The organism is Acinetobacter sp. AOR12_HL (genome assembly GCF_027855275.1).
In the GTDB taxonomy this organism is placed as follows: Bacteria; Pseudomonadota; Gammaproteobacteria; order Pseudomonadales; family Moraxellaceae; genus Acinetobacter; species Acinetobacter baumannii.
In genome coordinates, this window is sequence record NZ_JAKTIJ010000026.1 from 1 (window position 1) to 95,466 (window position 95,466).

Consider the following 95,466-nt stretch of genomic DNA (forward strand, 5'->3'; position numbering starts at 1 on the left):
AGAGGTGGTCCCACATGTTTGAACAACTAAAAGCTTATTTATAAGTGATACTCTGCTCTAGTTAAGCTACCTTATTTTGTTGTGGTAGCTGGTCATAGTAAAACTCATCTGGAGTCATTTTGTCCAGACTCGAATGAGGTCGTTTCAAATTATAAAATTCAAAATATGCGTTTAATTGCTTCTTCGCATCCAAAACATTGCTGTAGGCTTTGAGATACACCTCTTCATATTTAACGCTCCGCCATAATCGTTCAACCATCACATTATCAACCCATCGACCTTTACCATCCATGCTGATTTGGATGTCATTTGATTTCAATACATCAATAAATGCATCACTGGTAAACTGACTGCCTTGGTCTGTATTAAATATTTCAGGTCGACCATATTTTTCAATAGCTTCATTTAATGTTTCTATGCAAAATGTAACCTCCATACTAATCGATACTCTATGCGCAAGTACCTTGCGGCTATGCCAATCAATCACAGCACATAAATAAACAAAGCCTTTTGCCATAGGGATATACGTTATATCCGTAGACCACACTTGATTACTGCGCTGAATAGCCAATCCTTTGAGCAGATATGGATATTTGCGGTGAGCTTGATTAGCCTGGCTTAAATTTGGTTTGCAATATAACGCATTAATGCCCATTTTCTTCATTAAAGTACGTGTATGACGTCGTCCTATATGATGTCCTTGACGATTCAACAAATCACGCATCATACGGCTACCTGCAAAAGGGTATTGCATATGTAACTCATCCATACACCGCATCAGCTTCAGATCTGATGCACTCACAGGTTTTGGGCGATAGTAATAACAACCACGGGAGACTTTCAGCAGCTGAGCTTGCTTAGATACTGAAATCTGAAGTGAGTCATCGATTAACTTTTGTGGTTGAAGCGGCCCAGTTTCTTCAACACACCTTCTAAAAAATCAATTTCTAATGCCTGCTCACCGATTTTTGCATGTAGTTTTTTTAGATCGATGGGTGGTTCTGTTGGAGCTTTTGATTGATCGAAAGCTTGCGAGGAAGCTGAAATCAGTTGATTTTTCCAGTCGATAATTTGGTTTTGATGAACATCAAATTCAGCACTCAATTCAGCAAGTGTTTTTTCTGCTTTAATCGCAGCAAGTGCTACCTTAGCTTTAAAATCATTTGAATGATTTCTTCTTGGTCTACGTGCCATAAAATACTCCATATATTGATGTTTATAACATCATTTGGGGAGCAAAATATCACTTATAAGTGTTGTTCAAATTTCCTGATCCACCTCTCCTATTTAATCAATTCCCACTACAGTTGTAATATATCCAGTCGTTAAAAGGATCATTAGGCCTAATGACATTTCAAATAAAATGGCATAGCCCAACTGTCTGGCAAATTTCGGGTCTTGTAAGCGAGGGGTAAAATACCATTTGTTGAAAGCAGCTAATAATAAAATGCTTAGAACAAATGCGATCTTAATAATAAAACCATGCCCATAAGGAGTATTTAGTAGAGTATTGAAATCTTTAATGAGTAACAGAGCAATACTAGCACCACAAGCGAGTAGTATTCCCACAACAAATGCTGCGATTCTCCCAAATAAGTGCATGCGATCTTTTAATGGAAGACCAGTAATTTTTTTACTTGTTTTCCATAAAGGAAAAAGTGATCCCATCCATAAGGACATTACAAGGACATGTATTGATAATAAGAATTGAGCGAAAAAGGGCAAGTTTGTGACATGGCCTAATTGTGAAAAACTAAAAACCATGGGGATAATTAGGATGGTAAAAATTGTTCCTTCTACTTTGGAAACTTGGATAGTCCCTTTACTAAGCTTTACAATCATAAATAACAATAAAAGTGCAAAACTAACTGAGCGGATGATATGGATATGCCCAGTGGGAGTATTTATTAAGATATTAATGTAGTTACTGTCCCACATTCCTGAAAGACCTGTATTGGCAAAACTTCCTATAAGAACAAAGAAGCCTAAAGTGCTTGAAATAAAGCCTAATCCTGCACCAATAGTAATGTACTTTAGAAGAGTTTCCCTGATTTCTACATAACGTCCCAGTAGAAAATAGCTAAAGGCACCACCAACAACAAATGCTATTCCTAAATATAAAACGACTTTAATCAGCCACGTTGCATATATCCAAGTTTCAGGATTCATATTTTTCCTCCCTGCGATAGCAATATGCCAGCAAGCTGCTGGCATATAGACTATTGATGCTCTATAGTTATTTCGCTGATTTAATAGTGAAGCTATATTCGCCATTCATGTTATGGCCATCAGTACCCATTGTGGTCCAAACCACTGTGTATTTACCTTTCTTAAGTTTAGGTACTGCTACTTCAAATGATTTTTTTAAATCATGAGTTATCTGATAAGTTAAAGGGATGTCTTTACGTTGAGCATCAAGTAATTTGACATTCATTAACATGACTTCTTCACCAAAATTTAAAGTTATATTTTTTGGCTGACTTGCTACAGATGCATTAATAGCTGGAGTGGCACTTTCAAGTTTGACATGAGCAAATGCGCTTGAAGCAGCTACAACCATAGTCGCACCTACTAGTACATTACGTAGAGCTGACACTTTATTTTGGAAAATTTTCATTTCATCACCTTTTAAAAATTAGTACGTGCTAAGTAATGACCCAGTGAAATTCCTAAATTGATCGAGTTGGTCATCACTCTTTGTATGCTTATTATTTAAGAAAGAGAGCAACGTCTTGATGACTCCAAAATTACATTTTTGTCATTTTTAGAATTAAAAACTCAAAAGTGTTACACTGACTTTATCAAGAATAATGTTCATTAAATACTCAAATAATCAGAAATGTATTTCTGCACGAAGGTAATTAATTTTTTAAAATCAAATATGAAGGAGGTTTCTATATGGACCATCATCATGAAAAGAAAACTATAAATAACGTACTAAAGGATCCTGTCTGCGGCATGGCTGTAACAGAAGAATCTAAATTTCATGAACAAGTTGGCAATAAGACTTTTTACTTTTGTAGTGAAAAATGTCAGATAAAATTTAAGCATGATCCTACTTTTTACATTGCTAAAGAAGATAGATCTGTTTCCGAAAATGTCTCTCTAAATAAGATGGATACACACTCAGATAGTGTAAATACCTCATCAATTTATACTTGCCCAATGCATCCGGAGATCCGACAAAATCATCCTGGTAACTGTCCGATTTGCGGTATGTCACTAGAACCATTACTTCCCAATCTAGATGAAGCCGATGATAATCCTGAACTTAAAGATTTCAAAAGAAGATTTTGGTACACCTTACCGTTAACCCTCATTATCATATTTTTGGCGATGTTTGGTCATCAGTTGAACTGGTTTGAGATGAAGGTACAAAGCTGGATTGAACTTGTTCTTACTTTACCTATCGTCTTTTGGGCAGGTTGGCCATTTTTTGTTAGATGTTGGCATTCAATTTTAAATCGTAGTCCGAATATGTGGACTTTAATTGGAATTGGGACTGGAGCTGCATTTATTTATAGTGTCGTTGGAACCCTAGCCCCACAAGTTTTCCCAGCGTCTTTCATCTCTATGGGGCGTGTTGCTGTATATTTTGAGGCAACAGCCGCAATTATTTCACTGACCTTATTAGGTCAAGTTCTTGAGTTAAAGGCACGTTCGCAAACTTTGTCAGCAATAAAATCTTTACTTGGGTTGGCACCGAAAACCGCAAGAAAAATTAATGAAGATGGCACAGAGGAAGATATCCCACTTTCCCATGTACATGTTGGAGATTTACTGAGAGTACGACCAGGTGAGAAGGTCCCCGTTGATGGAATAATTACAGAAGGTTCAAGTTCTATTGATGAATCAATGTTAACGGGAGAGCCAGTTCCAGTAACAAAACGTATAGGTGACCAAGTAATCGGTGCGACAATGAATATGAACGGTTCATTAGTGATACGTTCGGAAAAGGTCGGTTCTTCAACAGTACTTTCACAGATAGTTCAAATGGTAGCGCAAGCTCAGCGTTCTAAAGCCCCTATGCAAAGAATGGCAGATCAGGTAGCTGGCTGGTTTGTACTGGTGGTGATCGGTATATCTATCCTTACCTTTTTTGGGTGGGGAATATTTGGACCAGAACCGAGTTGGGTATACGGACTAATCAATGCTGTCGCAGTTTTAATTATTGCTTGTCCGTGTGCTTTAGGATTAGCCACACCAATGTCAATCATGGTGGCAACGGGTCGTGGTGCATCCAATGGCGTACTCTTCCGTGATGCTGCAGCAATAGAAAATTTACGTAAGATTGATACATTAATTATTGATAAAACAGGGACCTTAACAGAAGGTCGCCCCTCATTTGATAAGGTCATTGCTTTATCTGGATATGAAGAAAATGAAGTTCTCAGATTAGCTGCCAGCTTGGATCAAGGTAGTGAACATCCATTAGCGGATGCAATTGTACAGGCTGCCCGTGAAAGAAATCTTGTACTAACAACACCAACATCTTTTGAGTCAGGTTCTGGAATTGGTGTTAAGGGTGAGTTAGATGGACAACAATTATCATTAGGCAATACAGCTTTAATGGAACAACTCGGCATATCAGTTGATACATATATCCCTCAAGCTGAGCAATTAAGAGCAGAAGGCGCAAGTGTTATGCATTTGGCTGTTGATGGGACGCTCGTAGGACTATTGGCTGTTTCAGATCCAATCAAAGTCAGTACACCTGAAGCTGTGCATGCTCTGAAGAATTCTGGATTAAGAATTATAATGGCCACAGGAGATGGTTTAACTACTGCAAAATCAGTTGGAGCTAAATTAGGTATTGATGAAGTTTACGGAGAAGTTAAACCAGCAGATAAACTGGAACTGGTTAATAAATTACAAAAAGAAGGAAGAATGGTTGCAATGGCAGGTGACGGTATCAATGATGCCCCAGCTTTAGCTCAAGCGGATATTGGTATTGCAATGGGGACTGGAACAGATGTGGCTATGAATAGTGCTCAAGTCACTTTAGTCAAAGGTGATTTACGAGGTATAGAGATCGCTCGCTCCCTGTCAGAGGCCACTATTAAAAATATGAAGCAAAACCTGATGTTTGCATTCCTTTATAATGCATTAGGCATCCCTTTAGCCGCGGGTATTTTATATCCATTTACTGGTTGGCTACTTTCTCCTATGATCGCAGCTTTAGCAATGAGCCTAAGTTCAGCATCGGTTATTGGTAATGCTTTAAGGCTACGTAGTTAAGAAAGGATCATTTTCTGACTACTCATAATTTTTTAGATACTGGAAATGAGTAGTCAGTTGTCTTTTATTTACAAAAATTAGTTTTTAAAAGTTATTTTAAAAACTATCCGACCGTTGTTATAGTCTGCTTGAATCGTTGCGCCATGTACATCAAGAATTGACTTGGTAATTGCTAGACCTAAACCTGTGCCTTCCTCAACTCTTTGTCTGGATGCATCCGTACGGTAAAAACGGTCAAATAATCGATTCAGCTGTTCAGATGTTATTGGTGAGCTTTCATTTTCGATTGTGAATATAGTGGTATCAATATTTTGTCGGCAATTAATCTTAATTATTGAATCAGGTTTACCATATTTGATCGCATTTGATAGTAAATTACTCAGTGCACGACGTAACATTGAGGGATCGCCTTTTACGTATCCTTGTCCACTTTGTTCTAGGGACATTCCCTTTTCAGCAGCGATAGCATCATAGAAGTCAAATAAAGCAGAAATCTCTTTTACTAGGCTGACCTGTTGTAGGTTTGGTAAGTGTAGGCCATGCTCTGCCTTTGCAAGAAATAACATATCTGAAACCATTCGAGCCAAACGTTCAAACTCTTCCAGATTAGAAAAGAGGACTTCCTGATAAGTATTAATATCCCGACTACGAGATAAACATACTTGAGTTTGAGTCATTAAATTATTAATAGGTGTTCTAATTTCATGGGCCAGATCAGATGAAAAATCTGAGAGTTTTTCTACAGCCGTTTCTAGCCGATCTAACATATCGTTAAAGGCTATGGCTAATGATTTTAGTTCAGTGCGTGTATTATCGACCGCTAATCGTTCAGATAGATGCTGAGCTGAAATGCCTTCTGCAACTTTTGCCATTTTCTGAACTGGACGTAAGCCCCTCCATGCGGCAAACCAACCTAAAAACATTAAACAAATTGTGCCCACAACTCCGATATATAACAATTGTCGTCTAAAGTCGTTTAAAAAATGTTGATGTTCGGAGGTATCGATTCCAACAATAATTTGAGCAGTTGGAACACTCATATTTTTATCAAACGATTTTTTATAAACTAAGCCACGGTATGTTTTATTTTGAATTTCCCACTCTATCCAAGGGATATGTTTAGACTTTACTAATGTTTGAGCCTTTATAACGGCAGGTGCTGAACTAAAAATGATTTGGCCAGTTGGGCGTTCAATCTGGACAATTAGATCATGATGACCAACTAAAGCATCTTTTAAATATATCTTTAGTTCATCGGTGTTTTTCGGATTCTGTTCCAGTAAATTTTCTAAAAGCTGAATTTTCCCTTCTAGCTGAGTGCGGTCCTGAGTTTCAAAATGATGCATAACAAGCTGATGAATGACCAGCCCCATAATCATTAAGATAATAATGGTAGATAATGAAAAAATGATCGCAATACGGAAACTGATCGCATTAAACAGTTTATGAGTCATCTTCTACCTCTAAGACATACCCCATTCCGCGGATGTTTTGGATCAACTTAGGACTGAAATTACTATCTATTTTATTTCTTAGACGTTTAATAGCGACTTCTACAACATTGGTATCACTATCAAAATTCATATCCCATATTTGAGAAGCAATAAGAGCACGAGGTAGAATCTCTCCACGTCTACGCATAAATAATTCCATCAATGCGAACTCTTTAGCTGTAAGGTCAATTCTTTGTCCAGCACGTGTGACGCGACGTTTACGAAGATCAAGTTCAAGATCAGCAATTGTAATAATATTGCTATCTTCCTTTTGTTGACCGCGACGAAGTAAGGTTTTAATTCGGGCAAGAAGTTCTGCAAAAGCAAAAGGCTTAACGAGATAATCATCAGCTCCTAGTTCCAGGCCTTTAACTCTATCTTCAATTTGATCACGAGCTGAGAGAAAAAGGATAGGCATAGTTTTGCCACTTTTGCGAATATCATTAATGATATTCCAGCCATCTAACTTCGGTAACATTACATCTAGTATAATTAGATCGTATTCTTCTGAAAGAGCTTGATGTTTACCTGATAAGCCATCTGTAACCCAGTCTGTAATATATCCTGCTTCAGAAAGACCTTGCTTTAGATAATCACCAGTTTTTTGTTCATCTTCAACTAGTAAGATTCTCATTTATTAAGCCCCGTATCGCATATTAAGACCATAATAACGTTATAAATACAGGATGCGATGTAGATTACAAAAATGTCATTTTCAAGTCACATAGATGTCCGGTTCCAACCTATAAGTTAGTTATATAAAATTTATTTTTGGAGCAATCAATGAAAACTCTATTCCGTCGTGGCTTAACTGCTTTTATGTGTGTTGGGACTTTAATTGCTGGAAGCCAATCTTGGGCTGCTGATGCTCAACAGAAAAATACTTTAAGTACAGAAGTTAAAGTAAATTCAAAAGCGCAAGAGAAATGCAAAAAACCTTGTGATATGAAAGAAGATAAGGAAAATCAACAGAATCATAGTCAGCATGATCACAGCCAAATGTCTGATATGTCCCAAATGGACCATTCTAAGATGATGAATATGGACCATTCTAAGATGATGAATATGGATCATTCTAAAATGGGTGAGATGGACCATTCTCAAATGAATATGCCAAATAAATAATTAATACGCGAAATAAGATATTGAGGGAAAAGTATTTTATCCACCTGCTTAGCCCTCAATTAACTATAGATAGGTGAAAATAAATGTCTAGAAAATTAAGTCATGTCCTTTTAATAGGAGTCGGATTGTTTTCGTCGACTTGGGTTATGGCAGCGGTTAAAGAATATGATTTAACAATTGCTGAACAGACGGTGAATATTACAGGAAAGCCTCTAAAACGAATTACTGTAAATGGTAAGTTTGTTGCGCCTCTTCTTGAGTTTGAGGAAGGCGATGATGCCGTTATTCGTGTACACAACAAGTTGAAAAACCAAGATTCTTCAATTCATTGGCATGGTTTAATTTTACCTGGCATCATGGATGGAGTACCTGGGTTCAACCAGTTTGATGGTATTGCACCAAATAAAACCTATGAATATAAATTCAAGGTTCGTCAGAATGGAACCTATTGGTATCACTCGCATAGTAAAGGTCAAGAGCAAGATGGTCTGTATGGCCCTTTAGTCATTTATCCCAAAAATAAAGTACCTTTAACGGCCGGAGAAAAAGCTGATAGAGATTACGTAGTCTTACTCTCTGATTTTCACAACTCTACTAGTGGTCAGATTATGAGTAATCTCAAGAAAGAAGCTGATTACTACCAGAATCGAAGAGAAACAGTTTTTGATGTTTTTAGGCAGATTAAAAGAGACGGTTTAAAGGCAACATGGAAAGATCGTTCCATGTGGAATCAGATGCGAATGCTTAAGACAGATATGTCTGATGTAACAAACTATACGTTTTTAATGAATGGTAAGACTCCAGAACAAAATTGGACTGGAAATTTTAAAGCTGGAGAAAAAGTACGTCTTCGGTTTATTAATGCCTCGGCAATGTCTTTGTTCGATGTAAGAATTCCTAATCTGAAAATGACAGTAGTCAGCGCAGATGGACAACCAGTAAAACCCGTGCCAGTGGATGAATTCCGGATAGGAACAGCTGAGACTTATGATGTTATTGTAGAACCGAAACAAGCAAATTATCAGATTGAAGCTGAATCTATTGATCGAAGTGGTTTTTCTATTGGTACATTACATGATGAAAATACTTCACTTGTAAAAAGTACTACGATGCCGACACCTCGTCCCCGTGCTTTACTGACGATGGAAGATATGGGAATGGACCATGATATGTCTTCAATGAAAGGTATGGATCATGATATGTCTTCAATGAAAGGTATGGATCATGATATGTCTTCAATGAAAGGAATGGATCATGATATGTCTTCAATGAAAGGTATGGATCATGATATGTCTTCAATGAAAGGTATGGATCATGATATGTCTTCAATGAAAGGAATGGACCATGATATGTCTTCAATGAAAGGTATGGATCATGATATGTCTTCAATGAAAGGTATGGATCATGATATGTCTTCAATGAAAGGTATGGATCATGATATGCCTTCAAAAACAGTAAGCTCTTCTGGATCTGATCAAGTGGTTTACGGATGGGCGAATGCATCAACACCAGCTGGTCTAAAAGCACTTCAATATAGTGATTTACAATCTTTAACCCCCCAAAAAGATACCCGTGCTCCAGAACGTGAAATTGAAATCCGCTTAGGTGGAAATATGGAGCGCTATATTTGGACAATTAATGGTAAGAAGTTTAATGAAACTGAACCATTTAAAGTGAAATATGGTGAGCGTATACGCTTGAAATTTGTTAACGATAGTATGATGGCTCATCCAATGCATTTACATGGCATGTTTATGCAACTGGAAAATGGCCAAGATCCTAGCAATATGCCGAATAAACATACAGTAATTGTTCCACCAGGTAAAACAGTTACAACTTTATTAACGGCTGATGAGTTAGGTGAATGGGCTATCCATTGCCATTTGCTCTATCACATGTCTGCTGGAATGATGAATAAACTTATTGTGGCAAATGTCGATAGTAATAGTACTGATTCGAAAGATGTTGTTGCTCAACCTAATACTAATGATAAGGGGGTAAATCAACATGCGCACCACTAAAAAAATATATTCTAAGACATTTTTATCTATAGCTTTAATTGGATTATCAGGTGTAGCTTTTGCAAATGATACTGCTGTTCAAAGCATGGATAGTAGTACTAAATCCTCTCAGTCCGAGAGTATGAAAATGCTGTTAAAAGAGCCTGGTGGATTAGGTTATGTTGATCGTAATACTTACCAAAATTCAACTTCTGGTAATGATGGAGATAATGGTATAGGCCTGGAAGCCGAAACTTCTAATAACCGAAATCATGATAAACATCTGAAAGAACATGGTGGACAAGTTTTCCAAATGACTAAGTTTGAGAATGAGTGGACTGTGGATGAAGATGGCAAAGGTGCTTTAGGATCGAAAATTGAAACATTGATAGGTACAGATGAAAATCGCCTATTTATTGAAGCAAATTTGGATAAAGCAGAAAGTCATGATCCAAAATATGATGTATCTGCGCTTTATAGCCGTAATGTAGCACCCTTTTGGGATGTACAGGCTGGGGTGAGATACAGTGAAGATAAAAATAACAGCAACAGCGATCGGGTTGATGGTGTTGTTGGCGTGTTGGGATTAGCTCCATATTTCTTTGAAACCCAAGCTTATTTGTACGGTGGTGAGAATAATTTTTGGGGGGCAAGCTTAGAAGTCGAGCGTGATTTCCTGTTAACCCAGAAATTGATCACACAACCTTATCTTGAAGTAGATGCTGTATTTAGCGATGATTCTAACTATGCTGCAAAATCAGGTTTGTCTGAACTAAAAACCGGTATTAAAACCCGATATGAAGTCACTAAAAGAGTCAGACCTTTTGTGGATGTTGCTTACCAATATGAAAAAGGACAAAAAGCAACTAACGTGCAAGAAGCAACTGAGTCCGAAAAAGGATGGAAATATGGTGCAGGCATCGAATTGGTATTTTAAAATACTATAACTTGAAATCATGAATAGTAGTTTCGGCTACTATTCATGAAATTGTTGCTATTACGATTCAATTCTGTAAAACTAAAAAAGCTTAAAATTTGGTCTATGTCTATGCAGTGGTTAAAAACATGCCTATCGCTGTTTTTATCGTTTGCTATCCTGTTAGTAGGATCGGCTGCTGTTGCCTCGTCTGTACATAAACGATGTTTAATGCCATCTGAACAGATGCAATCCATGCAAATGGAAGAGTCGAAAAATCAGAATATGATGCATACTGATTGTATGAAAGGAGAAGCAAAGTCCAAAAAAACTCTGCATGATCCATCCTGTCTGTCTGAACAAGATTGCATTATGTCTTTTACCAAGCTTGTATATGCTAATGACGTTCAGGGTATTTTGCACTCAATGGTTTCCTTTCCTATAGAGCGCTCAGCTTTTTACTCTTTAGATCAAAATCTTCCTTCTCCATACCCTTCGGGTTTATGGAAGCCTCCACGCTCTAACTAATTTGATAGTCCTCTATCATTCATAGAATTTTCTATGAATGTTCTGCGCGTGCGCGTAAACATTTTAGAGCAAAAAATATGAATATTTATAAAGAAAAGCAATCTCATCGTAAGAGATGGCCAATAGCTACTATCTGTTTCTGTCTGGTCTATGGTCAGGCTTATGCTGAGCCATTAACTTTGAATACAGCTATGAAGCTTGCTGAGCAATATGCACCTACCCTAAGAGCAAATAGTGCAAGGATTGAAGGGGCTGAAAATATGGTTTCAGCTTCAGGTATTTTACCCAACCCTAAATTATTTGTAGGTTTAGATAATTACCCTGTATCCGGCGATGCCGCATGGTCAGTCACACGCGAAGGTATGACTATGCAAAAAATTGGCGTGATGCAAGATTTTCCAAATCGTGCCAAAAGACAAGCTGAGGTCGATTTAGCAAAAGCTGAACTAGGTTCGGCCAATGCTCAAACTGAGATTCTGCGTATTGAGGTACGTCAGAAAGTCGCATCTGCTTGGCTTAAGCGCTTTTATCTTGAACGTAAATTAGCACTATATGATGAACTGTTTTCAGAGAATCGATTACTTTCTCAAATTACTCAAACACAGGTCATCTCTGGTCGTACAATCATTGCCGATGCACTTGATCCAAGACAAGAAGCCACGGTATTGCTTGACCAGAAGGATGATTTACTTCGTGATTTAAATAAAGCCAAGTTAGAGTTGCATCGGTTAGTCAGTGCAGAACCTACTGAAAATCTCTCTCAAATTGAAACCTTACCTGACCAAGCACCATCTATCTACCTTGATACATCAAAGCTATATCATCATTTGCATCAACATCCTGAATTAAAAGCATTTCAGGCAGAAAAGCAAACTGCTGAAGCAAAACTGAAGCAAGCTCAGGCTTTACAGAAACCAGATTGGGGTATTGAACTTGCTTATCAGCATCGAGCACCCGAATTTGGCGATATGATCGGGGTGCAACTAACAACAGAGCTTCCTGTCTTTTCAAAAAGACGTAGTAGTCCACTCATTCAGGCAGCTTTAGCCGAACAAAACAGGATTACCGCCGATCAAGAAGTCCAATACCGTGACCATCTCACTATGCTAGATGATGGGTTATCCGATCTTGATGCACTTGATCAGCAAATTAGACGTGCGATGCAAACAAGTATTCCACTCGCTAAACAAAAAGTGGGTTTACAGTTGGCAAGCTATCAAGCAGGTAAAAGTAATTTGTCTAATGTTATTGCTGCTCGACAAGCTCTTTTAGAACAGCGTTTGCGTCTCATTGATCTCCAACAGCAACAGGCTGTGACTAAAGCCCAACTTTATTATGCCTTTGAAGAACCGACCTTAAACCATGTTGAGGGGCAGCCATAATGTTAAGAAATAAATTAGCAGTTACTGTCATGGGCGTTGCGGTAATTAGTCTGGCTGCGGGTGGTGGTGCTGGATACTGGATTGCACATCAGAAATACAATCCTCAATCAGGTCCGCAACAGGCTGCCAAAGTGTTGTATTGGTACGACCCAATGAAGCCTGAACAGCATTTTGATAAACCGGGGAAATCGCCATTTATGGACATGCAACTGGTTCCTAAATATGCAGATGAAAATACTACGATGACTGAAGACAGTTATCCTGCGGTTAAGATTGATCCATCCCTCCAACAAAATTTAGCAATTCGTTATGCTTCAGTCGAACAAGCTGTGATGGGAAATACTTTGTTAACCAATGGTATATTGCAGACCAATGAACGACAGGTAGCTATTTTACAAACAAGAGCAAGTGGTTTCGTCCAACGAGTGTACGGACATGCTGTTGGGGATATGGTGACGCAAGGCAGTCCCATAGCTGATATTTCAATACCTGAATGGACAGGAGAACAAACTGAATTTCTAGCTGTACTCCGAACAAGAGATCGTTCTCTTATTCAGGCAAGCCGACAACGTTTACAGCTTTTAGGAATCCCACAAAATGTGATTAATCAAGTCGAGCGGACACATCGAGTGCAATCCAATATGACTTTAAGTGCACCTGTAAGTGGATTTATTGATTCGTTAGAAGTCCGCAATGGAATGGCTTTAGCTATGGGGCAAACGCTTGTCACCATCAAGGGGATAAGCCCAATCTGGTTAGAAGCATCTGTTCCAGAAGCACAAATTGCCGGGATAAAACGGGGAATGAAAGTTGAAGCTACTTTTGTTGCATATCCTCAAATAGTGTCCGGTAAAGTCATTGATATTTTACCAACTTTGGATAGCACGAGTAGAACCATAAAAGTTCGTATTGAGTTGCCCAATAGAGAGGGATTGCTCAAGCCGGGAATGTTTGCTTCCGTTAAATTCTCCAACAACCCACAAAGCAATTTAGTTATACCAGAGCAAGCTGTTATACGTACAGGTACTCGGAACGTTGTCATTGTGGGACATGAGCAAGGGCGTTTTGAACCTGTTGTAGTACAGTTAGGTCAAAGTGATGGCAATAAAATTGCAATTCTAAAAGGGTTGAAAGCTGGTCAGAAGGTGGTAATTTCAGGGCAATTCCTGATTGATTCTGAAGCAAATTTACAAGGTGTATTGGATAAGCTGAACACTGGACAATCGAAGACTTCATCTCAAGTGGTTAAGACATCAATATATCAAGGCATTGGTAAAGTTGAAAAAGTCACAGCTCAAGACATTACCATTTCACATCAGGCGATTCCTGAGTTGGGTTGGGGGGCTATGACTATGAGCTTTAAACAACCAGTGCAACCATTTACCCAAATTCAGCAAGGCGATCAGGTCCGTTTTAGTTTTACACATGCTAGAGATACTTACGTTATTTCTGACATTTCCAAGATGTCTATGACATCTATGAAGAACTAAACGGGAGGACGATTATGATTGCCCGTATTATTCGTTTTTCAATTGCAAATCGTGTATTTGTCCTGTTGGCCGCTTTAATTCTGGCTGCTTGGGGAACTTGGGCCGTAAAGAATACTCCGGTCGATGCATTACCAGATTTGTCTGATGTACAAGTAATTATTCGAACTAATTTTTCTGGTCAGGCACCACAAATTGTTGAAAATCAGGTGACCTACCCTTTAACAACAACCATGTTATCGGTGCCCGGTGTTAAAACTGTTCGCGGTTATTCTTTTTTTGGTGACTCATTTGTTTATGTCATCTTTGATGAACATACTGACCTTTACTGGGCCCGTTCTCGTGTATTGGAGTATCTAAATCAAATTCAAGGGAAAATGCCTGCAAATGCGAAATCTTCATTGGGACCAGATGCCACTGGCGTTGGTTGGGTTTATGAATATGCATTAGTAGACCCAACAGGACAGCATGATCTTTCGGAGCTGAGAAGCATACAAGACTGGTTTTTAAAGTATGAACTGAAGACATTACCTAACGTGGCTGAAGTTGCCACAATTGGGGGAATGGTTAAGCAATATCAGGTTGTCTTAGACCCAAGCAAGATGGCTACTTTAGGTGTCACACAAAACAATGTCATTGAGGCGATTCAAAAAGCTAATCAGGAAACTGGTGGTTCAGTTCTGGAAATGGCTGAAACGGAATATATGGTGCGGGCTTCTGGTTATTTAAAAACTTTAGATGATTTTCGCCAAATTCCTTTACGAACAAATAGTTTCGGTGTTCCTGTTTCTTTAGGTGATGTTGCAACTATTCAACTTGGTCCAGAAATGCGTCGTGGCATCAGTGAATTGAATGGGCAAGGTGAAACGGTTGGGGGTGTCGTGATTTTACGAGCAGGTAAAAATGCACGTGAAACGATTACTGCTGTGAAAGCGAAGCTAGCTGAATTACAACAAAGTCTACCGAAAGGTGTACAAGTTGTTCCTGTATATGATCGCAGTCAATTGATTGATAGAGCAGTAGAAAATCTCAGCCATAAATTAATTGAAGAGTTTATTGTGGTGGCTTTAGTCTGTGGACTATTCCTCTGGCATTTACGTTCAGCAATGGTGGCTATTGTTTCTTTGCCGCTTGGGATTTTATCTGCTTTCTTGGTGATGCATTATCAAGGGCTAAATGCCAATATCATGTCGTTGGGTGGTATTGCTATCGCGATTGGCGCTATGGTCGATGCCGCAATTGTAATGGTTGAAAATGCACATAAGCATATCGAAACTTGGCAACACGAACATCCTGAGCAAGTCTTGGAAGCACAAGTCCGTTGGAACATCATTACACGTTCTGCCAGTGAGGTCGGGCCAACTTTATTTTTCTGTCTACTCATCATTACCTTATCCTTCATTCCTATTTTTACTTTACAGGCACAAGAAGGTCGCTTGTTCTCACCACTGGCATTTACTAAAACCTATGCAATGGCAGCAGCAGCAGGTTTATCCATTACCTTGATTCCCGTTTTAATGGGTTATTGGATTCGAGGGAAATTACCTTCTGAACAGCGTAATCCACTGAACCGTTTTCTGATCAAAATATACAGCCCTATGTTGGATAAGGTTTTAGCTCATCCAAAGACAATTTTACTTGGTGCATTGCTAATTTTCCTTATTAGTCTTTTCCCTTTAACACGGTTAGGTGGGGAGTTTCTACCCAATATGGATGAAGGTGATTTACTGTATATGCCTTCAGCTTTACCGGGATTGTCCGCAGCAAAAGCTTCTGAGCTACTCCAACAGACTGATCGAATGATTAAAACCGTTCCTGAAGTTGCAACAGTATTCGGTAAAGCTGGTCGCGCAGAGTCAGCCACAGATTCTGCACCATTAGAAATGTTTGAAACCACGATTCAGTTCAAACCACGGTCTGAATGGCGTTCAGGTATGACACCTGACAAATTGATAAAAGAACTAGATAAGGCAGTCCAAGTACCGGGTTTAACAAACATTTGGGTGCCACCTATCCGTAACCGGATTGATATGTTGGCAACTGGGGTGAAAAGTCCAATCGGGATTAAGGTTTCAGCAAATGATCTGCAAGATATTGATCGGGTAGCACAGCAAATTGAACAAGTGGCTAAACAGGTGCCCGGTGTTAGTTCAGCTTTAGCTGAACGGCTCACAGGTGGTCGATATGTTGATGTTGATATTAACCGTATGCAGGCTGCGCGATATGGTCTCAATATTAAAGATGTACAGCAAATCGTCTCATCAGCGATTGGCGGGGAAAATATTGGTGAAACTGTTGAAGGCTTGGCACGGTATCCCATTAATGTACGTTACCCACGAGAGATTCGAGATTCACTGGAAGCCTTAAGAAATTTACCGATTCTAACTGAATCTGGTCAACAAATAGTCTTGAGTAGTGTTGCTAATATTCAAATTACAGATGGGCCGCCAATGCTTAAAAGTGAGAATGCCCGTCCAAGTGGTTGGATCTATGTCGATGTACAAGGACGTGACTTAGCTTCGGTTGTACAAGATTTGAAGCAGGCCATAGACCAAAAAGTAAAACGTTCTTCTGCCATGAGCATTAGCTATTCAGGACAGTTTGAGTTCATGGAGCGTGCGAATGCTCGCTTAAAAGTTGTTATTCCAATTACTTTGATGATCATTTTTCTATTGCTCTATTTGATTTTTAGGCAAGTACAAGATGCTGTTCTGATTATGGCAACACTACCTTTTGCCTTGATTGGTGGTATTTGGGCTATGTACTTGAGTGATTATCACTTTTCGGTTGCGATTGCTGTTGGTTTTATTGCACTTGCTGGTGTTGCCGCAGAGTTTGGTGTAGTCATGTTGTTCTATTTAAAGCAAGCAATTGAGCATGCACAGCAAAGCCTATCTTCTTCAACGGCATCCTTAACAGAGCAACAACTCAATAAGGCAATTCATACAGGAGCCGTGCTACGTGTTCGCCCTAAAGCAATGACAGTCGCTGTCATTTTGGCGGGGTTAATCCCTATTCTGTTGGGGACTGGAACAGGTTCTGAATTAATGAGTCGTATTGCTTTACCTATGGTTGGGGGGATGATTTCAGCCCCTCTCTTATCTATGTTTGTTATCCCTGCGGCATATCAGCTTTTAATCAAAAGAAAACTATCAAAGAATTGATAGTTTTATTATTTCGTCAAAAGAGGTTTTATTATGTTGAAATTTATGAAAATTGTGGCTCTTGTTGCAACTGTTGCTGCGTTAAGTGCATGTAGCAAAAATGAGGCATCAGAGCAAAAGAAAGCGGAAGCACCGATGGAGCAGATGAGTAAAGAGTCATCTACAGTTGCAACAGCTCAAGCTGTTGGTGTGATTACTGCTATTGATACGAAAGAAAATATTCTAACACTCGACCATGAAGCAATTCCTGCAATTAAATGGCCTGCAATGACCATGGGCTTTAAAGTTGCAGATCCAGCATTATTGAATGGTTTAACTGTAGGGGAAAAGGTTGACTTCGAATTAAAAATAGAGGGTGAGAGTCAGATTATTGTTGCTGTGAAAAAAAGCTCATAATCAGTTTGATACTTAAAAGAAAAATGGATGCGAAGGCATCCATTTTTCTTTATGAAATATTCTTATTTTGATTAAAGTCTACTAATAAGCTGATATGTAATGAAGGCAAAGAAATACGCAAGCCCAAATAAGTAAGTCGCCATAATAACAGGCTGTTTCCAGCTACCAGTTTCACGACGAATGGTCGCTAATGTTGCAAGACAATGTGGTGCGAAAATGTACCAAACTAATAATGACATCCCTGTAGCTAGCCCCCAACCATCAGGACCAGAGATTTGACTCAACAATGTTTGAGTTACAGTATCTTCATCTCCAGACATAGCATAAATTACACCTAAAGCAGCAATGACAACTTCCCTTGCAGCCATAGCAGGAATTAATGCGATACAGATTTCCCAAGTAAAGCCAATAGGTGCAAATATAGGCTGAATAATGTGTCCAAGTTGTCCAGCTAAACTATAGTTGATAGCAGGCATCGTGGCATGCTCAGGTGGTTGAGGGAACGTAACCAACACCCAAAGCAATATAGATAATGCTACGATAATACCACCAACTCTTTTTAGAAAGATCGTAGCTCGATCATAAAGTCCTAATGCAACGTTTCGAATATCTGGCAATCGATAAGTAGGCAACTCAAAGATAAAAATACTTTCTGTTTTATCTTTTCTAACTAGTTTCAAAAATAAAGAAACACATAATGCTGAAACAATTCCAGCCATATATAGTCCAAAAAGAACTAAACCTTGTAGGCTCAACCAACCATAAACTAATTTGTTTGGAATGAATGCCGCAATTAGCAAAGCATAAACAGGTAATCTTGCAGAACAAGTCATTAATGGCGCAATCATAATGGTTGCTAGACGATCTCTTTCCGAACTAATGCTTCGTGTTGCCATGACACCAGGAATAGCACAGGCAAAACTAGACAATAGTGGAATAAAGGAACGTCCACTTAAACCAGCTTTGGACATTAATTTATCCAAAAGGAATGCTGCTCGTGGCAAATAACCTGATTCTTCTAAAATTAAAATAAAGAAGAATAAGATAAGGATCTGCGGCATATAAGCCAAAACACTACCCGATCCAGCGATTACCCCATCAACAATAAGACTTCTAAGTAATGGATGAGTAATAAGCGGGCCAATTGTATTACCTAACCAAGCAATTGCATTTTCAATTAATGAGATAAAAGGTTGTGCCCAGATAAAAACGGCTTGGAACATGACAAACATGGTAAGCGTTAGGATGACTAAACCAAGTACAGGATGTAAGAAAATTTTATCCAAGAAAGCTGTTCTTGCATCACCGTTATCATTTTTTAAAATTACCTGTTTAGTAATATTTTTAATCTGATCAAAATGATTCAGATCAGAATGATAAGGAGTGACAAATAGATTTTTTTGATCTAATTGATTTAGTAGTTCTTGCACGCCTTTAGTTTTAACGGCAACAGCCTCAATAACAGGGATACCCAACAATTCTGATAGCTTATTAATATCTATCGAAATACCACGCTTTTTGACCTCATCCATCATATTTAAAACAAGAAGCATTGGTCGATTCAATGCCCTTATTTCAAGCACAAGACTTAAATGTAAATGTAAATTAGTGGCATCAACCACACATACATATATATCAGGTAGAACCTCACCCTCAAGCTCACCTAAGCATACAGCCCTTGTTACCTCTTCATCTAGACTCGTAGGCTTTAAGCTGTATGTGCCGGGCAAATCTAAAACTCGAACTGATTCACCAGAAGGTAGTTTAAAAAAACCTTCTTTCCGCTCAACAGTAACACCAGCATAATTAGCTACTTTTTGACGAGTACCTGTTAAAGTATTAAAGAGAGATGTTTTCCCACAATTTGGGTTACCAATAAGTGCAATATTTTTACTGTTCATTTGAAACAATCTCTACAAAAATTCGTTCAGCTTCATTCTTTCTTAACGCAAATCGAGAAGTTTCAATTTGAACCAATACTGGATCACCACCGAAAAGTCCCTTAGCTAGAACTTGTAAAGTTTCACCAATTCTGAAACCTAACAATTCAAGTCGTTCGAGAACTGGATCATTTTTATCTAAATATTGGTTACCTTTTTTTAGGTCAACAATTTTGACAAATTCGTTTGGTTTAACTTGGAATAAATTCATTTTTAATACTCTTATTTCAATGCCAAAATTTTTCGAGCACCGTTAAGTACGAAAAGTGAAACAATTATTCCTATAACAAGATCTGGATATGCGGAACCTGTCAAAGCAACTAGTATCCCTGCACAAATCACACCAAAATTGACTATGATATCATTGGATAAAAAGACCCAACTAGCCTTCATGTGTGCACCATCATTTTTTTGATGAGACATTAGGTATATACAATAAAAATTGGCAATTAGCGCTAAAGCAGCAATTCCAATCATCAAGAAAGACTCTGGCTCACTACCATAAATGAACCGACGCACAACATCTACAATTACAGAAGTAGCGAGAATTAACTGTAACCAGCCTGAAAGATGCGCTGCTTTTAATTGTTTTTTTACACTTTTACCAACAACAAACAGTGCTATACCAAACACTGTGGCATCAGCAAGCATATCCAATGAGTCAGCAATCAAGCCTGTAGAGGCAGCTACCAAACCACTGATAAACTCTATAAAGAATAATAGGAGATTAATCGCTAAAAGAATTTTTAAAACTTTTGCTTGTTCAGACGTATCTGCTTTTTCAGGCATTTCACCCACAGAGGCAGCGGTACTTTCAAGTTTGGCTCCAAAACCAAGTGCTTCAAGTTTGCTAGTAATTTCATTAAGACCATCATTATGAAAAACTTTTAATTTCCGATTAGGTAAATCAAATATTAGTCCTTTGACCTCACTCACTGGAGACAATGCCATACGAACCATTTGCTCCTCAGCAGAGCAATCCATTTTCGGAATCAGAAACGTACTGATTTCTTTTGCATGCTCTTTATTTACATAGGCTTCAGTTTTATTTAATTTAGCGCCAAACCCAAGAGCTTCAAGTTTTGCAGTGATTTCATTACTTTCACCATTATGCATAACTTTTAGGTTTCGATTCGGCAAATCAAAAACTAGCCTCTTAACATTTACCAAAGAAGATAAAGTCATCCGAACCATTTGTTCCTCTGCGGAACAATCCATTTTAGGGATTTTATAGTCACTGATGAAAGTCGCTACACCCTCATTATCACTGATTATCTCAGGTGAACTTATTGAATCTGGGGTGCAACATGAGTTTGACTGCGTAGAACATGGCTGAGTACTAGCACAAGAATCTTTTTCATCTGGCTTAGATTGTTGTGGTACTTCATTACCACAACAAGAGCTTTTACTTTCTTCAGCAGTTAAATCTTTACTGTTACCAGAATTTGTTTCTGATTCATTTTGATTTTGCTTAGTGTCTTCACAAGAACTTTCTTTATTACAACCGCAACCACTCATTGATGTGCCCATAGTCATATCTTTACTTATTGCATATTAAAATCTCTATAGCTACTATAGAGTCAAGTTGGATTTTGAGTATTTCTAATGTTTATGAAGATAGGAGAGCTCTCTGAGAAAACGTCGTGCTCAGTACTGACAATACGGTTTTATGAAAAAGAAGGTTTAATCCCGCAACCTGATCGAACTCAAGGTAACTATAGACTATATACTGAAGATTACATTGATCGGTTGAAATTCATTGTGAATTGTCGTTCTTTGAATATGAACTTAATTGAAATCAAAAAATTACTAAATTATAAGGATCTGCCTAATCTAAATTGTTCTGATGTGAATGAGCTTATCGATTCACATATTAACGATGTAGAGGAAAATATTCGGAATCAGCAGAAACTCATACAGCAGCTATTAGAAATAAGAAAGACTTGTGATGGGTTATGTACAGTGGACAAATGTGGTGTACTGAAGAAGTTAGCCTGAATAAAAAGTTAGTGATCACATTTGTTTCTCAAACTTACTGATACGTATATTGGCTTATTTAATATTATTGCTAAATTCTTAATCTAAAATGAATTGTTTACAGCAGTTTTTCAAATTTAACTAGCTTATTTAATGGATTGTATTTTGCAGACCATCATATATGAAGTTGCATATATATGCTAATTCATATATAAAGATATTAATATATTAGAGGTCCCAGTTTCATGACAACTTCATTAGATGTAAAGATTTATCACAATCCTGCTTGTGGCACCTCTCGGAATACTTTGGCTTTGATTCGCAATACAGGAATTGAACCAACCGTTATTGAATATCTCATTACACCACCTAGTCATGACGAATTAGTTAAATTGATTCAGGATGCAAACTTAACAGTAAGAGAGGCTATTCGTCAGAATGTAGATCCTTATCGGGATTTACAGCTTGATCGTAGTGATTTGAGTGATGAACAACTACTCAGTTTTATGCTTGAACATCCTATTTTGATTAATCGACCATTTGTTGTTACTGAATTAGGTACTCGCTTAAGTCGTCCTTCAGAAGTTGTCTTGGATATTCTGCCATTACCACAAAAAGGTGCTTTCACTAAAGAAGATGGTGAACAAGTGATCGACGAAAATGGTCAGAGAGTAAATTAAAAAATTTAGTTCTTGTATGTGATTATCTGCATATCCAAATTTATAGGTAGCAAAGATGGATCAAGTTAATTTTTTTAAATGCTTATCAGATGAAACCCGTCTCAATATTGTCACTTTAATTGCTGAGAATAAAGAACTCTGTGTTTGTGATCTGACAGAAAAGCTACAACTGAGTCAACCAAAGATTTCTAGGCATTTAGCTTTATTACGCTCTTCTGGTCTCTTACAAGACAGACGACAAAGCCAATGGGTGTACTACAGCATTAATCAACAACTTCCAGCATGGTGTTTTGAAATTCTAGATACTTTAAAAAAAACATCATCTAGTCAAGTTGTAAGCAATACCAACACGCTTTCTATAAATAGTTATTGTGAGTAATAGATTATGAAATTCCTTTTTTTGTGTACTGGAAATAGTTGTCGTAGCATTTTGTCTGAAGTGCTTTTTAACAGTCGTGCTCCTCATGACTGGAAAGCATACAGTGCAGGTAGTAAGCCATCAGGACAGGTGCATCCATTGACTATTGAAACTTTGGAAAACCTTGGTCTTTCAACAGAAGGTTTATGGAGTAAAACCATTGATGACTGTGAGCAATATAAACCTGATGTAGTGATTACTGTGTGTGATTCAGCAGCTCAAGAAGCTTGTCCTCTTTATTTGGGGGGAGCGATCAAGGCACATTGGGGCTTGGCTGATCCATCACATTTAGACTTGCCTAAAGAGGAAAAATTAAAAGCTTTCCAAGTGACAGTAGACCATATCAACCGTCGTTTAGATGCTTTATTTGCACTTGATACAGCAAATATGTCTCGTCCTGAATTAATTGCTGCAATCAATCACATATCAGATATTGAATGAGAAAATCATGGCTCAACAAAGACTGTCATTTTTAGATCGTAACCTGACGCTATGGATTTTCATTGCGATGGGGTTGGGGATTGCGATAGGTGTCTTCTTACCTCAAGCTTCCGTTACTTTAGACAAAATGAGTGTGGATTCTGTCAATATTCCAATTGCGATTGGTTTGATTCTGATGATGTATCCACCGTTAGCCAAAGTGGACTATGCAGCTCTACCACAAGTATTTAAAGACAAAAGAACATTAACTTTGTCTTTAGTACAGAACTGGATTATTGCTCCTGTATTAATGTTTGCATTAGCAATTATTTTTTTGCATAGCTATCCAGAGTATATGACTGGACTAATCCTGATCGGATTAGCTCGTTGTATTGCAATGGTTTTAGTTTGGAATGGTTTAGCCTGCGGCGATAACCAATATGTAGCAGCATTGGTTGCATTCAATAGTATCTTTCAGATTTTGTTCTTTAGTACTTATGCTTGGTTATTTCTTACCTTCTTACCACCTTATTTTGGTATTGCTGGGCAAGTAATCAATGTGGATTTTTGGACGATTACCCACGCGGTATTAATTTACTTGGGTATTCCTTTTTTTCTTGGTTTCTTGACCCGTTTGATCTTAGTCAACGCCAAAGGCTTAGAGTGGTACCAAAATGTCTTTTTACCGAAGATCAGTCCATTAAGTCTATTGGCATTACTGTTTACTATTGTTGCTATGTTTAGTCTCAAAGGTGGAGATGTAGTGAGTCTGCCTTTGGATGTAATTCGAATTGCGATTCCATTAACAATTTACTTTATCGTAATGTTCTTCATTAGTTTCTTTATGAGTAAGTGGATGGGTAATGACTACCCAAAAACTACAGCAATTTCATTTACTGCTGCGGGTAATAATTTTGAGTTAGCACTGGCTGTAGCCATTGCAACCTTTGGTTTAGCATCGCCTGTGGCATTTACTACAGTCATTGGGCCATTAGTTGAAGTACCAGTTTTGATTGCTTTGGTCAGTGTCTCTTTATGGCTAAGAAAAAAGTATTTTGAATCGGTGTAAATCTATGAATCTCCCAAATGTTGATATGAATCTTCTTGATCGACCTACTTTAGAGAAAGTTCAAGCTAAAGCACTGGATCATGCACCACGCATCTTATTGTTATATGGCTCGAATCGTGAACGTTCTTATAGTCGTTTAGCGGTGATGGAAGCAGGACGAATCTTGGAGGAGTTTGGTGCTGAGGTGAAAATCTTTCATCCGAAAGGATTGCCTTTGCCAGAAGATGCCGATACTGAACATCCAAAAGTAAAAGAATTGCATGAACTTTTGGCTTGGTCAGAGGGTATGGTTTGGTGTTCACCTGAGCGTCATGGTTCTATGAGTTCTATTTTTAAATCCCAAATCGACTGGATTCCTTTGGCTGGTGGTGCAATACGTGCGACGCAAGGTAAAACTTTAGCACTTATGCAAGTTAGTGGTGGTTCACAATCTTTTAATAGCGTTAACCAGATGCGTATTTTGGGGCGCTGGATGCGGATGATTACAATCCCGAATCAATCTTCAATTCCTAAAGCCTTTTTAGAGTTTGAAGAAGATGGACGTATGAAAGCATCTTCTTATTACGATCGTATAGTAGATGTGATGGAAGAACTCTATAAGTTTACATTACTTACGCGTGGACAAAGCCTGTATCTAACTGATCGATATTCTGAGCGTAAAGAATCTGCTGAAGAATTATCTAAACGTGTTAACCAGCGTAGTCTGTAACACATTGGAGAGAACTAAATGCAAAGTAGACATTCACGTCTGATAATTCTCGGTTCTGGCCCTGCGGGCTATAGTGCAGCTGTCTATGCAGCGCGTGCAAACCTTAAACCTACTTTAATTGCGGGTTTACAACTAGGTGGGCAACTTACAACAACAACCGAAGTTGACAACTGGCCGGGCGATCCTGAAGGTTTAACTGGTCCTGCATTAATGGATCGTATGCAAGCACATGCTGAACGCTTTGGTACAGAACTCGTCTATGACCATATTAACGAAGTGGACTTAAATGTACGTCCTTTTGTTTTAAAAGGTGACATGGAAGAGTACACATGTGACGCTTTGATTATTGCAACTGGTGCTACAGCTCAATATCTTGGCCTAGAGTCTGAACAAAACTTTATGGGACAAGGCGTAAGCGCATGTGCAACATGTGATGGTTTCTTCTACAAAAACCAAAAAGTAATGGTTGTAGGTGGTGGTAACACTGCTGTTGAAGAAGCGCTTTATTTATCAAATATTGCTTCACATGTAACGCTAGTACACCGCCGTGATAGCTTACGTTCTGAAAAGATTTTGCAAGATCATTTATTTGCTAAAGAAAAAGAAGGCAAAATCAGCATTATCTGGAATCACGAAGTTGAAGAAGTATTGGGTGACAATACTGGTGTAACAAGTGTTCGCCTTAAATCAACTCAAGATGAGTCTAAGCAAGGCGTAGAGGTTCATGGTCTATTCGTTGCAATTGGCCACAAACCAAATACTGGAATGTTTGATGGTCAATTAAACTTACGTGATGGCTATATCCAAGTACAAAGCGGTACTTCTGGTAATGCAACAGCAACTTCTGTAGCTGGTGTTTTTGCTGCTGGTGACGTCGCTGACAGCATTTATCGTCAAGCGATTACTTCAGCTGGGTCAGGCTGTATGGCTGCTCTAGATGCTGAAAAATATCTAGATCAATTGAACGATTGAAAAGCTAATTCAATCACTTGAAAGTTTTAAGAAATAAGCCCAGTCTGTTAAACAGGCTGGGCTTTTGATTTTGTTTATGACAATAAAGAAGAGGGAGAGATAATTTGTCTCAATTACAAGCTGAAGTAGATGTAGTCATTATTGGTGGTGGACAAGCAGCTCTTGCTACAGCCTATTTTTTAAAACGTAAGAAAATTCCATTTGTGATTTTAGATGACCAAAATCAGGCAGGTGGTGCATGGTTACATGCTTGGGAGTCTTTACGTCTTTTTTCTCCAAATACTTGGAGTTCGTTGTCGGGCTGGATGATGCCAAAAACTGAACAAACTTATCCAACGCGGAATGAGGTGATTCAATACTTATCTGCATACGAACAACGCTATCAATTTCCTGTCATTCGACCTATACATGTTGATCATATTGAGAAAAAAAATGACTGCTTAGATGTATATGCGGGTGATAAATATTGGCGAGCAAAGGCCGTTGTCAGTGCTACAGGTACATGGAGTCAGCCTTATATTCCACATTACGAAGGATTAGAAAGATTTAAAGGAATACAAACCCATTCAGCACATTATGTTAATCCAGAACCTTTTATTAATAAAAAGGTTCTAGTGATAGGAGGAGGTAACTCTGGTGCTCAAATTCTTGCTGAAGTTTCAGAAGTTGCAGACACTATTTGGATCACAGTAAATCCTCCTCAATTTTTATCGGATGATGTTGATGGGCGTGTTTTATTCCTTCGAGCAACAGAACGTTTGAAGGCACAACAGGAGGGACGAATAGTTGATCAATCCATTGGTGGTCTAGGGGATATTGTCATGATTGATAGTGTCAAAGATGCACGTGAACGTGGGGTATTACATAGCAGAGAACCCTTTAAAGCATTTAAAGAATATTCGGTTGTTTGGGAGGATGGTTCAACACAATTGGTTGATGCTGTGATTTGGTGTACAGGCTTCAAAGCATCCCTAAATCACTTAAGGAGTCTAGGAGTGATAGAACCTAATCAGACTGTTGCTGTCAATGATGGGCGTTCAATAAAAATAAACAACCTTTGGCTAGTTGGTTATGGTGAATGGACAGGCATGGCATCGGCAACATTAATTGGGGTTTCTAGAACAGCCAAAGCAGTAGTCGATGAAATAGCTGTTTACTTAGCTATAGATTAAAAATTCTTAAATAAAGGATGGCTAAAGATATAGAAGGTTTATATATTTTTTATATCAAACACTTATATTTTTTTTTGGTGGTATTGGTTCTAATTTAGTTAGTGATCAATAACTGGAAAATTTTAACTAGACTCTAGTTGCTTAATATAATTCCCAATAAAACTAGTCTACTGTTTATATACTCTTTCATGAGTAAGGAGGTATCTGAGTACTACAAAAGTTGTTATTACTCAGATACCGACAGATTTAATTGAGCTAATTACACTGTAAGCAGAACCAATTACAGAGATGAAATCATGAAGTCTATAGATGAAATAAAAGCTCAAGAGGTATGTGTAGCTATTCTATTAGATAAAAAAGCTACTAATACGCAAGCCAAGATACTTCCTAGTGAAAATATAATCATTGATAGGTTACTTGAGCGTAAAGTTGAGTTACAACATGCTTATAGTGAGTTGTATTCAAAACTAGGGAAATATCATCAAGCCCTCACAAATTTTTTAGATTTGTTAGTAGAAATTACTTCAATGCATAGTCCAGAGGAAGTAATAAAGTCTAGAGCTGCTCAGAAAAAATTGAATGAGATTAATCAGCAAATTTCTATTAAAGCTCATGAATTAGCAGCTCTCCTAGAAACTAGATCCGAGTTAATAAATACTTCTGGCTTTATGACAGATACCCATTATCACATTGGTAATGTAATTCGTGAAGCATCTCAGAATAATCCGTATTTTAGAACATCTTTGCTAGATAAATTAAAGCAACTCCAAGGTCGGTTTGATCTTAAATATTGGCCTCGGTTAGATGATGTAATGAAAGTTATCGCTGAAGATGCAAGAATGGCCGTACCTATTGCTATTGATTCTATTACTGAAGTGGCAACAAGAGGTGAGAGAGCTTCCTTAGTTGATTATTTTAGAGCTTTATTTGAAGCTATTGAATGTAATCGTCAGAAAGAATATGGTTTCTTACCTAATGACTTTAAGTTAACAGATAATACAATTGCTACTTTAGCTAATTGCGCCTTAGCTTTAGAGCCAAAAGAAATGATTGATGGCCTATATGTGAAAAATTTTAGAAGTCGTGAACGCAAACGCATAGGTAGTGACTCCTAATTTTAAATATGTGGACAAGTCTGGATTTGTCCACATACATAAAACAATCTATAGACTACCTATCCCTATAACAGAAAGTATTTTTACTGTTATTTATTATTTAAGATCATTAGAGGTTAGTCAGACTGTAATTCTGTTAGAAAGACCGTGACTAAATTAGGTTTTGAATGAAGGAATTATGGGCAGCTTATGTCAATTCAATATCTAACATATCAAACTTTAAATATTGATTTATTTAATTAAATTTATTCTTTTATTTCAAAAAAATCTAACAAAGACCATATCACTGATAAATATTTAAGCAATTAAAGTAGTTCTCAATAATTAGTTTATGATAATTACCAAAATGGGAATTGAGTTGTATTTTGAAATGGTGTAATTTATTCCCAAATTGGGAATATTTTTAAATGAAGCTTTTAGGTCTTGAAAAAATAACAGTGATTGAGTGTGAGTTTGCTAAAAAATGGCTCATAAGTTGGATCTCTGAAATACGTGATGCTCATTGGCGGGGCGCGGAAGATATTCTGAAACAATTTCCAAAAGTATCTATTTTGGAAAATCAATGTTTCGAATTTTCGATACATAACTCTAAATGGGTTATTTGTCTACAAATCGCGTTTTCTCAAAGAATAGCGATTATTAAAGCTGTAAACATTAAAGGTGCTAACAATGGAATTTAAAGTTATTCGTACAAGAGAGCAGTATCAAGCTTATCTTGACGAAGTGCATTCTTTAATTATGCTAAATCCGGCTATAGGAAGTCCTGAGAGTGATCGGTTGGAATTATTATCGGTTTTAATAGAAGATTATGAAAATAAACAATATCCGATAGAGGCGCCTGATCCTATTGATGCAATTCTATTTAGGATGCATGAGAAAGGGTTAAAACAAGCTGATTTGGCCCCATATTTTGGTACTACTAGTAGAGTTTCTGAAGTTCTTAATCGAAAAAGAGCTTTAACCGTAGATATGATCCGAGCATTATCTGTAGGGTTGGGACTGTCGGTAGAGACATTAATTGGTTTATCAAATTCAAAGAATACATTAGATAAAAATAATATTGATTGGTCTAAATTTCCTGTTAAAGAGATGAAAAATAGGGGGTGGTTAAAAACATTTCTTGCTGATACGGCAGCATCAACTGAGAGTATTATCCAAAAATATATTGCTCAATCAGGGTTACAAATCGGCTCAGCTTCTTTTAAACGAAAGTTGTCTGGTGATGCCCAAACACCTAATACGATGTATGCACTGTATGCGTGGCTAGCTAGAGTCATTCTCCAAGCTAGAGATAAGAAAGATAGTCTAGGAAAATATGACCCTAATTTAATAAATAGTAATTTTTTAAGAGAGTTAGCTCAATTAAGCTGGTTTGAGCATGGGCCAATATTAGCAATTGAATACTTAGAAAAGCATGGAATTGCTGTAGTCATTGAGCCTCATCTTAAGGGTACGCATCTTGATGGAGCGGCATTGAAGGACAGTGACGGCACTCCTATTATTGGGCTAAGTTTACGATATGACCGATTGGATAATTTTTGGTTTACGTTACTACATGAATGCGCACATATTTGGAAGCATGTTGATGAAACAGAAGCATTTCTCGATGATTTAGATTCATCAAGTATGGAGGATCGGAGGGAGGCTGAAGCAAATCGATTGGCAAGAGAGGCATTTATACCAAGAGGAGTTTTGAGACGTACAGAGGCATTTATCTCACCAAGTAAAGAATCTATTGAAAAGTTGGCTAAAGAGTTGAGAGTTCATCCAGCAATCATTGCAGGGCGTATTCGAAAAGAGTTGGGAAATTACACCTTATTTTCAGACTTGGTTGGTCAATATCAGGTCAAGGCATTATTAACCAATTCTCATTTATTAAGTGTTGAGGAGTAGAGATGATGAAAATTCCAGAATATGTCCCAATCATGAAAGCGAAGCAAGGTGAATTTGATGCGATAAAACCTATTAGGTCTGAGCAGTTAGAATATCAAATACAGCCAACTTTCCACCCTTTATTTGAAATGCCTAATATTTATAAAGAAGGGGTTTCAAGACTTGTTGATATTAATAGCCGTTGCGAGAAAATAGGGAAATTATGGAGTGGAAATATTGCTTTAGTGGATGGTTATTTTTGGAAACCATCTGAAGCTTTATTGGAGAATGGTGAGCATTTCCTAACCTATACGTATAACAAATTGTTTGCATTAGGAGTAAAGGTAGTTCCTGTAATTGGTTATGACCGTTGGTTTGATCAAATGAGCAGTCTTTATCATCAAACAATGAAAAATTTAAATTATCCAGAGGCTCCTTATTTTTGTATTAGATTAGATGGTGAGGCAATGTATGATATTGATGAACCTGATTTTTTCAAAGAACAACTAGAATCAATTATTTCTGATTTAAAATTAGCAGAAAATAATTGTTCTATATTATTAGATTTTGGGGATGTAAGTGTCAATCGTATAACAATTGAACAGATGCTAAGCAAGTCTAGAGACTTTTTAGAAGTATTAACTGAATATGATTTTAAATACATTTCTATCAGTGGAGCTTCATATCCTTCAAGCGTTGCAGAAGCCATTGAAGATCATGATACGGATGGTCCAGTACTTCGAAAAGAAATGGTTGTATGGCAGACTTTAAGAAACATGTTCCCTAATGTTAAATTGAAGTTTGCAGATCATGGAGCAAGACATCCAGCTCCAGAAAAGCAGATTATTAATCAACATACGAATGGAAAAATTATCTACACTATAGATAAAAATTACTATGTCGTAAGAGGCCATCCATTTTCTAGAGATGGTGGAAGTCATGGGCATAGAAAGCAGCTAGCAATGAGATTAATTAATTCTATCTATTATGAAGATGTAAGCTTTAGTTGGGGAGACAATAAAATCTTTGAATGTGCGCACGGTATTAATAATTTTATAGGAAATCCTACGCAATGGGTTGCAATTGATACGAGCCACCACATTCGGTATGTCTTAGAGGAAATAGGATCTTTTGAGCTAGCTTATCAAAAATAGATCAAATAAAAATCCAGCCATTCATAAATGGGCTGGATTTTTAAATTATTTTTCAGTAATTAAATTTTTACACTAAATTTACACCATGAATTTTATTTTTGTTTCTAAGTTTTTAATAATAAATGATATTTTATTTTAGTTGATCCTATCCATCATTGGGGCTACTGAAATACGAGGTTGTAACGATTGAAGTGATTGCATAACCGATAGACCCAAAAGTCGCTAAATTAAAGAAAGGGCAGCATTATACGGGGTTTAGTCCTGAATCGACAGTGGCATTTAACTGCGTAATTTATAACCGCCCTTATGTTAAATATAGAAAGATGATTTTTAACAAATTACCTTATAGCTAAGCCATTTGCTTTTTTTGTAAGAAAGCATCAATCATGCTAAATAAAATACAAAATACAACGAGTCCCACACCTGCTAGGCAAGTCATGGTCCATCCACCACGATTCCATGCAAAAATCCCTAATGCTGAACCGGCTGCACCACCAATAAAATAAGTAGTCATATAAATAGCATTAATACGAGATTTAGCATCGGGACGTAAACGGAAGATAATACTTTGGTTGCTGGTGTGAACAAGGGCAAGTGCCAATTGAATTAAAGCAAAACCAATAACATAAGCTGAAAGTAGAGTTTGTCCGAAATAGAAACAAATCCAGCTTACCAAAAATAGCCCGCAACCCATCCAAGTGAGTAAACGTGTGTAGCCTTGGTCGGCATATTTGCCGATATAACGTGTTGATAACGCACCAAAGATACCAACTAGCGGGACTAGTCCGATAAATAGATCAGGTAAATGATGTGCCGAGGTGAGAAGTAATGCGATGGTGGAATATAGAATACTTACTGCTGCAAAGGCGAAAGCACCTGTAAGCGCTCTTAATAATAGACGCTTTTCCTCTTTTAAAAGCTGAGCCATGGAAACAAAGATTTGTCCATAGTTCAGTTTCATCCGCATGACATAAGGTAGGCGGCTTTTTAAGGTATAGGCCAACAAAAGCATTAATATACCGCTTATGGCATAAACGACTTTCCAGTGGAAAAGGTTGGAAAATAAGCCAGCCAGACTGGTAGAGAGTAAAATCCCGACCAATAAGCCACTCATTAAGAAGCCAATAATCTCACCAGTTTTTTCAGGTTTAACCGTCATTGTTGCAAGAGGAATAAGCACTTGAGCTGCAACTGAAAACAAACCCGCTAAAATTGTACCGATCCAGAGCATAGGTAAGTTAACAGCAAAAGCAGAGGTAAATAGGCCAACTGCACAAAGCATCATCAAAAACGGAATAGCTTTGGCTTTATTGACGATATCCCCCATTGGAACAATAAAGAGTAAGCCGAGGGCATAAGACACCTGAGCAAATGTTACTGTTAAAGCAGCTTGTGCTTGAGTTACAGCAAAATCTTGCTGAATAGAGTGAATTAGGGGTTGGCAATAGTAATTCACACCTGCACATAGGCCACATGCTGCTGCCATCAACCAAAGTAAAGGTTTATTTTGACTGATATCTTCAGGGGTAGACATGATGTTCTCTCGATTTTATTAAGTGTATGCCGTTGCTTCGACTTCAATGAGCATATGTTCTAGTGCAAGACGCGGCACAGGAATGAGTGTGCAGGCTGGAAAAGGATGATTTTTCCATAAATCCTTCATAATTTTAATCAAAATCTCATGTTTTTCTACCGAATGGTCAACAACTAGAATTCTTAAAACAGCGATATCCGTAAGCTCTACATTGGCAGCCACTAACGCATAGTTAATATTTTCAAATGCTTGTAGGACTTGTTCACTGAAATGAGAACTTAATTGACCTTGTTGGTCTTCGCCACCTTGACCTGCAATATGAATAATATTGTTAAAATTACTTACTACAGCGACATGACTATAAGCGTTAGGTATTGGGTCATATAAAGTAGAAGGATTTATGATTTTAAAAATTTCTTTGTTCATGGAACTAAACCGTTTAATAAAATTTAGATGAGTATCCAACCTCAACTTAAGTTGAGGTCAAGAGCATTTAGTGTTTTAGTCTTTTCTTTCTTAAAGTAATCATCATTACACCGACTATATTGAGGAAACAACCGACCCATTGCCATATATTTAGGTGTTCATTTAAAAAAGCAACGGCAAGCAAAATCGTTAAAACGGGTCCAATCGAAGCAATCATCGCAGATTGAGAGGCACCTAATCGCTCAATGCTTTGCATAAGCATAACGGTAGGTAAGACAGTGACTAAAAAACCTAAGCCAATCCCGTACCAAATTACACTAGAGGGGAGTTGTAATAGAAGTTGAATAGGTTGAGGTGTGCTTAATACGTAATGAGTTAATGTACCTATACAGGCAACTGTTAAAGCTAAGCCTGTGAAATTCCAAGAACCAAATTTTTTAATTAATGGTGGAGTCAGCAGTAAATAACCGGCAAAAGCTACAGCGCTAGCAAATACAAAACTTGTTCCGAGCCAAAATTTGCCCTGAATTGGTGCATTGTTGTGCTCTTGCAGCATCACTAACACGGTTCCACCATAACTAAGAAAAATGGCGAATAAACTTTTTACATCTAATTTTTGTTTGTAGAGCAGACTTGAAGCGATCACGGTAAGTGTGGGATATAAAAATAGGATGATTCGCTCTAAAGAAGCGCTAATAAACATGAGGCCCATGAAATCGAGCCAGCTGGCAAAGTAGTAGCCTAATAGACCGGCAAAAATTAAAATTAGCCAATCCTTCTTTTTTATGCCCTGATTATGATGCCTATTGAACCAGCAAATTAATAGAAAAAACGGTAAAGCGCTTAACATCCGTAAAGCCATCAGGACTGTACCGTCTACTAATGGAGAAAGGGCATAAGTTTGTTTAATAAAAATCGCTTTTGTGCTGAATAGAAAAGCAGAGCAAAGCGCAAAAAAAGACCCAATTTGAAACGAAGATAAAGAAATTTTCATATACAGGACTGTATAAGAGAGACTATTGTCTGCAAAAAAAGAAAAATCTTCCTATATTACACCTCAAGTCAAATATCGTGAATCATTAGTTCAAAATATGGGTATTTATTAAATAAATAGTGGGTGGTATTTTCAAAAAGTTCAATTAGAATCCAAATTCTGTACAAAGAATACACATGGGGGAAACATTGCGGGTTGCAATGTTTTTGACAATGAGAAATTAGCTTGAGGAACGCTCATGCAGATCGGAATCCCAACCGAAACTGTCGTCGGTGAAAATCGTGTAGCTGCTACGCCAGAGACAGTAAAGAAGTTGATTAGCGCTGGTCATAGCGTTGTGATTGAACGTGGTGCTGGTGTAAAGGCTGCGTACATTGACAGTGCTTATGAACAGGTCGGTGCAACCATTACGGATGATGCCTATACGGGTAGTCAAATTATTTTGAAAGTTCGTGCGCCACAAGGCGGGGAAATTCAAAAACTTGCAGCAAATACAACTGTTGTAGCAATGTTTGATCCTTATCGTAATACCGAGCTAGACCAATTTGCGAATCAGCAAGTGTCTGCTTTTGCTCTGGAATTGCTTCCTCGTACGCTTTCTCGTGCACAAAACATGGATGTGTTGTCTTCTCAAGCAAACTTAGCTGGTTATAAATCAGTTTTGCTTGCAGCTGCTGAATATCAACGCATGTTCCCAATGCTTATGACTGCTGCTGGTACTGTAAAGCCTGCACGTGTTGTGATTATGGGTGTTGGGGTGGCAGGCCTTCAAGCGATTGCTACTGCAAAACGTTTGGGTGCAATTGTTGAAGCAACAGATTTACGTCCAACGGCAAAAGATCAGGTTGAGTCTTTAGGCGGTAAGTGGTTAGACGTACCAATGTCTGAAGAAGAACAGCAACGTGCAGCAGATGCAGCAAAAAATGGTTATGGCTGGATGCCGGGTGAGCAATACATCAAAGATCAAGCTGCGATTGTAGATAAAGCTGTATCGAATGCCGATATCGTGATTACAACAGCATTGTTGCCAGGCCGTGATGCACCGCGTCTGATCAAAGCTGAAACTGTTGCCAAAATGAAACCAGGCTCTGTCATTCTAGATATGGCAGTTGAAACAGGCGGTAACGTTGAAGGTTCTAAAGTTGGCGAAACTGTTGTCACTGAAAATGGCGTAAAAATTTTGGGTATTCCAAATATTCCAGCCACTGTTGCGACAGAAGCTTCTGCATTATATGCACGTAACGTTTTTAATTTCGTAGAGACTTTATTCGACAAAGAGAAAAACTTTGCGATTAATCAAGAAGACGAAATCCAAAAAGCCCTATTGGTCACTCATGGCGGTCAAGTGCTGCTTAAGCGTGGTTAAGGAGATTTCTCATGGTTGAAACTATTACAATTTTCGTCCTTGCCATCTTCGTAGGTTATTACGTTGTTTGGGGTGTTACACCAGCTTTGCACACGCCACTTATGGCGGTAACCAACGCATTGTCATCGATTATTGTTGTTGGTGCGATGTTGCAAACAGTTGGCCTGCCTGTACTTGGTGTAGATGCAAATGTTGCATTTCAAAGTGTGAATGTTGTGAGCGTACTTGGTGCGATTGCAGTATTTTTAGCAAGCATTAATATTTTCGGCGGCTTCGCAGTAACTGCACGCATGTTGGAAATGTTCAAGCCTAAGCAAAAGAAATAAGAGGGCTTTGACATGGAATTTATTCAAGCAAATGCAAACTGGTTGTACCTTGTAGGCGCAATTCTCTTTATCTTGACGCTTCGCGGCCTATCTGGTCCTAAAACAGCAATTCAAGGTAACCGTTACGGTATGATCGCAATGGCGATTGCAGTTGTAACAACCTTCTTTGTTGCCAATAACCCGGTTATTTGGATGATTGGTGGTGCAATGGTGCTTGGTGCGATTGTGGGTATTGCACGTGCACGTACTGTACCAATGACTCAAATGCCTGAAACTGTTGCACTTATGCACTCATTGGTGGGTTTGGCTGCGGTTTTGATTGCAGTTGCAGCAATTTTGCATAACAACCAGCTTACAGCATTGTTTGCTCAAAATGAGGCAGCATTAACAGCGGCTGGCGTGCAACATGCACACATGAGCAAGGTTCACCTATTTGAATTGTTTGTTGGTTGTTTCGTTGGTGCGATTACCTTTACAGCATCTGTGTTTGCTTACGGTAAATTGGCTGCGAAAAAATGGGCTAAAACAATCTCTGGTGCATGGGTTAAACCGGTACAAGCACTTATCTTCGTTGCGATGTTGGCTTGTGGTTTCTATTTCTTCACAACTGGCAACATGACTGCTTTCTGGGCAATGACCGCACTTGCACTTGCATTTGGCTGGGTATGGATTGCACCGGTAGGTGGTGGTGACATGCCTGTGGTGGTATCGCTTCTTAACTCGTTCTCTGGTTGGGCAGCAGCAGGTATTGGTTTTACCCTTGAAAACAACATGTTGATTGTTGCGGGTTCACTTGTAGGTTCATCTGGTGCGATTCTGTCATACATCATGTGTAAAGCAATGAACCGTTCAATCATCAACGTGTTGTTTGGTGGTGCAATGGGTGGTGCAGCAGTTTCTACAGCTGCTAAAGGTGAACAAGTTCAACGTAACTACCGTTCAGGTTCTGCCGATGACGCTGGCTTCTTAATGTCAAATGCAGACAGCGTTGTGATTGTACCGGGTTATGGTATGGCGCAAGGTCGTGCACAAAATGCTGTAAAAGAGTTATGTGAAATTCTAAAAGAACAAGGTGTTCGCGTCCGTTTTGCAATTCACCCGGTTGCAGGTCGTATGCCTGGTCACATGAACGTATTGCTTGCTGAAGCAGACGTAGCATATGAAGACATCTTGGAAATGGATGAGATCAACTCAGACTTCCCGGCAACTGACGTAGTACTTGTTATTGGTGCAAACGACGTTGTAAATCCTGCTGCAAAAGATGACCCAGGTTCACCAATTTATGGTATGCCGATTCTTGAAGCACATAAAGCACGTACAATCATGGTGATTAAGCGTTCTATGGCGACAGGTTATGCTGGTCTTGATAATGACTTGTTCTATAACGAAAAAACAATGATGATCTTTGGTGATGCTAAGAAAGTTGTTGAAGATATGACAAAAGCAATTAATGGTACAGGCCACTAAGTTGCTTTGATATAAAAAAACCACCTTCGGGTGGTTTTTTATTTTTTGAGGATTAGAGGAACTTTTCCACTAGATCCATTGATTGTTGGTAGAGATCACGCGCTAATTGCTGGTTTTTGGCATGAGAAGATTTCCAGTCAGGCATATGCGCACTGACATATTCACCATTGCGGTTTTGCCATGTGTCGCCAGTCGCCATTTCTGTAATGAGCTTTGCAGGAACCGATGTTGGAACTAAACCTACTTTCATGGCTGCATAAACGGGTTTTGGTAAATCACGATAAATATCGGAAGCAACACCACCGGGGTGTAATGCATTATTGGTAATTGAACTGTCTGCTAGTTGTTCAGCTAATGCATTGCTGAACAATAAGTTTGCAAGCTTGGATTGTCCATAATAGAACAGGGGATTGTAAAAACCTTTCGCACGAAATTTATTAGGCTTAATTGAGCCAACCCAGTGAGCAATAGACGCTAGATGAATAATACGTGCTTGAGGAGACTGCTTTAAAACGGGGAGTAGTTTTTGAGTTAATAAAAAGTGACCTAAATAGTTAACGCCAAATTGCTGTTCAAACCCATCTACGGTGAGTTGCTTTGTTTTTGAAAATAGACCGGCATTATTAATAAGTACATCAAGGCTGCCATATTTATCTGCAATTTCTTCGGCAGCTTTTTGAGTTAATTCAAGGCTGTTTAAGTCGAGAGAAACGACATCGACTTCTCCTTGGTCGAGTGAGCGTAGTTTGTTTTGTGCCTCTTGTGCTTTTTGAGGATTTCGGCACGCCAAGATCACATGTTGCCCTTGTTTTACAAGTTGTTCTGCTGAGGCAAAACCAATACCTGTGTTGGCGCCTGTAATGAGTATCTTCACTTTTTAGTGCTCCGGTTATGCTATTTATTGATGAGACTATAAGAATTAGTATAGTGCTGGAATTCTGACAATTTGTCATGTCAATTTTAAATAAGAGTGATGACTAGCTCGTAAGGTAGGCTTATAAGAAAATAAAGATTTTATTATTTAACAGTTTCTGGAAATATTAAAATCTAACTTTTTAATTTTTATTGTATTAAGTTTAATATATTGATCTTTAAAATTTATAAATCAAATAAAATGAACATAGATGAAATTAGGGTGAAAATTAATCAACTTTATCTTTGGGATGGTTACCAGCGCGAAGCTGCACTCCGACAATTATCAGGATGTTTCGAGCAATCCTTATTTCCACATTTGCTACGCAAATTAAGTGATTATGTGCAAGTTAATAGGCATCTCGCAGCTCGTCATTTATTAGAGTGGGCAGAACGGTCAGATTGTGCGGATTTATGCATCACTTATTTTTTAGATATTGAGGCAATTAAGGGGCGAATTCGCATTGTAGGAGAGATTGAAGATATATTGATGGATAAAATCCATCAAAATTTAGATAAAGTAAAATTGGTTTTATTGTCTAGACAAGGGAAATTGAGTAGAGCTTTATTTAATTATATTCAATCTAACCAATTAATTATTGAATCAGAGTTGCTTGAGATTGCTAAAAATGCAAATGATCAGTGGATTAGGCACTATTGGATTAACTTTGCTGTGAAGCAGAATCTAGACTTTTTAAAGACGGAATTTCGACAATCAAAATATGTAGATGTAAAAAAAGTTCTTTTGAATCGTTTGTTGGAATTAGATGCATTAGATAATGAAATTTTGATGATTGCTTTAAATAGTAAGTACTTATCTATTGTGGATTTTGCTATCTTTGTATTGAAAGATCGTAATTTTGATTTTAATAACTATTTTATACAATTTCAAAATAATGCGCTTGAGAATACAAGTGTAAAAAGATGCTTATTACAAATGCTAATTTTAGAATGGAATAAAGAGGATTTTTATTTATATATAGATAAGTTAAATGATAAGTCTATTTTATTTATGATTTTATATAAAGCACTTAAAATAAAGTATATTTCACTAGATGAAGTGGTTAGTTTATTCTATCGGAAACAATTAAAGCTTCCATTTTATTTACTTCAAAAGATTGCTAAGTTGAGTACTGAACTTAAAGAAGTAGACGAACTCTATTTATTAACTACTACACCAATTAGCTTTTTACAAAGGCTAGAATTTTGTGAAAATTTATCTTTTTGGGGTAAAGTGGAGTGGTTGATTCATATCGAGAAATATTGTCAAACAGATGAAGAAGAGGATGTGTTGAGAGATTCTGTTAAAATGGTACTGAATTTGGCTAAATACCAATACTATCCCCCTTTATGGAAAAAAGAGGACAAGGAAATATATTGGATCTTGTTTCAAAATATGGGGAATATTTTAAATCTCATAGAAATATACCCACAAGAATATGAAAATTTAAAAAAGCTAATAACTAAATAATTCCCTGATATTAAATATTAAAAAAGCGGCTCAAAAGAGCCGCTTTTTTTAAAAGCAAAATTTTATGCGACCGACTCTGGAGCAGTACGCCATAAGCTTTCTAAATCATAGAATTTGCGGGCAGTTGGTAGCATCACATGTACTACAACAAAGCCAAGATCGATTAAGATCCATTCGGCATCTCGTTCGCCTTCAACGCCAATCGGGCGGAAACCAGCTTTTCGAGCTTCTTCTGCAACATTGTCAGCAAGTGCTTTGACGTGACGAGTAGAAGTACCACTCGCGATGACAATAGCATCAGCAACATTGCTAATAGAACTAACATCTAACTGTAGAATATCTTTTGCTTTTACATCAACTAAAGCGTCATGGACGACTTTAAGACAAGCTTGTACGTCTTTATTTGAGGTGTTCATTGCGAAATCGTGAGAATTAGACACGCTGGGCGATGGTTCTAAATTCATATAGGGTATATTTTCCTGACAATTACTCACTATCTAATATAGTGGTTTTCACTCAGAATTTCAAACAAAACTAGTAACAGTTTATATATTTACATCATCGGAAAAATATTTCTTTTTCCATGTAAATGACTGATTTGAGCCATTTTTAGGTTTATATTCTGCCGCAATATAGCCCTCATAAGCACTTTGCTTAATCCATGAAAAAATTTGCTCATACGGTATTTGAGCTGTATCGGGTTCATGGCGTCCCGGACAATCTGCAAACTGAATATGGCCAATCTGGTGAATATTTTCTTGTAACCCTTCAAGTACATCTTCACCCATCATTGCCATATGGTAACAGTCATATTGCATTTTTAAGGCAGGGTGATTGACTGCTTCTAGCATTTCTTGGGCTTGGGCAATGTTCTGTACCAAAAAGCGTGGCATATCTGTGCCATTAATCATTTCAAATACAGGTTCAATATCGTGTTCTGTCAGTAAATCACAGGCTAATTTTAAGTTGCTTGCAAGTGTCTTAAGGCAAGGAAGTAAGTCAGAGTCTTGAGGTTGCTTGCCTGCCAAAATATTAACACGTGGTACTTTTAATGCTGTGGCATAGCGAATCGCTAACTGTAATGCCTCACGAAATGCTGCCTCTTGACCCGGTATACCTGCTAAGCCATTTCCACCTTGCATAAGGTCACCAGCAGGAACGTTAATTAAACATAAATTTAGGTTGTAACGTTCAAGTTGGTCTTGAATATCAGAAATGGCAAGCTCGTATGGGAATTGAATTTCTACATGTTCAAAGCCCTCTGCATGGGCTAATGCAAAGCGTTCAATTAAAGGAACTTCGGTAAAAATCATGGATAAGTTAACGGCAAGACGACCCATACACACACTCCGTTTATTATTGCTCTACTACTTGAATCATAGTAGCTAAATCTTTCTCAGCAAAGCCATTTTTTTGGTGAGTTTGTAGCTGTAATAGAGCTTTTTGTGCAACGGGGATGTCTAAATTAACATTGTTAGCCAATGTTACTGCGTTGTTAAGGTCTTTCGATAATGTTTGAACTTTCCACTGAACAGGTTCGAAAGTATGAGTCGCCATACGTGGTGCCAGTATTTGAAAAGGTTTTGAGTCGGCAAATCCGCCAGCTAGGGCAGGAGCGAGTAAAGTGGTATCTACACCCGCCCGGTCTGCCAGTGCAACTGCTTCGGCAATCAGGGCGCTGTTTGCTGCCACAATGAGTTGATTGCAAATTTTAGTTGCTTGTCCTGTGCCTGTATCTCCCATTCGTGTGACACGTTGGGAAAGAACATTATAAACAGGACTTAAAGCTTCAATAGTTTGAGCATCGCCACCTGCAAAAATCACTAGCGTGCCTTGTTCTGCCCCAGCTGTACCGCCTGAAACGGGGGAGTCAATCCATATCGCATCTTGTGAAGCAGCAGCCTGAGCAAGTACTTTTGTCGCAGCAACAGAGAGACTTGAGAAGTCCACAATGACCTGACCCGCTTTTAAGTTTGTTTGAATTTGATCAAATACTGCTTGCACAGCTTTATCGTCGGCTAGGCAAGTTAAAATGATTGGGTACTGTCCGATGTTGGAAAGATCGAGTGCATGCGCGCCAATATCAATAAGTTCTTCATAAGCAGATGCTGTTCGATTCCATACTGCGACCTGAAAGCCAGCTTGTATAAGACGGCTTGCCATACGGCTTCCCATAAGTCCTATGCCTAAAAAAGCAATAGGAGTATTACGATCAAAATTCATAATAAAGCTCTTATCTATATTGGCGTGGTAAAAATTTAACTTCCGGATGTTTGTCTTTTTTACGAGCAAGTTTGCTATTTTTACCAAGTAATAATTTAAGTTGCCAGATTTTTTCTAAGCGTAATGATTTTTCTGGTTGATGTTCCATTGCATCTAGTACACGTTTTGCAGCAGTCAATGCATCAGGTGAGCGCTGTAACATTTCTGAAGCGATCGCATTTGCTTTTTCTAATGGATTCTCACTTAAGTGAGTCACAAGTCCAATATCTTTTGCATAATTTCCGTCAAAAACACGGGCAGTTAAAGTCAGCTCTTTTGCAAGGTCAACTCCAATCAAGCCTTTGAGCGAACGGGTAAGTCCCATATCGGGTACTAAGCCCCAGCGGCTTTCCATAATCGACATTTTAGTGTCTGGGTGGGCAATGCGGATATCGGCAGCTAGTGCAAGTTGCATACCTGCCCCAAAACAATAACCTTCAAGAGCGGCAATAACAGGGACGGGCAAATTTTGCCAAATAAGAAAGGCTTTTTGGAAAAGACTTTGTCCTGGTTTAACAAGTTCCCAAATGGCAAATGCAGAGTTCTTAGGATTGTTTAAGTCAGATAAATCAATACCAGCACTAAACACTTGTGCTTCACCCGTCAAAATTACACAGCGGATATCTCGGTCTTTTTGTATAGCTTTAGCCGTTGTTACGAGTTCTTTGAGTAGAGCAAAACTCATAGCGTTACGTTTATCAGGACGGTTTAGATAAACTGTTGCAATGCCATTATTTTTCTCAATACGTAATAGTGCCATGAAATTCCCGCTTATTTTTTTATCGATAAGCGGAGCATAGCATGGCTGGAAATTGGAAACATGACAGGTCAGTCATGCCTATTTAGCAACTGTTATTTAATCTGGTATGACTAAAATTTGATGAGCTGCACTCTCAACTTCTTTAATGACGAGACCTAATTCATCGAAACGACTCATGACTTCTTCAATGAAGCCATCGTCAGCTCTACGGCGTTCTTTGCGTAGCGTAGAAATAAATTGTTCAAAGTCACCCGTCACTTGTTGAAGTTTTGGTGTGCCTACATAGCGTGTTGCGCCATAGAGACGGTGTAGTACATGCTCAAGCTGAGGAAAGTCTTCAAGCTCAATGAGTTGTTGCATTTCTTCTAGCTCGGTTGGGAAGCTATCTACCAACATTTTGAGAAGATCTTGAGCTAAATCTTCTTTGTTTGCTGCCAGTTGTAAACTTTGCTGCCAATTTAAAATTTCTGGATCTAACGCTTCTGCAACCACATGATGATCTTTAGCTAGATTTTGCGCAGTGAAGTTGTTTTTCGTCCATTGCGTTAAAATTTGAATGATTTGCTCCATTTGAATTGGTTTGGTGACATAGTCATTCATACCAACTTTAAGAAGCTTTTGCTTTTCATCTGCAAGCGCGTGGGCTGTTAGAGCAATAATTGGAAGTTGCATTTCCCCATCTAAAGTGGATTCTAAAGAGCGGATCGCACGTGTGGTATCAATGCCCGACATAACCGGCATTTGAATGTCCATAAATACCAAATCAAATGGTTTAAGTTTCTGATCAATTCTTTCTTGAATAATATTAAGCGCTTCTTGTCCACTTAAGGCCTTAGTAGTTTTGACATTTAACTCACCTAATAATGCTTCTAAAACAATTAAGTTAGGTAAATGGTCATCAACCGCCAAAATATGTAACCCCTGTCCATTAAAGTCTTGTTGTTCCTCTTCAAAGATAGGTTGGTCACTTAATAATTGAATGAGGCCACTACGGCTTAATGGTTGATAAAGTGGGCGAGCGCGATATTCGGTGAGCATGTTTGGCTCAAGAGTCATTTGATAGCCGTAAACTGCTAAGTTACCTTGATAGCGGCTACGGATTTCTTTGAGTAGAGCTTCAGTATCACCACTATGATCAACAATGAGCCATGTATTGTCTTTTTGGTCGAGATGTTTTAAGCGGCTAAACAAGTCCAGAATCGATTGAGTTTCAATATGTGGTACTTGATAATTTTCAAGATAGTAGCGCAAAACACTGGCTGTTGCAGGGTGAGCTAAATAAGACACCACTTGTAAATGTTCGAAGTGAGGATGTTCAATCTCATGTTCTTCATCTACAGCGAACTGTGCAGTAAACCAGAATGTTGAACCTTTTTCTGTTGGGGCACGTTCTTGGTTATCTTCAAAGCCAATTTGGCCATGCATGAGATGAACCAATTGTTTAGAAATTGCCAGACCTAAGCCTGTACCACCAAATTGACGGGTAACAGATGCATCGCCTTGCGAAAACGACTCAAATAATTTTTTACGGTCTGTACCGCTTAAACCAATACCACTGTCCTGAACACTAAAATGAAGCAAGCACTGACCGATATCATCATGTTCCATACGCACACGAACAATAATTTCACCATCTGGCGTGAACTTGATGGCATTGGAAATCAAATTGGTCAAAATTTGCTTAAAGCGTAAAGCATCACCAATTACCTGTTGAGGAATGTTATCTGCATAATAAAAAGCCATGGCAATATGCTTTTGTGCAGCCAAAGGTGACAACATATCCATGACATCAAATACAGCTTCTTCTAAGTCAAAAGGTGCCGTTTCAAGTTCCAGTTTACCTGCATCAATTTTTGAGAAATCTAATACATCATTAATTAATGCTAATAAATGGGCGGAGGACTTGCGAATAGTTTGTAAATAAAGGTTCTGTTCGTTACTTAAATTTTGTTGGCGAAGTAATAAATGAATAAAGCCATCAATACTATTAAGCGGTGTACGAAGTTCATGACTGATATTGGCAAGGAAAACCGATTTTGCCTGATTAGATGAAATGGCTTGGTCGCGTGCTTGACGGTAAGTAATGTTTTGAACTTCTAAAGTATCTAAAGTTCTGCGTAAGTCTTCTTCTGTTTGCTCGGTATGTTCTTTTAACTCTAAAAAACTAAAGTGTAAGCGTTTCACCACGTTTGCGATATCGCGCTGGAGTAATCTTAACTCACCTGAACTGTTAATCACGATGTGTTGGTCTAAAGTGTCTGCATTGAGACGCTGTAATTGCATGCGTATTTCATACATGGGTGCAATCCAGCGGCGAGAATAAAAGTTCAGACAGAGCAAAAGTAATAATAAAGTCATTAGACCGGTAATGACCAAAGCAATCAAAATGCGATATCGCGCTAATTCAAGTGGTTGATTGTCCATTTCAATCAAGAGCCAGACAGGGGGCTTCCCTACGGTATCAATGATACGGACTCCATAGATATTATTATGGTTATAAGATATAGGACCAAAAAAGTTATTTTTTTGTGTGAAGTTAGGCCAGTAACGATTATCTCGATAACCGATACTTAAATAAGTCTGACCATTACTATCAATTAAAGCAGCACGCTTTAGATTTTTCTCGCTAAACATACTTTGCATAATATGTTGAGCATGATCATATTCGTCTGGTTGTAGTTCTACTAATGTGTAGAGATCTTTAGCAATTTGATTGTAGCGTGCCAAAATCGCTGAGGCATGATGCAATTGTTGTTGCTTTGCAGAACGTGATGTTTCAGTTAAAACCAGAAAAGCCCCAACACACGTTAAAATCATAATGGGCACAAAAATAAGAGCAATTAATTGCCCATATGCATGATTCAGACGTAAGCGTTTCGATAAGGTTTTATTGAAATTAGACATAGCTACATCAGATTGATCTCTCTGTAGGGCATATTATCACGCTTTATTTTAAAACAGACGGCATTTTATAACTGACTGGGCTTTAATCACTTTCATTAAAAAGCATAGTGAAATGGATGCAGTACCGATCATTTTTTCATACAATAGTGCCACCCCGATTTAGGTGTTGATCATGAGTAATACACAACCTGATTTTTTAGCCGACGAATTTTTGTTAGATCACTATGTAGGTAAAACACCTCTGGTCCGTTTGCAGCGCTTGGCTTGTCATACGCAGGCAACGGTTTTAGCAAAATTGGAAGGTAATAATCCAGCAGGTTCTGTAAAAGATCGTCCTGCATATAACATGATTATGCAGGCTGAAAAGCGTGGTCAAATTAAACCAGGTGATACATTAGTTGAAGCTACCAGTGGTAATACAGGTATTGCTTTAGCTATGGTTGCGGCGATGCGCGGCTATAAAATGAAACTTATTATGCCAGGGAATTCAAGTCAGGAGCGTAAGGACGCCATGCGTGCTTATGGCGCAGAATTGATTGAAGCACCGAATATGGAAGCTGCACGAGATATGGCTTTGCAAATGCAAGCTGAAGGTCTAGGTTTAGTCCTCAATCAGTTTGGCAATCCAGATAATGTCGAAGCTCATTACCTTACGACTGGCCCTGAAATTTGGAAACAAACAGGTGGAAAGATTACCCATTTTGTAAGTTCAATGGGTACAACCGGTACCATTATGGGTGTTTCTAAGTATTTAAAAGAACAAAATCCAGATATTCAAATTATTGGTTTACAACCTTCTGAAGGTTCAAATATTGCCGGTATTCGCCGTTGGCCACAAGAATATTTACCTACGATTTTCGAACCAAAGCGTGTTGATCAAATTATGGATATTCCGCAAATTGAAGCGGAAAAAACAGCTCGCCGTTTAGCACGTGAGGAAGGAATTAGTGCAGGTACATCTTCTGGCGGGGCGGTATGGGCTTCAGTAAAAATTGCAGAAGAAAATCCGGATGCTGTGATTGTTTGCATTATCTGTGACCGTGGTGATCGCTACTTGTCTACAGGCCTGTTCTCAGTACAGGACTGATGACTCATAATTGAGAGAAAAAATGCGTTTTCCTACTTTAGTTTTTGATATTGAAACTTTAACTGATTTAAAAGCGGGAGCGCATTTATATCATCTTGATTTGCCAGAGGCAGATGTTGAACAGGCACTCACAAAAATCCGTCGCCAAGAATCCGGCATGGATTTTCAGCGTTTGCCTTTACATGAAATCGTTTGTATTTCTGGTTTGTGGATTGATGAATCAGGTTTCAGATTATTTTCTTTTAGTCGGGAACACTATTCGGAAGCTGAAATTTTACAGAAATTTCTATCCATTTTTGATAAGCGCCATCCAACTTTAGTGAGCTGGAATGGCTCGCAATTTGATTTGCCCGTCATTTTGTTCCGTGCCATGTATCATGGTCTTTCGGCACCCGGGTTATTTGATCAAGGCGAGCTTGATAGTCAGAAGCGTTTTAATAATTACCAAAACCGTTATCACCACCGTCATATTGATTTAATGGATGTTATGGCAATGTTTAATGGCCGTAATTTCCAGAAACTCGATGATGTAGCCTGTATTTTAGGTTTACCAGGTAAACGTGGTGAGTCGGGTTATCATGTGCCTGAATATGTACGTACAGAACAATGGTTAAAGTTAACCAGTTATTGTGAAGGTGATGTGCTCAATACATGGTTTATTTATTTGCGTTGGCTATTGCTCAAAGGCCAAATGAATGTAGATGAGCATAACCACTGGATTAGTTCGAGTATTGAGTATTTACAGACTATGCCTCAGCAAGCCGATTTTCTTGAGGTGTGGCAACGTACATCGAAACATACCGAATTTACGTCCCACTATTTTAATCCTTTAAATTTTTAGGTTCATTCTTTGAAACAGCAAGCCAAATCTCGTAAACCTCAACAACCCGAATATATTTTTCAGGTTGAAACTCTTTCTCATGAGGGACGGGGAATTGCGCATTATGGTTCTCATCCAGACCATCCGGCAGATAAGCATGGTAAAAAAGTGTTTATTCGTTATGCGTTGCCTGGAGAAACAGTAAAAGCCCAAATTACGCATGAGGCTAAGCGGCTTGAAGAAGCTGAAATGGTAGAGCTTTTAGCGGAACCTTCAGCAAATCGTGTAGAGGCAGTTTGTCCTCATTATGGTATTTGCGGGGGGTGTAGCATGCAGCACATCCACCCTGATGAACAGATCCGTTTAAAGCAAAATGTCCTTCAGTCACACTTGCAACACTTTGCTGGTATTCAGCCTGAACAATGGTTAGAACCAATTCGTTCTTTGCAAAGTGATTATCGCCGTCGTGCTCGAATAGGGGTGCGCTATTTGCCAAAACAGGACCGTTTGATTCTAGGTTTCCGTGAGCATCATAGTAATCGTTTAACATCTATCCATACTTGTAGCGTTTTGGATAAAAAGTTATCAGATAGTCTGCCAGAATTGCGTAATTTACTCCAAAGTCTAAAAGGCAAAGCGCATATTGGTCATGTAGAATTAGCAAAAGGTGATCATGAAACATCTTTATTAGTTCGTCATATCGAAAAACTAAACAATGCTGATGTCAACCAATTAAGACAATTTGCGTTACACAAAGGCTGGCAGTTGTATTTGCAACCTAAAGGACCCGAAAGTCTTCGTCGTATTGATGAAGAACAAGGAGCTATGCGATTACATTATGCTTTAAATGCATTTGATGTAAATTTTGCTTTTTCGCCATTGGATTTTACGCAGGTCAATGCCACAGTAAATGAACAAATGGTGCAATTGGCATGTGAATTGCTTCAATTGCAACAGGGTGAAAGAGTACTAGATCTGTTTTGTGGGTTAGGTAATTTTTCGCTTCCACTTGCACGATGTGTTGGTGCAAAGGGTCAGGTTGTAGGTGTGGAAGCAAGTGAAGAAATGGTGCAGCGGGCAACAGATAATGCAAAGCGTAATAATCTGGTGCAAGTAAGCTTCTTTTCACAAGATTTAACAAAAGATTTTTCGCATCATTCTTGGGCAAATCAAGGATTTGATGCATTATTGATTGATCCTCCTCGTGCTGGTGCATATGAAATTATGCAGTATGTACCGAACTTTGGAGCAAAAAGAATCGTTTATGTATCATGTAATCCAGCAACATTAGCAAGGGATGCAGGTGTTTTGGTTCAACATGGTTACCAGTTAAAAAAAGCAGCGGTTATGGACATGTTTACGCACACAGAACATGTTGAATCGATTGCTTTATTTGAGAAAATTCAAGAGATAAACGATTAAAAACATGAGTTACATATCCAGGAGAATGGTATGGTCACAGTACGTGAACAGTTACCTGAACAACTAACTGAGTTGTCAGAGGAAACGACTGTAGAGCATGCCGCCGAAACACAAGTCGGTTTAGCCTCATGGTTGGATCGGGTTCGTGAAATATTAGATGGGGCAGAGCTTAAACAACTCGAAGAGGTTGCGCATTTAACCCTACAAAAAGAGTTAGATTCAACGGTTAATCATCGTTCCAATACATTTGCTACTGGTGTTGGAATGGCTGATATTCTGGCGCATTTACATGTAGATGAAGATACTTTATCTGCTGCAATGCTTTATCGTAGTGTTCGTGAGGACATTACTGATATAGAAGAAGTAAAGCGAAAGTTTGGTGAGCAAGTTTATAACCTTGTCAAAGGTACTTTGGCAATGGGTAAGCTTTCAGAGCTTATTGAAAAAAATAAACGACTAGAAGACCATTTTAATAACAACCAACGGGAACATTTAAGCGGCATTTATAAAATGCTGATTTCAGTGACCGAAGATGTTCGTGTCGTTTTAATTAAGTTAGCTGAACGTACTTACTCTTTACGTGAGTTGGCAAACTCATCACGTGAACGTCAAGAGCGTGTGGCGCGTGAAATTTTAACTATTTATTCGCCATTAGCGCATCGCCTTGGTATTGCACAGCTGAAGTGGGAACTTGAAGACTTAGCGTTTCGTTATTTGGCGCCAGACCGTTATAAAGAGATTGCTTCATTACTCAATGAAAAACGTCTTGAGCGTGAACATTATATCCAGTTCGTGATAGACCGTTTAAAAAGTGAATTGGCGGCGCATGGTATTGAAGCTGAAATTACAGGTCGAGCAAAACACATTTATTCGATTTATCGAAAAATGAAAAGCAAAAACCTAAGTTTCGATCAGCTTTATGATATTCGTGCTTTACGTGTATTGGTGAATAGCGTACCTGAGTGTTATCACTCATTAGGTATTGTTCATCAGATTTGGCGTCATATCCCACATCAGTTCGATGACTATATTACTAACCCGAAAGCCAATGGTTATCGCTCATTACATACTGCTGTTATTGCTGAGAATAAATCTTTAGAGGTACAAATCCGTACTCATGAGATGCATGACGAAGCAGAGTTAGGGGTATGTTCGCACTTTAACTATAAAGAAGGTTCAAAGAATACCGACCACTCTTTTAACCACCGTTTGCATTCGCTTCGTGCTGTTTTGGAACATTATCAAGAACGTAATGAAACAACAGTACATCAAAATGAAGATGAGACGGAAGGTTTTGATCAGCTTCAAGACTTTGAAGGTTTTGAAAAGATTTATGTCTTTAGTCGTGATGGTGATATTAAAGAACTACCACGTGGCTCAACAGTTTTAGACTTTGCTTACCATGTGCATACAGAGGTTGGAAACAAATGTTATGCAGCGCGTGTTAACCAGCGCTATGTACCATTAACCTATACGCTAAAAACAGGTGAGCAGGTTGAGATTTTAACCAAGAAAGATCGTGAGCCTAACCGTGACTGGTTGGTGAACTCTTTAGGTTATATCAAGACAGCTCGTGCCCGTGACAAATTACGTCATTGGTTCAGACAGCAAGACCGTAGTAAGAACCTTGAAGTTGGTCGTGAGTTACTCAACAAAGAATTGTCTCGATTGGCGATTCACCCTAAGAGTATTGATCTCAACGATTACTCGTCACATTTTAATGTGAAAACAGGGGATGATATTTTGGTTAGTCTGGTCAGCGGCGATATTAGTTTGCATGCCCTGATTAATCAGATTAATCGTCAAATGCATCTGGATCAGGATGAGCCTGAACTGGTACTTAAACCAACATTAAACCCACGTGCCAGCCATACTCTGTCTGCGCATGGCATCTTAATTGATGGTTTAGACAATGTTGAGCTACATATTGCGCAGTGTTGCCAACCAGTTCATGGTGAATCAATTGCCGGTTATATCACGTTGAACCGTGGGGTAAGTATTCATAAAGTCTTGTGTTCTGATTATCAACGCATGATCAAGCAAGAGCCAGAACGTGCTGTTGAAGCGGATTGGGAAATGCAGCCAACTCGTGGTCAAAGTGTTCAAATTGTAGTTGAGGCTTATGATCGTCGTGGCTTACTCAAAGACTTAACTCAAGTGATTTTCTCTGACCAGATTAATATTCGTCAGGTGAACACAATTTCTGAGGCAGATGGTATTGCTAATATGAAGTTGCTCATTGAGGTCAAAGGCTTGGCTCAGCTTTCACGTTTGTTAGCTCGTTTAGAGCAACAACCGGGGATTATTAGCGCACGACGCATGATACAAGGTGTTTAACTAAATTGAGAAAAAGGCCGTCAATTGACGGCCTTTTTTATAAGCTACTTTCTTGATAGATAGATATTCGTCAAGCGATTTAAAAACTGGGGACTTATTGTTGAGAGTTGATAAAGCAGTTTGGTTTTTATACCAACTGGAGTGTGAGTCGGTGTCCAGAAATGAGCTTTTTTCTCTACAAGTGAAAGTACCTGTTGAGCAATATCATTAGGCGTTAAATCGACTCCCATGTTTTGAATAGAGCCTGCATCCATATTGTTGACCATTGCGGTTTGTACAAATAAAGGCATCACATCTAAAACACGAATACCGTATTTTTTCCATTCCACATCTAAACCTTCGGTAATTCCTCTCACTGCAAATTTACTGGCCGAATAAGAAATGAGGTCAGCTTGCCCGTAAATTGCAGAAGCTGAAGAGAGATTAATGACTCGTGCAAAAGAAGCTTGCTTTAAATAAGGGAGTGCAGCATGGCAACCATTGATTACGCCGTTTACATTAATATTGATTGTTCTTTGGTGTGACTTGATATCGATATTTTCAAAGGCTCCGGAATATAAAATCCCTGCGTTATTCACCAAAATATTAAGCTCGCCAGCCCAGTCGGTAAATTCTTTTAATATATGTTGCCACTGGCTGTAGTCACTGACATCTAGATACCCTGCGCATGCATTCGGCCCTAATTCCTGCGCTAAATTTTGAGCAAGCGACTCATTAATGTCATAAATGCCGACTTTATAACCCCGCTGATAAAATACCCGTGCAATTTCTGCTCCAATACCTTGAGCTGCGCCACTAATCAGAATGCTATGTTTCATCTTTTTTTCTCTTTATCGTTACAATATGACGAATGATTTGCCGCTTTAATTTTGATCATAGCAAATTAAGATTTTAAAGTTACTGACCAATTTTTTGAACTTGAGGGTTACATGGATAAATTGCTTAAAATTATGCAAGAGCTACGTGAAAAATGTCCGTGGGACCAAGAGCAAACTCCAATGTCACTGACTAAATATGCGATTGAAGAGGCATATGAAGTCGAGGCTGCCATTCGTCAAGGTGACATTAATGAAATTCGGAATGAATTGGGTGATCTGTTATTACAAGTGGTATTTCAATCGCAAATGTTTAGCGAGCAGGGGGCGTTCAATTTTCAAGATGTGGTTGAGGCAATTAGCGAAAAATTAGTACGACGCCATCCGCACGTTTTTCAAGCAGACCAATTTAACAACTTAACACCAGAACAAGTAAGTGAGTTATGGAAACAAATTAAACAACAAGAAAAGCAAGGAAAACCACAATCAAGATTAGATGAAATTAAACATGGACCAGCACTATCTCAAGCGCAGGAAATTCAAAAAAATGTTGCAAAAGTTGGGTTTGATTTTGAAACGGTAGAAGATGCTTATACAAAATTAGAAGAAGAATTAGATGAGTTTAAACAGGCACTTAAAAATCAAAATAGTGATGAAATTCAAGATGAATTTGGAGACTGCCTGTTTTCATTAGTCAATGTAGGGCGTAAACTTGGCATTTCAAGTGAAAGTTCACTTTTATCAACCATACATAAATTTAGAAGTCGTTTTGCTTTTATTGAAGAGCAAGCCATAAAACAGCAAAGAACATTGGAAGACATGACCTTGTCCGAAATGGATGAATTGTGGAATCAGGCAAAACGACAATTAAAATCAGGGGAAAAACCACATGCAATACAGCATGAGATTTTGGAAAAATAAGTATTTTGTTTTAATAATTTTGTGCTTGGGAGTAATTTCACCTTCGGTTTACGCACAATCTTTTGATCAAAACTTTCAAGAATGGAAGGCTAAACAGCAGATGTATGACCAAAAGTTAAACATCACTAAGTCTTCTCATTCTAATGGTTCTAAAATTTCTCAAACTAAAAATTTTAATGACTCTACAGGGCAAATTCATTTGAATCAGGCGAATGTAAATGAGTTTCAGCAATTAAAAGGTGTAGGTGAGAAAAAGGCTCAAGCGATTGTAGAATACAGGCAAAAGAACGGTAGTTTTAAAAATATTGACGAAATTAAAAACGTTAAAGGAATTGGACCAGCTATTTTTGAAAAAAATAAATCGCGTTTAGCCTTATAAAAGTTCTATCCGTCAATTATCATTTCCTGCGCAATCTAAGAGAATCAAATTGCCCTTTGTGTGTGTTAGAGCTATGATTAGCGACAACTTGTTATTTACGTCCTGACGTAGGAGACAGCGTCTTTTGCAAACCTTGCGAGCGTCAAAATGTGGTTTGTCCACAGCCCAACTTCCTTCTTCGATTTTAGATGTGATCGATAGTCTGACTAAAGCAGGCTATGAAGCTTATATTGTTGGGGGTGGTGTCCGTGATTTAATGCTAGGACTCAATCCTAAAGATTTCGATGCAGTCACCAATGCAACACCTTCTCAAATTAAAGAAGTTTTTGGCCGTCGATGCCGAATTATTGGCCGACGATTTGAATTGGCACATGTCTATTCAGGACGTGAGCTAATCGAAGTTGCCACTTTCCGTGCTCCTCCTAAAAAAGCGGTGACCAGTGCTTCGGGCATGATTTTACGTGACAACAACTGGGGAACCATCGAACAGGACTTTGCTCGACGCGATTTTTCTATCAATACTCTGTACTACCAGCCGCGTAAGGGTATTGTGCTCGATTTCTGTAAAGCAATTGATGATGTCAAAAGTAAGACTTTACGTTTATTGGGCGATCCTGTGCAACGTTTTGAAGAAGATCCTGTGCGTATGCTTCGGACATTACGTTTTGCAGCTAAGCTCAACTTTAAAATTGATCCGGCAATTCTCGACATTTTTGATGTTGAGATGACGCAATTACTTCGTGATGTTTCACCACACCGTTTATATGATGAGTCTCAAAAGCTTTTCACAATGGGGCATTTGGCACGCGTATTACCAATGTTGATTGACTTTGGCGTGTGGAAACAGCTTTTTGCTGATATTCGTCCGGATCTCACTCCATTTATTCAACGTGCAGCAAAAAATACTGATCAACGTATTCAGGTGGGTAAAACGATTAATCCGGCATTTTTCTATGCGGTTTTATTGTGGCAGCCATTTTTAGAGCGTTGTGATTTTTATTTATCAAAAGGCGTTGTTCCGGCCGAAGCACGTGCTCAAGCAGGTTTGGATGTTTTAAAACGTCAAGCAACACGCACAGTTATTCCTCGTTTTGCCGAAACTTTTATTCGTGAAGTTTGGGAAATGCAAACCCGTTTGCTTAATCCAAAACCACAGCAAATTGAAGCATTGGCAAGCCATGCTCGTTTCCGCGCTGGGTTTGACTTCTTATTACTTCGTGAAAAGTCAGGTGATGACACAACACAGGGAATGGGAAGCTGGTGGGAAGCTTACCAAGAAATGTCAAACGACGAAAAAGAAGCTGCGATTAGCCAATATAATCGTCAGAAGGCGAAAAGTCGTCGTAAGGTTGCTGCTGAGCCTGTTGAAAGCAATAAAGTTGATACGGAAATTGAGCCTTTGGTTGATGTTCCAGAGCCTCGAAGCCGTCGTGGTAAAAAAGAGCGTGCACGACAAGAGCAGTCTATTGACCGTTTTATTGAAAAATCTTCCGCAGCACAAACGAATGTGATGAGTGATCATCCAATTTTAAAGCGCAAGCGGGTACAACGTGATTTGAGCCAAGTTATTTTTGGGCCGACACAATGACAGTAACCACATATATTGGCTTAGGAAGTAACCTAGGTGACTCACGCCAGATTCTGTCTGAAGCGATAGCCAAACTTAAATCTCTTGGTGAAGTGAAAGTATCTAAACTTTACCAAAGTCCCCCTATGGGTCCCCAAGATCAGCCGAATTATCTAAATGCAGTCGCTCAGCTAAAAACCGAGTTACTTCCGCTGGACTTACTTGACCAGTTACAGCGTTTTGAGCAGGAAGCTGGGCGGGTGAGGCTCCGTCATTGGGGGGAGCGAACTTTAGATCTTGATCTACTGATTTATGGCAATGAAAAAATACAAAATGAGCGCTTAACCGTGCCGCATGTAGGAATATTACAACGAGATTTTGTTGTGATTCCTTTATTAGATTTAGATGCTGATCTACATATTAATGATCAGCCACTTAAAAATTTAGAACTCATACAGCAGCCAACGCTGACTGTACTTGCTGATGAGTCTTGGGCTTAAAGCCGGACTTATTACGTTCTGCAAACTCCTGTAGAGGATACCATCATGATTAGTCTAAGTGACTTAAGAAAATTTAAAGCCGAAGGACGTAAGTTCTCTTGCCTAACTTGTTACGATGCAAGTATGGCAAAAGCAATGGAACTTGCTGAAATTGATACGATCTTAATTGGTGATTCTCTTGGAATGGCAATTCAGGGGCGTGACTCAACTTTACCTGTAACTGTTGAAGACATGGCCTATCATACAGCGGCAGTCCGTCGCGGTAATCAGCATGCTTTAATTATGACTGACTTACCATTTATGAGTTATGCCACTTTAAACGATGCTTTGCAGAATGCGAAAACAGTTATGCAAGCTGGTGCCCAAATGATCAAAATCGAAGGTGGTGCATGGCTAAGTGAAACTGTCCAAGTGTTAACACGTAATGGTGTGCCTGTATGTGTACATTTAGGTTTAACTCCTCAGTCTGTACATGTATTTGGTGGCTACAAGTTACAAGCTAGAACGCGTGAAGCAGCCGATCAGCTTATTGCCGATTGTACGGCGGTGGTTGAAGCGGGCGCGGCAGTTTTATTACTCGAATGCGTTCCGGCACAATTAGGTCAAGAAATTGCTGAATTGTTCCCAAATACTCCTGTGATCGGTATTGGGGCAGGTAATGCGACTGATGGTCAGGTATTGGTTGTACAAGACATGTTAGGTCTAACGTTTGGTCGAGTTGCGCGTTTTGTACGTAACTTTATGAAAGAACAATCTGGTGAAACAGCGATTTTAGATGCTTTTAAAGCTTTTCATGCTGCTGTACAAGATCAGTCGTTCCCAGCTAAAGAACACACTTTCCAAGTTGAGCTGTAATTCATGAAAACAGAAACCACTATACAAGGCTTAGCTGCTTCTTTAAATCCTGCTAGAGCTGCACGTAAAATCATTGGTTTTGTCCCAACGATGGGAAATCTACATGAAGGCCACCTCACTCTTGTTCGTGAAGCGAAAAAGTTATGTGATGTTGTGGTTGTGAGTATCTTCGTGAACCCAACACAGTTTGGTCCGGGTGAAGATTTTGATAATTATCCGCGTACGTTAGAGCAGGATAGTCGTCTACTTGCAGATGTTGGCTGTGACATTATTTTTGCACCATCAGTTGAGCAAATGTACGGTACACAACCTCGCTTAACTAACATTAGCGTCAGTCAAATTACTGATGATTTATGTGGAAGCTCACGTCCGGGGCACTTTGATGGCGTAGCACTGGTTGTCACCAAACTCTTTAATATTGTGCAACCGAATTATGCTTTCTTTGGTCAAAAAGACTACCAGCAATTAGCAGTGATTCGCCAATTTGTACAGGATTTGAATATTCCATTAGAAGTTATTGGCGTACCAATTGTTCGTGCAGAAGACGGTTTGGCACTGAGTTCAAGAAATGGTTACTTGACTCCTGAACAGCGTCAGGTTGCACCAGTCATTTATCAAGGTTTAAAACAAGCCGAAGAGCAATTACACCAAGGTAAAGATTTACAACAAGTCTTGGCAGATTTGAAAACACTGTTGACAGACAATGGTTTTGTTGTGGATTATGTGGAGGCTCGTCAACCTAATTTGTTAGCTGCTTCTCAATTTGATCGTGATATTGTGTTGTTTGTCGCGGCAAAATTAGGTGGAACGCGCTTAATTGATAATCTACAAGTTGCCTTTACACCTCAATAATATATAAAAGGACAGCCATGCCATGAAGCGTATACTTATCGTGACAGGACAGTCTGGTTCAGGAAAATCTTCAGCTCTTCAAGTATTAGAAGATTTGGGCTACTACTGTATTGATAATTTACCTTTGGCATTGCTGCCTGAAATTGTGGCAAAGCTAGATCATGAAAATAATCTTGAGCAGCTTGCTTTAGGGGTGGATGTACGAAGTACTCGGGCAGATATGCAAGAGTTCGACCATGTTTTTGAGCAATTACAAAAACATGGTACGGTTGATGTGATTTATCTGACGACACAAGATCAAGATTTGATTGCACGATTTAGTGCTTCACGTCGTCCACATCCGTTAGCAAATCGTTTCAAAAGCCTTTTACAGTGTATTCATGAAGAAAAGCAGTTGCTGATTCCAATTCAGTTTCGTGCCACTGTTCACATTGATACCACAGATAAAAGTGTTCACGATTTAAAACATATCTTGCTATCAAAACTAGGGCAGTCAGATAATCTGATTGTTATATTGCAGTCATTTGGTTATAAACATGGCATTCCTTTAGATGCCGACTATGTTTTTGACGTACGGCATTTACCAAATCCGCATTGGGATTTAGAATTACGCCGCTTTTCTGGTTTAGACGAGCCAGTTAAACAATTTTTAGAAGCAAGTCCACAAGCAAATGAAATGTTTGAGGACATTCTCCACTTCTTAAAAAAATGGCTGCCGGCATTTGCTGAAGGGCATCGTCACTATATGACGATTTCAATAGGTTGCACAGGCGGCCAGCATCGTTCAGTTTATATGGTAGATAGACTAAAACAAGCACTTGAGGCAGAATGGTCTGTTCAGGTCTTACACAGAGAAATGAAGCACTGGTCATGATAGACACAACTGTTGATGTAATTAATAAACTCGGTTTACATGCACGTGCATCAGGAAAACTGATAGAGGTCACTACAAAGTTTCGTTCGTCAATTCAGATTGGTAAGGGCGATCATTTAGTAGATGCTAAGAATATTATGTCGTTACTGATGTTAGGTGCAGGAAAAGGGACCACTTTACGTTTGGTCATTGATGGCACTGACGAAGAACAGGCATTAAGTGAAGTACAGGCGTTATTCGCCGCAAAATTTTATGAGGCAGATTAATCGTGGCACGTCGTCCCCAGCGTTATACTGAAGAAGATTTTGATTCTTTAGAAGGACGTGCAAGTAAAACCGAACAGAAAAAAGCAGTTCAACGTATGGCTGCTTTAGGTGAGCAGTTAGCACAACTTTCTATCAAACAAATTCAAAAACTTCCGGTTGATGAGCGTTTAATTGATGCTCTTTTAGAAGTCCAGAATATTAGTTCGTTTGAAGCACGCCGTCGCCAATTTCAACGTGTTGGTAAACTCTTGCGTAATGAAGATGAGACAGTCATTTTATCTTATTTGACTCCTCAACAAGGCGCGAAAAAACAAGCTCAACTTATGCGTTGGGTAGATCGTATGATCGAGCAAGGTGATCCTGCAATTAACGAGTTTAGTAAAATCTATAATGCATCAGAACGTCATACTTTGCGTCAGCATGTGTTAAGGATTAACCGTGATAAGACTCAGCAAGTTCCAGAAGCAGATCTTGAAGCATCTAAAGGTAAGTTTATTAACTACGTGCAGCAAGTCGCTTTATTGTCAGATCAAGGTTAATTTCGTTTTAACTAAAAAAGCGACGTTTAATACGTCGCTTTTTTATTTCCTATATTGTTTAAACGCGTTCTTTTGCCCATTCACGCAAAATGAATTTTTGCAATTTGCCTGTTGAGGTTTTTGGAATTTCAGTAATCACGACATCTTTGGGAACTTTAAAACGCGCCAGTTCTTTTTGACAATGTGCAATAATTTCTTCAGGAGTCACTGTAGCACCCGTTTTTAATTCAATAAATGCACATGGTACTTCTTGCCAACGTTCATCAGGTTTTGCCACAACAGCCGCTGTTAAAACCGCAGGGTGTTTATATAAAACATCTTCAACTTCTAAAGATGAAATATTCTCTCCGCCCGAGATAATAATATCTTTAGAGCGGTCAGTAATTTTTGCGTAACCATCTGGATGGCAAACAGCTAAATCTCCAGTATGAAACCAGCCACCAGCGAAAGCTTCTTCAGTTGCCTTTGGATTTTTTAAATATCCTTTCATAACAATATTGCCACGGAACATAATTTCTCCCATGGTTTCACCGTCATTTGGAACTGGTTGCATCGTTTCAGGGTCTAATACTCGCATACTATCTTGAAGTGGATAAGGCACACCCTGACGAGAGTGTAGTTGCGCTTGTTCAGTAATTGACAGGTCACTCCATCCTGCTTGAGAGGCACAAAGGGCAGATGGTCCATAGGTTTCAGTTAAACCATAAACGTGGTTAACATTGATTCCAATATTTCGCATACCTTCAATTACAGCGACAGGTGGAGCAGCACCTGCCACCATAACTTCAACATGATGTTCTATGCTTGGCTGCTTTTCCTTAGGAAGATTAATAATCATAGATAGGACGATTGGAGCACCACAGAAGTAATCCACCTTATGTTTTGCAATAAGCTGCATCACCAGTTCTGGGTCAACTTTACGTAGGCAAATATTGGTTCCGCCACTGGCTGCAATACTCCATGCAAAGCACCAACCATTACAATGAAACAGAGGAAGTGTCCATAAATAAACGGCTCGAGGTTTCATGCCACAAGCTAAAATATTACTAGCCGCATTTAAATATGCACCTCGGTGGTGATAAACCACTCCTTTAGGATTTCCAGTGGTTCCAGAGGTATAATTTAAACTAATTGCATCCCACTCATCTTCAGGTAATTGCCATTCAAAATTGGCATCGCCTTGAGCTAACCATTCCTCATATTCGAAAGAACCAAGGAATTGGTTTTCGCCTTTATACTCTTCATCCGCAACATCAATCACAATAATATGTTGGTTAGGAATAAGTGATAAAGCTTCTCTTGCTAAATTAACAAACTCGGGGTCAACTAAAAGTACTTTAGTTTCAGCATGCTCTAGCATAAAAGCGATGGTTTTAGCGTCTAAACGGGTATTTAGGGTATTAAGAACAGCACCCGCCATTGGTACAGCAAAATGTGCTTCAATCATTGCTGGTACATTTGGCAGTAAAACTGAAACCGTATCATTTTTAACTATGCCTAATTGTTGAAGCTGAGATGCAAATTGACGGCAGCGCTGATAAGTTTGTTTCCATGAAATCTGACGGTTGCCATGAATAATAGAAGCTTGGTCTGGGTAGATATAAGCTGCGCGCTCTAAATAGCGCAAAGGGGATAACGCAACAAAGTTTGCGGGTGTGCGTGGTAATTCGTTATAGGCACTAACCATGTGAAACAACTCCATGTTCTATTTTTTAATTCATTCTTTGAAAATATGGCTTAATAGTAATCAAAGCATTAATGCTTTAGTCTTAAAGAGAAATACCTCTCAGTCAGAAAATGAGCAGAAATGCTATTTTCAACATCTTAAATCAGTTCTGGTGAATAATTATCCTATTTATGTATTTCTGAAAATTTAGCTAGGTCCTTATTAAAGTCATTTATTGCTGTTTACCGTATAAGCAAAATGTATTTATGATTTTATGAGTACAAAGGTTTTCACTTGGCTTGAACAAGTGTAAAATCTTTCAGGTTTTTTAATTTTGATTTACACCGTTTTTATATTTTGAGGCTTGCCTCGATCATAATCTCGCGGTGAAATGCTCCTTCGTATAGGGCATCACTCCTTAAGGATTTTTTTATGCCAATTATCACATTGCCAAATGGCGATCAAAAGAGTTTTGATCACCCTGTATCTGTTATGGAAGTCGCTCAAAGTATTGGGCCTGGTTTAGCAAAAAATACCGTTGCTGGACGAGTAAATGATCGCTTAGTTGATGCATGTGACTTAATTACCGAAGACACGACCTTACAAATTATCACTCCAAAAGATGAAGAAGGTCTTGAGATCATTCGCCACTCTTGTGCACACCTTGTAGGGCACGCAGTAAAACAGCTTTTCCCTGAAGCAAAAATGGTGATTGGTCCGGTCATCGAAGAAGGTTTCTATTACGATATCTGGATGCCACGTCCTTTTACACTAGATGATATGGCTGCGATTGAAGAGCGTATGAAAAAGCTCATCGATCAAGATTATGACGTTATCAAAAAAATGACACCGCGTGATGAAGTCATCAAAGTATTCACTGACCGCGGCGAAGAATATAAATTACGTCTTGTGGAAGACATGCCTGAAGAAAAAGCAATGGGCTTGTACTACCACCAAGAATATGTAGATATGTGTCGTGGTCCGCACGTACCGAACACAAAATTCTTAAAATCATTCAAGCTTACTAAAATCTCTGGTGCTTACTGGCGTGGTGATGCGAAGAATGAACAGCTTCAACGTATCTATGGTACTGCTTGGGCTGATAAAAAACAGTTAGCAGCTTATATCAAGCGTATTGAAGAAGCTGAAAAGCGTGACCACCGTAAAATTGGTAAAGCATTAGACTTGTTCCATATGCAAGAAGAAGCACCGGGTATGGTGTTCTGGCATGCAAATGGCTGGACTATTTATCAAGTACTAGAACAGTACATGCGTAAAGTTCAGCAAGACAATGGTTACCAAGAAATCAAAACTCCGCAAATCGTAGATTTTACGCTTTGGGAGAAATCTGGTCATGCGGCAAACTATGCAGAAAACATGTTTACGACTCATTCTGAAAGTCGTAACTATGCTGTAAAACCAATGAACTGTCCTTGTCACGTTCAAGTGTTTAACCAAGGATTAAAGTCTTACCGTGATTTACCAATTCGTTTAGCTGAGTTTGGTTCTTGTCACCGTAATGAGCCGTCTGGTTCTTTACACGGTATTATGCGTGTTCGTGGTTTTACTCAAGATGATGCGCATATCTTCTGTACTAAAGAACAGATCGGTAAAGAAGTTGCAGACTTTATTAAACTCACTTTAGATGTTTATAAAGACTTTGGCTTTGAAGAAGTTCAAATGAAATTATCTACTCGCCCAGAAAAGCGTGTAGGGGATGATGCACTTTGGGATTTAGCTGAAAAATCTTTGGCAGATGCTTTAGATGCAGCTGGTCTTGAATGGGAATTGCAGCCGGGTGAAGGCGCATTCTATGGTCCAAAGATTGAGTTCTCTTTAAAAGACTGTCTTGGTCGTGTATGGCAATGTGGTACCATTCAGTGTGACTTCAACTTGCCAGTTCGTTTAGATGCTTCTTATGTAACTGAAGAAAACGAGCGTGATCAACCTGTCATGTTGCACCGTGCAATTCTTGGTAGTTTTGAGCGTTTTATTGGTATACTAATTGAACACTACGCTGGTTTTATGCCGCCTTGGCTATCACCTGTACAAGCATGTGTCATGAATATCACTGATTCTCAAGCTGAAGCAAGTGAGCAAGTTGTGGCAAAACTCAAGGAAAATGGTCTTCGTGCTATTTCTGACTTGAGAAATGAAAAAATCGGATTTAAGATTCGTGAGCGTACTCTAGAGCGCATTCCTTACCTGTTAGTTCTTGGTGATCGAGAAGTTGAAGAAGGTACAGTGAATGTACGTACTCGCTCAGGAAAAAATTTAGGTACTATGTCAGTGGATGCTTTCATTGACTTAGTGAAATCTGCCGTCGCCGAACGTGGCCGGTATATTGTGGAGTAAGAAAGATTAAACAGCCTGACCGTAACCAACAACAAGGTGCAAAGAGTAACCGTCCAGCAATTAACGATGAGATCCGTGCAAAAGAAGTACGCCTTGTCGGTGCTGATGGTGAGCAAAAAGGAATTGTTTCATTAAATGAAGCACTGCGTGCTGCTGAGGATGCAGATCTTGACCTTGTTGAGATTGTCGCAAACGCTGAGCCGCCTGTTTGTAAAATCATGGATTACAACAAGCACTTGTTTGACCTGAAACAGAAGCAAAAAGATGCCAAGAAAAAACAGCATCAAGTGCAAGTGAAGGAAATCAAACTACGCCCAGCAACTGATGTAGGTGATTATCAAGTTAAGCTTCGTGCTATTCTGAAGTTCCTTGAAGAAGGCAACAAAGTTAAGATCACCTTACGTTTCCGTGGTCGTGAAATGGCTCACCAACAACTTGGTTTAGCTCAATTGCAAAAAATTGAAGCAGACGTAGCTGAGTTAGGGGTTGTAGAGCAAGCACCGAAAATGGAAGGTCGACAAATGGGTATGTTACTTGGACCGAAAAAGAAAAAGTAACACTCAAAAAAAAGCACTGCAAAAGCAGTGCTTTTTTATGGCTCTCATCTTTTAGCCCTATTTTCTTAAACTGACGTTTAATATCGTTTTAAGCCAAAGTTATTCTCAAATTTTATGTGTTTTTTGGTGTTGGAAATATCATTGTATTACCCAAAACATGATATAACGCAAGACGCAGTCATGATAACGATGAATAGGAAAATAGAATGATTGATCTATATTATTGGGGCACACCCAATGGACATAAAATCACAATTGCCTTAGAAGAAATGGGACTGGATTACACCCTTTACCCAATTAATATTTTAGAAAATGATCAATTTCAACCAGACTTCCTGAAAATTTCTCCGAATAATAAAATTCCTGCCATTGTTGACCAAGATGGTCCACGTGGTGAGCCAATTTCAGTATTTGAATCAGGCGCGATCTTGCAGTATTTAGGACGAAAAACTGGATTGTTCTACCCGACAGACGAGCAAGAGCGAGTTGAAGTGGAACAATGGCTTATGTGGCAAATGGGTGGTTTAGGTCCTATGTTAGGACAAAATCATCATTTTAACCGCTTTGCGCCAGAGAAAATTCCCTATGCTATAGACCGCTATGTAAATGAGACTAAGCGTTTATATGGTGTGTTGAATAAACAGCTCATTGGTCAGAAGTTTGTTGCAGGGGAATACTCAATTGCTGATATGGCAATTCTACCTTGGATTTTGCGTTATGAATGGCAGGGGATTCAATTAGAGGATTACCCGTATGTACAAGAATACATTGTTCGCTTAACAGCACGCCCTGCAGTACAAAAAGCATTATCAATTAAAGTCATCTAAGTTTATTGGTAGGGTAATGAATAAGGTGAAAGGTGATTTGGTCTAATTTAATATGCTAAGTTACTTTTTACTTTTTTTGAGTGCTTTTGGGGCGGCTACCTTATTACCGCTACAATCAGAAGCTGTACTTGCTGCTTTATTATTAAAAAATCAACATTCAGCTTTTCTTCTCATTTTGATTGCTACTTTCGGAAATGTATTGGGCTCATGTATAAACTGGTGGTTAGGTTTAAAAATAGAACAGTTTAAACATAAAAAATGGTTCCCGGTTTCTGAAAAACGTTTAGAACAAGCCCAACGCTTTTATCATAAATATGGCTTTTATTCGCTGCTTTTAAGTTGGACACCTGTGATTGGTGACCCTATTACTTTGGTTGCTGGCTTATTCAAAGAAAATTTTTGGCGCTTTTTATTTATGGTCCTTATCGCTAAGGCTGGGCGTTATATTTTCATTTATTGGGTAATTACAGGTTTTATTTAAAATAAAAGCATCCGAAGATGCTTTATTAAAATGATTTAACTAATCTTCTGAGCTTTTAGTAATATCGACTTTAAAAAGATCATTGGTTTTTAGCCAACAGAAGGTTACTACTGCAAGAGTCATACAACCACCAAAAATAGTCGCTGCAATAGTTCCTAAATATTTGGCAGCTAAGCCTGACTCAAATGCACCCAGCTCATTACTTGATGAGACAAACATTCCATTTACAGCCGCTACGCGACCACGCATATTTTCTGGTGGGAATATTTGCAAAATGGTTTGTCTAACTACCACCGAAATACTGTCGCAAGCACCCGTCATCGCCAACGCAAATAGTGATAACCACATGTTGTTCGAGAACGCGAAAAGGATTGTAAATACACCAAACCCTGCAACTGCAAGTAGCATATTACGCCATGCGTGCTGAGTTGGCGGAAAACGAGTTAAAGCAATCATAGTAATGAGCGCACCAATAGAAGGAGCTGCACGCAAGTAACCCAAGCCTTCAGGACCGACTTTTAAAATATCTTCGGCAAAAATAGGGAGTAGAGCGATTACACCACCAAATAAAACAGAGGCAAGGTCTAAAGAAATTGCCCAAAGAACTATTTTGGTTTTCCAAATAAAGCGAAAGCCATCGCCTAAGCTTTCTAAAACATTGGCAGTTTCAATTTTAGGAAAGCTACGTTTATGTAATAAATTAATGAGAATAAAGCAGATACTAAGTAGACCGGCAACACTAAAAAGACTGGTTTCTCTGCCTAAATAAGCGAGCATGAACCCACCGAGCATAGGCCCAATAATTACACCACTCTGCCAACCAATGGTTGTCCATGTTGCACCATTTGCATAAAGCTCACGTGGAATTAAAAATGGTTTTAGGGACGTAGCAGAAGGGTTATAAAAACCACGTATGGTGCCCAAACCAAAAATAACTGCATAAATACCCCAAGAAAGGAAATTTACACTGATATGACCCAACCCATGCAGATGGAACAGTAACCATAAAACTAAAGGAAGAGGTACTGAGAAAAATAAACAGATTTTCATGATGACCTGTTTATTAAATTTATCAGCAAAATAACCACCCCAAAGCGATAGGGCAATAAATGGAATGGCTTCTGCAAGTCCAATTAAACCTAAAGTTAAAGGGTCTTTGGTAATTTGATAAAGTGAATAGGCAACAATAATTTCTTGAATCAAAATTGCTAATGTTAAGCAAAATTGATTAATGGTGACAATTGAGAAATCTCTATAGCGCAGGGCAGCGAATGCATCATGTTTCTGCATTTGAAATATCGTATGTTGATAATTTGCCCATATTATAGGGGTAAATAAGCAGCGATGCTGAAATTATTGCCGATTATATTCATCTAAAAAAGAGATAGGTTTTTCTCATTTCTAAAGGGATTAATTTAAAAAAAATCTAGGAATAGTTTTAATTTTAGTCAGCATACTATAAAATACGCGCTTCCTTACCTGCAGGTCGATTTTGCAATGGTGCAATCGTGCCGAACAGGTGCCCAAAAGAGGTTACTATGGCTAAGTTAAAAACTCGCCGTGGTGCAGCTAAACGCTTCAAAGCGACTGCAAACGGTTTTAAGCGCAAACAAGCATTCAAGCGCCACATTTTGACCAAAAAATCTGCTAAGCGTATCCGTCAATTGCGCGGCTGTGTAATGGTTCACGTAAGTGACGTTGCTTCAGTTCGTCGTATGTGCCCATACATCTAAGGAGATTATAAATGGCTCGTGTAAAACGTGGTGTAGTGGCTCATCGCCGTCACAAAAAAATTCTTGCTCGCGCTAAAGGTTACTACGGTGCTCGTTCACGCGTTTACCGCGTAGCGTTCCAAGCGGTAATCAAAGCTGGTCAATACGCTTACCGTGACCGTCGTCAGAAGAAACGTCAATTCCGTGCTCTATGGATTGCGCGTATCAACGCTGGTGCTCGTCAAAACGGTTTGTCTTACAGCCGTATGATCGATGGCTTGAAAAAAGCTCAAGTAATCATCGACCGTCGCGTATTAGCTGACATCGCTATGCATGATGCAGTAGCATTTGCTGCTTTAGCTGAAAAAGCTAAAGGCGCATTAGCTGCATAAGCTTAGAGATTCAAAAAAAGACCGCTTTTTAGCGGTCTTTTTTATTTTTAGTGGTTCTATTTTAAAAAAGAAAATAATCAGAGATAAATGATGATAGACGAAAAATTTCTAAATGACTTAATTCAAAAAATACAGCAAGGTCACCAGTTCAAATATTTATATTTCTGGGGACATACTTCTAAGAAAGCTAATCTTATTGATAAAAGCTGTTTTAGCCAGTGGTTTCCTGCGCAATTTAATGTAGAAGGTATTGAATACTTTACTGCTGAGCACTATATGATGGCGCAAAAAGCAAAATTATTTAATGATAAAGAAATTTTTGCACAGATTTTGCAGGTTAAACATCCGAATGAAGCGAAGCAATTAGGCCGTAAAGTACGTAATTATAATGAACAGATATGGCAAGAAAAACGTTTTGACATAGTGGTGCAGGCGAATTTTGCTAAATTCTCACAGCATCCGGAGTTAAAAAAATTCTTATTAGCAACAAAAGACCGTATTTTGGTTGAAGCATCTCCAGTCGATAAAATTTGGGGTGTTGGTATGGCGCAAGACCATCCACACATTCAAGATCCATCTCTATGGCAAGGACTAAATTTGTTGGGTTTTGCTTTAATACATGTTCGAGAGTTACTTTTAACTGAGTAGGTTAGTACGAGACGAATTAATGCTTCACTCTAAAAAGTAGTGACATGAGGGAAGTGAATTGAAACCATTAAATGACACAGATATTCGTATAGCATCATTTAAGGATGCATTGTCTATTGCAGAAGTACATGTACAGAGTTGGAAAGAAACCTATACAGGTATGATTAAGCAAGAAATATTGAATGAGCTTAACGTACTAGATAAACAACAGTTATGGAAAGAGATAAGTAGAAGTCCTGATCATAAGTTATTTATCTATACTGAAAATGGAGTAGTGAAAGGCTTTCTCGATGGTTATTTAAATCCGGAAAATAATATTGCTGAAATTCGTGCTTTTTATTTATTACGAGAAATTCAAAGAAAAGGAGTAGGGCGTGCGTTATTCCAAAAGTTCTATCAATGCGCTTTAAATCAAGGTTATGCTTTTATTCGTTTAGAAGTTTTTAATAAAAATCCAAGTCGCTTCTTCTATGAAAAAATGGGAGCCAAATTAACTGGTGAAGCCGAACTACCAGAGTTCGGCCTTGGAATAACAGAACTATTTTATGAATGGCAACTTTAATCTTGATTAAAGACCAAAATAATAGGCTAAAGCACAAATAATTATTGTCAGAACAATAAGCTTGATTACCCCTGTTCCTCCAGCCTTATGATGAGGTGCTTTTAAATGAGTTGCGGACTCATTCGTTGCATCAAAAGGAGAGGGTTTCTCAACAGGTTTTAATTGAGCTGTTTGATAGTGATTTGCTGCTTTCACAATAAGTTTTGCAAATAGGTCGTCAGTTTTGTGAGTAAAGTTTCTTAAGTTAATAATTTGTTCTTGGTCTAAGTCTTCCCCTAAAGGATCATTTGCGGTGCGTTTTTTCTGCTCTAAATAATCTGATAAGGCCTGAGTGCGGTAGAGGAGTTGATGTGCACAATCTGCTGGGTAGTTTTCAGGAATAAGAGCAAGAGTGGGTTGATGCTCTACCGAAATTTGATGTGTTGACCCATCAAAATATTTTTTCTGAAATTCTGGTTCTTCAAAACCTGCTGCATACTTACTTCGAAATAACTCAGTTTCCATAAAGTCTGAAATTTCGTCCCATTGAGGTGCTTTTAAGTCAGCTTCAACTTTCTTAGATAATTTTTCATTCAATTCAAAACGCCAGAAAGTCTCTAAGCGTAAATCGCTGCGTTGAGTCAGAGGCGGCTCAAACTCGTTATCGCTGCTGTACCATTCGGCAAGCTCATGTCCAAAAATCCATGCGATTTTCTTATTGTTTTGATGACTTACAATAAAATGAGCATAAGGTAAAAGCTCGACATTACTATTCGGGTTTTGCTCTTCATTTAAAATAGTAGATAGGTGAAGAGAGATTTGAGTCGTCCCTTGTTTTTTGAGTGCTTCTAACCAAACTTGGAAATGTTGAGCAAGTAAATGTTGTGAAATTAAGTCACGAAATTGAAAACTATGCTGGTCAAAAATATGATGTTGTCGCCATTGGCTAAAACTTAAATTCTGACGTAGATATTCATTACCATAGGTCACAAGTGTAAGTTGTTGTTTCCAAATCTGATTAAGCGCCATAATAATTGATCTCATTGACGATGCTATTATTTTATACGTTTTATCTTTTTGTTGCCTAATACATTTTTCATGATGGATAAACTTCATCAATACGGTGAAAAACTGTTAGAATGCAGTGTTTTATTATATTTTTAAATTTGTTGCTTTGAGAGTTACTATGTCACTGGAAGCCCTGACCACAGAAGCGCTTGCTGCCATTGCAGCAGCTCAAGACCTTGTTGCACTTGATCAGGTGCGTGTGCAATTTACAGGGAAAAAAAGCCAGCTTGCAGAACAATCGAAAGCATTAGGGAAAATGGACCCTGAAGAACGTAAAGTACAAGGTGCTGCGATTCATGCTGTTCGAGAAACAATTAATAACGCTTTAACTGAGCGTCAAACAGCATTACAACAAGCTGCACTGGCGCAAAAATTAGCAAGTGAAACCATTGATATTACTTTGCCAGGCCGAGGACAGCGCGTTGGTACAGTTCATCCTGTTACTCAAGTGCAAGAACGTATTTGCCAGTTCTTTACTAAAGCTGGCTTTACGGTTGCTACAGGACCAGAAGTTGAAGATGACTATCATAACTTCGAAGCATTAAATATTCCTGGGCACCATCCTGCACGTGCTATGCATGATACTTTCTATTTCGATGCAAACCATTTGTTGCGTACGCATACTTCTGGTGTGCAAATTCGTACTATGGAAACAAGCCAGCCGCCAATTCGTATTGTCTGTCCGGGCCGTGTATACCGCTGCGACTCAGACCAAACGCATTCGCCAATGTTCCATCAAATTGAAGGTTTGTACGTTGCTGAGAACACCAGCTTTGCTGAATTAAAAGGTTTATTGATTAACCTACTGAATGAGTTTTTTGAGAAAGATTTAAAAGTACGTTTCCGCCCATCATATTTCCCATTTACAGAGCCTAGTGCGGAAGTGGATATCATGGATGAGCGTGGACGTTGGTTAGAAGTATTAGGCTGTGGCATGGTACATCCAAATGTATTGCGTGCTGTGGGGATTGATCCTGATAAATACAAAGGCTTTGCTTTTGGTTTAGGGGTAGAACGTTTTGCAATGTTGCGTTATGGCATTAATGACTTGCGTATGTTCTATCAAAATGATGTGCGTTTTTTACGCCAATTTGCCTAACATTTTTTCAGGATTAAATAAGGTTTTATAAAGATGAAGATTAGCGAAAATTGGTTACGCACATGGGTTAACCCAGCAATTGATAGTGATACATTATCTGATCAGTTGACTATGCTTGGTCTTGAAGTAGATGAGCTGGCACCTGTTGCTAAGCCATTCACTGGAGTTGTGGTTGGTGAAGTTCTAACAGTTGAGCAGCACCCAGATGCAGATCGTCTGCGTGTAACAACAGTGAATATTGGTTCAGGTGAGCCTTTACAAATTGTATGTGGTGCTCCTAACGTTCGCGCTGGGATGAAAGCACCTGTGGCAACTATTGGTGCAATATTACCGGGTGATTTTAAAATCAAAAAAGGTAAGCTTCGTGGTGTTGAGTCACAAGGCATGCTGTGCGGTGCCTCTGAAATTGACCTTGAAGATAAAATCGATGGTTTACTTGAGTTACCTGCCGATGCTCCAGTAGGGGTAAACATCCGTGAATACTTAAAACTTGATGATAATGTCATCGATATTAGTATTACACCAAACCGTGGTGACTGCTTTAGTATTCGTGGTATCGCACGTGAAGTTGCAGTGATTAACCAACTGCAAATGAATGAGCCTGAAATCAAATCAGTTGATGCGACAATTACTGATGAGAAAAAAGTAGTCATCAACACGGATGGTGCTCCACGCTACTTAGGACGTGTCATTAAAAATGTAAATGTTAAAGCTGCGACCCCAGAGTGGATGGAACAAGCTTTAGCACGTTCAGGAATTCGTACTCATAGTATTTTAGTTGATGTAACGAACTATGTCCTCATGGAATTGGGTCAGCCAATGCATGCTTTCGATTTAGCTAAAATTGAAGGGACTGTACATGTTCGCCAAGCTAAGTCACAAGAAAAGTTACAGCTTTTGAATGATCAAGAAGTTGAGTTGCAAGAAGATGTGATGGTTATTGCTGATGACCAAAAAGCACTAGCAATCGCTGGTATCATGGGTGGTCTAGCATCAAGCGTAACTGATGATACGACTGATATCTTCTTGGAAAGCGCATTTTTTGCTCCGCTTGCGATTGCTGGACGTGCTCGTCGCTTTGGTTTACATACAGATTCTTCACAACGTTATGAACGCGGTGTAGATTTTGAATTGCCGTTAATTGCGATGAACCGTGCTTCTCAGCTTATTCAAGAGTTGGCGGGTGGTGAGTTCGGTCCAATTACTGTAGTTGAAAAATCTGATTTACTTCCGAAACGTGAAGCGATTGAACTTAAGCAAGCTCAAGTAGACCAGCTGTTGGGTTACAAAGTAGCGGCAGAGTTCATTACAGATGCATTAACTCGATTAGGTTGTGAAGTCACTGTTAAAGCGGATGGTGAATGGAGCGTAGTTCCACCATCACATCGCTACGATATGGCAATTTATCAAGATTTGATTGAAGAAGTTGCACGTATTGATGGTTATGACAATATTCAGATCAGCTTACCAAGTATGGATGTTCAACTTGCTAAGTACCAAGATCGTTTTGAAATCGCACAGTTACGTCAAACGGTAGTCACTTTAGGGTATCAAGAAGCGATTAGCTTTAGCTTTGCTGATGCAAAACTTGAAAAGCAATTGAACCCGCAAGTAAGTCCGTTAATGTTGGCAAATCCAATCTCTAGTGATTTGGCTGCAATGCGAAGTACATTGCTTTCGAGCTTAATTCCTTGTGTACAATATAATTTAAACCGTCAGCAAAGCCGTGTACGTTTCTTTGAACTAGGTTTGCGTTTTGATTATCAAAATGCTAATTCTATTCAGGATCTGAAGCAAACTCCTACATTGGCTTTAGTTGCCGTAGGTTCTCGTGAACCTGAATCATGGCATGCTAAACCACAGCCAATGGATTTCTTCGATTTTAAAGGGGAAGTAGAAGAGATTTTAGCTGCTGGACGTGTCAAAGTTGAGTATGTACGTTCAGAGCGTTCATGGTTGCATCCAGGGCAATCTGCTGAAATTTTAGTTGATGGCCAATCAATTGGTTACCTAGGCCGCTTGCATCCATCTTTAGAAAACGAACTAGATTTGAGCACAACTTGGGTTGCCGAGCTTGATCAGGCTGCTGTTTTGCAATCTTATGTATCTAATTTTACAGAATTATCACGTTTTCCTTCGGTTAGACGTGATATTGCGCTTTTAATCTCTGATAATATAAATGTTAGAGATATTCAGCAGTTAATCGAAAAAACTGGTGGAGAGCTTTTAGACTCTACTTGGTTATTCGATGTGTATACGGGGCAGGGTGTCGAAGAAGGTAAACGCTCATTAGCGTTTGCGTTATTATGGCAACATCCTTCACGTACGCTTGAAGATGCTGAAATTAAATCTGGTATGGACAATATAATCCAAGTGTTGGAAAACACTTATCAAGCGACATTGAGGGCCTCATGACAGCATTAACTAAAGCAGACATGGCTGATCATTTAAGTGAGTTAACCAGCTTAAATCGCCGTGAAGCAAAACAAATGGTCGAGTTGTTCTTTGACGAAATTAGCCAAGCGCTTATTGCGGGCGAGCAGGTTAAGCTTTCTGGTTTTGGTAATTTCGAGCTTAGAGATAAACGCGAGCGTCCAGGACGTAATCCGAAAACTGGCGAAGAAATTCCGATTTCTGCACGCCGTGTAGTTACCTTCAGAGCGGGTCAGAAATTTAGACAACGCGTTGGAAATGAGCAGATCGATTGATCTGCTTTTTTTATTTATAATTTTAAATAAACCTAGAATAAATTTTTCTCAATATTAGAAAAGTATGCTTAGCCATTGATACATCAAATCTATTTTAATGTGTAAACATAAAATTTAGGCATAAAAAAAGAGGACAAAATGTCCTCTTTTTTATCTAATCTAGAATCTAGATTATTGTGCAGCAGAAGCAGCAGCAACGTCAGAAGCAGCAGCAGCAACGTCAGAAGCAGCAGCAGCAGTTTCAGCAGCAGCAGCGTCAACAGCTACAGCAGCTTCAGATGCAGCTTCAGTAGCTTCAGAAGCAGCAGCTACTGCTTCAGATGCAGCAGCAGCAGCTGGAGCTTCTTCTTTCTTAGAACAACCAACGAAAGCTAAAGTAGCAGCAACAGCAGCAGCAACAGCGAATTTTTTGAATAACATGGCATCACTCTCACAAAAAAGATTTGAGATTAAAAAAACCTAAGTTGGACTGTTTTGCTTTTATTATTCCTAAAACGTAGCTAGGTAACAACGCATGGAGCAGTCTAACTGGTCTGCCGCTATGCTATCACTGCAAATGTTGAAATACTACTGTTAGCTGTCAAAAAAGATCGGGAAAAGAGTGAAAAAAGTCTGTTTTTTAACAGAAAAAAACAATTAATCAGCTGAGATATATTGGAAAAGGTATAAGTAAGCTACTAAAAAACATGGTTTTTTTATATTAAAAATATTTGTTTTCAAAAACTTATAAATAATTTTACATAAAAATCAGCAAAATGTATTTTTGTGTAAAGCTTGTCAACCAAATAAAAAAGGCCACTCAATAGAGCGGCCTTTTTAGAATAAATAATATGATTATGTTGAAGCTTTACGTTTCATCTGATCAAAGAAATCATCATTTGTTTTGGTTTCTTTCATACGATCAAGTAAGAACTCCATAGCCGCCAACTCATCCATAGGGTGAAGAAGTTTGCGGAGAATCCAAACTTTACGTAATTTATCTTCATCCATTAAACGTTCTTCACGACGTGTGCCAGATTTCTTAATATTCATGGCAGGGAAGACGCGTTTTTCAGCAATACGGCGATCAAGTGTAATTTCTTGGTTACCTGTACCTTTAAACTCTTCGTAAATGACATCATCCATTTTACTACCAGTCTCAATAAGAGCAGTAGAGATGATTGTTAAAGAACCGCCTTCTTCGATATTACGAGCAGCACCGAAGAAACGTTTTGGACGTTCTAAAGCATGTGCATCCACACCACCAGTTAATACTTTCCCTGATGAAGGAATTACTGTGTTGTATGCGCGGGCTAAACGTGTAATGGAGTCAAGTAAAATCACGACGTCCTTTTTGTGCTCAACAAGACGTTTTGCTTTTTCAATGACCATTTCTGCAACTTGTACGTGACGTGCTGGTGCTTCATCAAATGTTGAAGCAACAACTTCACCGCGTACAGTACGCTCCATCTCGGTTACTTCCTCTGGGCGCTCATCAATTAATAAAACAATAAGGAAAACTTCCGGATTGTTTCTCACAATAGATTGAGCAATGTTTTGAAGTAACATTGTTTTACCCGCTTTTGGCGGAGCGACAATAATAGAACGTTGACCTTTACCGATTGGTGCAACTAAATCGACTACACGCGCGGTCAAGTCTTCTGTTGTACCATTACCAAGTTCCATAACCAGTTGTTCGGTCGGGAAAAGTGGAGTTAAGTTTTCAAATAAGATTTTATTACGTGAATTTTCTGGTGTGTCATAGTTAATTTGATTAACTTTGAGCAAAGCAAAATAACGCTCACCTTCTTTTGGTGGACGAATGGTACCTGTGATGGTGTCACCTGTACGCAAGTTAAAGCGTCGGATTTGTGAAGGGCTCACATAAATATCATCCGGACCAGCTAAATACGAACCTGCGGCAGAGCGCAAAAAACCAAAACCATCAGAGAGAATTTCAAGAACGCCGTCACCAAAAATTTCTTCGCCATTCATCGCATGGCGTTTCAAGATGGCAAAGATAATATCTTGCTTTCGGTTACGAGCCATACCTTCAAGGCCCATAAATTCAGCAATTTTAATTAGTTCGCCGATTGGTTTTTTCTTGAGTTCAGTTAAGTTCATAAGGGTCAGAATTAGGAAAGAGTAGAGTGTGGTTTAAAAAGAAGAAAAATCGCTCGCATACAAAAAAGAGTATCGCAATTGTATTTACACAATAACAATTCAGAAGTCTGATTAACTGTTTCGAAGAGAAATGTGAAAAAACAATTTCTGTTGCCGAGTGGCGATCTTTATGTTTGTGTCTTGTAAGAAGCCGGACAGAAGACGATTCCCTTCAGTGCCTCTTGAGCATGCAATATAAGTGAGATCAGCCAATTTGTCAATTTATAGCCGAAAAAAATACGCTATAAAGGTATAGCGTATTTTCATCTGTAACGTTACGTCTTAAACGTTTTCGTCAATGAAGCTAACGAGTTTAGAACGAGGCACAGCGCCGATTTGCTGAGCTACTACTTCACCATTTTTGAAAAGTAATAGAGCAGGAATATTACGGATATTGTATTTCACTGCCGTCTCTTCACAAGAAGTCACGTCAACTTTAACGATTTTTACTTTACCCGCATATTCACTTGATAAATCTTCAAGAACAGGTGCGATGGCTTTACAAGGTGCACACCAACCTGCCCAAAAGTCAACAAGTACAGGTGTTTCAGCATCTAGAACATCTGCTTGGAAGTTATCATCAGTTGTATTTACAATAGTCGCAGACATGGTACGGCTCCAATTTTTAGAAAAAGTGCTATCACTATAGGAGGAGATAATCTCTATCAGTATTACATAGCTACTTAGTTCAATGTAAGGGTTTGATGCTATTATTCAAGGCTTAAGTAAAATTGTCTAATGGATGCTGACGATATTCATCATCGGCTTGTACAATCGTTTAACAAATAGAAAAATATCAAAGGCTATTAATTGTTGATGAAAATGGCTTTTCAATTGCATTCTTGTGAATTACTCTAGGCGTGAATTGTTATGGGTTTAGTTCAATAATGTCTGACTTTCTGATTGATGAAGAATTACTTGCTGCCATAGATATGGGGTCGAACAGTTTTCACCTTGCCATTGCACGGGTAGATCACGGTGAAGTTAAAAAAGTGGCTTCAATGTCAGAAAAAGTACAGCTTGCAGCTGGTCTTGATGAAAATAAAAACTTAACAGAAGCAGCACAGCAACGTGGTTTAGCCTGTTTGGCTCGTTTCGTTGGGCGTTTAGGCTCAGTTCAACCTAACCGTTTAAGAATTGTGGCAACGAATGCTTTGCGTCAGGCTAAAAATGGCCATGAGTTTATTCAAAAAGCCGCTGAAATTTTGCCCAAACCTATTGAGATTATTGCAGGCCGTGAAGAAGCACGCCTGATTTATCTTGGTGTATCACATACGATGGCCAATGGTGGACGCCGCTTAGTGGTTGACATTGGTGGTGGATCTACCGAGTTTATTATTGGCGAAGAATTTGAGCCAATTTATACTGAATCATTACAAATGGGTTGTGTAGCCTATACAAAAGCCTATTTTGCCGATGGTGAAATCACACAAAAAGCATTTGATAAAGCAGTTGTTGCTGCGCGTAAAGAGCTTTCAGCAATCGCCACCACTTATAAGATGGAAGGGTGGGATACTGTTGTAGGTTCAAGTGGAACCATTAAAGCTTGCCGTCAGATTATGGTGAATATGGGGCTAAGTGACGAGCAAGAAAATGTCACCCGTGAAGGTCTCCATAAACTTAAAGATAAGTTACTTAAGTTCAAAAATATTTCTGAAATTGATTTTGAAGGACTTCGAGAAGACCGACGAGCAGTTTTGCCAGCCGGATTGGCAATTTTGTACGCTGTTTTTGAAGTTTTAGAAATTGAACGTTTGGCATATTCTGATGGTGCATTACGTGAAGGAGTCATGTATGACCTGTTAGGCCGTTTTAAGCATGAGGATATCCGCGACCGTAGTGTACAAGCGTTAATGGGACGTTATAACGCCGATCCGAAACAGGCAGAACGGGTTGTAAATACGGCTCAACACTTATTTGATAGTGTTGCTAAACCACTTAATTTAACGAGTGAAGACAGTGACTTACTGCGCCGTGCAGCATATTTGCATGAAATTGGTTTAGCGATTAGTCATGGTGGCTATCATCGTCATGGTGCTTATTTATTGCAACATTCCGATATCCCAGGTTTCTCACAAATTGACCAAAATCATCTTTCACATTTGGTTGCTCATCACCGCCGTAAATTGCGAAATGATGTAAAAAATGAAGTTTTAAAGGCTGGCGGTCATAAATTAGTTTATTTAAGTTTGTTACTTCGCCTAGCAGTTTTACTCAACCATAGCCGCAGTGATCAGATGCTTCCTGCCATTGAATTGACCATCATAAATGATCAACAATGGCAACTTAGTGTTTCTGGTGATGCCAAACAATGGCCATTGTTAGTTGCCGACTTGCATGATGAGCAAGAGCAGTTTAAGCATTGGGACATTGAATTGAATATTCAGTCGGAAAAATTTATCGATTAAAGGGATAATATTCGACCTATGAAAAAAGCTACTCAGTCCAAAGCGTGGACAACGGTTCAAATTGCACGTCATCCTGAACGTCCGCAGTTTCTAGATTATGTCGGTGAAATCTTTACAGAGTTTGATGCATTGCATGGTGATCGTTTGTTTGGTGACGATGGTGCGATGGTAGGTGGTCTTGCTCGTTTTGACGGTCAACCTGTGATGGTCATTGGACAACACCGTGGTCGTAGTACCCGTGAAAAATTAAAGCACAACTTTGGTATGTGTAACCCAGAAGGTTATCGTAAATCTCAGCGCCTTTTAGATATGGCTGAGCGTTTCAATCTACCAGTTTTCACCTTTATTGATACTATGGGTGCATATCCGGGTGTTGGTGCTGAAGAACGTGGTCAGGCAGAAGCAATTGCGACTAGCCTTGCTCAACTTTCAAGCCTGAAAGTACCTGTAATCGCAACAGTACTTGGTGAAGGCGGTTCTGGTGGTGCTTTAGGTATTGGTGTTGCTGACAGAGTGATTATGTTGTCACATAGTATTTATTCTGTGATTTCGCCTGAAGGCTGTGCATCTATTTTGTGGAAAACTGCTGAGAAAGCAGCTCAAGCGAGTGAAGCTTTAGGTTTAACAGCAGATAAACTACAATCGCTAGGTATTGTTGAATATGTAGTAGATGAAGGTGAAGGTGCGCATTTAGATCCTGAGCGTGTGATGCAAAACTTAAAAGTAGTTTTAAAGCAGGCTTTGGATGAATTGCTACCAATGGATGCAAATGAACGATGCGAAGCACGTTATCAACGTTTAATGAAGTTTGGCAGCGAAAATTTAGGCATGGCGTCTTAAAGCAAGCTCAAGAGTTCTCTGAAAAAAGTTCTTTTCTTATTGGATGTAGTGGTGGCATGGATTCAATGCTACTGCTACATTTAATGGCTCAAATTTTCCCTCAAAAGATCCGAGCAATTTATATTGATCATCAACTGCAAGATCAAAGTGCAGAGTGGGCGGAAGTGGTTGCCACACAGGCAACAATATTAAATATTCCTTATATTATTCAAAAAGTTCAGATCGCAAACGGCAATCTGGAAGCACAAGCACGTCAAGCGCGTTATCAAGCATATCAGCAACATTTACAAGAAAATGAAATTCTGTTGCTTGCTCATCATCAACAAGATCAGGCAGAAACAGTTATTTTGCGATTATTGTCAGGTGCGGGAGTAGATGGACTTGCTGCGATGCAGGCTATTGATTACCGTAAAGATATGACAATTTGGCGCCCCTTTTTGGATTTAACACGTGAGCAAATCGCCTTATGGACTGCTCAGCTTGAAGTTAAATATATTGACGATCCAATGAACTATGACAACCATTACGATAGGGTGTGGTGTCGTGAAGCACTGTGGCCATTTTTAACAAGCCGTTTTCCAAAAATGCAGCAAGCTTTGAGCCGAACCAGTTATCTGATGCAAGATGCTTCTGAAATTTTAGAAGAAGTTCTTAAAGATGATTGGCAATATTCTGGTTCAGCTGACTATTTAGATTTAACGAAATTATCCGAGTTATCTTTTGCGCGGCAGCGCCAGTTACTTTCTGCGTGGATGAAAGGCCAAGGGCAATATCGACCTGCATTTGAAATGGTCGAACGGCTAAGAGCAGAAGTTATTGAGTCTAAGTCAGATGCTCAAGCCGCTTTACATTGGAACCAGTTTTACTATGTCCGTTATCAAAATATACTCTATAGGTTGAGTAGACAGGTTTATCTCGCTGAAACTTTAAATCCGGTTGATGCTGAACTAGAGCATTCATTTAAATTAGAAGAAAGATGGCAGGGCGCAGCTGGCCTATTCCATGTTGAGTGTAAAAAAATTGGTTTAAGTCATTCTTTATTGAATAAAAAATTAAAAATCATTCGACGTCAAGGTGGGGAAAAGATTCACCTATATGGTCGTGTTGGGCAATGGCCTTTAAAAAAAGCAATTCAAGAAGCACATATTTTGCCTTGGCTTCGTCATACAATTCAAATATTAGTCTTAGATAATGTTATGCTTGGGGTTTTTACACCGAAAGGATTTTGGTTGGCTCAGTCTCCATATTGTGAGGAAGGAGGGTGGCAACCAGATTTAATTTCTCATTCTTGTAATCTGGTAAATGGCGAATATAGTTATGGCAACAGCAGTGAATTGTAATATCTGTTTTATTGGTGGTGGTAATATGGCCCAAGCATTAATTGGCGGGCTCATTTCAAGAGGATTACCACCAACACGTATTACCGTTTCAGATCCTGTCGAACAAATTCGTCAACTATTGCAAGAAAAAGAAGTTCATGTAACTCAAGATAATACGGCTGCTATCCAGAATGCCGATGTAGTTGTTCTTGCTGTAAAACCACAAGTTCTGGCAAATGTTCTACGTCCGTTAAAAGGTTTATTATCGGATAAATTGGTTATTTCGATTATTGCCGGTGCGGAAATTAAGACAATATCAAATTTGATTGATAGTGAACGTATTGTGCGAGTTATGCCAAATACACCTGCATTAGTTCAAACTGGTGCTCATGGTATTTACGCGACTGATGTGGTTGGTGCCTCGGACCGTGAATTAACGAGTCAGATTTTAGCAGCAACTGGTTTAACAATTTGGGTAAACTCCGAAGCTCAAATTGATGCAGTAACGGCGGTTTCAGGTTCAGGTCCAGCTTATTTCTTCTACCTCATGGAAAGTATGATTCGTGCAGGTAAAAATTTAGGCTTGGATGAAAAAGTTGCAACTGCTTTAACTCTTCAAACAGCATTAGGTGCAGCTCAAATGGCAATTACGAGTTCAAATACTCCGTCTGAGCTGCGTAAAAATGTGACGTCACCGAATGGTACAACCCAAGCTGCACTTGAAGTTTTTGATCGTGCACAAATCTCTCAAAATATTCAATCTGCATTAGCTGCTGCACAGAAACGTAGCCAAGAATTGGCTCAAGAACTGAGTGACAGTGCAAAATAGCTTTAATAGGATAAGACAACTATGGGTGCAAATTCTGCGCTAATTTTTGGAATTTTAATTAACGTCGCGATTTTATTGGTCTTTTTCCGTTTTTTAATGCAATTGGCGGCAGTAAGTCCTTATAATCCTGTGGTTTTATCGACAGTAAAGGCGACTAAGATTGTTGATATTTTTGGCCGAATTTTTCCAACGGTCGCAAAAGGTCGATTCAATCTGGCAGCGTTGGTTCTTTTAATTATTTTATATTTACTGAAAATTTTCGGTGTAATGTATCTTTCGGGTTCCATGCCAAATAGTCCAGTTCATTTAGTGATTCTGACTTTTGTGACCATGATTCAGGATTTGATTCGCTTCTGCCGTTACTTAATTTTTGCAACAATTATTTTGAGTTGGGTCGTTATGTTTACTCAATCTCGCTCACCTTATATTGAGGTGATTCAAGATTTAGCTGAACCGTTACTCGCCCCATTCCGTCGTTTGTTGCCTAATATGGGGATGATTGACTTATCTCCAATTTTGGCATTTTTGGCACTCTATATTGCCGAGATCTTAATGAATGAAGTCGCTAAAGTTTTATTAACTGGACTTTAATTTTGTAAGATTAAAAAAAGGGCTGTATTACAGCCCTTTTTTATTGGTTTATCGATAAATTAATGGGCATCATCCCAGTTTTTACCTTGGCCTACTTCTACGACTAACGGTACAGAAATTTCCAGAACAGACTGCATGACATCCGCAATTTGTTTTGAAAGTTCATCTGCAATGTTTGAATCAACTTCAAACACCAATTCATCGTGAACTTGAAGTAATAGTTTTGCTTGATCTTTTGGCAGGATTTTATCTACTTCAATCATTGCTAACTTAATAATATCAGCAGCACTACCTTGTAAAGGTGCATTAATTGCAGCACGTTCAGCAGCTTTACGTACCATCACATTTCGAGCGTCAATATCCGGTGTATAAAGACGGCGACCTAAGATAGTTTCAACAAACCCTTGTTCCGATGCTACTTGGCGAGTACGTTGCATGTATTCGTAAATGCCAGGATAGCGTTGGAAGTATTGTTTGATATAGTTTTGCGATTCTTCACGAGTAAAGCCAAGTTGACGAATTAAACCAAACTCGGACATACCGTAAAGTAGACCGAAATTCACAGCTTTAGCCTGACGGCGCTGATCATTGGTCACATCTTCAATTGCAATACCTAACACTTCTGCCGCTGTTCTACGGTGTACATCTTGACCATGTTGGAATGCATGAACTAAGGCATCATCTTGAGAAAAATGAGCCATTAAACGAAGTTCAATTTGCGAGTAATCGGCTGCTAACAAAACTCGTCCTTCCGGTGCAATAAATGCTTTACGGATTTGACGGCCAATCTGTCTACGAATTGGAATGTTTTGTAAGTTAGGGTCAGAAGAGGATAGGCGACCTGTTGCCGTTAGTGCTTGATGATAGCTGGTATGTACACGATGGGTGTCATTATGCGACTGCTCAATTAAACGGTCAGTATAGGTGCTCTTTAATTTTGCTAATCCACGGTGTTCTAAAATAATTTCCGTTAAAGGATGCTCAATTTTTTCAAGAACACTTTCACTGGTGCTGTATTGTCCAGTTGCAGTTTTTTTACCACCTTTAATGCCTAACTTATCAAATAGAATTTCACCTACTTGTTTAGGCGAAGCAATATTAAAAGTTTCACCTGCAATTTCCATGGCCTGATTTTCAAGGTCTTCCATAGTTTTCGCAAATTCAACACTTAATTTATCTAAGAAAGCATGATCTAAACGGATTCCATCTTCTTCCATACCCGATAAGATTCGAGCAACTGGCATCTCGATGTTATATAAAATATTTTCTAATTCAGGATGTGCTTTAAGTTTATTTGAAAGTACTTCATATAAACGATAGGTCACATGTGCATCTTCTGCTGCATAATGAGCTGCAACTTCAATCTCAATTTGATTAAAAGTCTTCTGTTTTGCACCTTTGCCAGCAATTTGCTCAAAAGTAGTGGTCAAATGGCTTAGGTAAACACGAGCAACATCATCCATGCCATGACGAGTAGCTGCTGCATTCAGTACATAAGATGCCAGCATGCTATCGAAATACCAACCTTTAAGTTCAATACCGTGATTAGCAAAAATGTGCGCATCATATTTAAGATGATGACCGATTTTTTTAACTGCTTCATTTTCAAGTACAGGCTTGATTTGCGCTAAAACTTGTTCACGGTCCAGTTGTTGTGGCGCATTTTCGTAATTATGTGCTAAAGGAACATAGTAGGCATCTTTCGCATCAAATGCGATTGAAAAACCAACCATCTCGGCAATACGGTAATCAAGACTTGTGGTCTCTGTATCAATAGCAAAATGATCGGCATTCTGCATGCGTTGCCAGAGCTGATCCCATGCTTCTTGTGTTAAAACAGTATGATAGTTTGCAGTTCCAAGCTGGTCATCTTGACTAGTCAAGCTTGCTTGATCTTCTGTTTCAATCGTTTGAGCAGGTTTAACTTCATTTTGGACAATAGTTTGTGAAGCTTGCTGCTTATAGCTTGAGCTATTTGGATTGTTTGGATGATCGAGAGACTGTAATTGGTTTCTAAACTCAAGCTCCGTATAGAGATTGCGTAAGGCATCTACATTTGGATCAGTAAGTTTTAATTCATGCCAGTCGAGTTCTAAAGGAAGATCACAGACAATGCTTGCCAACTGGTGATCAAGCTTAATATTGTCTAAATTATCTTTAATATTTTGGCTCAGTTTGCCTTTAAGTTGGTCTACATTGGCAATGATATTATCCAATGTCCCATATTCGGTCAGTAATTTGGCAGCCGTCTTTGCGCCTACGCCAGGTACACCCATAATGCCGTCAGATGCATCACCCATAAGGGTTAAGTAATCGATAATCTGGTTTGGCCAAACGCCAAATTTTTCAAATACGCCGTCGGTGTCTAATACCCGATCTTTAAAGCTATCTTCAAGTTTTACATAGTCATTAACCAGCTGGGCCATGTCTTTATCTCCGGTTGAGATAAGCACATGATGACCTTCTTTTACGGCGCGTTTAGCGAGAGTCCCGATAATGTCATCGGCTTCTGCACCCGGAAGACTATATAAAGGAATCCCTTGAGCCTTAATCAATGCATGTAAATATGGAATCTGTTGAGACAATTCTTCCGGCATAGTCGGGCGGTCACCTTTATAAATAGGTGAAAGCTTATGACGGAAAGTTGGCTCAGGCGTATCAAAAATGACAGCCATATGTGTCGGTTGCATACGACGCATCAATTTTTGAATGGCAGAAATTGCTCCACGTATTGCATTGGTATGTAACCCTGTAGAGGTCGTCAATGGTGGTAATGCATGATATGCACGAAATAAAAAATAGGACCCATCAACCAAGACAAATGGTGGCATTGAACAATTCCTTAAACTGAATTATGGGTATTTTACGTGAAAACGGCTATGAATGCAGGTTTATGATTTTTGCAGTATTTTGTATGTATAAATATACGCATGTATTGGCTTGAAGTAAGATGGCCTGTAATGAAGGTGTCATATTGCTAAGCCCATGTATAAAAAAGACAAACAGGGAATGATCATCGTTTTGATCGCTTTGACTTTGTTTTTAGCCATTTCAATTGGTTTTAAATTTCAGAGTGCCGTTGTTGCTTTATCTATTGCACTTACTGTCATTCTCGTTCAATTACTGTCAAATCTACATGAGCGTTTAACTCATTTAGAACAGCAGTTTTCTCAGCAAAAAACGCCACTTTATTCTATTCATATGCAAAGAACAGTGATTTATGCAGCCGCCTTGGTTGCATTAGTTGCTTATATCAATCATTGGATGTGGATTGCTGGTGGGGCTTTACTGGTTTTATTATTATGTTTAATTCAAACCATCAGCGCTTTTCATACTCGACTGTTGTACCTCGAGTCTGCAAAACAAACTGTTCATGTAAATGAGACCATACGAACAGGAGTTATAAATCCTGTAATAGACCAAGTTAGTTCCAATAATACGGATACGCTAGTTCCAGCGGGAACGGCACCTTTAAATCAAACAGAACAACCAGCTCATGTACAAACCGCATGGTGGCAACCAGCAGTCGATTGGATGATTCATGGTAATCCAATTTTAAGGGTGGCTGTTGCTGTGCTTATGGTTGGGGTAGTGCTCTTACTGCGTTTTGCAAGTGAGCACTGGCAGTTGAGCTTAGGTGTGAAACTTGGTTTTATTGCGATTGCAGGAGGTGTATTAACAACATTTGGATATACCTTGCAAAAGAAAAACCAGCTATTTGCTGTAGCATTGCAAGGTGTAGGGTTAGCTGTTGTCTTTCTAACGCTTGTGTTCTCACATCATTTTGGTGTAATCACGAGCCTAACTACAGCAAGTATTCTATTTACGATTTTATTAGCAATTACAGTATTCCTGAGTTTAAAACAACAAGCTATTTATTTGGCAATACTCGCACTGGGTATGGCTTATGCGGCTCCTTTAGTTATTCCGCAATATCGTCCTGATGTGGTTTTTTTATTTAGTTACTATCTTGTTATTAATCTTGCAGTCGCTGCGGTTAATTTTATTCAGCCTTGGAAAATCCTAAATCAGATTGCTTTCTTTGCCACAATGTTTATTGGCGGTAGTGCAATCGCATTTTATGCAGAGCCAGCAAAATTTGACACATTAGACTGGATTTTATGGCTCCATATAGCGCTATTTATTTGGTTAAGTGTTCGTTATAGCCAAAATATCTCTCGGGTTTCAGAACATGAAAAACAAGAGGGGATCCGTTTACCTCCGCTTTTAGATGTTGGTCTTATTTTTAGTGTACCTGTACTAGGCTTTACGCTTCATGCCTATTTAGTTCATGAGTCGACCCAAGCTTTAACAATTGGTGCTGCTGTTTTAGCAGGCACCTATGCGGTGTTAACGTTCTGGATTAAAAAAACTCATCCTCAGCTTTCAGTCCTTGCAAAAAGTTTTTTCATTCTCGCGGTTGCTTTTTTTGCCTTAATTTTCCCGCTTGCAAAAGGAGCACATTGGACAGCGATTGGTTGGGTTGCACAAGGAACGGCTTTAATCGTTTGGGGAGTAACTGAACGCTACCGTTTAAGCCGATATATTGGTGTGATTTTAGTTTTACTCAGCTCACTTGCACTGTTTTATCAGGTTTGGGCAAATGAAGAGTTTCCAACACTAAGCACTAGCATTTATGCAATTGCCCAATTCATTTCGGCCTTTTATTTATTGCAATACAACAGCAAAGAACAACGCTATTTTAGCGCAAGCATGTTTAGTGGTATTTTCTTATGTTTAGGCATGTATGCGGGCGCCGTAGCAGGTGTAGAAATAATGGCATGGCATCATCATGCTTTAAGTCCGTATTTGATCTTCGCCGTAGCCCTAATCGCAATATTTAGTGCGATTGTTCACTATAAACTTCGTGTGCAATGGCAAAGTTTGCAGTTAATTTTAATTAGCCTGTTACTGTTATTAGTTTTGGGTGAGGCTTTTATGAGTCAGGTCTTCACTCTGTTTAAATGGGTAGACTCATTACAACAAACTACTTTCCTAGTCTCTACCATTATTCTTAGTGGCTTATTTATTATGGCTCAACCGCAGTCAAGTCATTTGGGTTACGTCAAGGTATGGGCTGGTTTAAGCTGGTTGGCGTTAGCGATAGTTGGTTTGGCAATCTTTGCACAAATGCCAGTTGTTGCTCTGGCTTTTGTTCCTGTGGTTTATTCGCTTTGGGCGTATAAGGCTCATAAAACGACACTGTTACATCAAATTCCAGTTTGGTGTTTAAGTTTAATTTGGTTGTTAGTTGTGAGCGTTGATCGCCACTCCGCTGAGTACCTTTATTTTGTTCCTTTATTTAACTTAACTGACTTCTTTTCAATTTTGGTATTCGCTGGCCTACTCTTTATTATTTATCAGCATGCTTTTGATCAAGATAAATCTCTGGAATGGACTTTTAAAATTACAACAATTTTAGTGGGCTTACTGGTATTTAGTAGTGTAGTCGTCAGAGGCTTGCACCATTACTGGGCAACACCGCTATGGAGTGCTTCAATTTGGACAAACGGTGTAGTACAGCTAAGTTTGACGTTACTTTGGGTTATATTGGCATTTGTTTTGACTACATACTCTAGTCGAAAAATGATTCGTCAACTCTGGTTTGTAGGCGCTGCACTTTTAGGGATTGTTGTATTAAAACTAATTTTGCTTGATCTATCACAAAGTGCGACATTAACTCGGGTCATTTCGTTTATTGGAGCAGGTGGGGTAATGTTGATTATTGCTTATCTTGCGCCATTACCACCGTCATCCTCTGTACAGAAGAATCAAGAGCCTAAGCTTTAGGCTCTCGTTTTAACTCTTTTTGATTGCTGTATTGATGGATATCATCTTCAGCAAAAGCAGTAGATGGTCGATCAATTAAGCCCATTTTCGGAACAGGAATTTCAATTTGGTTATCTAAAAAACCATTTCGGATACGTTCTTGCATTTCATCTCGAACTTTTAAAGAGTTTTCTTGACGACACCACATTGCAAATAAAAGCTCAATCGATGACTCCCTGAAGGCAGTAACTGTAACAGCAGGTTTTGGATCATCTAACACGAGTGGATAATTCGCTGCGACGTTAAGTAGAACCTCACGGACTTTAATAATGTCTTCATGAAAGTTAATTGCCAAAGTAATTGGAATACGCCGTATTGGATATTTTGATAAGTTGTGTACGGGAGCACGAATGAGTTGTTCGTTTGGTAAACGAATATAGACGTTGTCGAGTGTAAGTAACTTTACCGAAAGCAAATCAATTGAGATAACTTCGCCTTCGATCGTGTTTCCGCGAATAAGTGTAATTTGAATCGTATCACCGACCTCAAATGAACCTTCACCAATCAAAAATAAACCACTAATCAAGTTACTGGCAGATGTTTGTGATGCGAAACCGAGTGCTACTGTTAAGATCCCCGCTGCCCCCAGAAATACACTAAGTTTGAACCCAGCTTCTTTTAAACTCGTCATAATGAAGAGTAAGAAAATAAAATAGAAAATACCGCGGCGCCATACCAGACGCTGGTGAGCATTAAAACGTGAGCCAACGGTTCTAATAAATGTATTTGAAATAATACGGGCAAGGACAAAACCAATAAAACAAAGCACAACACCGACTAAAATTTCACTAATTCGTTCGGTATTGATATTGGTAAATATGCTTTTGAGGCTATCAGCGATATCTTTTGGAATACTTGAATCGGCCATAAAACCCCCTTAAAAGAATGAATCAAACATATTAAATAGCGCACCACCTGGTGAACGTGGTGGGTGAACATAAGTCACTTCACCTGCCAGAGGGGGAGTACGGTTTTCAATACGAATACGGGCTGGGCGGTCAGAGCCTTCATAGTAGACTTTGATTTGTGATGTCCATAAGCGTCCCGTACTTTCACTATAAAATAGCGGTAGGGCGGTAACTGGTACATTCATACGATCAAAGCGTAATTGATGATTACTGGTATTATGAAAATCGATCGGCGTAACTGCACGAAAAGCACGTGGGGTTAATAGATTTAAATCGGTACGACCATCAACAGAGGTTGCATAACAAATTTCACCTTGCTGTGCATTAGGACCAAACCATGTATCTTTGGGTTGAATTACAGGAATCTCAAATAAAGGTTCATGCTGACTTTCAACTAAACCGGCAATCCATAGGGGGGTACTAATATAAAGTGTCCCACGTTGACCCGCTGGAATGTAGATTGGATCAACCGGTTTAATTACCACTGATCGGTCCGCCAAACGTGGCATGAGTAAAAACTTCGGATTAGTTTTCCGAAACATATAACGTTCGACTTGCACAGAATGTGGAAAACCAAAATTTGCATCCGTTATGATGTGCCAATCTTGCTCATTATCATCTTGGAGAGTCGGGCGATAATATTCGATACGCCATTCTTTTATGCCGCGTGTTAAACGAAAGAGCATTGAACCGAATTGCCATGCTTTGGACTGGTTAATTTCAAAGTGCTGTTCACCCCACCATTTTAAAGAATTCTGGGGGTGAGGCTGATATTCATTATTTTCAAACAAGACGTAAAATTCCTCTACCGAGTTGTTAAACAGACTTCACGCTGTAATCTGCTTAGAGTACACTCAAAATCATCTTATTCATCATTATAAATTGTGATGCAAATATTGAAACAAATACAAGTTCCATATAGTTTTGCCAAGCGTCATGGTGTTTTATTTCGTTATGACGGTGATCAAGTTTTTATTGTTAGACGTCAAAATACAGAAAAAATTGCATTGCAGGAAGCAAGACGAATTTTGGGGAAACCTGCACACTATCAATTATGCACTGAACAAGAATTTAATAGTCTATTAAGTACCAGTTATGCAGGGGATACAGGTGAATCTCAACAAGTAGCTGCGGGCTTAGAAGACCATCCGGATTTATTAAGCCTTGCAGATCAGGTGCCTGAAACAGAAGACTTAATGGATCAAGAGGATGACGCGCCTATTGTTCGTCTAATCAATGCACTTCTCTCTGAGGCAATTCGTGTTGGTGCTTCAGATATCCATATTGAAGCCTTTGAGAAAAAGCTATCAGTTCGTTTACGAGTAGATGGACAATTGCGTGAGATTGTACAACCGCGCCGTGAACTAGCCCCGTTACTTGTTTCGCGTATTAAAGTTATGGCGAAACTCGATATTGCCGAAAAGCGTGTACCGCAAGATGGGCGTATTTCTTTACGTCTTGCTGGTCGTGAAGTCGATGTCCGTGTTTCAACTTTGCCTTCTTCTCATGGTGAAAGGGTGGTCATGCGTTTACTCGATAAACAAGCGGGTCGCCTTAATATGACTCACCTAGGTTTAATGGCAAATGACTATGAACGTTTAACTCAGTTAGTACATCGTCCGCACGGTATTATTTTGGTCACAGGGCCTACTGGTTCGGGGAAAACGACGACTTTATATGCTGCCTTATCTGATCTAAATGACAATACTCGTAACATCTTAACTGCCGAAGATCCAATTGAGTATCAGCTTGAAGGTATTGGCCAAACTCAAGTGAATACCAAAGTGGATATGACATTTGCTCGTGCTTTAAAGGCAATGTTACGTCAAGATCCAGATGTGGTCATGGTGGGGGAGATTCGTGATCTAGAAACTGCTGAAATTGCGGTGCAGGCATCCTTAACAGGTCATTTGGTTTTATCGACGCTACATACCAATACTGCTATTGGTGCAGTGACTCGTCTTAAAGATATGGGGATTGAACCTTTCCTGCTTTCAAGCTCTTTAATTGGGGTGGTTGCGCAGCGTTTGGTTCGTACTTTATGTCCACATTGTATGACATGGCGTGAAGCCGATACTTTTGAGAAGCAAGTTTTTCAGCATATTTCCCATGAACCAAGTTTAAAGTTACCAGAGGCTCAAGGGTGTGATCAGTGTTCTCATTTAGGGTTTAATGGCCGTACAGCGATTTATGAAATTGTACCTATTGATGAACCTATGCGCCGTCTCATTCATGGTAATGCAGCTGAATTTGAATTAGAAAATCATGCTCGTCAGTATTCTGGTTCTATTCGCGATGATGGTTTACGTAAGGTGCTCTCAGGTAAAACTACACTTGAAGAAGTGCTTCGTGTAACCAATGAAGCAAGTGAAGCATAATTTGTAAGATATAAAAAATGCCCGATATGATTCGGGCATTTTTTATATTAAAACTTATTCAGTCACAATATTAAACGTCACATCAATATTGTTACGAGTTGCATTTGAATATGGACAAACGATATGAGCTGCTGCAACTAACTTTTCAGCTTCTTCACGGTCCATACCGATTAAATAAACATTTAAAGTAACTTCAATACTAAAACCTGTTGGAATTGGACCAATACCGACTTCACCTTCAACATACGCATCTTTGCTAATATTGAATTTATCGCGATTTGCAACAAATTTTAAAGCACCTAAAAAGCATGCTGAATAACCAGCTGCAAATAATTGTTCTGGGTTAGTTACAGCACCACCTGCGCCACCCATTTCTTTAGGTACACCAAGTTGTACGTCTAATACACCGTCTGATGAAGTTGCACGACCATCACGGCCACCTGTTGCTTTGGCTTTTGCACGATACACAACTTTTTCTAATGACATCTTTTTATTCCTAAATTAAATTGAATGCAAGTATATCGTACACGACTTAATTATTTTAACAAGTCAATTTTGTAAAAAAATTGGTGATTATTTAGCTATATTTGTACGGAGTTGTGTTAATTGATCTTTGAGACCGAGAAGGGTAGCCGTATCACAAGAACTGGCCTCTAAGATATGCGTTGGAATATTTACGGCCTGTTCTTTAAGTTTTTTCCCCTTTTCGCTAAGCGTGATAATGACTTGTCTTTCATCTTCTTTTGAACGAGTACGATTAAGAAGCTGCAATGCTTCTAACTTTTTTAAAATTGGGGTTAAAGTTGAAGACTCTAAAAATAACTTGCTGCCAATTTCTGAAACAGTAATCTCATCTTTTTCCCACAACACCAACATCACCAAATATTGAGGATAAGTAATCCCTAATGGAGTTAAAAGTTTGCGATAAAGTTGATTAAGGGCTAAATTTGTTGAATAAATGAGGAAACATAATTGATTCTCAAGCTTTAGATTTTGACAGTCTTGGTCCATATATTCCTCAGAAAACTAATTAGTGCTTTTCTAGTATATCGCTTTATGTTTAATTTCTTAAATGCTCATAATTTAGAGCTATTGATAAAAATAAGATAACGTAAAAAATGGAGTAATCTAAACATTACTCCATCACTTAAAAATACTAATTTAAAATGGTTACCAAAGGTCGGCAATTTTTTTCATTAAACGAGCACGATATTTTGCAGTTGGGTTATTTTCATTACGTTGTTGCTCTTGTTCATAAAAATCTTGCCAGGCCGTGATCATTTCTAAAGTTGTTCCTTGTTTTTTAATCATAGAAACATCGGCAGGCTGAATATTCTCTAAACGCTGTCTGGCACCTTCTGCACCTGTCCCCCAACCAATAATCCGCTGGCCAAAAGCAGGCAGAGGAATATTTTTTGGAGTAGGAGGTAGTACATTTTGTTTAAGCTGCAAATTTGGAGAGACAAAATTATTCGTTGTCCCGAAATCAGTCGCATAACAGTGAATATTTGCCCCTAAGCAAAAAATGCTAAATAAGTATTTCCACATGAATAATTAAGCTTTTAATAGTGAATTAATTTACGATGCATCATTAAAGGCATTGATGTACGCACAAGTTCTTGAGCAGCTAAATCAAAAGGTACCGTAATTAAACCGTTCCCTTCATAACCAATCATACTTAAAACTTGACCACGACTATCAGTTGCTCCTGCATGCCCCCAAGTTTGGCGTTTTTCCCCATGCCAACCTTGTTGTGCAGCCCCTAAAACATAGCATTGGCTATCCATTGCACGTGCTTGCAGCAAAAGCTGCCAATGCATCTGACCTGTTGTATAGGTAAATGCAGCAGGAGCAGTTAATAGATGAGCGCCTTGCTGTCTAAGGGTTAAAGCTAACTCAGGAAAACGCAAGTCATAACATACCATTAGGCCAATATTGCCAAAAGGGGTAGATGTGACTACAACGTCTGTTCCTGGTTCAAAGAAACGAGATTCCTGATATCCACCCACAGCATCGCCAACTTGTACATCAAATAAATGTATTTTGTCATAACGTGCTTCGGTACGTTCAGGACTGATGCATAAACTCACTGTACGCACTCGACCATCTTGTATGATGGAACCATCCGGACGAAATGGGCACGGTAGAGTGCCTGCAACAATCCAGATTTCATACTGATGCGCAAGTTTCTCAAGTCTTTGTTGAATCGACTCAAATTGCTCTGCTGTTTCACGCTGTTTGCCAGCCGCAAAACAAACAAAGTTTTCAGGAAAAACAATTAAGCTGGCATTTTGAGCCTTGCTTTGCTGAATCAATGACTCAATTACTTGAAAGTTGCTTTCAATGTCATCTTGGGAATTCATTTGAACAACCGAAACAAGAGTCATATACACATCCAGATTAGCAATAAAGTTTAGGCATTTTGCTTATCAGATACTTGTTCAAGCGTGTCTTGTTCTTTTTGCAATTGCTTAACAAGCGGCTCAAACATGTTCTGATTATTTGCATTGAGTTTCATCAATGTCTTATGTGCGTCCAGAACGGTTCTTAGCATCGCATTATGAGTAATGTGCTCGTCAGTTAACGTTAAAGTGCAAACGTTAGGATCGCCACAATAATTCAGGATGACAAAAACCTGCCCTAGCCCCATGCTGTTGGCTAAGGTTGTGATATCTGGATTGGTAGATAGCATCACAGCTTGAATATGATGAGTCTGTTTCAGTTTTAAACCTAGCTTAGCTAGGATACCTAATACAGTACTATCAATAAATGTTGTTTGGGTTAAATCAACGATTGCACCAACAACATTTTCTTGCTGTTCAATTCTGTTTAAAAGTTTGTCTAGACTTATACAAGAATGGGCTCGCACTTCACCAATAAGCTTGAAAATATGCGTTCCATTTAAACTTGCATATTCAACATGACCTGTTGACATATAAATGCCATTTTCAGAGAAGGATAGAAAAATTATCACATAGTGCCATCTCAGACTCAAGAGTCCTTAAGTCGTATATTATGTAATTAATTGATTCTTAAATTAATTCATTCGACAAAGACTAAAGATGGCAATGTCATCAGCAACGTGATCAGGGGCTTGGAATGATTGATTTTGCAAATGTTGAACTAATTGTTGAAACTGATCATTCAAGCCGCCATCAAATGGTTCTAGTGCTCCATCTGAGCAAATAATGAAACGTGCATGACGATTTAATGTGCATACATGTTCTTCAACTTCTAACTCATCAGTTAACCCTAAGGGAAAGCTGCTGGTGGTTAAAATTTTTGGAGGTTGATTAGGTTCAAAAATAATTGGAGGAGGGTAATGACCTGCACTAGACCAGCGAAGACTATGAGTTTCAAGATTTAGAATACCGACCACAATTGTAATATGTTTTTCAATATTCTCTTGAACCAGCATCCCATTTAACTTTTTGATTAACTGTCGTGGTGTTTTGGAGCGACCATGAAAGGCTGCCATCCAAGAAGTTAATAAGCTACTTGTTACACCATGCCCTGATACATCGGCGAGATAAAATAAAACCTCTTTATCATTGAGCTTCCAGTAGTCGTACCAGTCGCCTGATAAATAGGCAGAAGGTTGGAAAAAAGTTTCAACCTCATAATTTAATAAATCAATAGGATTTGGCAATAAACGTTTTTGTAATTCTGCTGCCGAAGGTAAATCACGGCTATCCTGATTACGTTTATATTGTGCATCAATTCTTGTTAAAGCTTTATTTAGATCTTTAGGTAACTGGTTCCATACCCATCCTGCAAGAGCACCCGCTTCCCATGCTTGAGCTAAAGCACTACCTTCATGCTCAAAAGCAATCACGATTGTAGGTAAACGCCATTTATAAGTTAGGAAATCTTGTACATCAGCAATTGCGATAATTGTTGGGTCGTATAAATCGAGATCATCTATGTGAATGACTTGTAAGTCTGGTAATGCTTCCAGAGCTTGCTCTACGAAAGGGATAGAGCGTGTCGGTTTAATAAAATACATAGAAGATATGGTAGTCCTTTTTCAAGATCACTTTATCCATCATAGAGGATGTATGACCAAAATCAAGGTATTGCCTTATTATAAGAAAAATGCAATACCTTGATTTGTCCTTTAATTATTTTTCGGTTTTATCAGTGTTATCTTCTGGTACATCTTCGGATTCGTCATCATCAATAAAAGACACATCTGCCGAATCACCTTTTTTCTCGGCAATCTGGAACGCTTTACGTTGGAGATATAAATCACGAATCATTGCATATTGATCGCCTTGTATAGTTTGGTCTAAATCTAGATATTGAGCGCGTGTATCAACGGCTTGTAATAGATTAGTCGACCAATACAGGCCATCTTGATCATCCATAATGTATTTTTGTGGACGGGCCTGAGCATCTACAGCCAAGCCAACGCCATCACGTAAAGTACTTGGTCCAAAGAAAGGCAGCATAAGAAATGGTCCAGAAGGAACGCCATAGTAACCGAGAGTTACACCAAAGCTTTCTTCTTCAGGAGGTAAGCCTAAGCGGCTCGCTGGATCGGCTAAACCTAAAGTTGTTAACGTATTAATAGTAAAACGACCTAAAGTTTTTGCGGCACGGCCAGGACGTCCTTGAATTAGTTGGTTAACAGCATTCCATGGTTCGCCAAGGTTTTTACGAAATTGTCGGTAAGAACCACGTACATCTTCTGGTGTCTTTTCTCTATATTCAACAGCAACGGGACGCAAAACATGGCGATCTAACATATCGTTAAAAGAATAAATTGGACGGTTCAGTGACTGTAATGGATCTTTCACTGTATCTGGTTGAGCAGCATTTGCGTTGATCTTTAAATCTTTAACTTTTATGCCTTTCAAATCTTTAATAATTTGTAAGTGAGGTCGGCTATGCTGAGTCTGGGTTGAAGTAACATCTTCCGAACTAGCGGCAGATTCTTCAGTAAGATTTTCTTGAGCATGGGCTGAGGTGTAAAGACCTACAGTTAATAAGCTCGACAAAAGTAAATTAGAATAATTCATATAATTCCTTAACCGCTAGCCAGGCTATATTCAATATGCAGTTGGGTAGAGATATATTTTAATACAGAAGCGATAAGCTATTATCAATGTAAAATTGATCAAATTATATAGAAATATAGCCAAAAAGCCTAAAAAATGTACGCTTGATATGAAATGCTATAAAAAGGGGTTGCAAAGGGAGAGAGATGGTCTATAATGCACATCCATCGGCGGTGATGCAGATAGAAACTTGTTGAAAAACAGTTACTTGTGATTAGATTGATT

90 protein-coding genes and 2 pseudogenes are annotated in these 95,466 nt (G+C 38.8%); 58 read left to right on the plus strand and 34 right to left on the minus strand.

What is annotated here, in order from left to right:
• Nucleotides 1-61: 61 nt before the first annotated feature.
• From MKL36_RS13115 to MKL36_RS13125, 3 genes are all read right to left on the minus strand, one after another.
• Nucleotides 62-1,206, minus strand: a protein-coding gene (locus tag MKL36_RS13115) for an IS3 family transposase (protein WP_085944219.1) whose coding sequence is annotated in 2 segments (ribosomal slippage) — nucleotides 62-942 and nucleotides 942-1,206 — 1,146 coding nt in all. Because the reading frame shifts where the segments join, the coding sequence is not laid out codon by codon here.
• An 81-nt stretch (nucleotides 1,207-1,287) separates the two neighbouring features.
• Nucleotides 1,288-2,169, minus strand: a complete 882-nt coding sequence (locus tag MKL36_RS13120; protein ID WP_002117267.1) for a copper resistance D family protein — start codon at nucleotides 2,167-2,169, stop codon at nucleotides 1,288-1,290.
• Between the two features lie 67 nt (nucleotides 2,170-2,236).
• A complete protein-coding gene (locus MKL36_RS13125; RefSeq protein ID WP_000689221.1) occupies nucleotides 2,237-2,617 on the minus strand; it encodes a copper resistance CopC family protein in 381 nt (126 codons plus the stop codon).
• Between the two features lie 281 nt (nucleotides 2,618-2,898).
• Here MKL36_RS13125 and MKL36_RS13130 point away from each other — a divergent pair, with 281 nt between their 5' ends.
• Nucleotides 2,899-5,238 (plus strand): heavy metal translocating P-type ATPase, encoded by a 2,340-nt coding sequence (locus MKL36_RS13130; protein WP_021510560.1) that lies wholly within the window; start codon nucleotides 2,899-2,901, stop codon nucleotides 5,236-5,238.
• 77 nt (nucleotides 5,239-5,315) lie between these two features.
• Here MKL36_RS13130 and MKL36_RS13135 read toward each other — a convergent pair whose 3' ends face one another.
• Nucleotides 5,316-6,692: a heavy metal sensor histidine kinase gene (locus tag MKL36_RS13135; protein ID WP_000149039.1), complete on the minus strand. Its 1,377-nt coding sequence runs from the start codon at nucleotides 6,690-6,692 to the stop codon at nucleotides 5,316-5,318.
• Nucleotides 6,682-7,365, minus strand: coding sequence for a heavy metal response regulator transcription factor (locus tag MKL36_RS13140; protein WP_001221580.1), 684 nt, complete (start codon nucleotides 7,363-7,365; stop codon nucleotides 6,682-6,684). Before MKL36_RS13140 ends, MKL36_RS13135 begins: the two co-directional genes overlap by 11 nt.
• Before the next feature lie 149 nt (nucleotides 7,366-7,514).
• On the opposite strand from MKL36_RS13140, the gene MKL36_RS13145 reads away from it, so the two are divergent.
• The 8 genes from MKL36_RS13145 to MKL36_RS13180 all read left to right on the plus strand — a co-directional run bounded on the left by MKL36_RS13145 (nucleotide 7,515) and on the right by MKL36_RS13180 (nucleotide 17,729).
• Nucleotides 7,515-7,856 (plus strand): hypothetical protein, encoded by a 342-nt coding sequence (locus MKL36_RS13145; RefSeq protein WP_000853608.1) that lies wholly within the window; start codon nucleotides 7,515-7,517, stop codon nucleotides 7,854-7,856.
• Between the two features lie 83 nt (nucleotides 7,857-7,939).
• On the plus strand, nucleotides 7,940-9,877 hold the full coding sequence (locus MKL36_RS13150; protein WP_068972710.1) for a multicopper oxidase domain-containing protein: 1,938 nt from the start codon (nucleotides 7,940-7,942) through the stop codon (nucleotides 9,875-9,877).
• On the plus strand, nucleotides 9,864-10,793 hold the full coding sequence (locus MKL36_RS13155; RefSeq protein WP_001260874.1) for a copper resistance protein B: 930 nt from the start codon (nucleotides 9,864-9,866) through the stop codon (nucleotides 10,791-10,793). The genes MKL36_RS13150 and MKL36_RS13155 overlap by 14 nt, the downstream gene beginning before the upstream one ends.
• Nucleotides 10,794-10,838: 45 nt before the next feature.
• Nucleotides 10,839-11,300, plus strand: coding sequence for a hypothetical protein (locus MKL36_RS13160; protein ID WP_000771473.1), 462 nt, complete (start codon nucleotides 10,839-10,841; stop codon nucleotides 11,298-11,300).
• Nucleotides 11,301-11,377: 77 nt separating this feature from the next.
• Complete coding sequence (locus MKL36_RS13165; protein WP_001028920.1) at nucleotides 11,378-12,682, plus strand: TolC family protein; 1,305 nt, start codon at nucleotides 11,378-11,380, stop codon at nucleotides 12,680-12,682.
• A complete protein-coding gene (locus tag MKL36_RS13170; RefSeq protein WP_000945698.1) occupies nucleotides 12,682-14,172 on the plus strand; it encodes an efflux RND transporter periplasmic adaptor subunit in 1,491 nt (496 codons plus the stop codon). Before MKL36_RS13165 ends, MKL36_RS13170 begins: the two co-directional genes overlap by 1 nt.
• Nucleotides 14,173-14,186: 14 nt before the next feature.
• Nucleotides 14,187-17,333 (plus strand): efflux RND transporter permease subunit, encoded by a 3,147-nt coding sequence (locus MKL36_RS13175; RefSeq protein WP_000561666.1) that lies wholly within the window; start codon nucleotides 14,187-14,189, stop codon nucleotides 17,331-17,333.
• Nucleotides 17,334-17,366: 33 nt separating this feature from the next.
• Entirely contained in the window at nucleotides 17,367-17,729 is a 363-nt protein-coding gene (locus MKL36_RS13180; RefSeq protein ID WP_000911302.1) for a copper-binding protein, read from the plus strand.
• 71 nt (nucleotides 17,730-17,800) lie between these two features.
• Here MKL36_RS13180 and feoB read toward each other — a convergent pair whose 3' ends face one another.
• From feoB to MKL36_RS13195, 3 genes are read right to left on the minus strand one after another with little or no spacing between them, the layout of a single operon-like run.
• Nucleotides 17,801-19,630, minus strand: coding sequence for a ferrous iron transporter B (gene feoB, locus MKL36_RS13185; protein WP_001086233.1), 1,830 nt, complete (start codon nucleotides 19,628-19,630; stop codon nucleotides 17,801-17,803).
• Nucleotides 19,620-19,880 carry a FeoA family protein gene (locus tag MKL36_RS13190; RefSeq protein ID WP_001048218.1) on the minus strand — a complete coding sequence of 87 codons (261 nt, stop codon included), beginning with the start codon at nucleotides 19,878-19,880 and terminating at the stop codon, nucleotides 19,620-19,622. Before MKL36_RS13190 ends, feoB begins: the two co-directional genes overlap by 11 nt.
• Before the next feature lie 11 nt (nucleotides 19,881-19,891).
• Nucleotides 19,892-21,199, minus strand: a complete 1,308-nt coding sequence (locus MKL36_RS13195) for a cation transporter (RefSeq protein ID WP_000537300.1) — start codon at nucleotides 21,197-21,199, stop codon at nucleotides 19,892-19,894.
• A gap of 75 nt (nucleotides 21,200-21,274) precedes the next feature.
• Here MKL36_RS13195 and cadR point away from each other — a divergent pair, with 75 nt between their 5' ends.
• The 12 genes from cadR (at nucleotide 21,275) to MKL36_RS13255 (ending at nucleotide 31,227) form a co-directional block, all read left to right on the plus strand.
• Complete coding sequence (gene cadR / locus MKL36_RS13200) at nucleotides 21,275-21,667, plus strand: Cd(II)/Pb(II)-responsive transcriptional regulator (RefSeq protein WP_000480874.1); 393 nt, start codon at nucleotides 21,275-21,277, stop codon at nucleotides 21,665-21,667.
• Nucleotides 21,668-21,891: 224 nt separating this feature from the next.
• The gene (arsC, locus tag MKL36_RS13205; RefSeq protein ID WP_000213577.1) at nucleotides 21,892-22,326 is read left to right on the plus strand and encodes an arsenate reductase (glutaredoxin); all 435 of its coding nucleotides are present in this window, start codon (nucleotides 21,892-21,894) and stop codon (nucleotides 22,324-22,326) included.
• Between the two features lie 55 nt (nucleotides 22,327-22,381).
• On the plus strand, nucleotides 22,382-22,705 hold the full coding sequence (locus MKL36_RS13210) for a metalloregulator ArsR/SmtB family transcription factor (RefSeq protein ID WP_000373080.1): 324 nt from the start codon (nucleotides 22,382-22,384) through the stop codon (nucleotides 22,703-22,705).
• Nucleotides 22,706-22,711: 6 nt separating this feature from the next.
• Nucleotides 22,712-23,185: an arsenate reductase ArsC gene (locus tag MKL36_RS13215; protein WP_000670223.1), complete on the plus strand. Its 474-nt coding sequence runs from the start codon at nucleotides 22,712-22,714 to the stop codon at nucleotides 23,183-23,185.
• Between the two features lie 7 nt (nucleotides 23,186-23,192).
• The gene (gene arsB, locus MKL36_RS13220) at nucleotides 23,193-24,233 is read left to right on the plus strand and encodes an ACR3 family arsenite efflux transporter (RefSeq protein WP_000068658.1); all 1,041 of its coding nucleotides are present in this window, start codon (nucleotides 23,193-23,195) and stop codon (nucleotides 24,231-24,233) included.
• A gap of 4 nt (nucleotides 24,234-24,237) precedes the next feature.
• Nucleotides 24,238-24,942 (plus strand): arsenical resistance protein ArsH, encoded by a 705-nt coding sequence (gene arsH, locus MKL36_RS13225; RefSeq protein WP_001052988.1) that lies wholly within the window; start codon nucleotides 24,238-24,240, stop codon nucleotides 24,940-24,942.
• An 18-nt stretch (nucleotides 24,943-24,960) separates the two neighbouring features.
• On the plus strand, nucleotides 24,961-25,914 hold the full coding sequence (gene trxB, locus MKL36_RS13230) for a thioredoxin-disulfide reductase (RefSeq protein ID WP_086374077.1): 954 nt from the start codon (nucleotides 24,961-24,963) through the stop codon (nucleotides 25,912-25,914).
• 104 nt (nucleotides 25,915-26,018) lie between these two features.
• Nucleotides 26,019-27,086, plus strand: a complete 1,068-nt coding sequence (locus tag MKL36_RS13235; protein ID WP_002132853.1) for an ArsO family NAD(P)H-dependent flavin-containing monooxygenase — start codon at nucleotides 26,019-26,021, stop codon at nucleotides 27,084-27,086.
• Between the two features lie 296 nt (nucleotides 27,087-27,382).
• Entirely contained in the window at nucleotides 27,383-28,201 is an 819-nt protein-coding gene (locus MKL36_RS13240; protein ID WP_000835370.1) for a hypothetical protein, read from the plus strand.
• Between the two features lie 407 nt (nucleotides 28,202-28,608).
• Entirely contained in the window at nucleotides 28,609-28,881 is a 273-nt protein-coding gene (locus MKL36_RS13245) for a type II toxin-antitoxin system HigB family toxin (protein WP_000770669.1), read from the plus strand.
• Complete coding sequence (locus tag MKL36_RS13250; protein WP_000394712.1) at nucleotides 28,871-30,094, plus strand: ImmA/IrrE family metallo-endopeptidase; 1,224 nt, start codon at nucleotides 28,871-28,873, stop codon at nucleotides 30,092-30,094. The genes MKL36_RS13245 and MKL36_RS13250 overlap by 11 nt, the downstream gene beginning before the upstream one ends.
• A gap of 2 nt (nucleotides 30,095-30,096) precedes the next feature.
• A complete protein-coding gene (locus tag MKL36_RS13255; RefSeq protein WP_000975797.1) occupies nucleotides 30,097-31,227 on the plus strand; it encodes a beta family protein in 1,131 nt (376 codons plus the stop codon).
• A 349-nt stretch (nucleotides 31,228-31,576) separates the two neighbouring features.
• On the opposite strand, the gene MKL36_RS13260 is transcribed toward MKL36_RS13255, so the two are convergent.
• From MKL36_RS13260 to MKL36_RS13270, 3 genes are all read right to left on the minus strand, one after another.
• The gene (locus tag MKL36_RS13260) at nucleotides 31,577-32,761 is read right to left on the minus strand and encodes an MFS transporter (protein WP_000106685.1); all 1,185 of its coding nucleotides are present in this window, start codon (nucleotides 32,759-32,761) and stop codon (nucleotides 31,577-31,579) included.
• Nucleotides 32,762-32,779: 18 nt separating this feature from the next.
• Nucleotides 32,780-33,187 carry a RidA family protein gene (locus MKL36_RS13265; protein ID WP_021510633.1) on the minus strand — a complete coding sequence of 136 codons (408 nt, stop codon included), beginning with the start codon at nucleotides 33,185-33,187 and terminating at the stop codon, nucleotides 32,780-32,782.
• 67 nt (nucleotides 33,188-33,254) lie between these two features.
• Nucleotides 33,255-34,181 (minus strand): DMT family transporter, encoded by a 927-nt coding sequence (locus MKL36_RS13270; protein WP_021510634.1) that lies wholly within the window; start codon nucleotides 34,179-34,181, stop codon nucleotides 33,255-33,257.
• 238 nt (nucleotides 34,182-34,419) lie between these two features.
• Between MKL36_RS13270 and MKL36_RS13275 the strand changes: the two genes are divergently transcribed.
• From MKL36_RS13275 to MKL36_RS13285, 3 genes are read left to right on the plus strand one after another with little or no spacing between them, the layout of a single operon-like run.
• Nucleotides 34,420-35,547 carry a Re/Si-specific NAD(P)(+) transhydrogenase subunit alpha gene (locus MKL36_RS13275; RefSeq protein WP_001165468.1) on the plus strand — a complete coding sequence of 376 codons (1,128 nt, stop codon included), beginning with the start codon at nucleotides 34,420-34,422 and terminating at the stop codon, nucleotides 35,545-35,547.
• An 11-nt stretch (nucleotides 35,548-35,558) separates the two neighbouring features.
• Nucleotides 35,559-35,873, plus strand: a complete 315-nt coding sequence (locus MKL36_RS13280; protein WP_000230434.1) for a proton-translocating transhydrogenase family protein — start codon at nucleotides 35,559-35,561, stop codon at nucleotides 35,871-35,873.
• A gap of 12 nt (nucleotides 35,874-35,885) precedes the next feature.
• The gene (locus MKL36_RS13285; RefSeq protein WP_000394402.1) at nucleotides 35,886-37,340 is read left to right on the plus strand and encodes an NAD(P)(+) transhydrogenase (Re/Si-specific) subunit beta; all 1,455 of its coding nucleotides are present in this window, start codon (nucleotides 35,886-35,888) and stop codon (nucleotides 37,338-37,340) included.
• Between the two features lie 52 nt (nucleotides 37,341-37,392).
• Here the strand turns inward: MKL36_RS13285 and MKL36_RS13290 are convergent, their stop codons facing one another.
• Nucleotides 37,393-38,214 (minus strand): SDR family NAD(P)-dependent oxidoreductase, encoded by an 822-nt coding sequence (locus tag MKL36_RS13290; protein ID WP_021510635.1) that lies wholly within the window; start codon nucleotides 38,212-38,214, stop codon nucleotides 37,393-37,395.
• A gap of 240 nt (nucleotides 38,215-38,454) precedes the next feature.
• On the opposite strand from MKL36_RS13290, the gene MKL36_RS13295 reads away from it, so the two are divergent.
• Nucleotides 38,455-39,723 carry a hypothetical protein gene (locus MKL36_RS13295; protein WP_021510636.1) on the plus strand — a complete coding sequence of 423 codons (1,269 nt, stop codon included), beginning with the start codon at nucleotides 38,455-38,457 and terminating at the stop codon, nucleotides 39,721-39,723.
• A gap of 62 nt (nucleotides 39,724-39,785) precedes the next feature.
• Here MKL36_RS13295 and rsfS read toward each other — a convergent pair whose 3' ends face one another.
• The 5 genes from rsfS to MKL36_RS13320 all read right to left on the minus strand — a co-directional run bounded on the left by rsfS (nucleotide 39,786) and on the right by MKL36_RS13320 (nucleotide 45,649).
• Nucleotides 39,786-40,187 carry a ribosome silencing factor gene (gene rsfS / locus MKL36_RS13300; RefSeq protein WP_001047580.1) on the minus strand — a complete coding sequence of 134 codons (402 nt, stop codon included), beginning with the start codon at nucleotides 40,185-40,187 and terminating at the stop codon, nucleotides 39,786-39,788.
• Nucleotides 40,188-40,268: 81 nt separating this feature from the next.
• Entirely contained in the window at nucleotides 40,269-41,063 is a 795-nt protein-coding gene (locus MKL36_RS13305; protein WP_000532984.1) for a hydroxypyruvate isomerase family protein, read from the minus strand.
• A 16-nt stretch (nucleotides 41,064-41,079) separates the two neighbouring features.
• Nucleotides 41,080-41,946 (minus strand): NAD(P)-dependent oxidoreductase, encoded by an 867-nt coding sequence (locus MKL36_RS13310; protein ID WP_021510637.1) that lies wholly within the window; start codon nucleotides 41,944-41,946, stop codon nucleotides 41,080-41,082.
• A gap of 10 nt (nucleotides 41,947-41,956) precedes the next feature.
• On the minus strand, nucleotides 41,957-42,745 hold the full coding sequence (locus MKL36_RS13315; RefSeq protein WP_001196726.1) for a crotonase/enoyl-CoA hydratase family protein: 789 nt from the start codon (nucleotides 42,743-42,745) through the stop codon (nucleotides 41,957-41,959).
• A gap of 96 nt (nucleotides 42,746-42,841) precedes the next feature.
• Nucleotides 42,842-45,649 (minus strand): GacS-like sensor histidine kinase, encoded by a 2,808-nt coding sequence (locus MKL36_RS13320; RefSeq protein WP_021510638.1) that lies wholly within the window; start codon nucleotides 45,647-45,649, stop codon nucleotides 42,842-42,844.
• Nucleotides 45,650-45,821: 172 nt separating this feature from the next.
• Here MKL36_RS13320 and cysM point away from each other — a divergent pair, with 172 nt between their 5' ends.
• Genes cysM through MKL36_RS13340 form a run of 4 tightly spaced genes read left to right on the plus strand, consistent with a single transcriptional unit; the run spans nucleotide 45,822 to nucleotide 51,315 of the window.
• Nucleotides 45,822-46,736 (plus strand): cysteine synthase CysM, encoded by a 915-nt coding sequence (gene cysM / locus MKL36_RS13325; protein WP_000072604.1) that lies wholly within the window; start codon nucleotides 45,822-45,824, stop codon nucleotides 46,734-46,736.
• Between the two features lie 22 nt (nucleotides 46,737-46,758).
• The gene (locus MKL36_RS13330) at nucleotides 46,759-47,577 is read left to right on the plus strand and encodes a 3'-5' exonuclease (RefSeq protein ID WP_001212165.1); all 819 of its coding nucleotides are present in this window, start codon (nucleotides 46,759-46,761) and stop codon (nucleotides 47,575-47,577) included.
• 9 nt (nucleotides 47,578-47,586) lie between these two features.
• Nucleotides 47,587-48,978 (plus strand): 23S rRNA (uracil(1939)-C(5))-methyltransferase RlmD, encoded by a 1,392-nt coding sequence (rlmD, locus tag MKL36_RS13335; protein WP_021510639.1) that lies wholly within the window; start codon nucleotides 47,587-47,589, stop codon nucleotides 48,976-48,978.
• A gap of 30 nt (nucleotides 48,979-49,008) precedes the next feature.
• Nucleotides 49,009-51,315, plus strand: coding sequence for a RelA/SpoT family protein (locus MKL36_RS13340; protein ID WP_000259109.1), 2,307 nt, complete (start codon nucleotides 49,009-49,011; stop codon nucleotides 51,313-51,315).
• A gap of 44 nt (nucleotides 51,316-51,359) precedes the next feature.
• Here the strand turns inward: MKL36_RS13340 and MKL36_RS13345 are convergent, their stop codons facing one another.
• Complete coding sequence (locus tag MKL36_RS13345; protein ID WP_000682841.1) at nucleotides 51,360-52,133, minus strand: SDR family oxidoreductase; 774 nt, start codon at nucleotides 52,131-52,133, stop codon at nucleotides 51,360-51,362.
• A gap of 111 nt (nucleotides 52,134-52,244) precedes the next feature.
• Between MKL36_RS13345 and mazG the strand changes: the two genes are divergently transcribed.
• The 9 genes from mazG (at nucleotide 52,245) to yjgA (ending at nucleotide 58,883) form a co-directional block, all read left to right on the plus strand.
• On the plus strand, nucleotides 52,245-53,051 hold the full coding sequence (gene mazG, locus MKL36_RS13350; protein WP_000359488.1) for a nucleoside triphosphate pyrophosphohydrolase: 807 nt from the start codon (nucleotides 52,245-52,247) through the stop codon (nucleotides 53,049-53,051).
• Nucleotides 53,020-53,430 carry a ComEA family DNA-binding protein gene (locus tag MKL36_RS13355; RefSeq protein ID WP_002017231.1) on the plus strand — a complete coding sequence of 137 codons (411 nt, stop codon included), beginning with the start codon at nucleotides 53,020-53,022 and terminating at the stop codon, nucleotides 53,428-53,430. The genes mazG and MKL36_RS13355 overlap by 32 nt, the downstream gene beginning before the upstream one ends.
• Before the next feature lie 124 nt (nucleotides 53,431-53,554).
• Entirely contained in the window at nucleotides 53,555-55,018 is a 1,464-nt protein-coding gene (pcnB, locus tag MKL36_RS13360; RefSeq protein WP_001194201.1) for a polynucleotide adenylyltransferase PcnB, read from the plus strand.
• Nucleotides 55,015-55,497, plus strand: coding sequence for a 2-amino-4-hydroxy-6-hydroxymethyldihydropteridine diphosphokinase (gene folK / locus MKL36_RS13365; RefSeq protein WP_000219213.1), 483 nt, complete (start codon nucleotides 55,015-55,017; stop codon nucleotides 55,495-55,497). Before pcnB ends, folK begins: the two co-directional genes overlap by 4 nt.
• Before the next feature lie 45 nt (nucleotides 55,498-55,542).
• Nucleotides 55,543-56,352, plus strand: coding sequence for a 3-methyl-2-oxobutanoate hydroxymethyltransferase (gene panB, locus MKL36_RS13370; protein WP_000624763.1), 810 nt, complete (start codon nucleotides 55,543-55,545; stop codon nucleotides 56,350-56,352).
• Between the two features lie 3 nt (nucleotides 56,353-56,355).
• The gene (gene panC, locus MKL36_RS13375) at nucleotides 56,356-57,204 is read left to right on the plus strand and encodes a pantoate--beta-alanine ligase (protein WP_000846362.1); all 849 of its coding nucleotides are present in this window, start codon (nucleotides 56,356-56,358) and stop codon (nucleotides 57,202-57,204) included.
• 22 nt (nucleotides 57,205-57,226) lie between these two features.
• Complete coding sequence (gene rapZ / locus MKL36_RS13380; protein WP_000821671.1) at nucleotides 57,227-58,078, plus strand: RNase adapter RapZ; 852 nt, start codon at nucleotides 57,227-57,229, stop codon at nucleotides 58,076-58,078.
• Nucleotides 58,075-58,344: an HPr family phosphocarrier protein gene (locus MKL36_RS13385; protein ID WP_021510640.1), complete on the plus strand. Its 270-nt coding sequence runs from the start codon at nucleotides 58,075-58,077 to the stop codon at nucleotides 58,342-58,344. Before rapZ ends, MKL36_RS13385 begins: the two co-directional genes overlap by 4 nt.
• 2 nt (nucleotides 58,345-58,346) lie before the next feature.
• Nucleotides 58,347-58,883 (plus strand): ribosome biogenesis factor YjgA, encoded by a 537-nt coding sequence (gene yjgA, locus MKL36_RS13390; RefSeq protein WP_004710561.1) that lies wholly within the window; start codon nucleotides 58,347-58,349, stop codon nucleotides 58,881-58,883.
• A 58-nt stretch (nucleotides 58,884-58,941) separates the two neighbouring features.
• On the opposite strand, the gene MKL36_RS13395 is transcribed toward yjgA, so the two are convergent.
• Entirely contained in the window at nucleotides 58,942-60,570 is a 1,629-nt protein-coding gene (locus tag MKL36_RS13395) for an acyl-CoA synthetase (RefSeq protein ID WP_021510641.1), read from the minus strand.
• A 411-nt stretch (nucleotides 60,571-60,981) separates the two neighbouring features.
• On the opposite strand from MKL36_RS13395, the gene thrS reads away from it, so the two are divergent.
• From thrS to MKL36_RS13415, 4 genes are all read left to right on the plus strand, one after another.
• Nucleotides 60,982-62,904 carry a threonine--tRNA ligase gene (thrS, locus tag MKL36_RS13400; protein ID WP_021510642.1) on the plus strand — a complete coding sequence of 641 codons (1,923 nt, stop codon included), beginning with the start codon at nucleotides 60,982-60,984 and terminating at the stop codon, nucleotides 62,902-62,904.
• Between the two features lie 5 nt (nucleotides 62,905-62,909).
• A complete protein-coding gene (gene infC / locus MKL36_RS13405) occupies nucleotides 62,910-63,461 on the plus strand; it encodes a translation initiation factor IF-3 (protein WP_012297364.1) in 552 nt (183 codons plus the stop codon).
• 206 nt (nucleotides 63,462-63,667) lie between these two features.
• Nucleotides 63,668-64,288, plus strand: coding sequence for a glutathione S-transferase N-terminal domain-containing protein (locus MKL36_RS13410; RefSeq protein WP_000566575.1), 621 nt, complete (start codon nucleotides 63,668-63,670; stop codon nucleotides 64,286-64,288).
• Nucleotides 64,289-64,340: 52 nt separating this feature from the next.
• Nucleotides 64,341-64,769, plus strand: coding sequence for a YqaA family protein (locus tag MKL36_RS13415; protein ID WP_000954155.1), 429 nt, complete (start codon nucleotides 64,341-64,343; stop codon nucleotides 64,767-64,769).
• Between the two features lie 39 nt (nucleotides 64,770-64,808).
• Here MKL36_RS13415 and nreB read toward each other — a convergent pair whose 3' ends face one another.
• Nucleotides 64,809-66,059, minus strand: a complete 1,251-nt coding sequence (gene nreB, locus MKL36_RS13420) for a nickel resistance MFS transporter NreB (RefSeq protein WP_001169060.1) — start codon at nucleotides 66,057-66,059, stop codon at nucleotides 64,809-64,811.
• Between the two features lie 129 nt (nucleotides 66,060-66,188).
• Here nreB and MKL36_RS13425 point away from each other — a divergent pair.
• From MKL36_RS13425 to MKL36_RS13445, 5 genes and pseudogenes are all read left to right on the plus strand, one after another.
• Nucleotides 66,189-66,320: pseudogene (locus MKL36_RS13425) on the plus strand (hypothetical protein); the annotation flags it as partial.
• On the plus strand, nucleotides 66,308-66,502 hold the full coding sequence (rpmI, locus tag MKL36_RS13430) for a 50S ribosomal protein L35 (RefSeq protein ID WP_001096359.1): 195 nt from the start codon (nucleotides 66,308-66,310) through the stop codon (nucleotides 66,500-66,502). The pseudogene MKL36_RS13425 and the gene rpmI, both read left to right, overlap by 13 nt.
• A gap of 11 nt (nucleotides 66,503-66,513) precedes the next feature.
• Nucleotides 66,514-66,873, plus strand: a complete 360-nt coding sequence (gene rplT, locus MKL36_RS13435; RefSeq protein WP_000124858.1) for a 50S ribosomal protein L20 — start codon at nucleotides 66,514-66,516, stop codon at nucleotides 66,871-66,873.
• A gap of 90 nt (nucleotides 66,874-66,963) precedes the next feature.
• Nucleotides 66,964-67,521 (plus strand): NADAR family protein, encoded by a 558-nt coding sequence (locus MKL36_RS13440; RefSeq protein ID WP_031222598.1) that lies wholly within the window; start codon nucleotides 66,964-66,966, stop codon nucleotides 67,519-67,521.
• Nucleotides 67,522-67,579: 58 nt separating this feature from the next.
• Nucleotides 67,580-68,083: a GNAT family N-acetyltransferase gene (locus MKL36_RS13445; RefSeq protein ID WP_000803551.1), complete on the plus strand. Its 504-nt coding sequence runs from the start codon at nucleotides 67,580-67,582 to the stop codon at nucleotides 68,081-68,083.
• A 6-nt stretch (nucleotides 68,084-68,089) separates the two neighbouring features.
• Here MKL36_RS13445 and MKL36_RS13450 read toward each other — a convergent pair whose 3' ends face one another.
• Nucleotides 68,090-69,091, minus strand: coding sequence for a hypothetical protein (locus MKL36_RS13450; RefSeq protein WP_021510644.1), 1,002 nt, complete (start codon nucleotides 69,089-69,091; stop codon nucleotides 68,090-68,092).
• A gap of 157 nt (nucleotides 69,092-69,248) precedes the next feature.
• On the opposite strand from MKL36_RS13450, the gene pheS reads away from it, so the two are divergent.
• From pheS to MKL36_RS13465, 3 genes are read left to right on the plus strand one after another with little or no spacing between them, the layout of a single operon-like run.
• Nucleotides 69,249-70,229: a phenylalanine--tRNA ligase subunit alpha gene (gene pheS, locus MKL36_RS13455; RefSeq protein ID WP_021510645.1), complete on the plus strand. Its 981-nt coding sequence runs from the start codon at nucleotides 69,249-69,251 to the stop codon at nucleotides 70,227-70,229.
• Between the two features lie 33 nt (nucleotides 70,230-70,262).
• Complete coding sequence (pheT, locus tag MKL36_RS13460) at nucleotides 70,263-72,644, plus strand: phenylalanine--tRNA ligase subunit beta (RefSeq protein WP_021510646.1); 2,382 nt, start codon at nucleotides 70,263-70,265, stop codon at nucleotides 72,642-72,644.
• On the plus strand, nucleotides 72,641-72,937 hold the full coding sequence (locus MKL36_RS13465) for an integration host factor subunit alpha (RefSeq protein ID WP_000126166.1): 297 nt from the start codon (nucleotides 72,641-72,643) through the stop codon (nucleotides 72,935-72,937). Before pheT ends, MKL36_RS13465 begins: the two co-directional genes overlap by 4 nt.
• A gap of 171 nt (nucleotides 72,938-73,108) precedes the next feature.
• Here MKL36_RS13465 and MKL36_RS13470 read toward each other — a convergent pair whose 3' ends face one another.
• Nucleotides 73,109-73,357, minus strand: coding sequence for a hypothetical protein (locus tag MKL36_RS13470; protein WP_000897676.1), 249 nt, complete (start codon nucleotides 73,355-73,357; stop codon nucleotides 73,109-73,111).
• Nucleotides 73,358-73,451: 94 nt separating this feature from the next.
• On the opposite strand from MKL36_RS13470, the pseudogene MKL36_RS13475 reads away from it, so the two are divergent.
• A pseudogene (locus MKL36_RS13475) lies at nucleotides 73,452-73,577 on the plus strand (hypothetical protein).
• 194 nt (nucleotides 73,578-73,771) lie between these two features.
• Here MKL36_RS13475 and rho read toward each other — a convergent pair.
• Together rho and trxA are read right to left on the minus strand one after the other, a co-directional pair.
• Nucleotides 73,772-75,040 (minus strand): transcription termination factor Rho, encoded by a 1,269-nt coding sequence (gene rho, locus MKL36_RS13480; RefSeq protein ID WP_001054522.1) that lies wholly within the window; start codon nucleotides 75,038-75,040, stop codon nucleotides 73,772-73,774.
• A 321-nt stretch (nucleotides 75,041-75,361) separates the two neighbouring features.
• The gene (gene trxA, locus MKL36_RS13485) at nucleotides 75,362-75,688 is read right to left on the minus strand and encodes a thioredoxin (RefSeq protein ID WP_001276875.1); all 327 of its coding nucleotides are present in this window, start codon (nucleotides 75,686-75,688) and stop codon (nucleotides 75,362-75,364) included.
• Between the two features lie 278 nt (nucleotides 75,689-75,966).
• Between trxA and ppx the strand changes: the two genes are divergently transcribed.
• The 5 genes from ppx to MKL36_RS13510 are packed head-to-tail and all read left to right on the plus strand — an operon-like array spanning nucleotide 75,967 to nucleotide 81,066.
• Nucleotides 75,967-77,487: an exopolyphosphatase gene (gene ppx, locus MKL36_RS13490; RefSeq protein WP_001279273.1), complete on the plus strand. Its 1,521-nt coding sequence runs from the start codon at nucleotides 75,967-75,969 to the stop codon at nucleotides 77,485-77,487.
• 18 nt (nucleotides 77,488-77,505) lie between these two features.
• Nucleotides 77,506-78,327 (plus strand): acetyl-CoA carboxylase carboxyltransferase subunit alpha, encoded by an 822-nt coding sequence (locus tag MKL36_RS13495; RefSeq protein WP_000710403.1) that lies wholly within the window; start codon nucleotides 77,506-77,508, stop codon nucleotides 78,325-78,327.
• Nucleotides 78,264-79,667 carry a tRNA lysidine(34) synthetase TilS gene (gene tilS, locus MKL36_RS13500; protein ID WP_079269833.1) on the plus strand — a complete coding sequence of 468 codons (1,404 nt, stop codon included), beginning with the start codon at nucleotides 78,264-78,266 and terminating at the stop codon, nucleotides 79,665-79,667. The genes MKL36_RS13495 and tilS overlap by 64 nt, the downstream gene beginning before the upstream one ends.
• Nucleotides 79,639-80,475 carry a pyrroline-5-carboxylate reductase gene (gene proC, locus MKL36_RS13505; protein WP_085916948.1) on the plus strand — a complete coding sequence of 279 codons (837 nt, stop codon included), beginning with the start codon at nucleotides 79,639-79,641 and terminating at the stop codon, nucleotides 80,473-80,475. The genes tilS and proC overlap by 29 nt, the downstream gene beginning before the upstream one ends.
• A gap of 21 nt (nucleotides 80,476-80,496) precedes the next feature.
• The gene (locus tag MKL36_RS13510) at nucleotides 80,497-81,066 is read left to right on the plus strand and encodes a YggT family protein (RefSeq protein ID WP_000501183.1); all 570 of its coding nucleotides are present in this window, start codon (nucleotides 80,497-80,499) and stop codon (nucleotides 81,064-81,066) included.
• A 59-nt stretch (nucleotides 81,067-81,125) separates the two neighbouring features.
• Here MKL36_RS13510 and polA read toward each other — a convergent pair whose 3' ends face one another.
• On the minus strand, nucleotides 81,126-83,897 hold the full coding sequence (polA, locus tag MKL36_RS13515; RefSeq protein ID WP_001134663.1) for a DNA polymerase I: 2,772 nt from the start codon (nucleotides 83,895-83,897) through the stop codon (nucleotides 81,126-81,128).
• A 154-nt stretch (nucleotides 83,898-84,051) separates the two neighbouring features.
• Here polA and MKL36_RS13520 point away from each other — a divergent pair, with 154 nt between their 5' ends.
• Nucleotides 84,052-86,856, plus strand: coding sequence for a DUF2339 domain-containing protein (locus MKL36_RS13520; protein WP_021510647.1), 2,805 nt, complete (start codon nucleotides 84,052-84,054; stop codon nucleotides 86,854-86,856).
• Here MKL36_RS13520 and MKL36_RS13525 read toward each other — a convergent pair.
• Both MKL36_RS13525 and MKL36_RS13530 read right to left on the minus strand, forming a co-directional pair.
• Nucleotides 86,846-87,763, minus strand: a complete 918-nt coding sequence (locus tag MKL36_RS13525; RefSeq protein WP_021510648.1) for a mechanosensitive ion channel family protein — start codon at nucleotides 87,761-87,763, stop codon at nucleotides 86,846-86,848. The genes MKL36_RS13520 and MKL36_RS13525 overlap by 11 nt on opposite strands.
• Before the next feature lie 9 nt (nucleotides 87,764-87,772).
• Nucleotides 87,773-88,594 carry a hypothetical protein gene (locus MKL36_RS13530; RefSeq protein WP_000462729.1) on the minus strand — a complete coding sequence of 274 codons (822 nt, stop codon included), beginning with the start codon at nucleotides 88,592-88,594 and terminating at the stop codon, nucleotides 87,773-87,775.
• 96 nt (nucleotides 88,595-88,690) lie between these two features.
• Here MKL36_RS13530 and gspE point away from each other — a divergent pair, with 96 nt between their 5' ends.
• Complete coding sequence (gene gspE, locus MKL36_RS13535) at nucleotides 88,691-90,181, plus strand: type II secretion system ATPase GspE (RefSeq protein ID WP_001166321.1); 1,491 nt, start codon at nucleotides 88,691-88,693, stop codon at nucleotides 90,179-90,181.
• A 54-nt stretch (nucleotides 90,182-90,235) separates the two neighbouring features.
• Here gspE and MKL36_RS13540 read toward each other — a convergent pair whose 3' ends face one another.
• From MKL36_RS13540 to MKL36_RS13570, 7 genes are all read right to left on the minus strand, one after another.
• Nucleotides 90,236-90,667 carry an organic hydroperoxide resistance protein gene (locus MKL36_RS13540; RefSeq protein WP_000051124.1) on the minus strand — a complete coding sequence of 144 codons (432 nt, stop codon included), beginning with the start codon at nucleotides 90,665-90,667 and terminating at the stop codon, nucleotides 90,236-90,238.
• 87 nt (nucleotides 90,668-90,754) lie between these two features.
• Complete coding sequence (locus tag MKL36_RS13545; RefSeq protein ID WP_000371731.1) at nucleotides 90,755-91,192, minus strand: MarR family winged helix-turn-helix transcriptional regulator; 438 nt, start codon at nucleotides 91,190-91,192, stop codon at nucleotides 90,755-90,757.
• A 159-nt stretch (nucleotides 91,193-91,351) separates the two neighbouring features.
• Nucleotides 91,352-91,729, minus strand: coding sequence for a DUF4951 domain-containing protein (locus MKL36_RS13550; RefSeq protein ID WP_000266123.1), 378 nt, complete (start codon nucleotides 91,727-91,729; stop codon nucleotides 91,352-91,354).
• A 14-nt stretch (nucleotides 91,730-91,743) separates the two neighbouring features.
• The gene (locus MKL36_RS13555; RefSeq protein WP_000177088.1) at nucleotides 91,744-92,568 is read right to left on the minus strand and encodes a carbon-nitrogen hydrolase family protein; all 825 of its coding nucleotides are present in this window, start codon (nucleotides 92,566-92,568) and stop codon (nucleotides 91,744-91,746) included.
• Nucleotides 92,569-92,594: 26 nt separating this feature from the next.
• A complete protein-coding gene (gene gigB, locus MKL36_RS13560) occupies nucleotides 92,595-93,116 on the minus strand; it encodes an anti-anti-sigma factor GigB (protein ID WP_000103065.1) in 522 nt (173 codons plus the stop codon).
• A 102-nt stretch (nucleotides 93,117-93,218) separates the two neighbouring features.
• A complete protein-coding gene (gene gigA / locus MKL36_RS13565) occupies nucleotides 93,219-94,187 on the minus strand; it encodes an RsbU family protein phosphatase GigA (RefSeq protein ID WP_000273589.1) in 969 nt (322 codons plus the stop codon).
• 115 nt (nucleotides 94,188-94,302) lie between these two features.
• Nucleotides 94,303-95,202: an MlaA family lipoprotein gene (locus MKL36_RS13570; protein WP_001109856.1), complete on the minus strand. Its 900-nt coding sequence runs from the start codon at nucleotides 95,200-95,202 to the stop codon at nucleotides 94,303-94,305.
• Nucleotides 95,203-95,466: the final 264 nt, after the last annotated feature.

What these genes read in the sequence shown, in the direction of transcription:
- MKL36_RS13120 (WP_002117267.1), bottom strand. Translation starts at nt 2,169, where the DNA reads ATGAATCCTGAAACTTGGATATATGCAACGTGGCTGATTAAAGTCGTT.
- MKL36_RS13125 (WP_000689221.1), bottom strand. Translation starts at nt 2,617, where the DNA reads ATGAAAATTTTCCAAAATAAAGTGTCAGCTCTACGTAATGTACTAGTA.
- MKL36_RS13130 (WP_021510560.1), top strand. Translation starts at nt 2,899, where the DNA reads ATGGACCATCATCATGAAAAGAAAACTATAAATAACGTACTAAAGGAT.
- MKL36_RS13135 (WP_000149039.1), bottom strand. Translation starts at nt 6,692, where the DNA reads ATGACTCATAAACTGTTTAATGCGATCAGTTTCCGTATTGCGATCATT.
- MKL36_RS13140 (WP_001221580.1), bottom strand. Translation starts at nt 7,365, where the DNA reads ATGAGAATCTTACTAGTTGAAGATGAACAAAAAACTGGTGATTATCTA.
- MKL36_RS13145 (WP_000853608.1), top strand. Translation starts at nt 7,515, where the DNA reads ATGAAAACTCTATTCCGTCGTGGCTTAACTGCTTTTATGTGTGTTGGG.
- MKL36_RS13150 (WP_068972710.1), top strand. Translation starts at nt 7,940, where the DNA reads ATGTCTAGAAAATTAAGTCATGTCCTTTTAATAGGAGTCGGATTGTTT.
- MKL36_RS13155 (WP_001260874.1), top strand. Translation starts at nt 9,864, where the DNA reads ATGCGCACCACTAAAAAAATATATTCTAAGACATTTTTATCTATAGCT.
- MKL36_RS13160 (WP_000771473.1), top strand. Translation starts at nt 10,839, where the DNA reads ATGAAATTGTTGCTATTACGATTCAATTCTGTAAAACTAAAAAAGCTT.
- MKL36_RS13165 (WP_001028920.1), top strand. Translation starts at nt 11,378, where the DNA reads ATGAATATTTATAAAGAAAAGCAATCTCATCGTAAGAGATGGCCAATA.
- MKL36_RS13170 (WP_000945698.1), top strand. Translation starts at nt 12,682, where the DNA reads ATGTTAAGAAATAAATTAGCAGTTACTGTCATGGGCGTTGCGGTAATT.
- MKL36_RS13175 (WP_000561666.1), top strand. Translation starts at nt 14,187, where the DNA reads ATGATTGCCCGTATTATTCGTTTTTCAATTGCAAATCGTGTATTTGTC.
- MKL36_RS13180 (WP_000911302.1), top strand. Translation starts at nt 17,367, where the DNA reads ATGTTGAAATTTATGAAAATTGTGGCTCTTGTTGCAACTGTTGCTGCG.
- feoB (WP_001086233.1), bottom strand. Translation starts at nt 19,630, where the DNA reads ATGAACAGTAAAAATATTGCACTTATTGGTAACCCAAATTGTGGGAAA.
- MKL36_RS13190 (WP_001048218.1), bottom strand. Translation starts at nt 19,880, where the DNA reads ATGAATTTATTCCAAGTTAAACCAAACGAATTTGTCAAAATTGTTGAC.
- MKL36_RS13195 (WP_000537300.1), bottom strand. Translation starts at nt 21,199, where the DNA reads ATGGGCACATCAATGAGTGGTTGCGGTTGTAATAAAGAAAGTTCTTGT.
- cadR (WP_000480874.1), top strand. Translation starts at nt 21,275, where the DNA reads ATGTTTATGAAGATAGGAGAGCTCTCTGAGAAAACGTCGTGCTCAGTA.
- arsC (WP_000213577.1), top strand. Translation starts at nt 21,892, where the DNA reads ATGACAACTTCATTAGATGTAAAGATTTATCACAATCCTGCTTGTGGC.
- MKL36_RS13210 (WP_000373080.1), top strand. Translation starts at nt 22,382, where the DNA reads ATGGATCAAGTTAATTTTTTTAAATGCTTATCAGATGAAACCCGTCTC.
- MKL36_RS13215 (WP_000670223.1), top strand. Translation starts at nt 22,712, where the DNA reads ATGAAATTCCTTTTTTTGTGTACTGGAAATAGTTGTCGTAGCATTTTG.
- arsB (WP_000068658.1), top strand. Translation starts at nt 23,193, where the DNA reads ATGGCTCAACAAAGACTGTCATTTTTAGATCGTAACCTGACGCTATGG.
- arsH (WP_001052988.1), top strand. Translation starts at nt 24,238, where the DNA reads ATGAATCTCCCAAATGTTGATATGAATCTTCTTGATCGACCTACTTTA.
- trxB (WP_086374077.1), top strand. Translation starts at nt 24,961, where the DNA reads ATGCAAAGTAGACATTCACGTCTGATAATTCTCGGTTCTGGCCCTGCG.
- MKL36_RS13240 (WP_000835370.1), top strand. Translation starts at nt 27,383, where the DNA reads ATGAAGTCTATAGATGAAATAAAAGCTCAAGAGGTATGTGTAGCTATT.
- MKL36_RS13245 (WP_000770669.1), top strand. Translation starts at nt 28,609, where the DNA reads ATGAAGCTTTTAGGTCTTGAAAAAATAACAGTGATTGAGTGTGAGTTT.
- MKL36_RS13250 (WP_000394712.1), top strand. Translation starts at nt 28,871, where the DNA reads ATGGAATTTAAAGTTATTCGTACAAGAGAGCAGTATCAAGCTTATCTT.
- MKL36_RS13255 (WP_000975797.1), top strand. Translation starts at nt 30,097, where the DNA reads ATGATGAAAATTCCAGAATATGTCCCAATCATGAAAGCGAAGCAAGGT.
- MKL36_RS13260 (WP_000106685.1), bottom strand. Translation starts at nt 32,761, where the DNA reads ATGTCTACCCCTGAAGATATCAGTCAAAATAAACCTTTACTTTGGTTG.
- MKL36_RS13265 (WP_021510633.1), bottom strand. Translation starts at nt 33,187, where the DNA reads ATGAACAAAGAAATTTTTAAAATCATAAATCCTTCTACTTTATATGAC.
- MKL36_RS13270 (WP_021510634.1), bottom strand. Translation starts at nt 34,181, where the DNA reads ATGAAAATTTCTTTATCTTCGTTTCAAATTGGGTCTTTTTTTGCGCTT.
- MKL36_RS13275 (WP_001165468.1), top strand. Translation starts at nt 34,420, where the DNA reads ATGCAGATCGGAATCCCAACCGAAACTGTCGTCGGTGAAAATCGTGTA.
- MKL36_RS13280 (WP_000230434.1), top strand. Translation starts at nt 35,559, where the DNA reads ATGGTTGAAACTATTACAATTTTCGTCCTTGCCATCTTCGTAGGTTAT.
- MKL36_RS13285 (WP_000394402.1), top strand. Translation starts at nt 35,886, where the DNA reads ATGGAATTTATTCAAGCAAATGCAAACTGGTTGTACCTTGTAGGCGCA.
- MKL36_RS13295 (WP_021510636.1), top strand. Translation starts at nt 38,455, where the DNA reads ATGAACATAGATGAAATTAGGGTGAAAATTAATCAACTTTATCTTTGG.
- rsfS (WP_001047580.1), bottom strand. Translation starts at nt 40,187, where the DNA reads ATGAATTTAGAACCATCGCCCAGCGTGTCTAATTCTCACGATTTCGCA.
- MKL36_RS13305 (WP_000532984.1), bottom strand. Translation starts at nt 41,063, where the DNA reads ATGGGTCGTCTTGCCGTTAACTTATCCATGATTTTTACCGAAGTTCCT.
- MKL36_RS13310 (WP_021510637.1), bottom strand. Translation starts at nt 41,946, where the DNA reads ATGAATTTTGATCGTAATACTCCTATTGCTTTTTTAGGCATAGGACTT.
- MKL36_RS13315 (WP_001196726.1), bottom strand. Translation starts at nt 42,745, where the DNA reads ATGGCACTATTACGTATTGAGAAAAATAATGGCATTGCAACAGTTTAT.
- MKL36_RS13320 (WP_021510638.1), bottom strand. Translation starts at nt 45,649, where the DNA reads ATGTCTAATTTCAATAAAACCTTATCGAAACGCTTACGTCTGAATCAT.
- cysM (WP_000072604.1), top strand. Translation starts at nt 45,822, where the DNA reads ATGAGTAATACACAACCTGATTTTTTAGCCGACGAATTTTTGTTAGAT.
- MKL36_RS13330 (WP_001212165.1), top strand. Translation starts at nt 46,759, where the DNA reads ATGCGTTTTCCTACTTTAGTTTTTGATATTGAAACTTTAACTGATTTA.
- MKL36_RS13340 (WP_000259109.1), top strand. Translation starts at nt 49,009, where the DNA reads ATGGTCACAGTACGTGAACAGTTACCTGAACAACTAACTGAGTTGTCA.
- MKL36_RS13345 (WP_000682841.1), bottom strand. Translation starts at nt 52,133, where the DNA reads ATGAAACATAGCATTCTGATTAGTGGCGCAGCTCAAGGTATTGGAGCA.
- mazG (WP_000359488.1), top strand. Translation starts at nt 52,245, where the DNA reads ATGGATAAATTGCTTAAAATTATGCAAGAGCTACGTGAAAAATGTCCG.
- MKL36_RS13355 (WP_002017231.1), top strand. Translation starts at nt 53,020, where the DNA reads ATGCAATACAGCATGAGATTTTGGAAAAATAAGTATTTTGTTTTAATA.
- folK (WP_000219213.1), top strand. Translation starts at nt 55,015, where the DNA reads ATGACAGTAACCACATATATTGGCTTAGGAAGTAACCTAGGTGACTCA.
- panB (WP_000624763.1), top strand. Translation starts at nt 55,543, where the DNA reads ATGATTAGTCTAAGTGACTTAAGAAAATTTAAAGCCGAAGGACGTAAG.
- panC (WP_000846362.1), top strand. Translation starts at nt 56,356, where the DNA reads ATGAAAACAGAAACCACTATACAAGGCTTAGCTGCTTCTTTAAATCCT.
- rapZ (WP_000821671.1), top strand. Translation starts at nt 57,227, where the DNA reads ATGAAGCGTATACTTATCGTGACAGGACAGTCTGGTTCAGGAAAATCT.
- MKL36_RS13385 (WP_021510640.1), top strand. Translation starts at nt 58,075, where the DNA reads ATGATAGACACAACTGTTGATGTAATTAATAAACTCGGTTTACATGCA.
- MKL36_RS13395 (WP_021510641.1), bottom strand. Translation starts at nt 60,570, where the DNA reads ATGGTTAGTGCCTATAACGAATTACCACGCACACCCGCAAACTTTGTT.
- thrS (WP_021510642.1), top strand. Translation starts at nt 60,982, where the DNA reads ATGCCAATTATCACATTGCCAAATGGCGATCAAAAGAGTTTTGATCAC.
- MKL36_RS13410 (WP_000566575.1), top strand. Translation starts at nt 63,668, where the DNA reads ATGATTGATCTATATTATTGGGGCACACCCAATGGACATAAAATCACA.
- MKL36_RS13415 (WP_000954155.1), top strand. Translation starts at nt 64,341, where the DNA reads ATGCTAAGTTACTTTTTACTTTTTTTGAGTGCTTTTGGGGCGGCTACC.
- nreB (WP_001169060.1), bottom strand. Translation starts at nt 66,059, where the DNA reads ATGCAGAAACATGATGCATTCGCTGCCCTGCGCTATAGAGATTTCTCA.
- rpmI (WP_001096359.1), top strand. Translation starts at nt 66,308, where the DNA reads ATGGCTAAGTTAAAAACTCGCCGTGGTGCAGCTAAACGCTTCAAAGCG.
- rplT (WP_000124858.1), top strand. Translation starts at nt 66,514, where the DNA reads ATGGCTCGTGTAAAACGTGGTGTAGTGGCTCATCGCCGTCACAAAAAA.
- MKL36_RS13440 (WP_031222598.1), top strand. Translation starts at nt 66,964, where the DNA reads ATGATAGACGAAAAATTTCTAAATGACTTAATTCAAAAAATACAGCAA.
- MKL36_RS13450 (WP_021510644.1), bottom strand. Translation starts at nt 69,091, where the DNA reads ATGGCGCTTAATCAGATTTGGAAACAACAACTTACACTTGTGACCTAT.
- pheS (WP_021510645.1), top strand. Translation starts at nt 69,249, where the DNA reads ATGTCACTGGAAGCCCTGACCACAGAAGCGCTTGCTGCCATTGCAGCA.
- pheT (WP_021510646.1), top strand. Translation starts at nt 70,263, where the DNA reads ATGAAGATTAGCGAAAATTGGTTACGCACATGGGTTAACCCAGCAATT.
- MKL36_RS13465 (WP_000126166.1), top strand. Translation starts at nt 72,641, where the DNA reads ATGACAGCATTAACTAAAGCAGACATGGCTGATCATTTAAGTGAGTTA.
- MKL36_RS13470 (WP_000897676.1), bottom strand. Translation starts at nt 73,357, where the DNA reads ATGTTATTCAAAAAATTCGCTGTTGCTGCTGCTGTTGCTGCTACTTTA.
- rho (WP_001054522.1), bottom strand. Translation starts at nt 75,040, where the DNA reads ATGAACTTAACTGAACTCAAGAAAAAACCAATCGGCGAACTAATTAAA.
- trxA (WP_001276875.1), bottom strand. Translation starts at nt 75,688, where the DNA reads ATGTCTGCGACTATTGTAAATACAACTGATGATAACTTCCAAGCAGAT.
- ppx (WP_001279273.1), top strand. Translation starts at nt 75,967, where the DNA reads ATGTCTGACTTTCTGATTGATGAAGAATTACTTGCTGCCATAGATATG.
- MKL36_RS13495 (WP_000710403.1), top strand. Translation starts at nt 77,506, where the DNA reads ATGAAAAAAGCTACTCAGTCCAAAGCGTGGACAACGGTTCAAATTGCA.
- tilS (WP_079269833.1), top strand. Translation starts at nt 78,264, where the DNA reads ATGCGAAGCACGTTATCAACGTTTAATGAAGTTTGGCAGCGAAAATTT.
- MKL36_RS13510 (WP_000501183.1), top strand. Translation starts at nt 80,497, where the DNA reads ATGGGTGCAAATTCTGCGCTAATTTTTGGAATTTTAATTAACGTCGCG.
- polA (WP_001134663.1), bottom strand. Translation starts at nt 83,897, where the DNA reads ATGCCACCATTTGTCTTGGTTGATGGGTCCTATTTTTTATTTCGTGCA.
- MKL36_RS13520 (WP_021510647.1), top strand. Translation starts at nt 84,052, where the DNA reads ATGTATAAAAAAGACAAACAGGGAATGATCATCGTTTTGATCGCTTTG.
- MKL36_RS13525 (WP_021510648.1), bottom strand. Translation starts at nt 87,763, where the DNA reads ATGGCCGATTCAAGTATTCCAAAAGATATCGCTGATAGCCTCAAAAGC.
- gspE (WP_001166321.1), top strand. Translation starts at nt 88,691, where the DNA reads ATGCAAATATTGAAACAAATACAAGTTCCATATAGTTTTGCCAAGCGT.
- MKL36_RS13540 (WP_000051124.1), bottom strand. Translation starts at nt 90,667, where the DNA reads ATGTCATTAGAAAAAGTTGTGTATCGTGCAAAAGCCAAAGCAACAGGT.
- MKL36_RS13545 (WP_000371731.1), bottom strand. Translation starts at nt 91,192, where the DNA reads ATGGACCAAGACTGTCAAAATCTAAAGCTTGAGAATCAATTATGTTTC.
- MKL36_RS13550 (WP_000266123.1), bottom strand. Translation starts at nt 91,729, where the DNA reads ATGTGGAAATACTTATTTAGCATTTTTTGCTTAGGGGCAAATATTCAC.
- MKL36_RS13555 (WP_000177088.1), bottom strand. Translation starts at nt 92,568, where the DNA reads ATGACTCTTGTTTCGGTTGTTCAAATGAATTCCCAAGATGACATTGAA.
- gigB (WP_000103065.1), bottom strand. Translation starts at nt 93,116, where the DNA reads ATGTCAACAGGTCATGTTGAATATGCAAGTTTAAATGGAACGCATATT.
- gigA (WP_000273589.1), bottom strand. Translation starts at nt 94,187, where the DNA reads ATGTATTTTATTAAACCGACACGCTCTATCCCTTTCGTAGAGCAAGCT.
- MKL36_RS13570 (WP_001109856.1), bottom strand. Translation starts at nt 95,202, where the DNA reads ATGAATTATTCTAATTTACTTTTGTCGAGCTTATTAACTGTAGGTCTT.